Genomic DNA, 115,343 nt, shown 5'->3' on the forward strand with positions numbered 1-115,343 from the left:
TTCCATCACGATCTGACGGATCTCGGATTCCTTCTTCTTCGTGTGCTCACGAAGCGGGAACGCGGTGTTGTCGAACAGGTTCATCGACCCGAACAGCGCACCGTCCTGGAACATGACGCCGAACAGGGTGCGGATCTCGTAGAGCTCCTTGGCCGAGCACTCGATGATGTTCGTGCCATCGACGATGATCTTGCCCCGCTCGGGGCGCAGCAGACCGATCAGCGACTTCAAGAACACCGACTTACCGGTACCCGACGGGCCCAGCAACACGCTGACCTCACCGGCGGGGATATCGAGGGTCACGTCCTCCCAAATTCGCTGGGAACCGAACGACTTCGTCAACCCCTCGACCTGAATAGCAATACCCACGCCAGATCCCCACTGTGACTTTCTATTTGATGGAAGCGGTCAGATCGCCGGACATCGAGGCGAGCTGGCCCGCCCACGTACTCCAGTCATGCTGACCACTGACCGGAAAATCGAAGTGCCCGTTGCGCCCGCCTATCGTGCGGAAGTTCGCATAGAAGGAGCGGTTACTGCCCTGGGCTTGATCGCAGTATCCGACCATCGCCGCCGGATCGCTGCATGTCAGCGTCTGCGGACTGAATATCCACAGCCGAGTGTTGTTGTCCACCAGCAGTTGTGAATGCACGTACGGGTCATGCCACTTCCACCGGCCGAACTGAGCAGGACCCCACATCTGGTTGGTGTCCACCCCGCCGAAGGTCATCATCCCGTCATGCAGGGCACCGTTGATGAACGTGTTCGACGGGTACAAGAACCCCGACATCGATCCCGCATAGCGAAACCGGTTCGGGTAGAACGCAGCAAGAGTCAACGCCGCGGTGCCGCCCTGGGCAGCACCGACAACAGCGTGCCCACCGGCCACCAAACCCTTGTTGGCGGTCAGCCAATCCGGTAACTCGCTGGACAGGAAGGTCTCCCACTGTTTGGAGCCATCCTGTTCCCAGTTCGTATACAGGCTGAACGCTCCGGCGGCCGGGGCCACCACCGACACACCCTTACCTGCGAGAGTGTCCATGGCATGGCCCGCACTCACCCAGTTGCTGACGTCGGGTCCCGCATTGAACGCATCCAACAGAAACACCGCATGCGGACCGCCCGATTCAAAGGCGACCGGGATGTCGCGGCCCATCGCCGCCGACGGAACCAGCAGATACTCCACCGCAGCAGCACGAGCGGGCGGCATACCCATCACGGTGCAGGTCATCACGATGACGGTCGCGGCCATGACCGCGACTGCACGCGACTGTCGCAATGAGATCCCCATGATCGTTCAGAACCCCATGTTGGCCACAAGTGGGCGACCGGCCGTGTAGCCGAAGACATCATCTAATTCCACAGGCAAGGAGAGGATTTCGAATTCGCACCCTGGGTCGACGAAGTATGTTCCGACGATATCGCCGACGTTGGTTATCTGCGTCGTTTGATGGCCGTCGGCCAACAGTCGTTCGATCACCTCGGCGGCAACGCGGCCCTCTCTTGAACCGAGACCCACGTTGACGATCCCGTAGTCGAAGGTACGTCGCGGTCGCTGCCCTCCGTCCGCGTACCCGGATTCCGGACAGTTGAGGACCTCGATGGTGAAATTGCCGATGTGGGCGAGGAAGCTGCGCTCTGCTGCCTCACGACCCCGCCACATCGGATCCCGCAGTTCGACCCGGACGCCAAGAGTCTCCTCGTAGAGACGTTGCGCGGCAACGATGTCGGTCACCCGCTGCGTTGCGTACACCACATCAGGTCCGCGTCGCTCCGTCGCTTCGATGGCCTCAATGGTGATACCGGAAAACGGATCCCGGAACGCGATCCGCCGTGATCCCAGCGAGCCCGTAACGGTGGCGTGGGGCTCGGGGCCGAAGTCGGCCAGGCCGCGAAGCACCCTGTCGAAATCCGCAACCGCGATACCGATCCCCGCCCACCCGATCTGATCGCCGACACCCAACGGCGCCGGAACGGGATTGGTGTACTCGAACAGTTCCAACTGAAAGAACGGCCGCGACCCAACCATCCACCACACCAATGCCCGGGCGCTCGGCTCGAGGCCCGCGACGCGCATGGCCTCACCCCACATAGCGCTGCCGCCGGCATTCGCGAAGCCGAAGAGGTTCTCGAATAGCCGCAGACTGCCGGCCAGATCAGACGTACTGATCGACACCTGGCAGACACTCATCCGCTCAGACAGCGTGGTCAACGGAGTCCACTGTGGCAGAAGTGTGAGTGTTGTCCAGCATGTCGAGGACGGCACGGTGACTGAAGACCATGCTGGTGCCGATCGGATGGCCGCCGCCGGGGTACACGCACCCGCTGGGCGCGGCCATCGTGTTGCCGGCCGCGTACAGACCCGGGATCGGCTGACCGGAAGTGTCGAGCACATGTGCATGCTCATCAGTCCGCAAGCCACCCTTGGTGCCCAGATCAGAGAGACCGAAGGCGGCTGCATGGAAGGGGCCCCGGGTGATCGCGACCAGCGGCGCTCCACCGTCGAAGGCCACCCGGTCGTACGGTTCGTCGCCGCGGCCGAAGTCGTCGTCGACTCCTCGCTCGACGAAGGTGTTGAACCGGTCGACGGTGGCGACCAGGTTCTCGGCGGGAACGCCGATCAGTCCGGCGAGCTCCTCCAGGGTGTCCGTGCTGTGCCACAGTCCGGCCGCCTCATACAGCGACCGCTCGACCATCGACACGTTGGTGAGGACTACGGGCGGCAGGTCGCCCGCGCTGTCGTCATAGATCATCCAGTACGGCAGGCCCAACGATCCGGCGTCCAGTCCCGCGATCACAGTGCGGCCCAGTTGATCGTAGGGCTGCGATTCGTTGACGAAACGTTCGCCATTTCGGTTGACGAATATTCCGCCGGTGAACAGCAGAGCGAACGCGGAACGCCCGTCCGGATGTGTCATGCCCGGCGCCCACCACGCTTCATCCATCAAATCGGTGTCGGCGCCGACTGCAATGCCTGCCTCCAACGCCTGACCGACGTTCGATCCGGGCCCCATCGCGTCGCGTGCCGCTCCGGGCACGCGATACTTGGCACGCAGTTCGTCGCTGTTCTCAAATCCTCCAGCTGCCAGCAGGATTCCGCGTCGAGCGCGAACGGCGTACTGTCCACCCTCCGCGGCAGCATCGACGACGGCACCGACGACCCTTCCGTCCTCCACCACCAGCTGAGCGAGAGCTGTATTCAGGTGCGTCGTCAGGTTCGGATACTGGCGTCCCGCGACCAGCAGGCGCGCTATCAGCGCCCGGCCCCCGATGAAATAGTCGTCAGGAGGTGCGGTCCCCAGCCGGTCGGTGTCCAGCGGCCCGCGCACGACTGCGCGCAGATCCTCGGCATCAGATACAGCAAGGGGTTCGGGGGCGATATGGCGCTGGCCGTCTCCACGGGCCTTGGGCGCGGTACCGAAGTAGTCGGGCCACGGAAAGACCTGAAACTGCAGGTGCTCATCGGCTTCGAGGTACTCGACCAACGGCGCCCCGGAACGAACGAACGCCTCCTGAAGGGCAACAGGCGTCCGATCCCCGACCACAGACGTGTAGTACTGCAGAGCGTCCTCGACGGTGTCATCGGTGCCGGCGCGCAGAAGAACTGGATTGGCGGGGAACCACATGCCGCCGCCGGAGTACGCGGTGGTGCCACCGAACTTGTCGGTCGACTCCACCACGACGACGTCGAGGCCCTCACGGGCAGCCGTGTATGCACCGGTTAGCCCGCCCGCGCCGGAACCCACTACCAATACGTCACATTCGCGGCGCCAGTCGACCATTACAAGACTCCCTACCGATACGATCCGCGGATGCGGTAACGGTTCTCAGTTTCGTCTGGTGGGAAAAACACCGGCAATCGCATGTCCGCTGAGCGGTAAGACAATTCGGCGCCGCACGCTAGACCGGATCGAAACCGGCGACCCGCCAGCGACCATCCACGCGGTCAAGGGTGACACGCACACTGGACGCGGTACTGATCGGCGCATCGTTGCCCACCGTCACGGCCTGATTGATGAATAGCAGAGCAACAGCATGGTTTTGACTTGCCGACACCGAGGCAGCGGCCGCTACTGTAGCGACAGCGGCGATCTTCTTCTCATGCGAGCCGGGTATCACAACGTCGTGAACGAGCGATCGGTACGAGTCCAAGAAAGGACCCGCCAACCGGTCCTGCACCGCCGCCAAATCCTTCTCGACGGTGTCGGGCTGGTAGGACAGCATCGCAACCGCGATCTGACTCGCCGCCTGCACGGATTCGACGCGCGCCGACTTCTCCTCGCGCAACCGCGCGTCGGTCCATTTGGCGAATCCCGCAGCCATGGCCAGTATTACGACGATCGCCGGGAGTACGGCATACACCAGTGTCCGCACCAACCGAGGTCGGACGGGTCGTCGACGCCCGCCCTCTACCGGCGCGCCGGGCTCCTCGACTACGGGTGACGCGACTTCGTCGACCGCGATGTCGGTAGATATCGTCATGGGAATCCTTGGCTTGTCGCGCAACTGGTGGTCAGGGAACGAACTGGACGCTGGAGATCTTGTAAATATCGCCGCTGCGGTCGACCACAATGCGCATCCGCCAACCATGCTTGGTCGGATCGGCTCCCTTGTTGGAGATGGCGACTTGAACGGCGATCAGCGCCTGTGCGGACCGGTCACCGTCGGTCGATTCCAGCGCGGCTTCGCTGATGGTGCCCGTCGACGTTGACTGCGCCTTTGTGACGACGTCGATGAATGGCTGTGACCGACTCTGGAATTCGTCGTGAAACGTACCCGTCGAGCCATCCAGGATCCGCGCGACATCGGCCTGAGCATGTTGGTAGTCAATGGTCGTCAGGTTCAGGGCGCCCTGCCGGGCGACCTGTAAGAACACCTGGCCCTCGCGGTCCGCTTGCTCGGATCGATAGGCGTGGAAGCCTTCCCAGCCGGCGATGGTGGCGAGCGCAGCGGCGGTGAGCAGCAAGATCGCCGCGGCCAACCGCGTCGACCTGCTGCGCCCCCTTGCTGAGATCGGTTCCTCGGCTACGGCCGCAGCATCGTCTAGTTCGACGCCGGCGGCATCAACATCGTCTGCCACTTCTTCTCCTTCGGCGCTTCCTGTCCGATGTCGGCCTGGGTGACCACCTGACCGTCGGGTCCGATATAGGTTCCCGACGCCGCGTCGTATTGCGCGATCGCCAAAGCCGGGCTCGGCGGCGGTGTCGCCGCTTCCGGTGCCGCGTCGGCTGGGCCGGGTTGGCGTGCCGCGGAGGCCGGCGGAAGCTGCGGGATGTCCTGACCCGACAACGTCGCGTTCGGGTCACCTTTCCAGTTGTTGCCATCGTTAAGGGGGATGTACTGCTCGTCGCTTTCGCACATGGCGACTGTGGGCGCCCGCTTACCCGGACGCGTCTCGCAGGGGATGTTGCGCGCGCCGCGAACGTTGCTCTGTGCGTCTTGCGGTATCCGGCAATAGAGATCGCCCTGCGGCCGGTCTGGAGCATCGGTTTCGACCGCGGTGCGCCGCTGGGAGGGCGGCAGGAAGCCGGTCGTGCACGGCGCCGGAAGGTTCATGTTGAGATTGAAATCCAAGTAGCTGCCGACGTAATCCTGCTTGGTGCCGTGGTTGGCCACGACGCCACCCTGCGCCATCGCGATACCCTGCGGGACGAGTACCAACAGTTGTTCGATGTCGTTGCGGTAGGTGACCGCAACCTGGCCGACACTCACCAGGTTCGACAAGAGCACCGGGAGCGTGGGCTTCAACTCCTCGATCAGCTGGCGCGCCTCCTCGGCACCGGGTCCGCCGTTGTCGACGATGCCGGCCACCGCCGTGTCATGGTCGCGGAGCTCCCCGGTGATGGTTGCCAGGTGACGTGCCCACGCCTGGATGGCACTGCCGGTGTCAACTTGCGATCGGAGCAACGGACCCGACTGGTCGATCAGTGTGGTTATCGACATCAGATTCGCCCTGGCGTCGGACGACAAGGTGGTGGATCCCTTGACGATCCGGGCCAATTCGGGTCCGAGGTTGCCGACTGCCGCATAGGACTCGTCGACCGCAGTCTTCAAATTGTCGTGCGGAATAGCCTGTAAACCACGGTTCGCGGCGTCGAGCAGACCGTCGATCGGCGGTGGTACCGAGGTGCGGCTCAGCGGGATGACGTCACCGTTCTTCAGGGGTGGTGACGTGTCGTCCTGAGGCACCAGAGCCACGTATTGTTCGCCGACCGCCGATTGGCTGTGCACCTGGGCATCGACGTTGGACGGGATGCGGAAAGTGGTATCGAGCGCGAGATCCGCAGCGACACTGCCATTCCCGTTGAGATGGACCGAGGTCACCTTACCGACCTGCGTACCCCGATACGTGACGTTGCCGGTGGGGTACAGCCCGCCGGATTGGGGCAGTTCGATGGTGACGGTGTAGCGGCCCAGTCCCGCCATCGCGGGGATCTTGATGTAACCGAAGATCATCACCGCGCCTGCGATAAGCGATATCACAGCGAAAATAGCGAGCTGGATCAGGATTCGCCGACTCACGTGCATGCTATCGCCCCTCGTCGAGGTGGTACGGCACGACTAGCGGATTGGTCGCGGTGTAAGGGCTCGGCATCTGGCCAATGGTTCGGCCCCACTGCATTTCGAGTTCGGTCAATGCGCCCTCGAACCGCGTACCGGTGAACAATGCAGCGTCCAGGCGGCTCAGGGTCAAGTCGATGATGGCGGTCAGATTGCCGTAGTCGCCGCGGAACCAGTTGTCCAGCGTGTCCATCGGGAACGGGTAGGTGGCAATCATCCCGAGCGAGCGGGTCAGCGCGGGCCCGGAATCAGCCAGTGACTTCAGCACCGGGCCAATGTCTTTGAGCTCCCTGACGAGACTCTCTTTGGTCTGCGCTTCGGAGTCCGCGGCGATGGCGCTGAATTTGCCGAGCTTGTCGACGGCTTCTGCCATGGCATTACGTTCGTCCTTCAGTACAGCGAGCGCGTCTGGGATCGTTGCCAGCGCGCGATCGACAATGGGCTTCTGCGCCGAGAACTTTCCGACAACACGATTGAGACTGTCGGTCGCGGCGATGATGTCCTTGGTCTGGTCGTTGACATTGCGGAAGAAGGTATCGAGCTGCTGGATCAGGCTGCGCAGGTCTTGTTCCCGACCGCGAAACGCGGTGCTGAACGTCTCGATAACTTCTTGCAGATTCCCGACCCCACCACCGTTGAGCAACAGGGACACCGCGGCCAACGTCTGTTCGGTGCTGGGGTAGGCGCCCGCGTCGGGCAACGCGATCAGTGACCCTTCGTGCAGCCGGCCCGATGGCGTGGTGCTGGCAGGCGGGGCAAGCTCGATGTGCAGGGACCCGAATAAGCTGGTCTGCCCGATCTTGACGGTCGCGTTGGCCGGAAGGTTCACATCGCCGTCGAGGCGCATGGTGACCAGCGCGTGCCAACCTTGACGCTCGATTTTCGTGACCGTGCCGACGTTGACGTCACCGACCCGAACCCGCGAGTTCTGCTGGATGTTGTTCACGTCGGGCATCTGCGCCTGGATGACGAACGAACCGGGTCCACCACCCTTGGTTCCGGGCATGGGAAGCGAATTGAGGCCTTGCCAGCCACATCCCGCTGTCGCGCCGATGGTAGCCAGGACCGTGATCAGCGAGCCGGTGATGCGGCGGGACCGATGTCGCGTCATTTGGGGCTCCCAGAGGGAATCAAGAGACCCGCTAATCCGGCTGAGGGGTCGGCAGAAGCCGGGGACGGCGGTCCGGCGTCTGGGCTTTCGGCCGGGAGCGGCGGCGGTGCCGGGTCGACCGCGGCCGGCGGCGGCACGTCAGCCGGCGGTACGTAATCCGGACGCATCCAGTCTTCGCTGTAGGTCACCTCATTCGGGCGTGCCTGGGTACCCACCATGTTGAAACCGAACGGCATCAGGTAGTTGTATTGCCGGTTTTTCACAATCGGCGCCAGGTACTGGACACAAAGCTTGGCGGACTGTTCGGCGTTCAGCCGTGACGCGGCCTGGATCGCACCGCAGATGAAGTTGATCGGATTGCTGAAGTTGGTTCCCGCCAGCACGCCGGTCACCGAGCCCTGTGCGGGCTGATAGATGTTGACGTAGTTGGCCAGCGTGCTCGGCAGGATGTGCAGCGCCTGCTTGACATCGTCGATGCTGTCACCGAGGGCCGCGGCGATCTCGGAGATCTTTTCCGACGTGGTGCCCAGGGCCGCGCGGTTTTCGGTAACGAAGCCGTGGACATCGGTGATTGCGGTGTTCAGATCGGTGACCGCGCGGCCCACCTCGTCGGGATCGTTGGCCAATGATGCGGTTACGGCAGCGAGGTTTTGGTTGAGTTCGCGCATGAGATCGGCACTGTCGTGCAAGGCCGAAACCAGCACGGCCAGGTTCTTGAGCGTGCCGAAGATGTCGCCGGAATGGTCGCCCAGGATCGACAGCGCTTGCGACAGTTTGACCACCATGTCGTGAATGTTGGCGCCCTGGCCGCGCAGGTTGTCGGCGACGGTGTTGACGAATGCCCCCAGCGAGGACACTCCCCCGGGCTCGGTGGGTTGCAACGTCTGGGTGAGTTTCTGGAGTTGCATACGCAGGTCGTCCCATTCGACCGGGACGGCGGTACGGTCCTGCGGTATGACCGCGTGATCGGCCAGCACAGGACCCGACGTGTATGCCGGAGCGAGCTGGATGGCGCGCGCCGTGACCAGCGAGGGCGACAGGATCACCGCCTTAACGTCCGCGGGAATCTTGTATTGGTCATCGACCCAGAACGTGATCTTGGCCCGATGTGGTTGGGGTTCAATTGTTTCGATCTCACCGACTGGTACACCCAGTATCCGGATCTGGTCGCCGGGATAGATGCCGGTGCTGTTGTCGAAGTACGCGGTGACCCGTGTCTTGGTGATCGCGTCGGCGGCCCGCAGTCCGACGATCACGCCGACGACGAGTACGACGGCCAGCACCAACGCCAGCCCCAGTTGAATACGGCTGCGCGACTTCATGATCCCGTCCCTGGTGTCGTAGCGGGTACTTCACCGGGGGCCGGCGCATACACGGGAGCCGGTGTCGGCGGTGCGGGCGCGGCACCCGGCTCGGGCGGCGTCGTCGCAGGCGGGCCGGGAGGAGGTCCACCCGGTGGCGGCGCGGGCAACGGTTCCCGATAGGGGTAGCGCGGATCACCGGGATTGCCCGTGATCGCGTCGGGCAGCGTCAGATTCGGCGGTCCGCCTTGCCCTGTACGCGGGAACGGGACGGGCAGCGCCGGGGTTGCCTTCTGACCTGTCTGGGGATCGGTCAGCTCCGACGGGAGTTTGACATTCGGATCCAATCCCAGATCGGAGAACGCGGCGTCGATGAAGGGCTGCAGGAACTGGCCGGGCAGCAGGTTCGCGAGGTAGGCATTGAAGAACGGTCCTGACGACACGGATTCACCGAGCGACATCGCGAAGGCGTTGAGCCGGTGAATGGATTCCTGGATCCGCCCCTTGCGATTGGCGATGATGGTCAGGACGCCGTTGAGCTTCTCCAGCGCGCCGTGCATCTGCTTTCCATTGTCGGCGACAAACCCCGACAACTGCTGCGAAAGACTCGAGACGTGTGCCGAAATCTGGTCCAGTGCTTGACTTTGAGTGTTGAGCTCAGCCAGCAGCGCGTTGGAGTTCGCGATCAGGCTGACAACCGCGTCGCTGCGGTCGGCAAGTACTTTGGTCGCTTTGTTCGCATTCGCCAGCAGGTCGCGCAGTCGCTGGTCACGCTGATCCAGCGACTGGGAGAACCGCGCCAGGTTCTGGACCGCGAGTTGCAGGTCCGGCGGAGTCTGCGCGAATGTCTGCGCCAGAGTGGACAGCGACTCCGACATCTGGCCGGTGTCGATCTGCTGCACCGTGGTGGCGAGATCGCCAAGGGCATCGCCCAACTGGTAGGGCGAGGTCGTCCGCTCGAGCGGAATGGGCCCCGACAGATGGCCGTTACCGCGCGGATCGACTTCCAGGATCTTGGCGCCCAAGAGGCTTTTGGTCTTGATCGCCGCTTCGGTGTGGTCGCCCAGCTCGACGTCGTTGTCGATGGTGAACCTGACAACCACGCGCGCCCCGTCAAGCGATACCTTGTCCACGCTGCCAACCTGGTATCCGGAAACCTGCACGGCCGCACCGGAAGTGAGCCCTCCAGCATCGGCGAAGTAGGCGGTATAGGTATCCCCCGAATTGACCAACGGCAAGTTGTTATAGCCGAGCACTCCGGCGATCACCACACCGGTCGCCAAGACACCGAGCCCACCGACGACCAGCGGATTGCGTTCTTTGAATGTTTTCATTTCGGCGCGCACCGCCCAGTGTCCTGGCCGGCGACCTTGACGTAGACCGGCTCGCCACCCTTGCCGTTGAGCTTGAGCACCGCATCACACAGATAGAAGCTGAAGTAGTCGCCGTAAAGCCCTTGCCGCCCCAGCAGCTTGTACTTGTCGGGCAGGCTGTTCAGGACCTGGTCGAAATATTCGTGATCCGCCAGCACCGTCGCGGCGGTCCGATCTGTCTGGTTCACAACCTCTTTGAGGGGTGGACGAGCCTGGGACAGCAGGTCTGCCGTACTGCTGGAGACAGCGTCCGCGTAGGCGAGACCTTTCGCGATGTCGGATCGACGTTCAGACAGCCCCTTGACCAATTCGGACAGTGAGGTCACCGCCTTGTCGAACTTGTCGCTCTGGTCACCCAGCGATCCCAGAACAGAATCGAGATTGGTGATCACCTCGCCGATCAACTGGTCGCGGTCGGCCAACGTGCTCGTCACCGCGGCGGTCTGGGTCAGAAACGATCCGACGGTGTCACCTTGACCCTGGAAGGCTGAAATCAGCTGCTGGGTAAGAGCATTGACCTGGTCGGGATTCAATGCCCGGAACAGCGGGCGGAACCCGCCCGTCAATGCGTCGAGATCCAACGCGGGCGCGGTGCGGGCCAACGGAATCATCGCACCCGGGCGCATCACCGTGGTCGAGCCGGCACCTTCCTCCAATGCGAGGTAGCGCCCACCGATCAGGTTGTCGTAGCGGATCACCGCACGACTGCCGTCGGTCAGCACCACCGAGGGGTCCACCGAGAACGAGACGATCAGAGTCGCGTCGCGTTGTAACGCGATCTCTTGGACCTTGCCGACCTCGACGCCCGCGATGCGGACGAAATTGCCGTTGGCAAGTCCGCTGATGTTGCTGAATTGGGCTTTGAACACGCGGCTGTCCTGGAACCTGAGCTGGGCGAAGATCGCGAACAGGGCGAGGATTCCCATGGCGCAGACGATCGTGAAGACCGACAGGCGCACCAGCGCGCCGGCGAGGTTTTGTCTCACGTCATCGTTCCTTTGCTGGCCACAGTCATGGGTTCGGTTGTTCTTGGAGCGGGGGTGGTCCACCGAACACCGCGGGCGGCGGCGGTTGCGGCGACATGGTGCCGGGAGCTACCGGCGTGCCCTCCACGGGCACGGGCGGTGGCGCCGGAGCCGGTGGGATCCCAGGCCATAACGGCACCCCACCCGGCCCGTAGAGCGGTGCGCCGTAGGGCGGCGCCCCGGGATAGGGCACCGGCCCCGGGGCCGGACCGGGCAGGCACTGCCGAATGCTCGGCTTCTGGGGCACCGCGCGGGTAGCCGGCAGATAGTCGGCGTAGCACGGATGTCCGATTCCGGGATTCGGACGAATGTCCACTCCCGTGCCCCAACCGGTATTGGTGACCAGCTGGCGCACCGGGAACATCTTCGTGGCATCGGGCAGCGAGCCACAGCCGGGCTTGCCGCCCGGGCCACCCTTGGCAGCGACGATCGGCAGGTTCTCGGGATAGGAGTACGGGTCGTCGCCCATCAGGATCGCGGCATCGGCAACGTAGGTCCGCCCGTTACCGCCAATGGCCGCGCGAGCACCGTTGTCCAGCCACCACTTTGCGCCTTCGAGGGTGCAGGTGTACTCGGGGTTGTACGTGAGCAACAGACCGGTGGTCGGCGCGGCGAGGTTGACCGCACTCACCAGATTCTTCTGGTTCGGCGCCAGCAGATCGATCGCCGCCTGCGAGAAGCCCGCCGTGTTCAGCAGCAGCGCGTCCAACGCTGTCGCGTGGCGGGTGATGGTTTCGCTTGTCGTGGCTGCGGCGTCCAGCACCCGCAACACATCGGGAGTCGCGGCGTCGTAAACACCGTTCAGCGAGTTGAACAATCGCCAGTTCTGATCGATGGTGTCGGCGCGCGGATTGACCTCCCGCAGCACCTGATCGGCGTCGGTGATCGCCTGACCGATCCGTTCGCCCTGGCCCCGGAAACCCTCCGAGAGAGCCGAGAGCACCGCATTGAGCTTGGCCGGGTCGATCTGGTGGAGGAGGCCCACGAGGTTCTCGAATACGGTGTTGACCTCGGTGGTGACGTTGCGCGACACCAGCACTGCGCCGGCCGCCAGCCGCTGGGAGCTCGGATGCTCGGGATAGATCAGGTCGACGAATTTCGCGCCGAAGGCGGTCGTCGCCCGAATCTGGGCAGACACGTTGGCGGGGATGTACTTGATCTGGTCGGGCGATATTTCCAGGCGCACCCTGACGGGCCCAGATCCCCGGGAGATGCCCGCGACGCGCCCGACCGCGACGCCGTTCATCATCACCTTGCCGCCAGATTCCATGACCAGGCCGGCGCGGTCGGCGGTCAGGGTGACCGGCACATAGGAGGTGAACGCGCCGGTGAACAACGCACCGGATGTTGCGAAGAGGCTGGCGACGACGACAACGAGGATCAATGTCCACCACGCGGGGTGGAGACGGTGGTCTCCGGATCTTGGTTCCATGGCGTTACGAGGCCAGGTGGAAGCTGCCGGACTGCCCGTACACGGACAGTGACACCAAGAGGCTGACCGTCACCGCAGACACCAACGATGCCCGCACCGCGCGTCCCACCGCCTCGCCCACACCGGCCGGTCCGCCCGAGGCGGTATAGCCGTAGTACGTGTGGATCAGCATGATGACGATGGACATCGCGATCGCCTGAAGGAATGACCACAGAAGATCGGTCGGGATCAGGAACGTGTTGAAGTAGTGGTCGTAGACGCCGGTGGACTGTCCGTAGACCATTGTGGTGCCCAGCCGAGCCGCCAGGAACGACATCAGTACCGCGATGCAGTACAGCGGAATGACCACGATCACGCCGGTCAGTACCCGTGTCGACGCCAGGTAGGCCACGGACCGGATCCCCATCACCTCGAGCGCATCGATCTCTTCGGCGATACGCATCGCCCCGATCTGGGCGGTCGCGCCGGCTCCGATCGTGGCCGCCAATGCGATGCCGGCTGTTACGGGAGCGATGATGCGCACGTTGACGTAGGCGGAGATGAAGCCGGTCAATGCCTCGACGCCGATGCCCGCGAGCTGGTTGTAGCCCTGAACGGCGATCAGTGCACCTGCCGACAGCGTCAGGAATCCGACGACGACGATGGTTCCACCGATGAGCGCCAATGCCCCAGTGCCCAAACTCATCTCAGCGATGAGTCGGACGATCTCGGTCTTGTAGTGAATGACCGCGGTGCCAATGGATCGGATCGTGTGTCCGTAGAACTGGGTCTGGTTCCCGATGCGAATCCATCCGTCCGCCCACCGCCGGCCCCGGCGCCGAAGCCAGGTGGCGGCCGGGCTCGGCGCGCTGGCCGTCATCGGGGCCCGCCGAACTGAACCGCAGTGATGATGAGGTTGATGACGTACAGAGTCACAAAGGAATACACCACGGTCTCGTTGACGGCGTTGCCGACACCTGCCGGTCCGCCACCGACCGAAATGCCCTTGTAGCAGCCGATCAAGCTGGCCGCGAAACCGAACAAGCCGGCCTTCACCAGCGACACCACAACATCTTTGAGTCCTGTCAGCAGCGTCAGGCCCGCGACGAATGCGCCGGGAGTGACGTGCTGGATGTACACCGAAAACGCAAACGAGCCGACCAGAGTCGCCAGCGACACGATCGACGACAGCAGCACCGCCACGACACAGCCGGCCAACACCCGTGGCACCACCAGCGACTGCAGCGGGTTGATACCCAGCACCCGCAAGGCGTCGAGCTCCTCCCGGATCGTACGTGCACCGAGGTCGGCGCAAATCGCAGTGGCCGCGGCTCCCGCCACGACCAGCACGGTGACGATCGGACCCAGCTGGGCCAACGAGATTCCGGCACCCGTTCCGGCGAAATCTGCTGCCCCGAAATCGAATAGCAAGACGTTGAGGGTGAAGGCCGCCAGCACGGTGAACGGGATGGCGAGCAGCACCGCGGGAACGATCGACACACGGGCGATGAACCAGCACTGCAAGAAGAACTCTCGCCAGGCGAACGGCCGTCTCGGAATGAGCAGCAGAGTGTCCAACGCAGTCGCATAGAAGTCACCGATTCCGCGCAACGGCGTGAGCATCTTGGTGTTCTCGAGCAGTGTCATCGCCCGCCCCTTGGCCGTCCGGGTTCGGATCGCTGACTCATGTGACTCCTTGTCTGGCTGCCGCACCACATAGGTAGCGCTGCGGGGCAATCACCTTGCCCAGAAGCTGATTTCAACCATTCGATGTGGGCGGTGTTGCCTGCATCACAATCGAGACTAAAAGCGACCCAGGACGCCGCATAGGCTGTGCCCGGTGAGCGGAAAGAATTCTCGAACGCCTTCCGTGTGCTGGAATCACAGCCAGCGCACGGATTACCGCCGGGCTGATCTGGCCCGAAACTCGTTGACCCGCTGATCGAATTCGGGGGTGCCGAACGAGATGAACTCCTCGGCGAGAGCGTATTCAAGGACACCCAGCGCAGCGCGGCTCAGGTGCATGTTCATCGCGATCTTCGAGGTGCGCAGGGCCTGCGGTGGTAGCGCCGCAAGCCGCTCACCCAATTCGAGCGCCGCATCAAGAACCAGCGCATCGTCGACCACCTTCGTCACGAGATTCAGCTTGTCCGCGATCTCGGGTGTGATCCGTTCGCCCAGCAGCACATACTCTTTGGCCTTCATCAGGCCGACCAGCAGGGGCAACATCGCGGCACCCCCATCGCCGGCGGTCAAGCCCACTGCGACATGGGGATCGGCCAGATAGCTCGATTTACCCATCACCAATAGATCGCTGAGCAACGCGACCGAGCAGCCCAGACCGACCGCCGCACCGTTGACCGCAGAAACCAGCGGCTTGGGGAAGTTCATGAGTTCGACGAAAACCGACCGCGCCTCGCTGAACAGCGCGCGCCGCAGCTGGGCGTCGTTGATCATCCGAGTGAACATCTCCATGTCCCCGCCGGCCGAGAACGCCTTTCCCACACCGGTAATCACGACAGCGCGTACAGCCTCGTCGACGGCAAGGTGCCGCCATATTTCAGCCAGCGCATGGTGCAGTTCCTCGTTGACCGCGTTGGCGCTGTCGGGCCGATTGATCCGGACAACGTGCACTGACCCAAGCTGTTCGACGACCAGCCACGGCGCGAACTGGGAGTATCCGGGCAATGTGTCCGGGAGAGAGGTGGAGGTCATCGGGTCACATCCTTGAGAGCCGACTCGGCCTTCAGCGCTGCAAGAGGTTCGCTGCCCGACCAGTCGTGACCCCAGTAGCTGTCGGCCGAGATCTCCTCGGCGCAATAGAAATTGGTGTCCACCTGCCAGCCCTCGGTTCCGAACTCGATATCCCAGCCGCCCGGTGCGCGCACGTAGAAGGACACCATCTTGTCGTTGGTATGCCGGCCGAGGGTTGAAGACACCGGGAATCCGTGTTGCGCCACCCGGTCCAGCGCGCGCCCGACAGCATCTAGCGTGTCGACCTCGACCATGATGTGGACCAACCCGGGCGGCCCCACCGAAGGGGCTGGGCACAACGCGAGGCTGTGGTGCCGGCGGTTGATGCCGAGGAACCGCACCCGTTGCGGTGGCACCCCCAACGGCAGCGGCAGCCGGAAGGCGCCGCGGGGAAGGAAACCCAGAACCTGCGTGTAGAAGTCGAACACGCCGTCAAGGTCTGATACCGGCAACACAACGTGGCCCAAACCTTGGGAGGCCGTGACGAACCGAGAGCCGAACGGCGTCACCACCGGGCTGTGGTCCAGCAGCGGACCGTGAAAGATCTCCAGTACGGTGCCCGCGGGGTCGGTGCACGACACAAGCTCTTCCACACGCCGCTGATCGGCTTCGTCCTGGGAGTGGCGCTGGACTTCTGTGCCGTTCTTCTCCAGGGCGACGACGACCTCGTCGAGAGCCCCGCCGTCGGCGACCTGCCAGCCCACCGCGAGCAGCCCGTCCGAATCGGCCGGCGTCACCACGATCCGGGCATGGTGCTCGTCCATGCGGAGGTAGAGCGCGTCCGGGTCGGGGCCGGTGCCCGGCGCGAACCCGAGGACGTCATGAGCGAACGATCGCCATCGCTCGATATCGGCCGTCTGGATGCGGATGTAGCCGAGGGCATTGAGCAGGGGTGGCTGAGAAGACATGTTTTCGCCGTCCGTTCGGTTGGGATAGAAGATTCGCCACTTATGTTGTTAGATCATGAATTTCATCTTGGGCGGCGGATCGATCCCCAACTGGACCAGCGTCGCGGCTTGGTAGACGGTGTTCGGAACGTGGATCACGTGGTTCAGGCCGGCATGAACGTCGCGCCAGTACCGCTGCACCGTGCCACCGTGTCGAATCGCGTTGCCCCCTGAGCGAGCGAACAGCGCGTCGACGGCGCCCACAGCACGCCAGGCTGCACGGACTTGTGTGCGACGCCCCAGCGCGCGCTGCTCGAACGTCGGGGTATCGCCGGACGCGACCAGATTCCACATCCGATCGGCATTGGCGAGCAACTCATTTCGCGCCGCGTCGATGTCGGCGGATGCCTCGCCGATCGCATACAGCACGATCGGATCGTCGCGTACAGCTGCTCCCATCGCATCCGAGCGCGACCGCTGGTACTCCAGATGCGCGCTCAGCGCACCCTCTGCGGCACCGATGATCGCGGACGTGATACCCAGCGGGAACACATGAGACCACGGAAGCCGATACAGCGTCTCCTGACAACCCGCGTCAATCTGGGCCTGCCCGTTCAGCACGTGGTCGCCGTTCATCACGCGGTGGTTGGGCACAAAGGCCTCGCGAACGATGAGATCCTTGGATCCGGTTCCCCGCAGGCCGACGGTATCCCACGAGTCCGCGACGATCTCATAGTCCGAGCGGGGCAGAATCACGTGCAGCATGGTCGGCGGCATCTGAGGTTTGCCGTCGTAGTCGCCGAGCATTGCCCCCAGAATCACCCACCGGCAGAAGTCGGTGCCAGAAGAGAATTGCCATCGACCGCTGAGCCGATATCCGCCGTCGACGGGAACCGCAACGCCCTGAGGCGCGTAGGGTGAGGCAACCCAGGTATTGTCGTCCTCGCCCCAGATCTCCTGTCGTACAGCAGGATCAGCGAATCCGAGCTGCCAGGGGTGCACCCCCACCACGCCACTGACCCACCCCGCGGCCGGATCCAGGGCGGCCAGTCCCATCACCGTCTCGGCGAACTCACGCGGCGTGGCCTCCTGTCCGCCATACCGTTTGGGTTGCAGCATCTTGATCATGCCCACGTCCCGGAGCAGCGCCGCTGTGCGCGGGGTCAGCATGCACAGTCGCTCGGCCTCTTGGGCATCGATCCGGATCTGGTCGGCGTTGGACAGTAGCTTCTCGAGCACCGGTGTCGTCATGGCATCACTCCTTCGTTCGGGCTGTCGCGTCAACGCTCAGACGCCAGCAGGCGCTTGATTGGGTGCGGCCATATTCGCGGCCATCTCCGCGTCCCACTTGGACTGGGCAATGTTCAAGTCGACTTCGAATTCGAAGCGGTTCACCATCTCTGGCAAAACGTCCTCTTCGTCGACATAGAACTGCTCGTACCAGCGACGCAGCTGATATACCGGGCCGTCCTCTTCACAGAGCAGCGGGTTGTCCACCCGCGCCTTGTTGCGCCATATCTGGACGTCCTGCATGAAGGCGTCACCCAAGCTGTCGGCGAACTGGGTCGCCATCGCGCCGGCTTCGTCGTCTGACATGCCGTCGTGCTTCTTCGCGATCGCCCCCCACTGCAGGACAAACGAATTGGGGGTGACCGGGTAGTGGCAGTTGATCAGAAGGCCCTCGGAGGCAACCCCGCTCGAAGCCAGGGTCTGGCCGTTGACCATGTAGGCCGGTCCGTAGTACGTCGCCGACGACTCCATCAGGAGCCCTTCTTGTCCGTAATTGCTGTCCAGTTCGATGTCGGGACGGCCCGTCGCTGCCATGAATTGCGATGCGACATGCTTTTCGAAGACGTTCTTGAAGAACGTCGGCTTAACCAGATGCACGTAGAAGAAGTGCGCCATGTCGACGACGTTGTCGATCAGCTCGCGACAGTTGGTGCCCTCGACGAGCAGGGAGTTCCAGCTCCAATCAGTCCATTCCGAGGAGCCGTAGGCGTCGATGACCGGAATGTCGACCGATTCGGGGGGCGGTCGCCTGCGCGGATCGTTCCAGATGAAAACGAGCCCGTTGCGCTCCATGGTGGGCCACGCCTGGGTGCGCGCCGTCCGCGGTACGCGTCGCGAATACGGAATATTCAAGCACTTTCCGTTACCGCCCCAGCGCCAATCGTGGAACGGACAGGCGATGCCATCGCCTTTGATCGTGCCCTGTGCCAGGTTTCCGCCCATGTGCCGGCAGAAGGCGTCGAGAGTGTTCAGTGTCCCATCAGATGACTCGAATACGACCAAAGATGTTCCAAACGCATCGATTTGGTGTGGACGGCCATCATGGAAGGTTTTCGCCAGACCAAGGCAGTGCCAGCCTCGCGCGAAGCGCTCGGGGTTGGTTCCGCCGTCAATCTGTCGAACTTCGTCGGAGAATGCATCCGCATCCGTACCCACTGTTCACTCCATTCACTTCACTGCATCGGGGTGAGCTCATCGCTTCCCAATATCGTGCGCACCGCGTAAACGCATTTCCATAGACTTTCCGCCAGCCGGGAAGAGTGGTTGCGATGGTGCCGTGAGCATTACGGTGAGTCGGCTCAGATGAACGGCGCTGCGTGGTTTGAGGTTTCGATGTGGCAGCTGAGGTCAGCGGCCGTCAAAGACAGGCTCGCGGCGGTGCACGACGGCCGACAGGCCCTCCACGCAATCGGCCGTTCCCGCCAGCCGAACCTCGGCGTTCGCCTCCTGAATCAAAGCAGCTGCGACGCTCGAACCCAGACCGTTCCACAACAGGCGTTTGGCCTCGGCGACAGCGAGCGGTGGTGCTTGGGCGAGTGAATTCGCCAGCGCCAGCGCCTCATCGAACACATCGTCGTCCGGGACGACTCGGGTGACCAGACCGATCCGTTGGGCCTCGTCGGCGTCCAGTGTCGGATTGGCCAGGACGAGCTCGACCGCCTTGCGGAACCCCACGAGGTGCGTGAGGGTGACCGTGAGCCCGCCGTCGGGAACCATCCCGACGCCGATGGCACCGGACCTGAATTTCGCCGTCCGCGCAGCGAGAACGAAGTCGCAGCTGCCCACCAACCCGAGGCCGCCGCCTCCGGCCGCGTAACCCTGGACGGCGGCGATCACGGGAACGTCGAGCGCGATGATCGCCGCTGTCACCGCCTGAAACCAGCTGGATACCTCTTTGACGTGATCGGGTAGTGCGCCACTGTGTACCAGGAAGTCGTTGACATCTCCCCCGGCGCAGAAGTTCCTGCCGAGCCCACGCAAGACCACCGCCCGAACCGTTCGTGATCCGTGGCACGTCAACAGCGCGGTGTGGAACGCGGTCAACAGCTCCAGATTCATCGCATTGGCCGCTTCGGGCCGGTTGAGCGAGATCACCGCAACACCGTTGTCGAGCCGCTCAAATATGACCGCGGCTGAGATCGGCTCCTTACCAGCACTATTCACTGTTCCCACCACTGCTCATCTCGCTGCCGGCGTGGTGACCACGCACCGCGTCCCGCGGTAGATCGTCGCCATGCACTTGTTGCAGTGGATGCACAACGACGGCGTCATGCGATCACTGTGGATCCGGTTGATGAGATCGGGCTCGCGAAGCAACGCGCGGGCCATCGCGACGAAGTCGAACCCCTCGTCCATTGCGAGGTTCATCGCTGCGAGGTTGGTGACGCCGCCGAGGAGTACCAAAGGCAGCCCGACTTCGGCCCTGACCATCCGGGCCTGAGCCAGGAGGAACAACTCGTGAAAAGGGTATTCCTTCAGGAACAGTCCCCCGAACAGCTTCAACCCCAACCGAACCAGCGGGGACATCGCTTCCCCCCATTCCCGGATCGGCGCCTCGCCCCGGAACAGATACATCGGGTTGATCAGCGAACTGCCCACGGTCAGTTCGACAGCATCGAGCGAGCCGTCTTCCTCGAGCCACTTGATCGTCTGGATCGCCTCGTCGATGTGCAGTCCGCCCATGACGCCGTCGTCCATGTTGATCTTGGCGAGCACCGCACAGCGCGACCCGACCGCGGCCCGTACCGTCTCGGCCGTCTGGCGCGCGACTCTCGCACGATTGGCCAGTGACCCGCCGTACTCGTCGCGCCGCCGATTGAGCAGCGGGCTCAAGAACGAGCTGGTGAAATAGTTGTGGCCGAAGTGGATTTCGATTGCATCGAAGCCGATATCGGCGGCCATCCGTGCGGCCGCACCGTGTGCCAGCCGGATGCGCTCGATATCGGCGCGGGTGGCAGCCTTGACCATCTTCAAGCTCAATGGGTTGACGAGGATCGACGGTGCCAGCGCCCGGTATCCGGTCAGCGCTTGATTTCCGACTGCCCCCGCATGGCCGATTTGCGCGGCGGCCGCGGCCCCCTCGGCGTGGATGGCATCGGTCAACCGCTGCAGCCCCGGTAACGCTTCAGGCCGCATCCAGATCTGTCCATCCTCGGTGCGCCCTTCGGGCGCCACCGCAAGATAGGCCACCGTCGACATCCCGACACCGCCGGCACTGACGGCCCGGTGATAGTCAATCAGTGCGTCCGAGACGAGCGCACCCGGTGTCATCCCTTCGAACGTCGCGGCCTTGATGACGCGATTGCGCAGACTTATCGGCCCGAGTTGCGCAGGTGCCAACACGTCGCGACGAATTGTCATGGGGGCTGGCTCCGTTCGTGGCATATCGCCGTCGCGACGACTCAGTGTCGTCGCGCTGATCGCAAGGGCGTAGCTCGTGATCATGCTAGGCAGGAGCGGGTACGTGGAATCAATCGTTTTCCCGCCAGCCGGAAACGTGATTTCCCCTGCGCAGGCGAATCAGTAGCTTCGATTCGGCAGTATCGAGCGTGTGAACGGAGTCTTGTGCCATCTCAATTGCTCAGCTACGAGGCCACCAGTCGGCAGACGTCCGGCGCCTATCCAATGCACTACCACGAAGCCGGTGACGGGTCGCCCCTGTTGCTGCTGCATGGGTCCGGTCCCGGCGTCAGCGCATGGTCCAACTTCGCAGCCAACCTGCCCGTGTTCGCGCAGACCTTCCGGACACTGTGCCCCGACATGCCCGGCTTCGGTGCGAGCGCGCCTGTCCCGTGGACGGACGCCTACTCCCGAGTCGCCGCCGATGCGATCCGGTCGTTTCTCGACGATCTGGACATCGACTGCATCGACATCGTCGGTAATTCGATGGGCGGCAACGTCGCTGCCGAATTCGCGCTGGCTCACCCGCACCGTGTACGCCGCTTGGTCTTGATGGGCCCGGGTGGACTTGCGGTGAACTCGTTTTCGCCCGCGCTCAGCGAGGGTGCACGTCGTCTGTTCGAGTTTCTGGCAGCACCCAGTCGAGAACGAATGGTGGCGTGGGTCGAGACAATGGTCAGCGACAGATCTTTGATCACCGACGAGCTCATCGACGAACGGATGGCAAATGCCATGCGCCCCAATGTCGTGGCCACCACCGCGGAGATCTTCGCGACCTTTGACAACCCGGCGCTCAATACTCTGCCACCGTTGTGGGCACGGGCCCGCGAGATCTACCATTCCACGTTGCTGATCTGGGGTCGCGACGATCGAATGCTGCCCTACGAAGGTGGGCTCTTCCCCTTTCGCCAATTGCCGAAAGCGGAGCTCCACGTGTTCTCCGACTGCGGGCACTGGGCTCAGGTCGAGCGCAAACAGGATTTCGAACGCGTCGTCTCCGAATTTGTCACGCGCACTTGAGTCAGGTATTTCAATGCGCGAGATACCTTCCACCCAAACATATTTCGGTACATGAAACATGGAATGGCCGATGTACAGCGGGCAATGCCGCAGTATAAGGTTACCCAATGACTGAAGTACGCCCTGCGGAGGACGAATACCCGTCCCTCACAGCGAACGGCTGGACCGTGCTGGGGATCGTTTCCTACAGTAACGAGCTGACCGGATACCAGCTGAAGAAGTGGGCTGATTTCGGCCCGGGATTCTTCTACCTGCATCCCTCGTTCAGTCAGGTCTACTCCGAGCTCAAGCGCCTAGAAGAAATGGGCCTCGTAGCATCGCGCGAGGACACCACCGACGAATCGAAGTCACGCAGCAAGCGGCTCTACCGAATTACCGAATCAGGGCGGCAGGCGCTTCGTAGCTGGTCGAGAAATGCGCCCGTCGAGATGCCGGTTCTCAAGCATCCGATGCTCATGCGCGTCATGCTCGGCAATTTCAATGCGCGTGAAAACCTTGAGCAAATGCTCACCGAATACATCGAGCGGTCAGACCTGCAATCGCGGCAGGCCGCGCACTACGCGCAGGTCGCTGCGAGCGATCCGTTCTTCGCCTACGTCTGGATCTCGCTGCGCTGGGCCGAACGCTATTACGCCGCGGAGCGCACCCTGGCGCAAGAACTGCTGAAAGACTTGGATCTAGCCGTTGCGCGATTCAAAGACACCGGCACCGTCCCCGACTGGTTCCAGGCCCCTCCGCTGTCGGGCGAGCTCGACGGCGAACCCGACGCCCCGCCGAATCGCGGCCGGCCGCGCTAAACCAGGCCGCCCGACATCTGTTGCCGTAGTAGTTGCTTGTGAACCTTGCCGCTCGCGGTGTACGGCAGCTCGGCCACGGCCACGATCCGTTCCGGGCATTTGTGCGCCGCCAGTCCGCGTGCCTTGAGGAAGTCGACGGCTGCGATGTTGTCTGGCGAAACACCCTCTGACAAAATGAGAATGGCCGCGACCCGCTCTCCCATCCGGTCGTCGGGGTAGCCGATCACTGCGACATCGCAGATATCCGGGTGTTGGCGAAGGTGGTTCTCGACTTCCAGGGTGCTGATGTTCTCTCCACCTCGAATGACGATGTCTTTCAGTCGCCCACGGACCGTGATGGCGCCTGAATCGCTGACACTCGCCAGATCTCCGGTACGGAAGTACCCGTCGTCGGTGAACGCGGACGCGTTGAGGCCCGCGTCGAGATAGCCGAGAAAAAGCTCCGGCCCTTGGACGACAAGCTCGCCGACACCATCTTTCTCGTTGATCAAGTGGCCGCTCGACGGGCTCAGAGGCGTCCCGTCTGTCGTCGAGCACAGTTCGAGAGTCGCGTGCGGACCCGACACGCTGTACGTCGGCATCTCGCTCGAACCGTAAGTGCGAGTGACCAATGCGTCCAGCACGTGTGTTCCCTGGGCCACGAGATCCGGCGGGACATCGGCGCCGCCGCACAAGAACAACTTCAGACTGGAACCGGTACCTCGACGCCGGTATTCATCCACCAGCCCGTGCAGGAACGGCGTCGCGCCAAGGCTCACCCGGCAGTGGTCGCGCTCGATGATCCCTGCCGCCGCGCTCGCATCCCAGACGTCGAGAAGCGATACGCTTTGCCTCAGCAGCGTCGGCAGATAGATGCCGTAGACGATTCCCGTGAGGTGTCCAACCGGTGAGGCCATGAAGAAGCGGTCGTCGTGCCCGAGAGTGAATTCCCGAATGATCGACCGCATTTCCCACAGCACCGTTTGATGGCTGTGCAGAACACCTTTGGGTTGCGACGTTGTTCCCGATGTGTACAGCAGCAAGCAGATGTCTGCTGGGTCGCCCACGGCGTTGACGGGTCCGGCGCCTGCGGCCAACTCGTCGAAACCGATGAACCCAGCCGGTAAGGAACCTTGGGGACGGACGACGACGACCAAGGGTGGCCGAGCCATGGTCGACGTGACCTCGGACAACATCTTGACGTAGTCGAATCCTCGAAAGACGTGTGGAATGACCACCGCACGAGAGTCCGACTGGTCGAGGATGAAGGAAAGCTCCGCGCGCCGGTAGGTCGTGACCACCGGGTTCACCACACAACCCGCCCACGTCGCTCCGTGAATCGCCGGCACCGCCTCATGCCAGTTCGGCAACATCACCGTGACCACGTCATGCCGGTGCACACCGCGCATCGTCAATCCCGCGGCCACAGCGTTGACATCGTCGCGGAGTTGCCGGTAGGTGATATCGCCGCCGCCGGTTCGCACCGCGATCTGGTCGGGCGCCGATGACGCGGCGCGGTCGAGGAACGAAGACACCGTGCGTTCCTCCCAATACCCCGCGGCTAGATAGTCGACATCAGACCGGCGGGTGGCCAGCAGCATCGTCACTCCTTAACATCCAGCAGCAACCAAGTTGTGCAAGAACAGTTTCCACCGTTGGATGTTGGCCGCAAACCACCTTCCCGGTAGGCGGTCGACAGATACGTGGCATCCACGCCGTGTCGTATTATAGACAACTGTTTAACTCTTTAGTCCATAGCGCTACACCATCAAACTCGAGGAGCCCGATGACGCGAGACACTGTCGGGGCGACCGGGGATGGGCCCGGCCACTACGCCACCGATACCGCAGCCTTCCAGCGCGACTTGCGCCGTTATCTCACCGAGCTGGACTGGGCCGATCAATGGCGCGGTACCGCCGCCGGCACCTCCGAAGAAATCCTTGCCGCGCACGGCCAGATCCTCGCGCGACTGCACGCCGACGGCTGGAATCGCTACGGTTGGCCTGAGTGGACAGGTGGATTGGGCGGCAACGAGATTCATCGCGCGGTCTTCTATGACGAACTCGCAACCGCCTTGCTTCCGGTACCCGATCAGCAGTGGACGCTGGAGACGCTGGGCCCCGCACTCATCCGTTTCGCTCCGCAGTTGGCCGAGGAGCACCTCGGTGCCTACCTCCGCGGTCGCGAGTGGTGGGGACAGGGCTTTTCCGAACCCGAGGCCGGGAGCGACCTCGCCGCCCTGAGAACCCGGGCCCTCGACGACGGAGCCGGTGGGTTTGTCATCAACGGCCAGAAGATTTGGACCAGTCAAGGGTCGACCGCCACGCGTTTCCTGGTCCTGGTCCGAACGGGCGATGCCGACAGCCGGCACCGTGGATTGACGATGGTGCTGGTGGATGCCAACACACCGGGTGTGACGGTCCGCCCGATCGCGCTCGCGAGTGGGCGCCGCGAACTCGCGGAGGTGTTCTTCGACGATGTCCGCATTCCCCGCGAGAGATTGGTCGGCGATCTCGGGGCCGGCTGGGCGGTGGCGATGTACCTGATGCAGTACGAACGTGGAATGTACGGTTACGCAGTGCTATCGGCCGGTCGCGCCCAACTGAGCCGGCTGCGGACCGCCATGGTTCGGCACGGCGCGAGCGCTGCGGAGAAGGAGCGGTTCGGTCAGGTGTACGTGGCGGCGATGGCCGCGTCAGCGCGTGGCGCCGCGACCGTGCGTCAGCTGGCCGCCGGGGTGGCACTGGGGCCCGCCAGCAGTGTGGACAAGCTGTTGTTCAGCAAGGTCGAGAAGGACATCAACGATCTGGTGTTGGACGTCCGGCGCGATTGGATGATCGCGTCACCCGATCCGGCGGGCAATCACGCGGTCGATGAGGCGCGGGCCCATTGGTGGTACACCCGGGCCGCCACCGTCATGGGCGGAACGGCAGAGATACAGAAGTCCATCATCGCCGATCACGTTCTCGGGCTGCCAAAGGAGACGAAGTGACCACGACAGCGATCGACGAATCCTGGCCGATGATCGAGGCCGAGGTTTTTCGCATCTTCGATCAGATTGCCGCTGAAGGCGCCGGTGTTCCCGTTGCTTTGCACGATCGGCTGACCGAACTCGGTTGGTCGGATATCGAAGGCGCCTATCCCGCTTCGGCGTGCGACGATTTGCTGCTTCGGGCTCAGGCCAAGTCACTGGCTCACACCGACTGCCTGGATCGTCTGATGCTGCGAGAGCTGGCCGGGGTTCTTCCTGAGCGCGTCGACGGACTCATCCTGCCCACGATCGCCGACGGACCCTCCCCGACAGGCACCGCACCGCACGTCGAAGGCATCGCGACCGGGACCGTGACCGGCCGGGTCGCAGTCCCGGTCGCTGGGCCAGCGAACACGGTCTTGATCGGGACCACCGACCTCGACGCACTGCACCGGCGGCGGTTCGACACCTTTGATGCCTCGGTGTGCTGGACATACGTCAGTGGGACGATAGATCCGGTTGTGGACGCGACTGGTCCGTGGCGATCAGCGGTTCGTGCGGCTCATGGCGCGCTGGCCACCGAGCTTCTCACCCTGACGGAGTCGATGTTGGACATCGCCATCGAACATGCCTGCAGCCGAGTGCAATTCGGCTCGCCGGTCGGCGCATACCAGTCACCGCGCCATGCTCTGGCCGAAGCGTCGGTAGCACTGGAAGGTGCGCGCGCTCTGCGCAATGAGGCGCGCGACCGGGGCGACGAGTTCGCCGCGTCGATTGCCAAAGCGTCAGCCGGCCGAGCGCACCGGTTCATGTCCGATGTGGCAATGCAGGTGTGCGGCGCGATCGGCCTGACTGCGGAGCACCGACTTCACCGCTACGTTCAACGCGGATTTCACCTCGACGCCCTGCTCGGCTCGTATCGACACCTCGAAGCGGCACTGGCTCAGACGTTCTTCGCGGAGGAGGGCCCGGACGCGGCGGTCCCCACCGTCGTGACCTGGTGTTGACGGCGCGCAACGACTGACGCACAGGCGCCGGCAATAGCGGTCTGTAATATGGTTAGTTGTATTACCCATTCGCTCTTGTCACGCAACGGAGGACCCGCGATGGAGGTCAGCAGTCTTCGCGAGCCCAAGATGTCTGGTCGGGTTGCCGATGTACTGCGAAAGATGTTCATTCGCGGGGAAATTCCCGAGGGCACAAAGCTTCCGCCCGAAGCTGAGCTCATGGCGCAGTTCGGAGTTTCACGCCCCACTCTCCGCGAAGCATTCCGCATTCTGGAATCACAGTCGCTGATCGAGATGGAACGCGGGGTGCGCGGCGGCGCCCGCGTGACGCGACCGACCCGGGAAACACTCGCCGGTTACGCGGGCCTGCTTCTGCAGTACGACGGCGTCACACTGCGTGATGTCTACGACGCGCGTGCGGTCCTCGAGACCCCGATCGTGGCGCAGCTCGCCAAGGACCGCGATCCAGCGGTCATCGCCGAACTCGAGGCGATCGTGGCGCAGGAGGGCAACCAACCCACCGGCGAAGAAGGCTTCGCGAACCAGACGGGGTTTCACGCAGCCATCGCGCGACTCTCCGGAAATCAGACGCTCCAGATGCTGTCCGAAATGCTTCACCACATCATCGAGAAGGCGAATCGGTCGATGCAACCGACAGAGGGGGCCCGCGCGGACCGGGCGCTGCGACGCTCGGCGAAGACCCACGCAATGGTTCTCGAGCTGATCAAGGCGGGCAACGCCGACGAGGCCGCCCAATTGTGGCATCGGCACCTTGTCAAGGCCGAGGAGTACGTGCTAGCCGGCTCCGAATCATCCACCGTCGTCGACCTTCTGGACTGACCTAACCCTTGACGCTGGAGAGCACCGTGACCGCTGACACCGCGGTTGGGCCACCAATGTTGTGTGCCAGTGCAACTCGGGCACCGTCGACCTGATTCTCGGCCTGGCCTCGAAGTTGGTTGAACAGTTCGTAGCATTGCGCGACGCCGGTCGCGCCCGGTGGGTGGCCTTTGGCCTTCAGTCCGCCACTCGGATTCACCGGGATTGGACCACCCACGTAGTGATCGCCCTGTTCGACCAACTTGTAGGCCTCGAAGCGGTCGGCGAACCCGAGATCCTCGTAGGTGATCAATTCGACTCCAGTGAAGCAGTCATGCAGTTCGGCGACGTCGATGTCCGCCGGCACGCAGCCGGCCATCGTCATCGCGGCTTTCGCGGCCTTGACCGACGGCGCGAAGCTGGTCAGGTCGGACTTATGTTGATGCATAACCCGATCCATGCCGAGCCCGACGCCGCGCACCCACACGGGCCGGTCGGTGTAGCGATCGGTCAGCTCGTCGGCGACCAAGATGACCGCGGCCGCACCATCGCTCTGAGGGGTGCAGTCGTACAACCCGAACGGCTCGACGATGATCGGCGCCGCCAGTACTTGTTCAACGGTGATCTCATACCGCAGCTGAGCCTTCGGGTTGCGCAGTGCATGGAAGTGGTTCTTCACCGCCACCATCGCCATATGTTCTTTCGTGGCTGGTGACTCATGCAGATAGCGGTTCACGTGGAGTGCGAAGTTGGCGGGCGCCACGAGACCGAGCGGAAAGTCCCACGCGGTGTCCCTGGTCATCGCCGACCACTCCCAGAACGTGCCGTCTGTGGACGTTTCCCTCACCTTGTCGGCACCAACCACCAGGGCTACGTCACAGTAGCCGGAGGCGATCGCGAGGCTGGCATTGCGAATCGCATCGTTGCCTGTTGCACAGGCATTTTCAATGCGCGTGACAGGTATGTCGACGAGGTCGAGCGTGTCGGCGAGAATCCCGGCCGGAAAACCGTCGGTGGTGGAGAGCTCGCCGATCCACGCGGCCTGGATCTCGGATTTCGTGATGCCCTTGTCAACGCTGCCGACACAGTCGGCGTAGGCCTGCGGGATCAGATCCTTGATACCCAGTTCGAAGTGCTCGGCGAACGGGGTCATCCCCGCACCCACGATGGCGACACGTCTCATGCCAGTACCTTCCGTTCAGTAGCAGCACTCGCTGCGGCATGCAGCGGCAAGAAAGCCTGCCCGTAGTCGGGTATTCCTGCGCGAGTGGCGATCTTGCGCAGGACGATCGAACCGGGCTCCCCGATCAGAATCTGGCCCGCCGGAACTCCGGTGACCTTGAGCAGTACCCGCACCGGACTGTCGTCGAGTGCCACCAACGCCAACGAGTACGGACTGTGCAGATCCGGAACCGGCAGGGAGATCGTGGTGTGGCTGTACACCGTTCCGGTGCGCGGCAGCGGCTGGCGCCGGTAATCGCTTGCCAGTACGCCGGTGGAACTCACCCTGGCTCGCGGCGGAAACTGCGGCTGGGCATCGATTCCTGGTTGCTCATCGAATACCGCTGCTTCCCAACGCAATTTGGGATCGAATGCCCGCGCGTATGCGGCGAGCGAGATGGGGATGCCGTTGCCAGCGGTGGAACGGCTTGCCGGCACCGCGATACTGTCGCGCTCGTCCCGGCAGATGCGTACCGCACCGGGGGTCAGGTCAGCGACGGTGATGCAAGCCTGCTCCAACCCGATGACGAGCCCCGCCATGTCAGCTTCGATCGCGTCGGCCAGCACGCGGACCATCCCAGCCGCGGATGGTTTCGGATCCGCGGCAGCGTTACCCGTCTTGATCGTCGAGCCCAGATCTGCTTGTGCAGCACCACATATTGCGACGACTGCTGAGTCGGCAGCCAAGCCTAGACGCCCCAGCGCCGACCTGACTCCCACCTCTCGCTGCAACCGGGGATCGCGGTACCGGTGTTCGGTTCCGTCGGACCGGCGTGCGATGACGGGCAGGCTGCCAGTGTGCCGGGCCACGAACGTCAGCGCTGCGCCCCGGTCGCCGACGAGTACGGCACCCGCCCCCGCCGCGGTTGGCGAATCGTCGGCGGCGATGACAAGGGTGCCCGGGCGTGCGGCGAGGATCTCATCGATCACAGCCGGCCCGTTTCCGAGGACCTCTGCCACCGGCAGGTCCGCACCCAAGGACAACCCGGCCAACAACACCGCGGCATTACCGCCTTCGATGAGCGGGAAGTCGCGCGAAACGAAGACGACCCTCTGCGCGGTCCCGTGTGGGTCCGCCGCCCTGCCCGCCGCCACGGCCATCGTCAGCGCATCCTCGTCGTGGCCTCGAACGCGTCGGATTCCCTTGTCACCCTGGGTGTGCCACGGCGGCAGGTAGGTGCCGATCGACTCAACTCTCACGCTGGCTTGCGCCACGATTCCACCTCGATCGCATATCCGGATTCCGAGCAATAGGGTATATAGTTAGCTTATTATGTGGCAAGTCATGAATCCCTCGGAGCGGCCGTCGACCGGGAAATCGCTACGGTGAGCACGTTCGACGCATTCTGCGCCAACGACGCCGAGTTGAAGTCTCTGCGTGCCGGTATCCGCCGATTTTTGATCGCTGACCGGGAACAGTTCGGGTGGCTGCCGGCCGTCGATGGCTGGCTCGGCGCCTGGGACCCGCGGTTCAGCGTCCGCCTTGCTGCCGCCGGGTTTGTCGGGCTGACGATCCCGCGGAACTACGGTGGCCACGGCTTGAGCCATCTCCACCGCTACGTGGTCACCGAGGAACTACTCATCGCGGGGGCGCCTGTCGCCGCGCATTGGTTCGCCGATCGTCAGGTCGCGCCGGCTCTGTTGGCGTACGGCAGCGAAGACCAGCGAAGCCGGCTTCTCCCGGAAATTGCCTCCGGCCGTTGCTATCTGGCGATCGGAATGAGCGAGGACATCGCAGGCTCCGATCTCGCTGCCGCGCAATGCCGCGCCACCGCAGTCGACGGCGGCTGGCGGATCAACGGGACAAAGTCCTGGACCAGTGGCGCGCACCACGCCCACGAGTTGGTCGTACTTGCCCGCACCAGCGGCCCCGATGCCGCCGAGCGCCACGCTGGCTTCAGCCAGTTCCTCGTCCCCCGCGAAACACCGGGAATCACGGTGCGTCCCATCCTGCAGATGTCGGGCGAACACCACTTCAACGAAGTGGCTTTTGACGACGTCCACGTTCCCGACACCGCCGTTCTCGGCCAGGTCGGACGCGGATGGCATCAGGTCACCGCCGAACTGTCCTTCGAGCGCAGCGGTCCAGAGCGGTTTCTCTCCACATCGCCATTGCTTCTTGCCATCATCCGCGCGATCTCGCACCATTCCGCCGATGCCGGCACAGCCGCCGATGTGGGACATCTTCTGGCGAAGGTGATTTCACTTCGCCAGCTATCGTTCGCCGTGGCCACTACTCTCACCCGAGGAGCCGACGCGACTCTGCGCGCTGCGCTGGTCAAAGATCTGGGGACTCGATTCGAACAGCAGTCGGTCGAATTGGCGGCCGACCTCGCGGAGACAGTCGAATCGCTGGGCGAGGCGGGCGACGACATCGCTCGGATGCTGATGGTCGCGCGTCTTCACGCGCCGATGTTCACGTTGCGCGGTGGAACCAACGAAGTGTTACGCGGCGTAGTCGCCCGCGGGATGGGATTGCGATGACAGCGGCATGGTTGGGCAGCGGAGTCGCCGGCCATAGTAAGTCCAAAGATCACGGCGACGAACATGCCGAATTGCGGGCACTGGTCAAGGATGTGTGTTTCCGTTCCGCTCCAGCTCACGGCGAACGGCCGCGACGGCCCCAGATGTTCGATGCGGTGCTGTGGCAGTCTCTGGTCGACGCCGGTCTGACTCGACTGACGAGTTCCGCTGATGCGGGTGCCAGTCCTCCAGACGCGGCGGTTGTGTTGCACGGCGTGGCCCGATACAGCGGCGCAGTGCCTATCGCGGAGACAGATGTCATCGGCGGCTGGCTGGCGACCGTCGCCGATCTCCCGGTGTCAGTGGACGACGCGTTGACGGTCGGGATAGCCGAGCCAGAGGACTACCAACGACGCGCGGGCCGATTCGAGGGAACAGTGACCGCAGTCCCGTGGGGCGGGATCGCGACGGTCATCCTCGGTATACGTCACCGCGACAAGTTACTTGTCGCCGCACTCGACTCTGTGACAACCACTTCCGACTACAACCTCGCGGGAGAGCCTCGCCCCTCGGTGTCGTTCGATGTCCAAGAATCGGCATTCTCGGTGGTCGACGGCATGCTGGCAGAGGAGCTCATTCGGCGGGGTGCGTGGGCGCGTTGCGTGCAGATCATCGGAGCATTGGACGCAGCAAGCGAGCTCACGGTGGCCTACACCCAGCAACGTCGTCAGTTCGGACGCCCGCTGAGCGCGTTTCAGGCGGTTCAGCATTCGCTCGCGCATCTTGCCGGAGAGCTCGAACGTGCCCGCGCAGCAGTGGTTCTCGCGGTGGCGGCCGCCGCTGACCACGGCTTCGGCAGCCCCCAGGCCGACTATGCCGTCACGGCGGCGAAGGTGACGCTCGGCCAGGTGGTCGACAGCGTGGCGACCACGGCTCACCAGCTGCACGGCGCCATCGGCGTGACGCTCGAGCACGACTTGTGGTTGTCCACGACCCGAGCACGCACCTGGCTCACCGAATACGGCAGCACGAATCACTATGCCCGCCGCCTGGGCGCGGCCACGATGCGTACCTGTGTCGCGGGCGCCGACCTGTGGGACGGTGCGACCGGAACACGCCTAGATGGCTGGACCGGCACGCGAAAGGGAGAGACCTAGGCCGGGTGTCCGTAGACCGCAACCAGGACGCTGCGGTCCAGGCTGTTTTCCGACCACACTCCCATCAGGGTATTGGCGCAGTCCCGCATGATCGCGACCGCTCTCGGATCGGCGAACCACTGATGAAGGACGTCGAGATTATTGATGGCCAAGGATGGATTGATGGCGACGGTCTCGGTGACTGTGCCTCGGAAGCCGGCCGCGTCGGCACGGTGTTGAGGTGTCGATCCGTCTGATCCGATATCGCTATCAAGGGACCGATTGGTCATCAGGTCGTCGGTGTGCACCTGTGCGGCGCGCTGCAGGTGCGGGTTCACCCTGACGTCATTGGTGCATCCGGCTTGGTGCTGGGCCGCGTACACGTTGGCGACAACACTCTCGTTGAGTCGCCTGTTGTCCGCGTGCGCTGCCGGCACGGCCGCGCACAATGGAAACAAGACAGCGCAACAGACTCCGATCGGCCTGCCGTAGATCATTGGTGATCCGTCCTTCGCATTCAGGTTGGTGCGAGCCGGTAGCCGGCCGCGGAGTTCCGCAGCTGCCAGATGTTCGCGGGGCAGAGTTCGTTGGCGGCCTGGGTGATCAGATACGACGCCTGGAAGTCGTCAGAGGTGTCGAAGTGTTGCTTGTTGTCGATGACCAGCTGCGCGTAGGAAACGCCCTGCCCGATCTGGTCACAAATGCCTCGCCCGTACGACAACGCATCGTCAGCACTGCTGAAGTTATAGCCCGGACGGACAGTCACATTCACCAGATAAGCGATGGCATCCGCGTGGGCGGTACTGGAAAGGAATACACCCGCCGAACTCAACATCGCAGCCGTCGCCGCCACCTTTGCCACCGAACGCTTTCCACGGTTGACAGAGCCAGACATGTCACCACCAATCTGAAAATCAGCTATCCGAGTTTCGTCTCGTCGTACCCGCTGCCATGAAAGTCACCGTCCCGCAAGCCGGGCCGCAAAACTCGGCGATTGTAAAGACGCCACCTGGGGACCGATCTCAATGTCCTTCGCACTCAGGTGATGATCGCTATCCAGGAATCCGGGTATTGCCGTGGCTCGCATCGAGGCCTTGGTGGCGAGCACGACATCACGGGGCGCCCCGGCCGGACCCGCGGCCAGTTGAATCGCACCGGCGAGAGGATCGTCGTCGACACGCAATGCCAATCCATATCGAACCGCATCCTGTGCGTCGAAGCGGGCGCCGAACAACAACGCCGCCCGAGCGACCTGCGGGCCGACAGCTCGTTGCAGCATCCACGTCGCACCGCCGCCGGGGTGGATCCCCAGCTTCTGAAAGCGAGCATCGAAAACGGCACGCGGGCCTGCGATTCGAACATCGGCGGCCATGGCGAGGTTCAATCCGGCTCCAACCGCGGCGCCGTTGACCGCTGCGATTGTCGGCAAAATCGACCTGCCTATGGCCATGAAACCCGCATAGAGGCGCTCGAGATCGTCTTCGGTTGCGCGGCTGAGCACCGCGAGGTCGCCACCCGCGCAGAATGCGGCACCGGCTCCGGTGACGACGATTGCGTGAACTCCCTCATCAGATTCCGCGCGGGCGAGGGCAGTACAGAGTTGCGCCGACATCTCATGGGTGACCGCGTTGCGGCGATCCGGATCGTTCACCGTCAGGACAGCGACGCGGTCAGCGACGTCGTATCGCACCACTGCGTCATCAGTCATCGTAGGTCACCACCACGTCGTCAGACGTTGTCACCGCCTGGCATGCCAGCACGTATCCTTCGGCCAGATCAGCGGCGTCCAAGATTTGGTTGTCCTTCATCTCTGCTGTGCCCCTGAGGATCCGACAGACGCAGGCACCGCAGGAGCCTTCGCCGCACGAGTATGGGACGTCGATACCAGCCTGGGTCAGCGCATCAAGCAGAACGGTGCCGCGCGGCCACGCAGCGCAATGTTCCTGGCCGGCAAGCCGGATCGTGACGTTGGTGGGTGTGGCGTTCATCGATCAGGTCGCCTCGTCGCCGAAGAGTTCCGACTCGCTGCCCCGGTGCGGCGCCACCCTTATTACCAAGTTGGCGATGTTGAGCTCGATGGAGGTTCGTAGCGTGCGACAGCTCGGAATCACCATGCTGCGTTCCCCTTTCGCTGCTCTGCGCGCGAACTCGATGCAGATGGCCTCGGCATCGCCCTGCCACTGCACACACATCTGGTTGTCGGTGTACCGCTCGACCAGCACCACGTTCTCGCAGTCACTGCACGCAATCTCGGTCATCAAATCGCTATCGCACGACGACCGAGCTTGGTGTAGATCATCGCGCCGGTCCTTCGCACCAGGTGGATCGTCTGCTCGTTCATCGACATCTGATCCAGCGCGCCACAGATGGAGATCGCCGCGACGACATCGCCTTTCACGCCCACCGGTGCGCCCACGCAGCCGATTCGTGGAATCGCCTCGCCCCGATCGAACGCGACTCCGCGCTGTCTAATCGCGGCCAGCTCCTGCCGGGTGGGTGAAGTATGCGGATGCGCAGCCGCAACGGGATCGCACCATTGGTCCAGCGAGTTGGCCAGCAGAACCTTTCCGACGCTGGTCGGCGCCGCGGGCCGCCGACCACCCACCCGGGTGTCGATACCGGCATCCACCAGTCCCTCGAGCTTCTCCAGATAGAGCACGTCCGTACGCTGCAATACCGCAAGGTGGACGGTCAGACCCGTCAACCGCCGCAGCTCCCGCATGTGTGGCAATGCCGCCGCATGCAGTTGATCCTGCTGCACCACAAGCGATCCCAACTCCAGCAGGCGCAGTCCTAACTGATACCGGTGCCCGTCGCGGCGGATCCACCGCAACTTCACGAGTTTTTCGAGCATGCGGTGCGCGGATGAACGGGGAACACCCGTGCGCCGGGCAATCTGCGAGAGCGTGAGTTCGCTGGGACCGTCGAACGCCGTCAGGATGAGATCGGCACGATCAATCCCGCTCGCCGCGCATTCCTGCAGCTCAGTCGCCATGGTTCCCTCCGTCTTAGCCGGCACCAGAACACCTGTTGTCGGCCGAGCCTATATTACTAGCAGGTATAAAACAATCCGCGGTTTCGACTGAAATCGCGTCGGCACTCGCCCGACATAGCGCCTCTAACAGGGGTAATCCGCCGGAGACTTCTCACGAGGGTATTCCTAATAGGTCTAAATGGTCTAAGACCCAGAGTCAATGCCGGCAGCACCGGCGCCGATCAGGAGGAGGCCGGCCGATCGGCGAGGTAGAAGTTGGGCACGAGATCGTCCTCGCTCGTTGCGAGCCGGTAGTCATCCAAGCTGTCGATGCCTTCCTCCAGGAGCACCTCGGCGTCGGTAAGCAAGCGCCCCGTGCATTCCGCCGCGGGGCGCGTGACCAACGCATGCAGCGCATCGGCCATGATCTGGGTGTCCCGAGCCTGAGCTCGGACCACGTCGGCGCCCATCGCGACCATCAACCCCGTGCTCGCGACCGTCGTCTCCGGCCACAGCGCATTGACTGCGATCGGTATCGATGCGAATTCCTCGGCCCACCCGACGGTCAACAAGCTCTCGGCATACTTGCCCACCGTGTGGGCGACATGTGCGCCCAACCATTCCGGCGCCAGGTTCAACGGCGGTGAGACGTTCACAATGTGGGCGTTGTCCGACTTGCGTAGATGCGCCAACGCACTGTGCACCAACGCATATGGGCCTTCGACATTGACCGCCAGCAAGCGCCGGAAGACCTTCGGGGCGAGCGCGGGCGTCTTCCTGAGATCGAGCGCGCCTGCGTTGTTGACAACGACGTCGATCGCACCGAAAGCCGCCGCGATCTCGTCCACGGCCGTGCTGACGGCTTCTGGGTCACGCACATCGCAGCCGATCGCCAACGGCCGGCCTCCGGCGTTGCGCACCGCTTGAGCGCTCTCAGCCAGAGTGCCGTCGATCTTGGGGTTCGGAGTTTCGGTCCGGGCCAACAGGGCAACGTTCGCGCCATCGGAGGCGGCACGGATCGCGATCGCCCGGCCGATCCCCCGGCTGGCGCCGGTCACGACGACAACACGATCCTTCAACGAACGCTGTGGTCGGTATGGAGATCGATCCACCGACGGCCTGCCTCTCTATGGGTCTGCAGTGTGCAGTGCAACACTATACATATAACTATTTAGCTAGATAGCGTCTGCGAGCCCGGCGGGCAGGCCGCAGAGGTGTTGAGCCGTTGCGTAATCGATCAACACGTTATATATATACCTTATTACGGAGGGAGTCCACGACCATGCCAAGAACCAGCTGATGAACAGCCTGACCGCATACGAGAAGCAGGAACTGGGACGATCCACCCGGCTGACCTGTGAGCGGTTCGCCACGCTGGACCGGGTCCGTGAGGTGAGCTACCAATTCCCTGACCTACGGGTACGAGGATTCGACGCGCAGCTATGGCGATTGTTGTGCCAGCAAGTCGGTATCGCCACGATCGCGGTGCCCGAGCACGCCGGCGGGGCCGGCTATGGCACTGCCGCGTTGAGTGCGGTCGCCCATGAACTGGGCAGATCCCTGGCACCGGTGCCGTTTGTCGCATCGCTGGTACTGGCAACCGGACTGCTCATCGACTGCGACAACCCGGACGCACCGGGAGTCGGCGGTGACATTCTTAAGGCCTTGCTCGACGGCGAACACACGGCGGCCGCCGTGCTCACCGAGGACGGCGGACTCTGGCACCGCGGCGCCATCGCCATGGCCGCGGTGACGGACGGCGAACCCGGAGCAAGACTGAGCGGAGTCGCCCGACATGTCCTACACGGCGGTGCTGCCGAGCACCTCGTCGTCGTCGCGAGCACGGACGGCGAAGCCGGGGTCTACCTCGTCTCAGCCGCTCAATCCGCGGTAACCGTTCTCCCCGAACGGGTTCTGGATCCGACCAGACCGATGGCGACGGTTCGGTTCGACAACGCCCACGGCACCCGACTCAATCCAACGCAGCCAGTGGACACAATCATCGAGCGCCGCATGCATCAGGCAATCGCGATTCTGGCGGCCGAACAGGTCGGTGCCAACGAGCGAGCACTGGAGATCGCGGTCGAATATGCCAACACCCGAGAGCAATTCGGCAGAGCCATCGGCAGCTTTCAAGCGATCAAACACCGTTGCGCCGACCTGCTGGTGGAACTGGAAATGTCGCGCTCGGCGTGCCAAGCCGCACTCGAAGCTGTCGACGACGACTCGCTGGGTTCGGCGGCCGAAGTCGAATGGCGTTGCAGCATGGCCAAAGCCGTGTGTTCGGAATCGCTACGCAATGTCGCGCACCAGAACCTGCAGATACACGGCGGCGTCGGCTTCACATGGGAGGACTCGGCGCACCTCTACTTGAAGCGGGCCAGAACCGACGAAGTTCTCTTCGGTACACCGGCGCAGCACTGGGACCGCATCTCGGTCGCCGCCGGCGTGCACTGACCGACCACTGACAATGCTGCATAAGGACATCGCCACACAATGATTGACACCGACGCGTGTGATCTCGATGAAATGCGAAGCACGATTCGTCAATTCCTCAGCGAATCACCTCGCCCAACGGGTCTGCGCAACTACGGGCCCACTCCCACACCCGACGATGTGCAGCCCGGTCGGCAATGGCACCAGTATCTGGCCGCGCACGGCTATGCCGGTCTGCACTGGCCCACCGAGTACGGAGGGTCCGACGCTCCGGTCCCGGTCCAGGCGCTCTTTGCCGAAGAATGCGCCCGGGCCGACGTGCCGCGCCAATTAGCAATGACTGCAATAGATCTCGTCGGGCCGGTGTTGATCAACTACGGAACCGATACGCAGAGGCAGCGCTACCTCGAACCGATCCGGCTCGGCGACGACATCTGGACTCAGCTGTTCTCCGAACCGGGTGCCGGATCCGACTTGGCCGCTGTGCGCACCAAGGCCGAACGAACACCGGATGGCTGGCGGGTTACCGGACAAAAGGTCTGGAGCTCTGGAGCAATGTCGGCCGAGTACGGCATTCTGCTCGCCCGTACCAGTCCGGACGGCCATCGCGGCTTGAGCATGTTCATCGTGCCGATGGACGCGGCAGGCATCACGGTCCGTCCCATCACACAGATCGACGGCGAGAGCAAGTTCAATGAAGTCTTCCTCGACGAGGTTGCGCTGCAACCAGATGCACTGATCGGCGACGTCGGCCAAGGCTGGAGCATCGCGATGTTGACCCTGAGCCGCGAACGACTCACTCTGGGCTGCCAGGCGGTGGCGATGTTCAAACGCCACCAACGCATCGTCGAAGCAGCGCGCAAGCGCGGCAGACTGGATCCCGTCCTGGCTCGCACCATGACCAAGATCTGGGCCCGGATGTGGCTGCTCCGATTTACCTGGCAGCGCGCCGTCGCCGGCGAAGATATGGCCTCGCCGGCCTTTTCGGTACTCAAGATCATGACTTCGGAAACTGATCGAGACCTCTGTGATCTCGCCACTGATGCGTTGGGCACCGACGCCTGCACCGAGCCCGGGAGTGAGGATGGCGCCGAACTGGTGCACGCCATGCTCGTGGGACGTGCGCAGACAATCTTGGGCGGCACCGCCGAGATCCAGCGAAACATCCTGAGTGAACGCCTGCTTCGCATGCCCAAAGAGCCGCGATGAGGCCGCCATACGCCACTGAATATCCGGGAGGACGTCGATGAATACATCGCTTCGCAACTGTGTGGTTCTCGTGACCGGCGGGGGTCGCGGAATCGGCCGAAGCCACTGCCTCACACTGGCAAGCCTCGGGGCCGCCGTTGTCGTGAATGATCCGGGCGTAGCCCGCGACGGTAGCGAGCAGGCCGCCGGTCCCGGACCCGCGGAAGCAGTGGCGGCCGAAATCACTGCGGCCGGCGGCCGCGCTATCGCCCACACCGGCTCAGTGGCCTCGTGGAGCGATGCCGCCGACATGGTGGAAACCGCGGTTCAGACCTTCGGCACCCTCACCGGAATCGTGAACAATGCTGGCATCCTGCGAGACTCGCTGGTCGCCAGCGCAACCGAGGCGGACTGGGACAGCGTCATCGCTGTTCATCTCAAAGGCACATTCGCCGTCACCCACCACAGCTGCGCCTATTGGCGGGCCGAGGCCAAAGCGGGCCGCCAGATCGACGCCCATATCGTCAACACCGTCTCCGGTTCCGGCCTCTGGGGAAACGTAGGTCAGGCTGCCTACGGCGCCGCGAAGGCCGCGATCGCCAATCTCACGCTCATCACTGCCATGGAGGCACAGCGCTACGGCGTTGCAGTGAATGCTATTTCACCGCTCGCACGGTCCCGCATGACCGATGTTCTCTTCGCCGGCAGGCCGGACGACCCGGCGCTGGACCCGTCACGCAGCTCGCCTGTCGTGGCCTGGTTGCAGTCACCCGAATCATCCTGGCTCACCGGACAGATCCTGCGTATCGACGGCGGGATACTCAGCCGCATCAAGGGCTTCACCGAGTCCGCCCGGTACCAGGCGCGCGACGGAGAAGCGCTCGAGTACGACGAGATAGATTCCGCTGTCCGATGGCTGTGGGACACACTGCCGCGCGGATTGGCGGGCCCGTTGCCGAGGCGCTGATCGCGCGGATCACAACGCCGCCCGTTTCGTGCTCCCCGAGAACTAGGCCGGGAAATCGGCTCCACGAGAGAGTGTTTCGTTCGCCCGGATGTCGGCCAGGCTCTGCTGCAGTGCATCGACCACGGCGTCGTATCCGCCACTGCCCAGGACCAGCCGACGCGGAGGCGGATCCTGGGCCATCGCCGCGATCACCGCACGGACACCGCGGCGCGGATCGCCAGGTTGCGTCCCGTCCTGCTCGACAAAAGAGGCGCGTACCTGCTCCAGCATGTCGTGGTAGTCCGGAATCGCCTCCGTGATGGGCTCGTTCGCGAACCCGGCGTAGGCGTTCGTGCGGAACGCTCCCGGTTCGACCGCCAACACGGAGATGCCCTGCGCGGCAACCTCGTCGCGCAGCGCATCGGTGACAGCCTCGACGGCGAACTTCGTCGCGCTGTAATAGCCGAATCCGGGTGCAGCGATGAGCCCGGCAACCGAGGACACGTTGACGATCCACCCGTCCCCGCGGGCGCGCATCCCCGGCAGCACCGCGCGCGTCACGGACAACACCGCGAAGAAGTTCAGCTCGAACATCGCCCGCACCGAGGACTCGTCCATCCCCTCGATCGATCCGTACCAGCCGCGGCCAGCGTTGTTGACCAGCACGTCGATCCCGCCGAAGCGCTCCTCGGCCGCGCGCACCGCGCGCAAAATCTGTGCGGCGTCAGTGACATCCAGCGGCAGGACGAGAACGCGGTCGCCGTACTGGTCCGCCCACGCCAGCAGCTCCTCAGGACGGCGAGCCGTGAGTGCTACGCGGTCCCCCGTCTCGAGCGCCGCGTCGGCGAACGCCATTCCGAAGCCGCCGGGCGTGCCACCGGTGATGAACCATCGACGCGTCATGGCTCGATCACCAATCGGCTGATCAGTGCGCCGTCCAGCGCGAAGCGGTAGCGCAGGTCGGCGACCCCGCCGGGGAAGTCGCCCTCGAGGTGCTGCCTGGCCTCGACGGTCGTGTCGGTCGCAGTCGCACCCATGAACTCCGTCGTATAGGTGTACTCGGCGGCCGCGGCGGTCAGCCACGCGCCGATCTCGTCACGACCCGTGTAGTCGCGGCCCTCGTCGGTCACGACGGCGTCCGGGGTGAACGTGGCGAGCGCTCGGTCGACCTCTCGGGCGTCGAGTGCGGTCAGAAACGTCTTGGTGTTATCCGGGAGTGCATCCCATTCGTTGGTCATGGCCCCACGGTGGAGCTTCCCCTAGGGGGAGGGTCAAGCCGGGCCGGCACTCTCGCCGCAATGTTGACCTTGCCCTAGGGGGAGACTGCACGATGGCCATACAAGACGAACCGCGGCTCACACAGGAGGGATGCCATGGGCGCACAGGTTTCGATCGGTGACTTCTCGGTGATGACGAGCCTGAGCAGGAAGGCGCTCCGGCACTACCACGACATCGGCATTCTCGAACCCGCCCATATCGATTCCCATACCGGCTATCGCTTCTACGACACCAGCCAGGTCGATCACGCGCACATCATTAGACGGTTCCGATCTCTCGGCATGTCGATTCCCGATATCAAGGCGCTGCTGAGCACAGAAGACGCCGCGAGCCGCACCGACATCATCACCACCCATCTCGCACAGATGGAGGTGCAACTGCAGCAGACGCGTGACACCGTGGGCGCACTGCGCGAGTTACTTGCGCCCGTGCGCGCCCCCGCCCACGTGGAGTTGCGCCATGAACCTGCCCTCGCCGTGTGGTCCATCGGCGCCACCATCGAGATCGCCGAGATCGACAGCTGGTTCGAAGCGGCGATGAGAACACTCAGCAACGCCGTTGAGACGGCAGCGGGGTCCGGCGCCGCGGCCGCACCGGGCGGAGTCTACGACCGAGCCCTGTTTACCGAATCGCGCGGCGAGGCAACCCTATTCGTACCCGCGCCACAATCTTCGGGCATTCCCGAGGGCGTCCGTGCCGCGGTATTACCGCAGGCCGACTTCGCGGTGCTCACCCACGTCGGCACTCATGAAGGTATGGACCGCAGCTACGGGGCGCTGGGCACCTACGCAAACGAACATCTGATCAGCGCCCAGGGACCAATCCGCGAACACTACATCGGCGGCCCGCCCTCAGATCCGACAAAATTCACCGCCACCGAGATCTGCTGGCCAATCTTCCGCACCACACCCCAGCCATAATGAGCGCAGTCGTCAGGTGAAGAACTCGATGATCTGCACCTGAAGCTCACCGACCACGCCGCCGAGCACCGCGCCGACCGCGATCATCAGCGGTTCGTCGTCCTTGAACACCGGCCGCAGGATCGACTCGTACTCTTCCTCGGTCAGCTGACTCATCTTCTCGATGACCACGTGCTCCAGATCCAGTGCGTTCACCGCGTACTCCTGCGCCTCGAGCAAGGTATCCGGTAGCCGCTCCAACACCAGGGTGACCACGCGGTCCTTCATTGCCCGGTATCGCTTGGTGCCGACCGCCAGGGTGACCATCGGTCGCGCAACCCCGGTCTGGGCGTCGATGGCGGCATCGATTTCCTTGGCCGCCAACGCGAATAATTTGTCCGAGCCCGGGCCTTTGATGATCGCGTCGAACATCAACTCGGGTGAGAACAGATCCTCGGCCAGGATCTTCGCGTAGTCGCGGGTGATCTTGTCGCGCTCGGCATGCAGCAACCCCTGAAAGGGAATGAATCCCAGGAACTTTCGTGGCCTCATCGGCCGGAAGAGCATGTTCAACGCGATGTAGTCGCTGATGAAGCCGACCGCGAAACCGAATGCGGGCATGATCCACGGGTTCTTGAACAGCGCCCACGCCACCATCTGGACCAGACCGATCACCAGACCGAAGTAGATACCGCTGCGCCGCACGAACGCCATCGCATCGGTGGTGACGCTGCGCATCAACTTGACGAGCTTCTCCTTGTTGCGCACCAGCGCCGTCACAGCCATGAAGTGCAGATCGAGATAGCGCGGAAGGTCGGCCTTCATCTCAGTCAGCATGTTCTCGACGATCTGGGGCGCCTGCTTGTGCATGCGCTCCTGGATCCCGCGTCGGGCGGACTCCGGCAGCGCGTCCCACAGGCCCGGGCGAATCTCGTCGGCAAGGTCACGTGAGATGTCGTCGACCGCTTCGGCGAGCGGAGCCCGTAGCGCATCGACCGCGTCGTTGGCGTCGATGCGGTCCAGCAGCTCTTCGGGTTTCAGCAAGTTGGCGGTCAGTAGATCGATGGTCTTCGAGCCGACCTTGCCCGCTCGCCGTGGCACGATCCCCTGCCATCCGAACGGACCCCAGCCCTTGAATTCGATCGGCCGATAGAGCATTTCGAGCGCGACGATTTTCGTGCTCCACCCGACGAAGGCCGCGACGAACGGCATCGACAGATACACCAGCCAGTAGGCGCTGAAGTCGGCCTTGATCTCGGTCCAACTCGACAGGGCGAGCAGCACGACGGGCGACGCGGAGCTCACTGACCGACATCTCCCGTGGCGGCCGCCCACAGCGATGCGCCCAGCGACGACAGCGACAGCGTCGACTTGTCGATCTTGGCGGTCAGCGGACCTCGCGACGCAGTCTTGATGGCCGCGAGCACCGACGTCTCGGCCATCAGCACTTCGTATTCAGTGGCCAGCGAAGGGTCTTCGGGTCCCGCTTCGACCAGTCCGAGTGACAGCAGGTGGCTGACGTATTGCGGAACCATCTGCGGCAGGGCCACATTCGCGGTCCGCCCGACGAGCGAGGCGTGCTCCAAGGCCGCACGGCCCGGAACACGTGGACTGAGCCAGGTGTAGACGTTCACCATCGGCGACGACGACCCGTCCGACAGCGCACCCAGGATGCGCGCCTCGTCGGCGACCAGTTGGTCGAGCAGGTGATGGTAGAGCTCGACCTGACTTCCCCTGGTGTTCTGGTCGAGGGCGCGGTCCAACAGCCGGCCCATCTTGCCGGCCAGCGAGTCGGGGTCTGGTGCTGACGGCTTCTCGGGTTCGGCATCCTCGAGCGCCTCGGCGGGGTCCAGGGAATCGAGTCCGGACCGGATGGCACCGACGACTTGCTCCTCGGCCCAGCTGTACGCGTCGAGACCCATACGTGCGGCGTCCACCGCGCGCCCGATCAGTCCGCGGGGGTCATATGAGAATGCCATCCGCAAAAAATAGCGCGGCAGACGTGTCAGAAGATGCACACCACGATGATCGCGACCCTGAACGGATCACACAGCGGGTCGGTCAGAACCCGAAGTAGACCGCAGCCATGTCGTCGCCACCATGGCCGGCTTCACTTGCCGCATCGAACGCAGCACGAACTCCATCGACCAACGCGGTGGACAGACCCGCGTCCGCGATCGCGTCTCGAATCAGTCCGGTGTCCTTGCGGACCCCATCGACGCTGAACTGCGGAGCGTAGGACTCCTCGATGATCGACCTGCCCTTCACCTGCAAGTAGGTCGAGCCCGCCGGGGCTCCATCGAGCGCGTCGAGCATCAACTGCGGGTCGACGCCGAGTCCCTTCGCCAGCGCGAACGACTGACCGACGGCCGCCGTCAGAGTGCTGATCCACGCGTTGCACACCAATTTGAGCTTTGACCCGAGTCCGGGCTCGTCGCCCACCCAGATCGTCTTCACTGCCATCGCGTCCAACGCCGGCTGCACCCGGCCGCGCAGAACTGGATCGCCCGAGGCCAGCATCACGAGCTTGCCCTGCTCCGCGGGGCCCTTGGTACCCAGCACCGGACAGTCCAGGAAGGCGACACCATGCTCGGCGGCCACCGAGGCAGTCTGCTCGGCGCCCTCAACGCCAACGGTCGCGCATTGCACGAACACCGCGCCACCCTTCATCGCCGGCAACACCGCCGTCATCACGTCCAGCGTCGCGGCGGCGTCGAACAGGACCGCCAGAACAACGTCGGCCTCCGCGACAGCGCCGATCGGGTCGAGCGCAACGGTGGCGCCGTCGTCGGCCAGTGGCTCCGAGCGTTCGACAGTGCGGTTCCAGACGGTGACGTCGATGCCTTCCCGCAGCATCGACCGCGCCATGCCGGCTCCCATGGCACCTGTCCCCAAGACCGCGACTCGCATGGTCACCATTCTGCAATGGGGTCTGCGGTGACCTGACGTCCTACCCTCTCAGCACCGATGCCGGGATGGACGACGCCGCGACGGGGGTGAATCGCGGGTTGTTCCTTGCCGATTCGTCAGGCAATGAGCCCGAGTCGATGACGACGGCGGTGGCACTACCGTGATCGCCGTCGATGTCCACGGTTTCACCGCCGGAGCCGTACACACCGTCACAGCCGGTCAGGCAGCGGCCGGTGACCGGGTCGACGGTGCCGGTGAACATGTCGTTGATCCAGCCGGCCATCAGCCATTGCACCCCTGGCGGATTCTGTGGCTGCGGGAACCCGGCGAAGAGGTAGGCCACGTTCTGGAGCAGTGGGTTGCCGCCGAGCATGGAATCCATGTGGACACCACCCTTGACGACGACACCGATGAACTGCCCCGGCCGGGCCGCCGCGAGATCGGGGATCGCCGTGCTGAAGGAGTTGAAGCTGTTCGGCGGTGCACCCAGCTGATAGATCGGAACATAGTCGGCGGGATCGTTGCCGTTGCTGAGCTCGAGCTGGTTGAGGCGGTCGATGGCGCTCGGCATGACGCCCGCGGTCACCACTCCGTCCAGCAGCACCACACCGGCAAGGTGGTTGGGGGCATCCTGGCCGTCGGCACGGCGCGCCACCAACCCCTCGGCGTAATAGCCGGCGACGGGAGTGACCAAGCCCCCGCCCGCCGAGTGGCCGGCGAGCACAAACTCTTCCGGCACGGCGAAGCTCTCGCGGCCGGCCTTCAATGTGGCTGTCGTCAAGCTGACGTTCAGGGCTTCTCGGTCCGGGTCGAGAAACAGTTGGGCGAGTGCCCTGTGCATGCCGTCGCCGCCGAGCGACATGCTCCTCGTCCAGTTGGGACTCAAGGTGGTCACCACGACCACGCTGTTGGTGCGCTCCGCCAGATACGACGCGGTGTAGCTGTACATCGGGCCGGTGGCCCCGAATCCGTGCTGAAGGTAGATCAGCCGCTCCGGTGTGCCGTTCGTCGGGAAGTACCAGTCGGCCGCGACCTCAGTGCCCGGGGCGACAACCAGCGTCGAACTACTCTCCTGGATCGAACCGCGAAGTTGGCGGGGCACGATCGGCGGGCCGTCAATGATTTGGGCCACGATGCCGATCGCGTCCAGCACGGGCGAAAGCACCGCGTTCACCAGTGGAGTTAAGGCGTTCACCAGTGGCGTGAGGTCGGGCGCAGGCAAGGTGATCGACGCCGCCGAACGGCTTGGAGCGGTGGATGAAACCGCTTTCGCCACTTGAGAAGTGGTGTCCGTCTTCGTGGCGTCCTTCTCGGCCGTGTGGCGAATGCGGGCCGTGCCCGCGCGAGCCGGTTTGCCGCGCTGAGAATTCACGGAGGCCGCGGGTTTCTCGCTGCGCGGCGACGACGTCCGTGCCGAGCCGGCATCCGAACCCGCATTGGTATCGGCGTTGGCCGCACCGGCACCGGCCACCACCGCCGCCGAAACGCCGGCGGTCAGCACGCCGGCCCCGACCCATCCGGATAGCTTCGCCATTTGCGCCCCCGTCGCTCAATCCGCGAGTAGCTGGATGCTAACTCGCTGAATCGCGTCACCAACGGGGTTTTCTCCGCATCCGCTATCGAATACAGCGCCAATTTGGCGAGATGACCGTAGATTTCAGTCGCAAACAATCGGCCATCGATTCGAGGAGCCCGCGTGGATCGGTCGGTGTCGCCCCAAGTCGCGAACGGCACACAGAACGCCGAGGAGTCGAACTTCGCCCCGCCGCCCGGTGGCCGCGGTCGGCTGATGCTCTACGCCACCCTCATCGTCGGCGTCCTCGCGATCAACGCGATCGTGCTCGTCATCGGCATAGCCGCCGGGTGGTGGGCGGACAGCGCGGTGAGCCTGCAGCTGATCGCCGCAATCGCGCAGGTGAATCTGCTCGTAGCGGTCCTGCATCGCCAGCAGTGGATGGTGAGCCTCATCGGTTTCCTGGCGACCAATGCGCCGAAGTCGTTGCCGCTCGCCATCCGCTGGCGTCTTGCGCAGTACTACCACTTCGGCGGCGTGCACATCGGGGCGGCGATCGCCGGAACACTCTGGTACGTCGCCTTTCTGTTCTGGATCTGGCCGGCGTTCTACGACGGCAAAGCCGACATCGACGATTTCAGCGCGGTCCTGGCGACGGTCGTCGTCGTGACGATGGTCGTGATGTGCATCCTGTCCGCACCCGATCTACGCACGAAACACCATGAGCTGTTTGAATTCTCGCACCGCTTCGGCAGCTGGACCATCCTGGCGATCGCCTGGGCCAACACCTTCGCCCTCGCGCTGCTGCACTCCAAGGAATACGGCCACCTGGCCTACGCCAACGCGGTCGCCCACTCCCCGGTGTTCTGGATGCTCGTCCTCACGACGTTCTTCGCCGCCTGGCCGTGGATTCTGCTGCGCCGGGTTCCGATTTCAGTCGAATGTCCCAGCGACCACATGGCGATTGTCCGCCTGCACTCCAAGCGCACCCCGCCGATCGGCACGACCCGATCGATCAGTCGTCATCCGTTGCAGAGCTGGCACCCGTTCGCCTGCGTTCCCGCGAAGGCGGGTGAGGACGGCTACCGGATGATGATCTCCCGAGCTGGCGAGTGGACCAGCGCGTTCATCGACAATCCGCCGTCGCATATCTGGGTGCGGGGTATCAGCACGCCTGGCGTGGCCAATGCGAAACGGCTCTTCAACCGCGTCCTCTACATCGCGACCGGCAGCGGTATCGGACCGATCCTCGGCCATCTGCTCACCGACACCCAAGGGGCGAAGCTGGTGTGGGTCACGCGGACCCCGAGGGAGACCTTTGGGGATGCACTCGTCGACGAAATCACGTCGGCACAGCCGGACGCCGTTATTTGGAACACCAGGACCCAGGGCAAACCGGACGTGTTCGAGGTGAGCTACCAGGCCTTCGTCGAAGCAGGCGCGGACGCGGTGATCATCGTTTCGAACCGATCCGTCACCACCGACGTCGTCAGCCGCTTCGAGCGACGCGGCGTGCCGGCGTTCGGGCCGATCTGGGACTCCTGAGGCGTCGTGTCGATCATGGTGATCGCGTCCCGCGAATATTGAACTGACACCGCCGGATCCGCCGGATACTGTTCTGCGTGCTGATTTCCATCTCGACCACACACGAACCTGCGACCGACCTCGGCTACCTGCTGCACAAGCATCCCGATAAGGCACAGTCGTTCACCGTGGCCGCTGCACGCAACGCCCACGTCTTCTATCCGGTAGCCACCGAAACCGAATGCACGGCAACGCTGTTGCTCGACATTGATCCGATCGCCCTCGTTCGCGGCCGCAGCGAGACCGCCACGTTGGATAGCTACGTCAACGACCGGCCGTACGCGGCAGGCTCAATGATGTCGGTCGCCATCGGATCGGTCTACCGCACCGCCATGAACGGTGTCAGCCCGAAGCAGGACCTGGCCGACACCGCCATCCCCCTCGTCATCCACCTGCCCGTCGTTCCGTGCCGAGGTGGGCCGGAGCTGGTCGAGAAGCTTTTCGGGCCACTCGGCTGGCAGGTCACGGCCACCACGATTCCCATGGACCCCCAGTTTCCGCAGTGGGGCGACGCCCCTTACCTGGATGTCCGGCTCACCGGCACGCTCCGGCTGGCCGACGCACTCAAGCAGGTCTACGTGCTGCTGCCAGTGCTCGACAACGCCAAGCACTACCGAATCAGCGAGGACGAGGTCGCCAAACTCCTGCGCACCGGCGACCGGTGGCTGCTCGAACACCCCGATCGCGAGTTCATCGTCGCCCGATTCCTGCGCTATCGCGGACGCTACGTCCAGAGTGCGCTCGCCCGACTGGCCGAAGCCGACGGCGTCGACGAGACGGCAGTCGACGACGCGCTCGACGCTCCGCGCGTCACCGAGGAGCCCGCGCGCAAGGTGCCACTGGCACTGCAACGCCGCGACGCGGTGCTCGCGTTGCTCCGCGACTGCGGCGCCCACCGTGTTGTCGACATGGGTTGCGGCGGAGGGGCATTGCTGCGCGAGCTTGCCAAGAACGCCCAGTTCACCGAGGTGGTCGGCACCGATGTCTCAGCCCGCGCGCTCGAGACGGCCGCACGAAGTATCGACCGGCTGTCTGACCGGCTCAAGGACCGCGTATCGATCCGGCAGTCGGCACTCACCTATGTCGACCCCGCTCTGACCGGTTACGACGCAATGGTGTTGATGGAAGTCATCGAGCACGTGGACCCCGAACGGCTGACCGCGCTCGAGCGCAGCGTATTCGGCTATGCCAAGCCCGGTTTCGTGATCGTGACGACACCGAATGTGGAGTACAACGTTCGCTTCGAAACACTGCCCACCGGGCAGTTCCGCCACCACGACCACCGTTTCGAGTGGACGCGCGCCGAGTTCAGCCGATGGGCGACCCGCGTTGCCGACCGCAACGGCTACACCGTGCGGTACGTACCGATCGGAGACGACGATCCCGAGGTCGGCCCACCGACGCAGGCCGCGGTGTTCGAAGTGTTGCGCCAATGACGCGCATCGACATCCCCGACATGTCGCTGGTGGTACTGGTCGGCGCGTCCGGCTCCGGCAAGTCGACGTTCGCGCGCAAGCACTTCGCGCCGACCGCGGTGCTGAGCAGTGATTTCTTCCGAGGCCTGGTCGCGGACGACGAGAACGACCAGTCCGCGACCCAGGACGCATTCGACGCGCTGCACTACGTGGCAAGCAAGCGACTGGCGGGTGGCCGAGTCACCGTCATCGACGCGACCAACGTCCAGCAGAGCAGCCGAGCTGGACTCGTGAAGCTCGCCCGCGAGTACCACGTCCTCCCCGTGGCGATTGTGCTCGACATGCCGGAGTCGCTCTGTGTAGAACGCAACGCTGCGCGCGGGGATCGCGACTTCGGCAATCACGTCATCCGCCGCCAGCGCGCGGATCTGCGCCGGTCGCTGAAAAGCCTTGCGAAAGAGGGATTTCGTCGAACCTACGTGCTGCGCAACCCCGACGAGGTGGACGCCGCCGAGGTCTCCATCGAACCACTGCTGAACGACAAGCGTTCGGAGACAGGACCGTTCGATGTCATCGGCGACGTGCACGGCTGCCGGATCGAACTCGAGGCGCTCCTGGTCGAACTCGGCTACGTTCTCGCCCGCGACGACGAGGGCCGCTCGGTAGGCGCGTGCCATCCCGAGGGCAGGCGCGTCGTGTTCGTCGGCGATCTCGTCGACCGCGGTCCGGACACTCCCGGCGTGCTTCGGCTCGCGATGGGCATGGTCGACAACGGTGACGCCATCTGCATCTGCGGCAACCACGAGGACAAGCTCAGCCGCGCGATGCGCGGCCGCAAGGTCACAGTGAGTCACGGGCTGGCCGAATCACTCGAGCAGCTCGGCGCGGAATCCGACGAATTCCAGTCTCGGGTACGAGATTTCGTCGGTGACCTCGTCGCCCATGTTGTGCTCGACGACGGCAACCTGGTCGTCGCGCACGCCGGACTCCCGGCGTCCTACCACGGCCGCGCCTCTGGGGCGGTCCGCAGTTTTGCGCTCTACGGCGACACCACCGGTGAGACCGACGAGTATGGACTGCCGGTGCGCTACCCGTGGGCCGATGACTACCGAGGCCGCGCGATGGTGCTGTATGGCCATACTCCGACCATTGACGCCGCGTGGGTCAACGGGACCATGTGCCTCGACACCGGGTGCGTGTTCGGCGGGCGCCTGACTGCTCTGCGCTATCCGGAGCGGGAAGTGGTGTCCGTTGCCGCGCAAAAGGTTTGGTATGAGCCGATCAAACCGCTCACACCTGTACAGCCACTCGGTGGAGTCGGCAGGCGCGAGCCGGACATTCTCGAACTCGGCGATGTGCTGGGCAAGCGCATCGTGACGACTCGCCAGCACGGTCGCGTCACCGTTCCCGCCGAGCGGGCGGCCGCGGCGCTCGAAGTGATGAGCCGCTTCGCCGTCGACCCGCACTGGCTCGTCTACCTGCCGCCGACGATGAGCCCGCCCGCTACGTCGACGGAGGCCGGGCTGCTCGAACATCCCCGCGAGGCGTTCTCGGCCTACCGTGCCGACGGCGTCGAGCGGGTGCTGTGCGAGGAGAAGCACATGGGCTCGCGTGCGGTCGTACTGGTCTGCCGAGACTCCGCACAGCGGCGGTTCGGCATCGCCGGCCGGGGCATGGTCTACACGCGCACGGGGCGCCCGTTCTTCTCGCCCGAGCAGACCGAGGCGATGCTCGCACGCGTGCGGTCGGCGATCGGCGGGCTGTGGGACGAGCTCGACACCGACTGGCTGCTGCTCGACGCCGAGCTGCTGCCGTGGAGCGCGAAGGCCAGTGGCCTGTTGACAAGCCAGTACGGACCTGTCGGCGCCGCGGCGGTCGCCGGGCTGGCCGCGTCGCTCGACGCACTGACTGACGCCGATGCGCGCGGCGTCGGGGTCACCGCGCTTCGAGATGACATGAGCGTCAGGGCCGCCAACGCCGCCGCCTACCGCGACGCCTACCGGCGGTATTGCCGGCCCACCGATGGCCTGGACGGCGTGACGCTCGCACCATTTGCGCTGCTCGCCGCCGAGGGTCGGTCGTTCGCGACCGAGCCGCACAGCTGGCACCTCGACATCGCCGATCGGCTGGTGTCCGGTGACCCCGAACTGTTCACGCCGACTCGGCGGCTCGAGGTCGACACGACATCAGAAGCGTCGGTACAGAACGGGATCGACTGGTGGACCGAGCTCACCGCGGCCGGCGGTGAGGGCATGGTGGTCAAGCCGCTGGCCAACCTGGTGCGGGGAGCCGGCGGGCTGGTGCAACCGGGAGTCAAGGTGCGCGGCCGGGAGTATCTGCGCATCATTTACGGCCCCGACTACACCGAGCATCTCGATCAGCTGCGGCAGCGTTCGCTGCGGCACAAGCGGTCGATGGCATTGCGCGAGTATGCGCTCGGCCTCGAGGCATTGGACCGGCTGTCCGAGGGTGAACCCCTGTGGCGCATCCACGAATGCGTCTTCGCGGTGCTGGCGCTGGAGTCCGAGCCCGTCGATCCGCGTCTTTGACCAACGGGGACACGCCATAATCCGTCGATGACGTCAATCTCGCGGCTATCAGGAACCGACAAGCTGCTCTGCGGCATCTACGCAATTCTCGCGGTCGCTGCGCTGGTATTCGTGTTCGGGAACACCGTCGCCTATATGCTCAGCGACGGCAATGGCGGCGTGACGGGATTCTTCGCCGCCGGATACGTCAACTACGCAACCTCTTCGCTCACCAACGACTTGCTCATCGTGGGCGCCGCGGCGCTCGTGTTGATGATCGCCGAAGCCCGTCGACTCGGAATCCGGTACGTGTGGGCCTACGTCGCCGCCGGCTTCTTGATCGCCATCAGTGTGGCGTTCCCGCTGTTCCTGATCGCCAGGCAACTCAAGCTGGCAGCAGGCACGGACAGCGGATCATCCAGCTAGTTGCCGATCGTCGAACCGTGTTTCCGGAAGGCCCTGGACGCCCACGTCGACCAGAAAAACCGCGCCGGCCAACGGTTCGGTGTCGGGGATATCCGGCAGGGCCGAGGTGATCGCCAGCGTGCGCAGATCACTGCCGACGAAGATGCAGCTGGTCGGCCGGGAGACGGGCACGTCGATTTCGCGATCCACTCGCCCATCGGGGGTGTACCGAATGACTTTGCGCCCTTCCCATTTCGCCGACCACACGCATCCGTCCGCATCGACCGTGAGGCCGTCGGGGTCGGCAGGCCTGGTGTCGGTCGCGAAGATCCGTCCGTTGCGGATCTCCCCGGTCGCCGCGTCGTAGTCGAAGACGCGGATCGATCCTGTCGCGGAGTCCGCGTAGTACATCAGCGCGCTATCCGGCGCCCAGCCAAGCCCGTTGGAGACGGTGACACCGTCGAGCTCCGCATGAGGCCGGCCGTCATGAAGGCGGTATAGGTGAGCGGCCGGCTCGGTTTCGGGCTCGTGCATCGTGCCGAACCAGAGCCGTCCCTGGCGGTCGGTCTTTCCGTCGTTGGTTCGTAATTCGGACGTATCCCAGTCGCCCTGCCACGTCACCTGCCACCCGGCGCCGTCATGCACATAGAGGCCGTCGCGGCACCCGGCCAGTAGGCCGCCGGAGCAGGTCTTCACAACGAAACCCACCTCGCCAGGGGTGGGCAGCGTGCTGATGTCTCCAGAGCCGAGGCGGGCCGAATGGACGGCGCAGCCCAAGCTGTCCACCCAGTAAAAGGTCTCGTCCTCGGCGTCCCACCACGGCCCCTCACCGAGCGCGTCGCGATGATCGGCAAGAACATGCAGTGTCGGTGGCACTTCGAGCTCCCTCCTGACGGTCGACGACAGCACATACTCCCAGCTCAGCGCCAAAAGTTCTTGGTGAGAAATCCGTGAAGACGCCTCGTCCACCCGTAGGATCTGCGAGCGTGTCAATTACTGGGGTCGCTCTGACGAAGGTTGGGACCATGCGCACTCGAATTCTCCCTTTGTTGGCGATTGGGTTGATCGTGGCGGGATGCGGTGGCGGCGGCGAGGAAAAGGGCGACTCATCCGGCAGTCCGGCAGCGTCAGGGACTCCAAATGCCAAGGGCCCCGACGAGACTGGCACAGCGGACGCCGGCGGCAAGATGATCGTCACCTACGAGGACGCCACCAGCCCCGAAGCGATCAACGGCAAAAAGCTGTTGCAGGACAACAAGGTTCTCGAAGACCTCGCCGCCGATATCAACCAGACGCTGAAGCTGCCCATCGACATCCCCCTGCTGGGATCGCAGTGCGATACGCCGAACGCCTTCTGGAACCCGAACAAGAAGACCGTCACCATCTGCTACGAGGATGCCGACCTGAGCCAGAAGATCTTCGTCAAGGCCGGCGACAAGGATCCTGACACGTCGGCCATCGGCTCCGAGGACGCGACGTTCTATCACGAGGCCGGCCACATGGCGGTCACCCTCTACAACTTGCCGATCACCGGCAGGGAAGAGGACGCTGCCGATCAGCTCTCCGCCTACATCCTCCTGACGCCCGGCGACAGCGGCAAAGTCGATTCGGAGTCGGTCCAGGCCGTGAAGGATTTCGCGCGGACATTCGCCGCGTATGCGGAGCTCAAGGCTCAGATGGGCGCGAAGGACAATATGGCCGACGAGCACTCGTTGGACCAACAGCGCGTCTACAACCTGCAGTGCTGGATCTATGGGTCGAACCCCGAGGCCAACGCCGACATCGTCAGTAGCGGAGGGCTCCCCGAAGAGCGTGCCCAACGGTGCCCCGACGAGTGGAAGCAGATCGCCCACGCCTGGTCGACTCTGCTGGACGACCACTGGAAGTAGCCCTGAGTAGTCGGGTACTGCATTTTCCGTTCGTCCTTGACGGCGCCGCCGAATACGGCGCACTGTGATCCTTGTCATAGCAGGGAGAAGGGCGACGTCAAATGACCACGAAGGACAAGTACACGGAAGTACCCCAACCCATGTCGTGGGAGGCCGCCAGCGGTGGCGACGCCCGCTTCACCTGGGAGTACGACGAGGGACGCGCCCGACTTCTGTCGCTGTATCAAAAGGGCAAGGACAAGCAGTGGGATGCCCAGTCGCGCATCGACTGGTCTCAAGACGTCGACCCGATGAACCCGGTCGGATTGCCCGACGAGTTCCATCCGCTGTTCGGCAGCCCGATGTGGGATGCCGCCGACGAGGGACGGCGCGCCGAGATGCGTCAGCACTTCCAGTCCTGGCAGTTCTCGCAGTTCCTGCACGGGGAGCAGGGGGCGATGGTGTGCGCGGCCAAGATCGTCGAGGTCGTCCCGGACCTCGATGCGAAGTTCTACGCGGCCACCCAGACCATGGACGAAGCCCGGCACGTCGAGGCGTTCTCCCGGTTCCTGCAAGAGAAGGTCGGGCTGGCCTATCCGATCAACAAGCACCTGACCTCACTGCTCGAAGACACCCTGCGCGACTCCCGTTGGGACATGCCCTACCTCGGCATGCAAGTCCTCATCGAAGGGCTCGCACTGGCCGCGTTCGGCGTGCTCCGTGACATGGCGGCGCCGGACTCACTGGCCAAGCAAGTGCTGGCCTATGTCATGCAAGACGAGGCGCGGCACGTCGCCTTCGGCCGAATCTCGTTGAAGGACTATTACGCCGCGCTGACCGATGTCGAGCGGGCCGAGCGTGAAGAATTCGTGGTGGACGCGTGTTATCTGATGCGCGACCGGTTCCGTGGCGAAGAGGTTTTCGAAACCCTTGGCATGAACGTCAAGGAGTGCGCCGAGTGGGTCGACACGTCGCCGTTGATGATCCAGTTCCGCTCACACCTGTTCAGCCGCATCGTGCCGATCGTCAAGGATATCGGCCTGTGGGGCGACAAGGTGCAGAAAGCCTTCCGGGACATGGGCGTTCACGATATGGCCGACTTCGACATCGAGACCCTGATGAAGGCCGACGAGGATCAGGCCGAGGATCTGGACAAAGCCCACGCCGAGATGGCCGTCCGCGCCGCGGAGGTCGACGAGGCGATCGCGGCAGGAATGAACTAGCCCAGCACCATCTTCCGGATGTGCTCGGTGATCGCGGTTCCCATCTCGGCGATGGTCTCCGGCCGATAGTTGGGCAGGGTGTAATACAGCGTCACGCGGAAGACGCCCTGTAGCAGCGATGCATAGACGTGTAGGTGGTAGTCGGCGAGATTGTCGGCCCCGACGGCGTTCGGCAGGTCGAGCAGGGCGGGTGCGGCGGCGTGGAAGAGTTCGCCGTCATAGTTGTCCCACGCGTCGCCCACGTAGTTGAGCAGGGTTCGCACCGTGTCGAAGCGTGCGAGTTCGACGGCCCGCGGGTCATCGGAGAAGTACCGTAATGCGCTGTGCGCCAGACCATTGTCAGGAATGGCCTGATACTGCTCGCCGACGTGCTCCAGCACTTTCGCCGACGCGCCAACCGGACCGTCCGGCAACGCGATCGTGATCGGCGTATGAGTGGTGAACCAGCCAACCGTGCGCGACACGTCGGCACCTCGGATACACCGCTCACGGCCATGAGCGGCCTTGTGGAACACCAGGTTTCGCTGACCTGACCGCTCGTTGGCAACCAGGGCCAGCGCAGCGACGACGGCGTGGATCAGCGTCGTCTGGAACGCACCGCCAAGACGTTCCCACGCCGCATCGACCTCTGCGGCCGACAGCACCTCGAAAGGCTGTCCCGTCACATCACGCTGCCGCGCCGGCGCATCCGCATCGTCCTCGGGCATCGGATGCGCATCCTGTGCCTGGCTCAGCCAGTACTCCCACTGCGCGGTGGCGCCCGGCCCACCCGCGTAATCGACCACGCTGTCGACCCATTGGTGGAAGGGGGTGGTCGGCGCGGGCAACGTGGCCTCGCCGCCCTGCGCCAGCGCCACATACGCAAGCCGCAGGTCTTCGACGGTGATCTGCAGCGAAATGGCATCCGAGATCAGGTGATGCATCGCCAGGAAGAAGTGGTGGTTGTCGCCGTGGGGGTCAGTGAACACCGCGGCCGTCATCACCGGGCCTGCGGTCACGTCGAGGGTGTCGTGCAGGCGCGTCACCTCGCGTTCGATGTATGCGAAGTGGTCGTCCTCGGATCCGGCCGGCAATGCGAACTCATGGATCGGCACGGCGAAGGCGTTGTCGTCGTCGGCGTAGCGCGCGTCGTCGCCGGGCGCGAACCGCAGCCGCAACGCAGGGTGATGGTCGATGACTGCGCGGAATGCCTTGTCCAGCAGCACTGCATCCAGTGGCTCGGCCAGGCGTGCGATGAACGGCACATTGAACTTGTTCGGATTCGCGCCCGCCCAGCTGAAGTAGTAGCGCTGCATCGGGCTCAGCCGGGTCGGCCCCTCGGGAACCGGCGCGTGCGCCTCGGCCGGTTGCGCGGTGCGCGCGTACCGGGCCAGCGCTTCCAGTGTCGTGTGCTCGTACACATCAGCGGGAGTCAGGGAGTACCCGGCTTCCCTGGCCACGATGCTGACCCGGGCGGCCAGCAGCGAGTCGCCGCCGACCTCGAAGAAATCGTCGGTGACACTGATCGCCTCCACCCCAAGGGTTTCGCGCCAGATCGCGACGAAGACCTCCTCGACCTCGTCGCGCGCTTCGACGATATCGCCGCGCGCATCGAAATCTTCCGGCAGCCGCAGCCCCCGGCGATCGAGCTTGCCGTTGGGCAGCCGCGGCATATCGTCGAGCGGAAGGAAGTACGACGGCACCATCCAATCCGCCAGCCGTTCGGCGGAGAACTCGCGCAGAGCGTGCGCGTCGGGGTATTCGACGCCGTGCTCGCCGACATAAAAGGCGACCAGCCGACGGCCACGCTCAGAATCAATGGCCGCAACGGCACATTCACGAATAGCGGGGTGGGTGGCCAGGGTGGCTTCGATCTCGCTCGGCTCGATCTTGAACCCGCGCAGCTTGATCTGGAAATCCCGCCGGCCGACATAGTCGATATCGCCGCCCTCACGCAGCACCGCGATGTCCCCGGAACGGAACAGCCGAGCGTGTTCGGTGTCCCCCTCCGCGGCAAAAGGATTGGGGATCCACTTCTTGGCGGTCAGGTCCGGCTTGTTGTGATAGCCGCGGGCCAGGCCGGGCCCGGACACGCACAGCTCACCCTCGACGCCAACGTCGACCTGGTTCAAGTCCTCGTCGACGATGTGGATGCGCATGCGGCCCAGCGGTTTGCCGATCGAAACGATCTCCCCGCGCACCGCGTCGGCGTCGATCACGCAGCACGTCGCGTCGGCGGCCATCTCGGTCGAGCCATACAGGTTCAGCAATACGGCATCGGGGGCGAGTTCGCCGATACGGCGGGCCAATTCACTCGGCAGCCGCTCCCCCGACGCGGTGACAAAACGCAACCTGTCCAGCTGGACGCCGGTGTGGCTCGCAGCGCCGATGAGCGCTGCCAACAGCGACGGAACTACCACCAGCCGGGTGACACCCGTGGTGGACAGCATGTCCAGCAGGGCCAGCGGGTCGCGCGCCATGCTGTCGTCGGCGATGACGCACGGAATGCCCTGCAGCAGGCCGCCGAACATCTCCCAGATCGAATCGACGAAATTCAGTGCAGTTTTGGCGCAGGTCAGTTCGTCGGCGGCGAACGGGAACGTCTCCCACATCCACTCGAATCGACTCAGGATCGCGCTGTGTGGTCCCAGCACGCCGTTGGGCTTGCCCGTCGATCCGGAGGTGTAGATGACGTAGGCCAGCGGATCCGGGCCGCCGATTTCAGCTCGAGTCGTCCGACCGGACGATTGTGTCGAAAGCTCGTCGACACACAGCACTTTGGTGCCCGAGTCGCTGAGGAAGGCGAGCCGGTCCAACAGCGGGCGGGTGGACAGCACCAGCGCGGCGGCGCTGTCTTCGAGCATGTAGGCCAGCCTGCTCGGCGGATAGGACGGATCCAGCGGCACCCATGCACCGCCGGCCTTCAGGATTCCCAGCGCGCCGGCGGTGGCCTCGATGCTGCGGCCGATCGCGAGTCCGATCATCGTGTCCGGCGGCAGTACCGACGCCGCAGCCAGCCCATGGCTGGCCAGGATCGCGTCGGCGATGTTCTCGGCGAGCGCGTCGAGCTCGGCGAAAGTGACTTTCTCAGAACCCGAGATGAGGGCCACGGCGTCGGGTACACGATCGACACAGTCTTCGAAGATCTGGTGTATCAACGGCTTCCGACTCACTATCGGGTCTCCTTGGACTAGGTGTCGAGCTGTGCCGTGCGGCTCTTGAGCGGCAGCGTCGCCAGTGCTGCACTGACGGCCAGCACCACGACAGCGATGATGAACGGCGTGACGTAACTGATGGCGCTGAGGAATCCGGCGGCGACCGACGACACCGCCCACGCCAGGGCGTTCACCGAACCGCTGATCCCGAGGATCCAGCCCTGACGGTCGGCATCGACAGCATCGGAGAACTGAGTCAGTATCGCGCCGAAGGCAATTGACACCGTCGCGGCAACCGGTATCGCAACGGTCCACATGACGCCGAGGTCGGCCCAGAACACCGCCGCCGCCATCAGAACCACCGTCGCCCACAACGACCAGATGGTCAGCGAGCGGGCGGAGTAGTGCTTGCTGAGCCAGGGCAAGAAGAGACCGTAGGCCAGGCAGAAGCCGACGCCGAGAAGCGCCAGCATCAGCGTCACCACGCTGGTCTCCACGTCGAAGCGTTCGTACAGCAGCGACGGCAGGAACAGAAAGAAGGCGCCCCACGCCATCTGCATCAGAGCGAAAACGAAGACCAGGCGACGGATCGCGGAATCGGCGAACGCCGCACGGAACCCGCGCACGCCCATCCAGAGATCGACCTTGCCCTGACCCTGCACGGGCGGGCGGGAATCCCGATAGCCGAACAGCACCAGCACGATGCCTGCCGCAGCCAGAACCGCGGTGACCACCAGGGGGATCACCAGATCGCTGACGACCACGTTGTCATCCCAGGACATCAGGCCGCCGAGAAGAGGTCCGGCGACGAAGCCCAGTGAGGACGCCAGCAGGGCCAGGCTCAGTGCCAGCGGCTTGCGGTCCTCGGTGCTGACATCCACCGCGGCGGCCTGGGCGACGGGCTGACTGCCCGCGGTCGCCCCGCCCAGCATGCGTCCCAACAGCAGGAGCACAACGAAGTTCGTCAGGATCGCGGCCCCGATGAGGACGAAGCTCGCGATGGCGCCGGCCAGGCAGACCAGCAGCACGATGCGGCGCCCCTTGCGGTCGGAGACCTCGCCCAGCACCGGCGCCATATAAAGGAGCATCAGCTCGAAGATCCCGATTGCCACGCCGTAGACGACATATCGAGTGTCTTCGCTTGCCGTCGCCATCAACACCGGGTGGTCGCTGAGCAGCGCCGCCGACAAAATCGGCACGACGATCGTGTAGCTGATGCTGTCGATCAGAATAACGACCAGCAGCGGTAACAGACGCAAGAGCAGGCGCGGCAGTGTCAAGCGCATCCTCCGTTGACCGAATTGCGGCTGCGCGCCGACATTAACACCTGTCGATGCAGGCCGTGCCGCTTCGAGATCCTCCGGAGGACGCGCTACTGCCTGCCGCGGTTACCAGACCCGCACGTAGTCGACGAGCATCTGCGCCGGGTAGGTGCCCGGCCGCGGATCGCCGCCGCCCGAACCGCTGACAGCCAGGTTCAGCACCGGGAACATCCGGTAGTCGGGGAAGTTGAACGGCCAGTCATCGAGGGAATTCGCCGGGACCGTGAAGTACGGCTCCGCGCCGTCGACATAGTCCTGCCAGAAGTACATCCCGGTGTCGTTCCACGTGACGCGCCAGGTGTGCCAATTGCTGTCCACGGGGTGCGGCTGAGTCGCGAAGGACGTGCCATCGAGGCGGGCGTGGACCGTCGTTCCGGACGGCCACTCACCGTTGCCGTACCACTCGACCAGGTCAACTTCGCCGCCCACCTCGGGGTGATCGTTCATCAGCCACCAGGCCGGCCAGGCGCCCGCGGTCAGGCAGTCGAATTTGATCCTGGCTTCCCAGGTGGTTCCTATTCCGCCCCACCAGTTTCCGACGACCTTGCCGCTGACGTACTTGTTCTTGTTGTCGCGCGTCGCGCGGATGACCAGATTGGACTTGCCGTCCAGGAACACGTGCTCACGGTCGTCGCGGTACTGCCCCATGTTCTCGGGCCGATCCCAGAACACCGGGTTCTTGATGGTTTCGCGCCTTTGGGCCATATGCCACTTCGCCCCGTCGGGGGCCGAACCGGCCGGACCGTCGAACTCGTCGTGGAACAGATAGGCCGGGGCCGGACCAGCGTTGGGCGCCGGCGCTTGCGGGCGGGTCGGGGTCGCCCCCGCCGTGGGCATGGGCAGCGCGGCAGCGAGCGCACCGAAGCCCGCCAACTGCATCAGACTTCGACGATCAATATCAGGCACGGGCTAAACCATAGAGGCGAAACCTCCCAGCCGGTGGACCTGGGGTCGGTGCCGCGACACCTTTGCCGTTAACCTTCCGTTTCCACTGCATCAAAAGGGCACTTGAACTGCGCAAACGCGTCTTCACCCGGCAGTCGTCGAGCCAGCAAAGCACTGTGCTGTGTCGCGACGGCGCGGCAATAAACCCCCACTGAGCAGGCCGGTCCATGTCTCGCAAATATTGACGCCGCCACGCCGAAAGCCGCCTGAGCGATCCGCTAAGCCCTGCCGGGGAGTACAGGCAACGACGGCAGCACTCACCGGCGGCAGCGCAAACATGCGATGACCTCGCACTCTGGGCCGGCCTCGGCAGTGCGCACACGCTCTAAACAGCGCGTTAAGTAACCGGGACGTCGGCCAAGGGCAAGCATTTCGAACCGTGCCATTCACTGTTTGGGGTGGCCCTGACCTGGCCGGTCGTCTACCATGCCCTTGAACCAGCGAAGGGGTCAGCAAATGGGGTCGAACAAGTACGTCGGTTACGTCGGTGGGGTCGCTGTTGCGGTCGGGGTAGGCGCGGCCATTGCCGCGGCGAGCCAAGGCGTAGCAAGCGCCGATACCGGCAAATCCGATTCGTCGAGCGCGTCAGACTCGGCAAAGTCCGATGCGGGACCCAAGAAGTCCACAACCGGCAACTCCAAGCGCGTCAAGCCGACCTCCACGCTGAACGACAAGCCGAGTAGCGCAGCGGCTTCCGACACCAGTGCCGTCGCCGCGAAGACTACGAGCGCCAAGACCACCGCCGTGGAGTTCGAGGCCGCCCAGGTCGACAGGCTCAAGGGCTTGTTCACCGGGCACGCGGCGCCGAGGCCGGCCGCGGTCACCCCGTCGACGCCCACTGAAACCACCGCAGCGGTGACCGCCGCCGCCACGCCGACCGCCGCCGCCACCGTCAATCCCGCGACGGCCTTCTGGAACCCGTTCCGGTGGATGCCGCCCGAGCCCGCGCCGCAGGACATGCCCGGCCCGATCTGGACCCTCGAACAGTCCTTCATGGCCGTGTTCCCGAACGGCGTAAAGGCTGTCGCCCGTGAAGGATTCGAGCTCGGTTACCGTCTGACGCAGATGATCCCTTGGGTCAACATCATCGTCCCGGTGACCAACATCATCACCGAGCTGCCCGATGCATTCGCCGGTGACAAGGCGGCAGCCCAGCGGGTGATCAACAACCTGATCGTGACGATCCACCCGATCGCGGTGCTGTACTACGGCTACAACGAGCTTGCCGACGTCCTGAACCTGGAAGCACCGGCCCTGCAGTTGCAGAGCTGGTTCATCGGCTCGTTGTGGAATCTGTTCGACCCGTTTGCGTTGCTGCACAACCGCGGCGAGTCCGGATTGCCGTTGTCGACAACGACCCCGCCGCCGGACCAGGTCACCCCGGAGGCTGCCACCACCACGCAGCTCGCCGCAGCGGTCACGCCGACGGCCAGCGCGGCAGCGTTGCCGACCATCGATTGGCCCGAGACGTCCGATCCGTTCCGGGCCGACGATCCCAAGCCGTTCGGGATGCCCACCGCGGTGTACAACACCGAAAAGGGCTTGGTCGCAATGTTTCCCACCGAGGTGCGGCCGATCGTTCGCGAGCTCTACGAGGCCAGCTGGCGGATCTCGCAGATGGTCCCCGGCCTGAGCGCCGCGGTGCCGATCGCCGAGCTGCTGCCCGCGCTCTACCAGGCGGCCATCGGCCACCGGGACACCGCGCAGGTCGCGATCAACAACGTGCTGCTGGCCACCACGGCACTGTCGATCCTGTACTACGGCTACGACCAGCTCGCAGACCTGCTGAATGTCGAAGACCAGGCACAGGCCCTGAAGGTCGAGATCTACGCCGCGGTGTGGGATGAGGCCGACCCCAACGGCTACCTGCACGTCCCGGGACACTCGGGGCTGAAAACCGTCTGAGCTTCCGGTAAGCCCACCGTCGTTTCCGCAAATCGATAGGGCGGCTTGATAACTAACGGCTGAGGCCGTGTTTGGGCGAATGTTCGCGCTGCGCTGTCGGCATTGACGGCGGCGTCGCGCGAATTCAGCAACCGTTCGTGCGGTTGCGATCACGTCCTGAGCCGCGATCCCCGCACACGCTCCCAGATGCGGACCAGCCGTTCTAGCCCCAAGATCGAAGAGTTACGGCAGAGTGTCCTCACGCCCAACTCTGCCCGATTGGTCGCCGAATCAAGGGAGCGGTATGAAGCTGCGCAACGTCATTGCCGTGGGAAGTGTCGTGGCAGTAGCCACTTTCGGTGTCGCCGCCTGCGGCGGAAAGGGGGGTGGCGGCAGCCAGGGCGGGGACATCAATGTGTCCATGACGTCGTTCCCCGACTACGTCGACCCTCAGCTGTCCTACACGCTCGAAGGCTGGGAAGTCCTGTGGAACGTCTACACCCCGTTGCTCACCTACAAGCATCAAAAGGGTGATGCCGGTACCGATATCGTTCCCGGCCTCGCCAAGGACATGCCTGCGATCTCCCCCGACGGCAAGACCTACAAGCTGACATTGCGGCCGAACATGAAGTACTCCGATGGCACGCCGATCAAAGCCTCGGACTTCACCTACGCGATCAAGCGCCTGTTCAAAGCCGACTCCGGTGGCTCGGTCTTCTACGAAGGTATCGTCGGGGCAACGGATTTCGCCGATGGCAAGGCGGACACGATCAGTGGGATCGTGACCGACGACAACACCGGCGACATCACGATCCAGTTGGACAAACCCAACGGGACATTCAACAGTGTGCTGGCACTGATGTTCGCCGCGCCGGTCCCGCAGACCACCACGCTCGACAAGGATGTGACCAACAATCCGCCACCCGCGAGTGGCCCGTTCGTGATCACCAAAGTCAACGCACCGAATACCCTTACACTGGAACGTAATCCACAGTTCAAGACGGTCAAGGACGCCGGGGCCAGCGAGGTGGCGGACGCGCAGGTCGACAAGATCACCGTCACGCAGAACAAGAACAACTCGTCACAGGTCACCGGCGTCGAGCAGAACCAGATCGACTTCATGACCGATCCGCCCGACGCCGATCGCCTGCCCGAGGTGAAGGCGAAGTACAGCAGCCGCTTTCGGCTCGAGGATTCGATCAACACCTACTACTTCTGGATGAACACGCAGAAGGCGCCGTTCAACGACATCAGGGTTCGCCAGGCGATCAACTACGCCATCGACCCCGAAGCGCTGAACCGGGTGTTCGGCGGACGCCTGCATGCCACCCAGCAGATTCTGCCACCCGGCATGCCTGGATACGAGGAATACAAGCTCTATCCCGGCCCGAACCTCGACAAGGCCAAACAGCTTCTAGCCGAGGCCAATCCGGCAGACAAGGACATCACCGTCTGGACCGATGACGAGCCGGACCGCAAACGGATCGGCGAGTACTACCATGACCTGCTGACTCAGTTGGGCTTCAATGCGCAGCTCAAGGTGATCGCCGGCGACGTCTACTTCACCACGATCGGCAACACCTCGACACCGGATCTCGACACCGGGTTCGCCGACTGGTTCCAGGATTTCCCGCACCCCGACGACTTCTTCCGGCCGCTGCTCAACGGCGCCAACGTCCTGCCGACCAACAGCAACAACTTCTCGCAGGTCAAGCTGCCGGACCTCGACGCCAAACAGAATGACCTGCTCACCCAGCAGCTCACCGACGACGTCAAGAAGCAGTACGCGGCGCTGGACAAGGCCTATATGGAGCAAGCGGTCTGGGCCCCGTACGGCAACGAGGAGTTCACCACGTTCGTCTCCGAACGCATGGACTTCGACAAGACCTATCACCATCTGCTGTTCAACCAGGACTACACCTCGTTCGCGCTCAAGTAATGGCGACCCCCACCGCGGTCCGGGGTCGCAGTCCCTGGTACCTGGCGTGGATCCGGCTGCGGCGAAACAAGGTTGCCCTCGGCTTTGGTGTGTTGTTCGTGCTCATCGTGCTGTTCTGCCTGGCGGCACCGCTATGGGCTGACCACGTCGCCCACACCGGTCCCAACCAGAACCACATCACCGACAAGATCCTGATCGACGGGCAGCAGACCAATATCGTCTCCACCGACGGCACGCCGTTGGGGCCGGGGCTTCGCGGCCGCTACCTGCTCGGTGCCGACCAGAACGGCCGGGATGTGATGGTGCGCTTGATGTACGGCGGCCGGACCTCGATCTACGTGGGCGTGGTCGCCGCCATGATCACCACGGTGCTCGCGGTGATCGTCGGCATGGTCACGGGTTATTACCGCGGTTGGATCGATTCGGTGTTGTCCCGAATCCTCGACGTGGTCTGGGCCTTTCCGGTCCTGCTGCTCGGTATCGCCCTGGGCACCACCCTGTCGCTCGGTGGCCTGAAGGTCGGCGGACTGCAGGTCGCCGGTGACTCCCTGTGGATTCCCATCCTCATCATCGGCTGCGTCTATGTGCCCTATATGGCCAGGCCGATCCGCGGTGAGATCCTGGCGCTGCGCGAGAAGGAGTTCGTGGAAGCCGCTGTGGCCCAAGGCAAAGGCCCGATACGGATCATGACTTCCGAGCTCCTGCCCAACATCGTGTCGACGATCATCGTGTTCTTCACCCTCAACATCGCCAACAACATGCTGCTGGAGTCGGCACTGTCGTTCCTCGGCGCCGGCGTACGCCCACCCAACGCCTCGTGGGGAACGATGATCGCCGACGGCTACCAGACGATCTACACCGCACCGCACCTGACGATCGTTCCCGGCCTGATGATCGTGTTGACCGTGTTGTCGCTCAACGTGTTCGGTGACGGGTTGCGCGACGCATTGGACCCGCGCGCCAAGATCCGGCTGGAGCACTGAGCCGTGGCCCGCTTCATCGCACGCCGGCTGGTCGGCATGGTCGCCGTCCTGTTCGCCATCTCGGTGATCGTGTTCCTGATCTTCAACGTCATCCCCAACTCCGACCCGGCCGCCCGCATCGCGGGCAAGAATGCCAATCCGGCTCTTATCGCGCGGGTCAGTGCCGATCTCGGGCTCGACCGGCCGCTGCCGGTGCAGTACCTCACGATGATGAAGCAGATCTTTACCGGCGAGCTCACCTCGTACGCGAGCGATCAGAATGTGGCACAGCAGATTTGGAACGGCCTGCCGGTGACACTGTCTCTCACGATCGGCGCGGCGGTGCTGTGGATGGCGCTCGCGGTCTGGTTCGGCTATCTCAGTGCGGTGCACGCGGGCAGGTTCACCGACCGCGCGCTGACAATCTTGTCGCTGGTCGGCATTTCGATGCCCGTCTTCTGGCTGGCCGCAATCCTGTTGTACTACCTCAGTTTCAAGGCACAGCTCTTTCCCACTGGCAGCTATGTACCCCTGACCGAGGATCCGCTGGACTGGCTGTATCACCTGATACTGCCGTGGATCACGCTGGCCGTGCTCTACGTCGGCTTCTACAGCCGCGTGTTGCGCTCCAACATGCTCGACGCGATGAACGAGGACTATGTGCGCACCGCGCGGGCCAAGGGAATCAGTGAACGGCAGGTCCGGATTCGCCACGTGCTGCGCAATTCGATGATCCCGATCGTCACGCTCTTCGGACTGGACTTCGGCGTCGTGGTCGGTGGCGGGGCCATCCTCACCGAGACAGTGTTCAACCTCAACGGGGTGGGACTCTATGCCGGGCAAGCCATCGGCAAGCTGGACCTGCCGCCGCTGATGGCCGTGACGATGTTCGGCGCGTTCTTCATCGTCTTGTTCAACACGATCGTGGATGTTCTTTACGCGGTCCTGGATCCGCGGATTCGCCTCGGCGAGGCGGCCCCCGCATGACCGCCATCCTGACCGTCGCCGATCTTCGTGTCAGCTTCACCACCGAAGACGGGGTGCTGCAGGCGGTTGACGGTGTGTCATTCGAAGTCGTTGCCGGTGAGGTCGTGGCCATCGTCGGTGAATCCGGCAGCGGAAAGAGTGTCACCGCTCAAACGCTGATCGGACTCACCCGTGCGTCCAACAGCACGATCAACGGCTCGGTGAAGTTCGACGGACGTGAACTCACCGGACTGTCCGACGACCAATTGCGCGGTGTCCGAGGCGAACACATCGCGATGATCTTCCAGGATCCGATGACGTCGCTGAACCCCGTTCACCGCGTGGGCGATCAGATCGTGGAGATGATTCGGGCGCACCGCGACGTTTCCAAGTCCGAAGCGCTCTCCCGCGCAGTGGAATTGCTCCGTTCGGTGGGAATTCCCAACCCTGAGCGCCGAGTGCGTGACTACCCGCACGAGTTCTCCGGCGGCATGCGTCAGCGGGTGATGATCGCCATGGGTCTTGCACTCGAACCTGAGGTGCTGATCGCCGACGAACCCACCACGGCACTGGACGTCACCATCCAGGCGCAGATTCTGCGCCTGCTCGACGCGCTGAATCGCGACCGCAACCTGTCGGTCGTGCTGATCACGCACGACCTCGGTGTGGTCGCCGAACTGGCCGACCGGGTCGTCGTCATGTACGCCGGCCAGATCGTCGAGGACGGCCCGCTCGACGAGATCTTCTACAACCCCCAGCACCCTTACACCTGGGGTCTGCTGAGCTCCATCGCCCGCCTCGACGAGCCCCGTCCGGAGCGGCTACCGCAGATCGCCGGCTCACCACCGTCGCTTCTGAACCCGCCCACCGGATGCCGATTCGCGCCTCGCTGCACGTTTGCCTTCGAAAAGTGCACGCAGCCACCACCTCTGGACGCCACCGCGGACAACCCCACCCACCTCGACCGGTGCTGGCTGTCACCGGACGAAAAGGCGGCGAACCGATGAAAGGCGACCCGCTGCTGGAGGTCACCGACCTCTTCAAACATTTCCCCGTCAAATCCGGCATCGTGGTGGACCGCGAAGTCGCCCAGGTGCGTGCTGTCGACGGCGTCAGCTTCACCCTGCACGAAGGCGAAACACTAGGCCTGGTCGGCGAATCCGGATGCGGCAAATCGACACTGTGTCGGGCGATCCTGCAACTGGTCTCACCCACGTCGGGGTCGGTCCGTTTCGAGGGGCAGGAGTTGGTCGGTCGTTCTCGCCGCGATCTGCGGCCGCTGCGCCGCGAGATGCAGATGGTGTTCCAGGATCCGTTCGCCTCGTTGAATCCTCGCAAGCGCGTGGGTCAGATCATCGGCGATCCACTCGCCCTCCACGGCCTGGCCAGCGGTGCGCAGCTCACCCGGCGGGTGCACGAGCTTCTCGACCGGGTCGGTCTGCAGGCCGAGCATTACAACCGCTACCCGCACGAGTTCTCCGGCGGGCAGCGCCAGCGCATCGGCATCGCACGCGCACTGGCCCTGCAACCCAAACTCATCATCGCCGACGAACCGGTCTCCGCCCTCGACGTGTCGGTCCAGGCCCAGATCGTCAATCTGTTCGAGGAGCTACAGGACGAGTTCGGCCTGTCCTATCTGTTCGTGGCTCACGATCTGGGAGTCGTGCGGCATGTGTCGGACCGGGTCGCCGTGATGTACCTCGGCAAGATCGTCGAGCTCTCACATGCCGACGGGCTCTACGAGCATCCTCTGCACCCCTACAGCCACGCCCTGCTCTCGGCGGTCCCAATCCCGGACCCCCGCAGGAACATCGCCCGGGAACGGATCCCCCTCGAAGGCGATGTGCCCAGCCCGATCGACCCACCCCCGGCGTGCCGATTCCACACCCGCTGCGTCTTCGCCACCGACATCTGCGGCACCGAAGAGCCCGCACTGGCCGAGCTGGAGCCCGGCCATTTCGCTGCCTGCCACCACCCCCGGTTCTGAAATCGGTTAGACAGCGCCACCGCTGTAGGAGCTCGAGCCGTGCCCGAACGGGACCGGGCTGTTCCAGTTGCCCACACCGTACGGAACCGACGGATCGGTGCCGTAAGGCACCGACGGGTCCGGCCCTGTCTGGAGGCACTCGTACGCCGTCGGGCAGGACGGCGCTGTGTCGGAGGCGTCGGCGACACCGGCCATACCCAGCCCAACGGCTGTCAGGGCACCGGCAAGGGTCGCGACGACGGCGGATTTCCTCATGATCGACTTCTTTCGTCGATTGAATGCGTGACACCTCCAGTTATCCGCCGCGACGCTGCCGATTTCATTGGGGTTCGCCCCCAACCTGCTCTTCCAGGTAGCAGGTAACGCGTTTCGACCGGCGTGCGGGTGGGGATATAAAGCCAGCACAACCCGACGACTGAGGACGACAAATGACTGATGGGGATAGCGCTTCGGGCGAGGCTCTCCGTACGCTGGGCCTGATGCTGAATCTGTCCGCGATCGTGGCGTTCGCCCTGTTCCTGAGCACACTGTCGCCCAGCTGGGGTGGGCCGTCGGTGCTGGCTGCGGCGATCACCGTCATCGCCTTCGTGGCCAGCCTGCTGTGCTTCGCGATCGATCGCCACCGGACTGAGGACGAGCAACTCCCGCAGGCTGCAGCGACCGCAGTCGCCGAGATCTAGCTATGCCGACTGTCGCGCAGCACCTCCTTGCAGCGTTGCAGTCGAGCGGCGTCAGCCGCGTCTACGGACTTCCCGGCGACAGTCTGAACGGGTTCACCGATGCGATCCGGCGATCTGACGGCGGGATCACCTGGGAGCACGTGCGCCACGAGGAAACCGCGGCGTTCGCCGCCACCGCCGATGCCGCACTCACCGGCCGGCTGGCGGTGTGCGCCGGTAGCTGCGGGCCCGGCAACACCCATCTGATCAACGGCCTCTACGACGCCCAACGCACCCGCGTCCCGGTGCTGGCGATCGCCGCGCACATTCCGCTGAATGAGGTCGGCACCGGCTACTTCCAGGAGACGCATCCGCAGGAGTTGTTCCGCGAGTGCAGCGTGTACTGCGAGTTGGTCAGTACGCCGGAGATGGCGCCGCGCCTGATCGAGATCGCGATGCGGACCGCGGTCGAAGAAAACGGCGTTGCGGTGCTGGTGATTCCGGGCGAGGTGTTCCTGGCCAAGCTGCCCGACCGTGCCTGGAACACCCGGCCTGTGCTGCCGACTCGTTCGGTCCTTCGCCCTGACGACGAGTCGCTGCGCCGCGCTGCGAGCATGTTGAACGCGGGATCGCGGGTGACGATCCTCGGCGGCGCGGGCACTGCCGGGGCTCATGACGAATTGATCCGGCTCGCCGATACGCTGAATTCGCCTATCGTGCATGCCTTCCGGGGCAAGGACCACATCGAATACGACAACCCGTTCGATGTCGGGATGACCGGGCTGCTGGGATTTGCCTCCGGGTACAAGGCGATCAAGGAAGCCGATGTCCTGCTCATGCTGGGCACCGATTTCCCGTACTCGCAGTTCTATCCCGACGATGCTCAGGTCATCCAGGTCGACATCCGGGGCAGCCATCTCGGACGCCGGATACCCGTCGATCACGGCTTGGTCGGATCGGTGAAAGACACCATCGACGCGCTGCTGCCGTTGCTGTCCCGCAAGGAGGACCGCACGCATCTGGACAAGTCGTTGCACCACTACCAGCGGACCCGCAAGTCGCTGGATGCTCTGGCGGTCAACGACCGCGACCGCACCCCGATCCGGCCGGAATATGTTGCCGGAGTGGTGAATCGGCTTGCCACCGACGATGCCGTCTTCACCTTCGACGTCGGCTCGCCGACGATCTGGACGGCGCGGTATCTGACGATGAACGGCAGACGCCGGATCAGCGGCTCGTTCACGCACGGGACGATGGCCTGCGCGCTGCCGCATGCGATCGGCGCGCAGACCGCCTACCCCGGGCGGCAGGTGATCGCGCTGGCCGGTGACGGCGGGCTGACGATGGGGTTCGGCGAGCTGCTCACGCTTGTGCAGAACAAGCTGCCGGTGAAGGTGATCGTCTTCAACAATTCGTCGCTGAACTTCGTCGAGCTGGAGATGAAGGCCGCGGGCGTGGTCAACTTCGGCACCAACTTGAAGAACCCGGACTTCGGTGCCGTCGCGCAGGCCATCGGGCTCTTCGGGCGCCGGGTCGAAGAGCCCGCTGATCTGGAGCAGGCGGTGGCCGACGCGTTGGCACATGACGGTCCGGCGTTGGTCGACGTGGTGGTGTCGCGTCAGGAATTGTCCATTCCGCCAGCGATTTCCGCGGAGCAGGCCAAGGGGTTCACGCTGTATGCGATCCGGACCATCCTGGCCGGCCGGGCTGACGAGTTGCTGGACCTGGTGAGCACCAATGTCGCCCGCCGCATTCTCGATTGAGGATTATCTCGGTGACGTTCTGAGTTAATGTCAGCAGACCCAGCCCGACCGAGGAGAGCGATGCCCACCCACCGCGCCGTACACGTGAAATCAGCAGGCGGACCGTTGGAACTGGCGGAGGTGGACACCAACTCGCCGCCGCCGGACCACGTGCGTATCGCCGTCAACGCCTGCGGGGTGTGCGGCACCGATCATGCGTTCGTCAGCGGCGCCTTCCCGAACTTGACCTGGCCCATCACCCCGGGGCACGAGATCGCCGGGACCATCGCCGAATTGGGTTCTGGTGTGGACGGATTCACGGTCGGTGACCGGGTGGCGGTCGGCTGGTTCGGCGGCAACTGCAACAAGTGTCTGCCCTGTCGCAAGGGCCAGTTCATGCAGTGCGTGAATCTCGAGGTGCCCAGCTGGAATTACCCGGGTGGCTACGCGGAGTCGGTGATCGTGCCACGTACCGCGCTGGCCCGGATTCCCGACGAGCTGTCATTCGCCGAGGCCGCCCCGATGGGATGCGCTGGCGTGACGACCTACAACGCGCTACGCCACACGCGCGCGGTCGCCGGGGATCGGGTTGCGGTCCTGGGCATCGGCGGGCTCGGCCATCTGGGCATTCAGTGGGCCCGCGCGATGGGGTTCGAAACCATCGCGATCGCTCGCGGCGCGGCCAAGGAGAAAGACGCCAAGGAGTTGGGTGCCCACCACTACGTGGACTCGACGGCCGAAGACGTCGGCGCGGCACTGCAAGCGCTCGGCGGCGCACAGGTGGTGCTGGCGACCGCGGCCAACTCCGCGGCGATGGCGGCCACGGTTCCCGGGCTGGCACCCCAGGGCGAGCTGGTGATCATCGGCGCCACGTTCGATCCGCTGCCGATCACCCCGGGCGATCTGTTGTTCGGCAATTTCAGCGTGGTCGGCCATCCGTCCGGCACCTCGGCCGATGTGGAGGACACCCTGCATTTCGCGGTGCAGTCCGGCGTGCGGGCGCGCATCCAGGAGCTGCCGCTGGCCGAGGCCGCCGAGGCCTACGCCGCGATGGACGAGGGCCGTGCGCGCTACCGGATGGTCCTGACGGTCTAGCTACTCGGCCTCGTCGGCCTTCTCATCGGCAATGGTCGGAGCGTCGAGGACGCTGACGTCGATGCCGTAGGGCAGGAATCGCACGCTGCGATTGGCGTCGGTGTTGTGCTTGTTGGCGCGCAGCGCGTCGAGTTCGCTGTGGTAGACCTGCTCGACATGCGCCTTGCCGTCGGCGTCGGTGGTGTAGATGGCCCACACACCGTCACCGGCCTCGCCCGCGGTCTCCGGTTCCGTACGGGGCCGCGACCTGCGGGTGAACTCGTCGAACAGCACGCCGAAGCCGGCGTTGCTCCCCGAGTTGTTCAGGAACTGCCCGAACGCGTCGCGAAGGCCTTCGCTGGCCTGGCGCACGACGCGATCGATATCGTCGGGATCGAACCCGAACGGTCCGTTGTTCTCCATAGCTGCCAGTGTGCGCGTGTTCGCGCCCTGAGTCGACAAAGTTGAACTTCGCGACGAGCGAAACCGTGTCCGAACTATGTCTGCTTCCGTGCGAACCCGTTTCCTCAGCAGCTCGGCGGCCACCGCGATCGTGGCGCTCTCGATTGCTCCACTGGCGCCGCCGGTCGAAGCCCGCATCGCCACAGTCACTGCGCCGGACATCGAATTGGCCGCCGCTCCGATCGGCGCGATACCGCTGGCGTTCCTGCGAAATCAGCTGACGTTCTGCAGTCTGATCTGCCCCTTCATCGTGCAGGGTGCGGTGACGGTGCCGATCGGCGTGGCCGAGGCGCCCGGCACATTCCTCCAAACCTTGTTCCAGACCGGCAATCTCGCGGGGTCGCTCGGCGCGGCAGCCTCAGCAGTCACACTCCCGGCCGACGCGGCCGCCGAGGGCATCATCGGCAACGATCTGAATCTTGTTCTGCCCAAGGCGCAAAACACCCTCGAGGTCGCGGTCGTGCAGTTGATGGATGTGTTCTCCGGTCAGACGACACCCGGCGCGGCGCGCAACACGATCCTGGCCGCGCTCGACCAACCGCCCGGCGTGCCGACGGTTCCGGTTGGGGCACATGGTCTCCTGCAGGTCGCCACCGTCGAGGCCATCAACGTCGTCTCCGCGGTGGCGTTCCAGGCGTTCGAGACGGGGCTGTTGGGTGTGGTGCAGGCCGCGAACGCGACGGCCACCACCCTGGCGAGCACGCACAGTGTGCGGGCGGCGATCGTGGCGGGGATGGACTCAGCGCGCACGACGCTGAATACGGCACGCAATCAGGTGAGCACGGCGGTGACCACCGCGATCACCAACATCAGAGCCGCTGCGGGACACCCTGTTTCAACGGCGGTAAAGGCTCAGCGGCAGGTCGGCCATGGTGACAAAGCCGGCAGCGGCGTTGCACACCGCCCCAATGGCGTTCACAGCCTGCATCGCGGTCGCCACGCTGGCTGAGCGGACGTGCTCGGCCAGCGGAACGTCGCGGCGAAAACTGGCCAGTGTCATCAGATGAGCCTGCATCGAGGGTGTGCCTTCGATGGTGACGGTCCAGCCGTGCTGGGGTGTGGGCCAGTGCTTGGGCTGGGGTTCACCTACGGTCCAGAGGGTTTCGACGGCCACGACCTCCTGGCCGTTGCGCAGTCCCGACCATCGCCAGTGTTGACCGGCGACGGTACCGGCGCGCAAGATGCGCCCGCAGACGTCGCGATCGGCGCTGGCCGGGATCACCTCCAGATCGGTGATGACCTCGTCGACACAGAGCCCTAGTGCGTCTCCGAGCAGCCAAACTTGTTCTTGGAAAAGCTGACTCGTGAACCGTAAGCCGTCGGTCTGGGCATTGACGGTGTCGAGCGGGCTGCCGAACTTCATCTGGTCGAAGGTGATCTCGACACTGTCGTAGACCGACCAGTCGGCGCGCTCCTGCACCGTGACGTGCTCGATGCTCCGGGACAGTCCGGTCAGCGCTATCGGGACGACGACGCCGAGGTTGCCCGGGTTCAGACCGGTGCCGTGCAGAGAACTGTTGCCTTGTATGCAGGCCTGCTGCAAACGATCACGGTCGGGCGGTACCATCCGGGCGGGGTGGAACGCGAACGCCGTGGTGATCAGGTTGGCCCCGGACGCCAGGATCGCGACGGCATCGTCGACCGACGGATGGCGTGGGGCGTAGAGCACAGCGTCGACGCCGGCGGTGTCGACATCGTTGGCGGCGGCGACGCCGGTCGGGTCACGCCCGGCCAAGACACCGGCGTCGATGCCGACCTTGTCGTCGGAATAGACCTTGACTCCGACCAATTCCAGGTCCGGATGGTCGAGGATGCCGCGAATCGCCTCGACACCCACCGCCCCGGTGCCCCATTGCACGACCCGGTGGGCCATCGGGCTACACCACCGTAAGCGGTAGCGAACGCCGCTCTTGGAACTCGAACGTGACGCCCTGGCTGAACTTGGTGACCTCCACCTCGGGCGAGTCCTTGGCGGCGGTGGCGGTCTTCTCGAACTCGGCCGTCCAGTCGTCGCCGGTTCCGGACAGCCGCACCGCGATATGCGGGTCGATCGCAGTTGCGATGGCCTGCAACGGTGCTGGAGATGCCGGTGAGCACAGCGACACCCACGACGCATCGCGATGCGACGGTGAGGGATGCACGTGCAGCCGGCCGCCTTCGACCTCGGCGACCACATAGCCCGCGGGGTTGAACAGCGGGTGCAGCTCGATGACTTTGGCCAGGCCGTCAAAGTCGTTGGGCAGCTTGAGGGCTCGCTGAATGCGCTCGGCCGCTACCCCGGCGATGCCGATGAGCTGCTTGGTGCAGATATCGGTGGCCAGTTCGATGTTGTCGCCGGCGCGGGCCCGCACCGCGATCCCGAACGACAGGTTCAGCAGGTGCATCTGCAGCACCACTTCGTCGGCGATGCGTACCAGGGCGGAGTGCGAGAAGGCCCCGAAATCGACATCGGAGAGCAGCGCGCCCGAATAGTCCGCCTGGCCTTCATCGTTCGGATCGATGGGTGCCAGTTCCCAATTGGCCGCGTTGGTCTTGGCCACGATGTCCAGTGCCGGGATGCTGCTCACCTCGGGGTAGGACTCGTCGATGATGACGGTCCACGCGCAGTGCGGCATGCGATCGGCGGGCGTGCGCGGCGGGCGGTGGATGGGCCGCACCTGCGCCTTGGCGTTGGTGGCCACGGCGGTGGCGTCGAAGGTGGGGTCCTCGATGTCGTGGCACATGCCTTTGACGTAGTCGGGGCCCATCGGCTCGACGTCGAGCAGGGCGCCGCAGTGATCGAGGTGGAATTCGCCGTGCCAGCGGTCGTGGACGGTGTAGCGGAAGTCCATGAACTGCGGTGGGGCGCCGATGTCGAGCTGCAGGCCCTTGAAGATGGTGATGATGTCGACGCCCTCGTACTTGAGGGCCTTCTGCATGCGCTTGGTGTAGAGCGGGCTGGACCCGGCCCACTCCTCGATGGCGATCTGCAGCATTTCGGGGCGCCCGAACGACTGAATGCACCAGGCCATGCCGGAGCGGTCGATCATCTGCCCGATCAGGAGCAATTCGGGGACGAGGACGGCAAGTTCTTCCCTGGACAACTGGGCGTAGCGGCTGAGGGGCTGGCTCATAACGCGAAACATAGTCGGGTCAATGTTATAAAGTCAACGATGTGAAGGCGCTCGGCACTCCTCCCACGCGACAAACCCAGGCGCCGCGCAAGCGCGGCGATGACACCCGGGCGATGATCATCGGCGAGACGGTCCGCTGCGTGGTCGAAGAGGGGTTTCCGGCAGCGACCGCCAAGCACGTCGCCGAGCGGGCCGGGGTCACCTGGGGCGTGATCCAGTACCACTTCGGTGACCGCGACGGTCTGCTGATGGCCGTCGTCGACGAGGGTGTGGCTGGACTGCTGAAGAGTCTCGGCGAGGTTGACGTCGCCGATCTGGGGTTACGAGAACGGATCGAGGTCGTCGTCGACACCGCGTTCCGCTGCTACAGCAGCCCAACATCGTTGGCGGCGTTCGAGATTCTGCGCGCGACCCGAGGCACCCACGGCGACAGCGCCAAACGGCATCTGCTGGAGATCAACACCGCAATCAACGAACTCGGACGACTGATCTCCGATGACCCTGTTGTGGCAGAGGTGATTTGGTCGTCGCTGCGCGGCATGGTGCTTGTCGAGATGATCGTCAACTCGCATCTCGAATGGCAGCGGGAGCGTCAGCTATTGGTCGACATGGTCACCAAGTACCTGCAGGGCTGAGCCCCAAAGTAGTCAGCGAACTCCGTCACCCCCGCCGGGCGGTGGTGTCCGTCGTCACACCTCTGTCGACAGACGAGCTGGGAAAACGTTGTGCTGTAGCCAATCTCACATGGCAGAAGTTGATTTACACGAAATTAACAAGAACGATCAAGGGGTTCCTCTGACAGGCGATCCCTGATCGAGGAACGTCTAAACAGCAAATACGCCCCTGCAGAACCAGGGGTCATCAAGGAGTTGAGAACAATGTCGTCGATTGCGAAGTTCCGCAACGATATGAAGCGGTCCATGACGCGTCGTCGTCTCTACGCACGGATCAACGCGCTGCCGCCGTCAACGGTTCGCGAGGAGCTCGTTGCCATCGCCCAGCGCTACGAAGACGACCTTCGCTAAGGTCCTTCACTTCGTTTCTTCCTGTTCCGGGAACAACTTTCGCATCACTGCGCCGGCCACGACGCCGACGACGATGAGCGCGATGCCGATGCCCGCGGAGAACGAATCGCTGACCCAGCCGGCGATACCGATACCGATGACGAAGCCGGGCAGCCAGTCCAACAACTTGCCGAATGACGGCGGGTCGTCGACTGATTCGCCCGCTGCGGCAAGGAATTTCGCTCGCGCGTAGTCGGGATAGAACTCGGTGATCGCGACGGCGACCAACGTGACGGCGAGCTGGACGATCCAGCCGGTCCAGAAGTTGTCGCCGTCGTGCAGCACCGCGTCGCCGAATGAGCCGACAAGGGTGTTGATCAAGAACGCACCGGCCCACACCGAGCTCAAGATGTAGTTGACCCGGACGAACAGTGGACTGTTCCAGTGTTCGGGGTCGACGGTGTCGCGGGCGTAGGAGATGGTGAACGGACGCCGGATCACGATGGTGGCCAACGCGTAGGCGGCCAGGGATCCATTGGTGATCTCGCCGGCCCACAGCTCCAGCCAGCTGATGAGAGTCGGCGAGCCTAGGATGCCCAGGCCGACGAAGATCGCGAACACCACCGCGCCGAAGACTTCGAGGGAATGCACCTTGATGCCGCGCCGGCTGCCCGCCCACATCACGATGAGGGTCAACGCCAGTGCAGCGGCGGCGGCCTGCCCGAAGCGGCCGGGCCCGGACATGATCGCCATCAGAATCCAGGGCGCGATGCCCGAGAACGGCGACCGCAGGAAGCTGTCGATGAAGTTGGACTGCTGGACGGTGGCGTCGGGCCTACTGGTGTCGGGCTGATCCGGTCCAGACATCGGCGACTCCTGACGGTTGGCTACCCCCGGGCTGGGAACATTGTCACCGGGACAACTCTCCCCGTCGACACATTCGGTGTGCTGCAATGACCGACATGGCTGATGTGGAAGCGATCGAAGCGATCAAACAGGTGAAGTACCGCTATCTGCGGGCACTGGACACCAAGCATTGGGACGATTTCGCCGACACCCTGACCGAGGACATCGTCGGTGACTACGGGTCGTCGCTCGGCGAGGAGCATCACTTCACCAACCGCAAGGATCTGGTGGCGTTCATGGCCAAGTCGATGCCGGCCGGCGTGCTGACCGAGCATCGGGTCACGCATCCGGAGATCAGCGTGGACGGCGATGAGGCCGAGGCCATCTGGTACCTGCAGGACCGGGTGATCGTGCCGGAGTTCAATTTCGTGCTGGAGGGCGCGGCGTTCTACCGCGACCGCTACCGCAAGACGGCCGACGGCTGGAAGATCAGCAAGACCGGCTACGACCGGACCTACGAGATCACGATGTCTACGGAGGCGCTGAACTTCAAGGCGACCGCGGGCGCGGCGATCGCCACTACTTAGCGACGGCGATCAGCGCACCGGGCTGCAGCCAGCGCATGATCTTGACCAAGGTGTCGTCGTCGAGCGAGACGCAGCCCGCGGTCGGTCCGCCGTCGGTGGTGTGGACGAAGAAGGCGCCGCCGTTGCCGGGCACGCGCGCCTTGTTCACACCCATCACGATGGCGTGGGCGTACTGCGGGATGTAGAGGTTCTCGGTGCCGCTGGCCGGGTTGGTGTCGAACGCGCAGTCGGCTTTCTTGCAAACCTGCATGGTGTTGTAGGTCGGGCTCTTCATGTCGCCGTCCCACCAGTAGTCCGGGGTCACCTGGACGTACTGAAGGCCACCGCCGGGGTTGGGCTTGGTGCCGAAGGCGAAGTCGAGGGTGAAGATGCCCATCGGCGTTTTCGATTCGCCGTCGTGGGACTGCGGGACCATGCCGTTGGCGCCGACGTGTGTGGGGACGCCGACGAGGACGGGCTGCCAGCCGTTGGCGCCGCGCTGCCAGACGTCCATCTTGGCGGTGGCACCGCCGGTGCTGACGACGGAGAGGACCTGGGTGGCGTTGCCGACGTTGGCCTGAAACCACGGGGTTTCGGCGTGGCTGGGCGGGGCTGAGGACAGCGCAAGAGCCGCCGCGGTGAAGGCAGCAGACAGCGAAACGGCGACTCGACGCATCGATTCATGGTGTCTGGGAGGTCGCTGAGGGGTCAAGTCAAGGTTCGGTGACGGTCGGGTCTGGGCCAGCTAACGATGTGTGCGCGGTTTGCTGGGTTTTCGACGGTCCCGCATGCGCCTGAACTGGGTGTACTGGCTGGTCGGAGTGGGTATTGCGGATGTTGGTGAATAGCGCTCCGGCAAACGCAAAGGATACGATTTCGACCATGTCGCAAGGACCGTACGGACCCGCGCCTTCAGGACCAGCCCAGTGGCCGGCACCTTCCCCTTCACGCGGGCCGTCGAAGCTGCCGGCCATCGTCGCCATCGTCATCGCGGTGATCGCTGTTGCGGTGGCGATTGGCGCGTGGTTCCGGCCGGCGCCGAAGCCCGAGACCCCGGCGGCCAAGACCTATAGCGAGCAGCAAGTAGCGGACGCGAAGAAGGCTGTCTGCGACGCGTATGGCAGAACCGATCGCGCGCTTAACGCCACGGGCAAGAAAAACGGAGGGGATGACCCCACGGGAGTCATCGCCGTTGCCGTCAACGTCCGCCTGGCATTGAGCGAGAGCAGCAGTTTTCTCTTGCGCACAATTGATGCCAATCCAGCAACGCCCGAAGACCTTCGAGGGCAGGTCATAGCGGCTGCGAACGCGTTCCAGAACATCGCGATCGACCAGCTCGGCGAAGCATCGCAAGCAGAACTCGATCCCTTTCTTAAGCAGGCGGATTCGTCCGACGCCGCAATAAAACAGGCGTGCAAATGAGTGATTTGCCTCCTGGTGAATGGTCGGAACTGCTCGTCGGCCATCAATGGCCGAGCGTGGCTTCGCTCACGACCCTTGCATCGGCAGGGCTCAATCGCGGGACCATCAGCACTGAATTCGACAGTTACGCAGACGTTCTGCAATCAATCCGGACCGGTCCGCTGGCACAGCAAGAAGGTGTGACAGCCGACGACACTCGAGATGCGTTCCAGGCTGGCGAAACGTCGGCCCGAGCGGTTTCGGAGAAGAATGGCGTCAATCAGCACTCCTACGACGCGGCGCATCGATCGACTCAATACCTTCGGACACAATTGAGTGAGATTGCGCAGCATGGCAACTCAGCAATTCACGACATCCAGCAGTCGAAAGACCCTGCTCCGATCAAGCTGGGAAAAATCGTCCACGCCGTAATGGACGCGCAGACGCAAGCAAATAGCCGTGCTGCCAGCTGCAGCGACCGTATTTTTGGCGATATCCAACAGGTGCTTGATAGCCAGGGTTCAGGCCAGAGCGCACATCAATTCGCAAAGAGCAACGGCGTAGACCTTGACCAGGCGTTTCGGTCACCGAATGAGGCATCTGTCCGCCAACAAGTTAGCGCCCTACTGGGTAAGTCTGATGGAGCAACGTCGGGCCTCCCGGGCAGCAGTGCAGACGCAATGTCGGGCGGCGACTCGACTCAAGGAGGACCCGGACAATCCGCCGGTGGGGCGCAAGGCGGCCCGACAAGCGGAGGAATGTCCACGCTGCTTAACACCGGCAAGACTTCGCCGATTGACTCCCCGGGCGAAGTCGGAGCAGGTCCTGTGCAGCCGACCAAGGCGCCGTTCGGCGTTGTTCACACCGGCAACTCAGGGCCGGTGCAGGGCCCGGCCGCGGATTCGGGGCCTTCCCAAAACGTCTCAGCGAATGCGCACGTGGGCTCTACATCGCCAGCAATCTCCGCAGACTCCTCACCTGGTGCATCCCAAACTGCAATGCCCTCGACGGTCGCAGGTGGCGGCGGAAGTGGAGGCATCGCCGCTCCTGGCGCCACCGGCACGGGCGGCCCCAATCTCAGCATGCCGCAGTCCTCCTCTCTCCCCTCGACCTCAGCCCCCACCAACGCACTCTCTCCCGAAGGCTTCGCCCAGAACTTCAACTCTGGCGCTCAGGCAGGCGGCCCGATGTCGTCTGGCGCAGAAGGACTTTCGAATACCGCCGCGCACGCGATGCAGCCGCAGGCCCCGATCCACCCCGAGAGCTTGGCAGCACCGCCGGCGTACACCACGCCGTCAGCTGGAGCGCCGCTCTTCGAAAATGCCCACGCCACAACGACTTACGATGCCGCCCCTGCGCCAGCCGCACCAGCGGCCGACACCACTCAGACCTACATGGCCGCACCCGCCGCCCAAGCGCCCGTCATGCCGTCGACCGCCGCAGCAGCACCCGCCGGCCCCCTGCCCGCCTACGGCGCCGACCTCCGCCCGGCCGCCGCCGCCACCGCACCCGCGGCCCCGCCCCCCGTGTCCTCGGCGGCAGCCCCCGCATCGGCACCCGTGCACCCGTCGAGCGGCACTCAGCTCGGCCAGCCCGCCGTCGTCCGCCAAGCACCCACCGCCCCGGGCACCTCAGTCCAAGCTCCCACCGGCATCACCGAAAGCGCCTTGGCGGCAACCGCTACCGGCGCTGTGGCCGGCGCTGGGGCCGCACTGACCCAGGAGCAGCAGCGCCTGCAGCGCCTCCTCGACGCCGTCGCCCGTCAAGAACCAAAGCTGCGCTGGGCCATCGGCGACCGCGAGGACGGCAACACCGCGCTGGTCACCGACCTCGCGAGCGGCTGGATCCCCCCGAACATCGAAATCCCCACCGGCGTCAAGCTGCTGAAGCCGCGTCTGCGAAGCCGGACCCTGGTAGGGCTGCTCGGCGAGACCACCTTGACCGCCACGTACACCCCCGGCGAATACCTCCCGCCCGTCGAGGACACCGAACCCACACAGATGTCCATCCGGGCCCGCGACATCGACGAGGTCGACGAACTCGGCTGGGAACTCGCCCAAGCCACCAAATGGCGCGACGGGTTGCCGCGCCTGGCCCACACCCTGGCCAAGGCCGCATCGACCGGCACCGGTTATCTGGACTCCGAAGTCGAGCTGCTGCGCGAGAACCTCGCCGCCGTCGCCAGCCAGGTTCTGGGTGACTACCCCGATCATGTCGACGCGGCTAAGGTCGGCAACTGGCAGCTCCTGGCGACCATCGACGCCCTGATCAAGAACGAAAAGACCGCTGCCAACTACCACTTCGCGTGGTTTCAGGCCTTGAGCCTGGCCCTGAAGGGAGAGGTGCACCCATGAGCGGTGGTGGAGCAGGACAGCTCAGCGCGAGCGCGGGCGCTTATCTCGCAGCCCAGGGCGGAAACCTGCCGCCGCCACCCATCACCTCCGATCCTCTCGTCGCCGGGATGACTCCCATCGAGCAACTGCTTCGCGTGCTTGGGCTGTCCGCCAATCTCGGTGACCCCAAAGACAACACCGAGAGCATCGAAGAGCACGCCAAGCGCGACTCCAAGACCGCCGACGCCGCAGCCAAGTTCCCCGCGCAGGACGAGCAAGCCGATGCCCAAATGAAAGGTGTTGCCGGACAGGGCGCCGATCAGATGGCGCAGCAGCTCCCGCAGATGGCCTCCCAGCTCGCCGGCGCTCTGGCCGGTGCGATGGGCGGCGCGCTGCAACCCTTGGCCCAGATTCCCCAGCAGCTCGCCCAGGGTGCCCAGCAGGCGATGCAGGCCGGCATGGGCATGATGCAGCAGGCCGGCGGCGCATCAGCCGAGCTCGACAAGGCCAGCCTCACCGACCCGCTCGGTGAATTCGGGGAAACACCAGGCGAATCCGGCGCTGGCGGAGGGTCCGCAGGCGGAGGTGGTGGCGGCCTCGGCGGCACCACGCCGACCGCGATGCTCGGCCCACCCCCGGTTCCGTCGGCGGGCACGTCGCCCTCGGCCGCCAACACCGCAGTGCCGCCACCGCGGATGGCCGCGCCGGCGCCGATGACGACCGGCGGTATGGGCGGTATGCCCATGATTCCGCCGGGCGCGATGCACGGCGCGGGCGGGTCGGAGAAGGACGCCAAGGCCGACACCAAGCGAGTGTCCGTCCCGTCGGTGAAGAACGGCGCACCCGTTCAAGGCCGGATCACCACACCGCCGCCGCAGCCTCAGGTCACCAAGGCGGACGGTAAGCCCGTCGCCACCCGGCGCATCATCGTGCCGAACAGCAAAGCCGACGAGGAGCCAGCTCGCGATCCCAAGTCCTGATCCGGCTACGTTGGATTGATGAGATCGCGAAGCTTGCTGGAAGGTCGGGGCATCCGTCAGATCACCGGCGGACTGGGGACCCTGGACCGCGAGGTGTTCGAGGCCGTCGCCGAATCACCGACCCCGCTGTTGGACAGGGCGATGCCCGTCCTGACCCGGGCCGCCGACCATTCCAAGCTGTGGTTCGCCATCGCGGCCGCACTGACCGCGACCGGATCGCCGTCAGCGCGCCGAGGCGCCGGCCGTGGTGTGGTCACCCTCGCAGTCACCAGCCTGGTCACCAACCAGGTCGCCAAGCGCGTGTGGAAGCGTCAACGACCCAACACCACCCTGGTGCCCCTGATGCGACGGGCCCGCAGAATGCCCACGTCCAGCTCGCTGCCCTCCGGTCATTCGGCCAGTGCGGCCGCCTTCGCCGTCGGCGTCGGCCTGGAGAGCCCGCCGCTGGGCCTGGGCCTGGCGCTGCTCGCCGGCCTGGTCGGCCTGTCTCGGGTCGCCACCGGCGCGCACTACCCCGGCGACGTGTTCGCCGGCTTCGGCATCGGCGCCGCGATCGCGGTGCTCGGTGGGCGACTGGTTCCACCGATCGTGCCGGCGAAATTGCCCACCACCGAGCCACTCCGCGTAGACACCCCGGAACGCCCCGAGGGCCAAGGCGTCGTCCTGGTCATCAACCCGGCCTCGGGCAGCGGGACCGGCACCCGGGTGATCGACGAGGTCCGCGCGAAGCTCCCCAAGGCCGAGATCGTCGAACTCGGCGAAGACGACGATCCCGAAACCGTGCTGCGTGAAGCGGCCCAGCGCGCCGAAGTGCTCGGCGTGGGCGGCGGCGACGGGACGGTGGCCTGCGCGGCGTCGATCGCGGTATCCGCGGGCTTGCCGCTGGCTGTCTTCCCCGCCGGGACGTTCAACCACTTCGCCAAGGACATCGGCTGCGACACTGTCGATCGCACCGTGACCGCCATCCGCACCGGCACTGTGTCATGTGTGGACCTGGTCTGCCTCAACGAGGACCAGATGGTCATCAACACCGCCAGCATCGGCGCCTACCCCGCGTTCGTACGCACCCGGGAAAAGCTCGAACACAAGATCGGCAAGCCGCTGGCCGGCCTGTACGCGATGATGCACACGCTCCGCAAAGAGAAGCCCGTACGGATCCGCTACGACAACAAGACGCTGCAGACCTCCCTGTTCTTCTTAGGCAATTCCGTTTATCTCCCAACGGGATTCGCGCCGGCACGGCGCACCCGCATGGACGACGGGCTGATCGACGTCCGCATCCTGGAAACCGGTAAGCGGCTGAGTAAGGTGCGCATTCTGACCGCAATCCTGCTGGGGCGTCTGGTCCGAAGCCCGCTCTACCACGAGATGCAGGTGCCGGAGTTCTCGTTCGAAGCGGTCGACGGGCCGACGCCGCTGGCCCGCGACGGTGAGGTCGGTGACACCTACGACCGCGTGACCTTCACCTCGAAGTATCGGGCGCTGCCGGTCTTTCGGCCGCTGGCCTGAGACCACGCGGCGGCGCCAGCCGCACCCACACCAGGTAGTAGAGGTAGCCGAGCGCCCACCCCGCCAGGACGTCGGACGGGTGATGGACATTGAGCACCACCCGCGCCGAACCGACCAGCACGATCAGCACACCACCCAGAATCGCCAGAACCGTGCGCCACCGGGGAGCCAGGACGGGCCAGAACACGGTGAGCAGTGCCAGCACACCGACCATCACGCCCAGTGCGTGCCCGGATGGAAACGATGTCGACGCACCGTAGACCAGGGCCATCGCCGGGCGCGGACGGCCCGCGATGGACTTGGCGACCTCGGTGACAATCCCCATCAACCCGATGGTGACAAACAGAAACACCGCCGTCGCGGTATTGCGACGAACCAGCGCCACGACGAACAGCACCAACGCGACCACCCGAAAACCGTTCGGCCCGAACACGGTGCAGAACACCGCCCAGAACGACACCCACCCGGGGCGGCTGGCCCCGATGTTGTGGAAGGTCTGCAGCAGGTCGGTGTCGACGGTGTCCAGCCACGCCCAGTTCTGGGCATAGCCGATCCACATCGTCGCGTAGACGATCACCGCGGCGACGACAGAGGCGATCAACCAGGATTTTCTCGAGTGCATCCCTTCTTCAGTACCACGAGATCTGGCACGATCTTCGGCGTGGCCATATTCCTGCGCAGGTTGTTCGGCATCGGCAAACTTCCGCGCGAGATGCGCGAGCAGTTCGAAGGCGAGGGCATCATCTACCTCGCCGACTACGTTCCGGTGACGCGCCGCTTCACCGGAAAGGTGCCCGGGCACCGCGCGAGCGGCGCCATCGCGAGCTACGTGGGGTCCGTAGTGTTCACCTCGCAACGCGCGGTGGCTACCCTGTCGAGTGTGCCCAAGGTGGCCGGTCGCGCCATGGATGTGCAGTGGAAAGATACGCAGCAAGGCGCTGTGACAGCGGAAATCAGCAGTAGTGGAATCACTTTGGAGGTCGACATCGCCACCGTCGACCCCCAGTTCAGCGGGCAGCTTTCTCTGACGTACAAGGTGGACATTCCCGAGGACGTCCTGACCCGGCTGCCTACCAGGCAGCTCGCCTTCAACGTCCCGCCCGAATACGTGTACCGCGCAGTGGGTGTGCCGCACAATCCGTGACGCGCGCAAGATTCCCGCAGTTGATAACCCTTGCGCGGGACGCCGGATGTCGGCACGGTCACTCGGCGGGGCAAGCTAGACCCCAACGATCCGAAACGGAGGCGCCTGCGTGAGCCAGCCGAGCCGCGACAACCTGCTGATCGTCCACTGGCATGACCTGGGCAGATGCCTGGGTGCCTACGGATTTCCCGGGGTGTCGAGCCCGCGCCTGGACCAGTTGGCCGCCGAGGGAATCGTGTTCACCCGCTCCCACGCCACCGCCCCGCTGTGCTCCCCCTCGCGCGGCTCGCTGTTCACCGGCCGCTATCCGCACAGCAACGGCTTGGTCGGTCTGGCCCATCACGGCTTCGAGTACCGTGCCGGGGTACGCACGCTGCCGCACATCCTGCACGAGCATGGTTGGTATTCAGCACTTTTCGGCATGCAGCACGAGACGTCGTTCCCAGCCAGGCTGGGCTACGACGAGTTCGACGTATCCAACTCCTACTGCGAGTACGTCGTCGAACGGGCGCAGGAGTGGCTGACCGAGAGCGCGCCGATCGACTCACACACTCCCTTCCTGCTGACCGCGGGCTTCTTCGAAACGCACCGGCCCTACCCCCGCGAGCGCTACGAGCCCGCCGACACCGCGGACGTCGACGTGCCCGACTTCCTGCCCGACACCCCAGAAGTGCGCGGTGACCTGGCCGAGTTCTACGGTTCGATCGCCGTCGCGGACGCCGCGGTGGGCCGATTGCTCGACACCCTCTCTGACACCGGCCTCGACAACGACACCTGGGTGGTCTTCCTCACCGACCACGGCCCCGCGTTCCCGCGCGCCAAATCCACCCTGTACGACGCCGGAACCGGTATCGCGACGATCATCCGTCCACCGCGGCGCCTGGCGAGCACGCCACTGGTCTACGACCAATTGTTCAGCGGTGTAGACCTACTGCCGACCCTGCTGGAACTTCTCGGCATCACTCCCGGCGCCGACATCGAAGGCCTGTCACATGCGGGCAATCTGCTTGCCCGGCAGGGTAATACGATCGAAGTGCGCGATCACGTCTACACCGAGAAGACCTACCACGACTCTTACGATCCGATCCGGGCGATCCGAACCAAGAAGCACAGCTATATCGAGAACTACGCCCACCGCCCGCTGCTCGACCTGCCGCTGGACATCGAAGAAAGCCCGTCCGGCCAAGCCGTCGAGCCGTTCATCAACGGGCCGCGCCCGGCGCGTGAGTTGTACGACCTGGAGGCCGACCCGACGGAGTCCACCAACCTGCTGGAGACCGACGACACCGCAGAGGCCGAGAAAATCGCTGAGGCGCTGGCGATCCGGCTCGACGAGTGGCGTCAGCAGACCGGTGACGTCATGCCCTCCGAGTTCGTCGGAACGCGGATCGCCGCACGCTACACCGAAACCTATTTCAAGATAAACGGGTTGACGCTGACCAGCCGGTCGGCCATCGCCGCCGAACGTGGACTCGACGACGAAGTTGGCTCGCAGCAATAGTTTTCATCACGCGGAGTTAATGTTTCTGACTTCGGCGTGGACGGTCGACTGCCATTAGGCTCACCGCATGCCCGATCAGCCAACCGCCTATCTCGTGCTCGCGTCCCAGCGCAGCGGTAGCACTCTGCTGGTCGAGTCGTTGCGCGCCACCGGCGTTGCCGGTGAGCCGCAGGAGTTCTTCCAGTACCTGCCGACCACCAGCATGTCGCCACAGCCCAAGGAGTGGTTCGCCGACGCAGACGACGAGTCGATCCAGCGACTTCTTGATCCGCTGATCGAAGGCAAGCCGGATCTGGCGCCCGCGGAGATCTGGCGGGACTACATCCGCACGGTCGGGCGCACCCCCAACGGCATCTGGGGCGGCAAGCTCATGTGGAACCAGACGTCGCTGTTGCTCAGCCGGGCCAAAGATCTGCCCGAACGGTCGGGGTCGGGCCTGCTGTCAGCGATCCGCGATGTCGTGGGCAGCGACCCGGTGCTGATCCACGTCTACCGCCCCGACGTGGTGTCGCAGGCGGTGTCGTTCTGGCGTGCTGTCCAGACCCGGGTGTGGCGCGGCCGGCCCGATCCGGTGCGCGACGCGCGGGCCGAATACCACGCCGGCGCGATCGCCCACGTGGTGCAGATGTTGCGTGCGCAGGAGGAGGGATGGCGCAGCTGGTTCGTCGAAGAGGACGTCCACCCGATCGACGTCCCCTATCCGGTGTTGTGGCGCAACCTGACTGACGTCGTCGCCCAAGTCCTCGAGGCACTCGGCGAAGATCCGCGGCTGGCACCCGCGCCGGTCCTGGAACGCCAGGCCGACCAGCGCTCCGATGAATGGGTCGACCGTTACCGGGCCGAAGCGGAACGCGAAGGACTGCCCACCTGAGCGACGACGAAGATCCGGCGGAATGGGAAGTACGTGCGGCCGTCGGGCCGCATCGGGTACGCCTCGTCCAAGAGTGGGATCAGCTCGGCGCGGAACTGCTGCCACTGATCGTCGGTCAACTGATCGCGCACCGGTGTGAGCGCGGTGCCGGTGATCCAGTTCAGTACCGCGTTGTCTCCGCTGAGTTCGTGGAGGTAGGTCGTTTCCCAAGCGTCGACGCTACAACCAGCGGCGGTGAGCAGCTCGGCGTACCGCATCGGCGCCTCGACCACGTTGGCATCCCGGAATCGAAAGTGGCCCAGCACCTTTGACCAATGCTCTTGGTCGGCCAGCCACCGGATGGCCGCGTGCGACGGTGCGTCGAAGTTGCCGGGAACCTGAACGGCGATCCAGGCACCCTGCTCCAGTAGGGCCGCCCAGCGCACCATCAGCTCGGCATGTCCGGGAATCCATTGCAGCGCGGCATTACTGAACACCACGTCGGTGCCGGGTCGCGGATTCCACGCGGCGATGTCCCCGAGTTCGGCGTCGATCCCCCGTTCACGGGCGGCCGCGACCATCTCCGGTGAGCTGTCCACCGCTTCCAGTACGGCATCCGGCCAGCGCTGGGAGAGGTGTTCGGTGAGATTGCCGGGCCCGCAGCCCAGGTCGGCCACCCGCCGCGGCGACTGCGCTCCGACACGTCCGAGCAGATCGAAGAACGGCCGCCCACGCTGATCGGCGAAGGCGAGGTACGTCTGCGGATTCCACATGCCGCCACTTCACCACATCCGGGTCGATCATGAAATCCACAGTGATTTCCCAGCTGCGGCGACATCGGCCCGCCAGCAGCGTCGTGCACCGTGGTGCGGTGACCGCCACCGCCGACCGCGCCGACGTCCTCGGCGTGCGCGCGCCCGGCGCCGCGCCGCGGCGCGGCTCACGGTGGCCGGCTGTCGCCCTGACCTGCCTGCTGATCGTCACCGCTGCGCTCTACCTCTGGAATCTGCCGATCAACGGCTACGGCAACGCGTTCTACGCGGCGGCGGCCGAGTCCGGCGCCAAGAGCTGGTCCGCGTGGTTCTTCGGCTCACTGGACCCCAACAACTTCATCACCGTCGACAAGCCGCCGGCCGCGCTGTGGGTGACCGGGCTGTCGGTCCGCCTGTTCGGGATGAACAGTTGGGCCGTCTTGGTGCCGCAGGCGCTGATGGGCGTCGCCGCGGTTGCCGTCCTCTACGCCACCGTCCGCCGCACGGTGGCCAACCCCACTCGCGGAGCAATCGCCGGTCTGATCGCCGGCACCGTCCTGGCCCTGACACCCGCGGCCACCTTGATGTTCCGCTACAACAATCCTGACGCGCTGCTGGTGCTGCTCATGGTGGCGGCGGCCTACTTCTTGATGCGGGCGGTCACCGGCGGCTCGTGGCGATGGCTCGCTCTGGTGGGTGTCGCACTGGGCTTGGCGTTCCTCACCAAAATGCTGGCCGGGCTGATGGTTCTACCCGCGTTCGGCCTCGCGTATCTGCTGTTCGCGCCGGTGAATTGGTGGCGACGTCTGTTGCATCTGCTCGGAGCCGCTGTCGCACTGGTCATCTCGGCGGGATGGTGGGTGGTGATCGTCCAATTGTGGCCCGCGAGTTCGCGCCCCTACATTGGCGGCTCGACAGACAACAACGTGCTCAATCTTGCGTTGGGATACAACGGCATCGACCGCATATCTGGTGGTGGTAACGCTATCTCGCACGGACACCCCAGCGGCTGGACCACCCACGCCGGAGTGCTGCGAATCCTCTCCGCGGAGATGGGTTATGAGGTGTCGTGGCTGCTGCCCGCGGTCGTCGTCGCGATCGTGGCCGCCGTGTACCTTGCGCTGCGCCGCAGACTCACCCGGATCGAAGCGGCCGGCTTCACCACGTGGACAGTGTGGTTCATCGTCTGCACAGTGGTGTTCAGCTACATGACCGGCATGGTCCACCCGTACTACACGATTGCCCTGGCGCCCTCGGCCGGCGCACTGATCGGCCTGGCCGCCGTGCTGAGCAGGTGGGCGGCGATGGCCATGGTGGTGGCCGCCGCGGCGTGGGGCATCGTCTTGCTGCACCGGGCTGGGTTGGGCCCGGTGTGGTCCCGCTGGGTCATCGGCGCCGCCGCGGTGACAGCCATCGCGCTGCTCGTCGCGGCGCTGACGAAGTGGCCCCGTCTGGCGCCCCTCGCACTGGCGGTATCGCTGTTCGCGAGCCTCTGTGGGACGGCGATGTTTTCGGTCGCAACCGCCGCCACCCCACACAACGGCTCGATTCCGAATGCGGCCCACACCGCCGATGTCTGGCCGACGGTCGGGTCGCATTTCGCGAAGACGATGATGATGGGCGCCAGTTCCGACAATGTCGACCCCCATTTGGCGGCGTTGCTCAGCTCCACTCGAACCACGTGGTCAGCGGCCACGTCGGGATCGCAGGCCGCCGCCTCACTGGAGATCGCATCCGGCACCGCCGTCATGGCGATCGGGGGATGGAGCAGCGACCCGGTGCCCACCTTGGCAGAGTTCGTCGATGCCGTACACGCACGCAAAATCACTTATTACATCGAGAGCGGGCGGATGCGCAGCCACGACCGTAATGGCGGGGAGATCGCCGACTGGGTACAGCAGCATTACCAACCGGTGAAGGTAGGCGGGGCGACGGTATTTCGCCTGTTGTGAGACGCCTGTCCAGTTAACATCCGGGGTAGAGATATCGACCCCGAAAGGCCGCGACAATGACGTCGAACGTCGACCTGCCCATCCCCGTACCCGATGTGCCGGGTGCCGACGCCGGTTATGAGGGTCTGCCCGACCGCTCCGACCTGACCGCAGTTCAGCGGCTGATTGTGGATTCGTCGGCCGTCGCCGACATCGGTCTGCGCACGGCGATCGCCTCTCTGGTCGGGGCCTCGATGCTGCCGACAGTCGCGAAGAGCATCGTCCGCCGCTCGGACCTGCAACGTGAACGCAGCAACCTCGAGTTCTACGCCGAGCTCGCCGCGCGCCAGGACCCGGCGGCGTCGTTTCCCGCGCCCACGGTGCTGCCTGCGGTGTCGACGCGCCCGGCGAACCCGGTCGCCCAGTACATCGCGCGCGGCAATGTCCAGAACATGCGGTTCGAGAGCAGCTTCGAACCGGTCAACCCGAAAATGCGCAAGCAATGGAAACAGTTGGAGCGCAACAACATCGTGTGGGCACAGCACTGGCGCCACGACGACGGCCCGCGCCCGACCCTGTGCGTGATCCACGGTTTCATGGGTTCGCCGTATCTGTTCAACGGGCTGTTCTTTTCGCTGCCATGGTTCTACCGCACCGGGTACGACGTCTTGCTCTACACGCTGCCGTTCCACGGCCGCCGCGCCGAAAAGGGTTCTCCGTTCAGCGGTTACGGCTTCTTCTCCCAGGGCATGGCCGGTTTCGCCGAGACGATGGCTCAGGCCGTGCACGACTTCCGTTCCGTCATGGACTGGTTGCGCGATACCGGAGTGGACCGCATCGCACTCACCGGAATGTCGTTGGGCGGCTACACCTCAGCGCTGGTCGCCTCGGCCGACGATCGGCTCGAAGCTGTGATCCCGAACGTCCCGGTGGTCACCCCCGAGCGGACGTTCGACGAATGGTGGCCGGCCAACAAGCTGATCGAACTCGGCCGGACCTTCGGCACCATCAGCCGCGACGACTCCGCCGCCGCGTCGGCGTACCACTGCGCACTGAACTACGCGCCGTTGGTGCCGCGGGATCGCCGCCTGATCATCACCGGCCTCGGCGACCGGTTGGCCCCGCCCGAGCAATCGGAAGCGCTGTGGGAACACTGGGATCGCTGTGCGCTGCACTGGTTCCCGGGCAATCACATCCTGCACGTGAGCCAGCCGGAGTATCTGCGTCGCATCAATCGGTTCCTGCGGCCGTTCATGTGGGACTAGACCGGCCGCGGGAAGCGTCTCGTCAGGTTCGCGGGGCTCCGGGGTAGTCATCGAGGCTGACGACGGGACCCATCGCAGCCAGGCCGGATGGATTCTCGATCCATTGGTTCCTGACCAGCGTCGTGCTGTTCGGTAGAAAGATGGTGAAGTCACCGTAGGTGCGCAGGAACGCGTCGCCGTACGACGCCGTGCCGGTGGTTTGCGGCGCCAAGTTCTGCTTGACCGTGGTGGTTTCGGACGCCTTCTCCTGGACGGATCCGGTGTACAGCGCGGTGGCCTCCACCTCAATCTGCTGTCCGACAAAGAGATTCGACTTCTCTTTGATCTTGAGCCCGCCACCGGCCGACCAGCTCTCGGTCTCGGACTCGGAGGTGATGATGGTGTAGGTGAACGCGTTCACCTGCGTGCCGGGGTTGTAGTTCTGGTCATACGGCAGACCGACCTGTTGGGTGTAGTAACTCTGGCCGGTCACGTCGGCACTGCACGAACCGGGCGTCGCACCAGAGCTGGTGTAATAGCACGCCGCGTCGACCGCGGCCGAAGCAAGGTTGACATCCGTCGTGAGATCGAAGGTGGTCGGGCTGGGCTGGATGATGTACATGACCTCGGCGGAGTTCGGTTCATCCTCGCCGCCGTCCATGCAGGCCGAATTCCCGCACTGCACTGCTGAACTGCCGTCCTTGTAGTTCTTCAGAGTCGCGGTACTTTGCGTCGTGGCTCCTCCGTCGTTGCGCTGCCAGGTCACATACGCCTCTTGATTGCCGTAGGAGGCGTAGTCCACTTCGATGCGGACCATCTGGAAGGGCTGAAGCACGTATCCGGACGCTGGGGAGTCGTCTTCTTCGATCTCACCGGTGATCGAAATCAGCTTCTGCGGGTAGGGCGTCAAGTTGACGACCTCGAATCCGCGGGTCGACAGCTGCCGCGGTTGACCGGTGCTCAGCACTTCGGGCAGGCTCAGAATCGCCCGCGTCTCGTCCCGGACGAATTTGCGCAACACCGACCCGAGCGACCGCTGGGCCGCTGGGGTGGAAACGGGAGCTGCAATATCGTGCGGAGTCGGGGCGGGGACCGTCGTCTTGGTGGTGGTCGGCGGAACCGGAGTCGAGGTCGAGTTGGGCGTAGGATCAGGCCCTGTTCCGATCGGGTAGTCAACGGTTATCCAGGTCGGACCGGCGATCGGATTCCCTGACGCGTCCACGCCACCAACGGGTACGGGGCTGACATACTCGAGACCCGGAATGTTGATGGTGACGTTCTTGTCGGTCAGCGTCATGTCGACGAAGTCATGATATTCGTTGTACGACAACTGGATCTGGCCGTAGGACCCGGGCGGGATGTTCACCGTCGCACTCTTCCTGGTGAGGACGCTGCTGCTCCATGTGTGCCCGTACTTCTGTTGGATCACCGCGTTGATCTCGGTCTCGAAATTTATCGGTCCCAGGGTGAACTTGACCGAACCGCCGACGGCGATTTTCAGATTCTCTTCTACGCCGCTGGTCTTGACGACCTCGTGGCCAACCTCGTAGGAGTTGCTCGAAGTCTCCGATCCGTAGTTGAACACGGTGTTGCCGACACTCTTCGGCAGGGTCTCCACCACCTGCTGGCCGACCGCTTCCAGGGTGCAACTGCCGCGGTTCTCGCACAGCGCCGTGGCGACAATTGCCTGGCCAACTCCGTCAGTGGCGTCAATGGTGATTTCGCTGCCCGCCTTGGGCAGGAAGAGCACTGTCTGGGACACTTCGGCCGTAGAGGGGCCGGTGATCGGCGTCGGATTCGTGAAGACGTCCGTCTGCAGGTTGCTGTTCGAGGGCGTCGCGGTGGCGCCCTGGAAGTTGACATAGACCGAGACCTGAGTCGACCCGTCCGACCATGTCATCGTGGCGCGGCTGGGCGTGTCCTCATCCTGGTTCTTATAGAAGCCCATCTCCACCTGGCGCCCGTTCTCGAGGACATAGTTCACCTGGGGCCCGAAAGCCAGTGGGTCGTTCGTCGAGATGGCCGTGAGTGTGAGCGACCGGCCGGTGACATTGAGAAAGGTGGTCTGTACCTGGGGCTGCGGGACGGGAATGTCACTGCTGGACACGCAAACCGAATCCACGCATGATCCTGGGAACTGCTCTTCGCGACTGCCGGGGACCACGCCGAATTCTGCCAACAATGTCCTGACCGGTGCCAGCAGCGTGACGATGACGGCGTCGATGCGACGGCCGACGGTACCGAAGCTGGGAGTTCTCACGGCCGCAACTTCGAGCCGCGCGCTGCGGGCGGCCGCGTCCGTGGTGTCGCCAAGTTCGCGCCGGGCCGCGGCGGCAAGGAGCCAATTTGCCGGATTATCAACCGTTTTCGTAGCTGGGATAGCCAACGAACTCAGCACTGAGGTCACGTCTGCGGCGACACGCGCGATGGCACGTGACATGACCGGGGGTGTGGGCAGCGGACTAGAGATCATCGAGGTGGTCGGGGTCACCGTCGATCCGCGGGGTTTCGACTTGACCGGTCCGCTCTGCGGCTTCTTGGGAGACCCAGTCGATTTCGACTGCACCGCATCGGCTTTCGCTCGCCCCCCGCCGCCGGTCGAGGCCGCGCCTGTCGACGACACATTGCCTTCCGACGACGAGTCGGCACTTGCAATCGCCGTGGGACCGCTAGCGAGTGCCACGCCCAGGCCAAACGCGACAGTTGCAGCCGCAGCGCGTGTGTTGAGCATTGATGGATTCATTGAGCCCTCCGGCGGTAGCGGTGTGTGCGCTGGACTATGTGCGGCAGCCACTCACTACTATCAAGCCGGTTAGATTTAACGCTGCAGTTAATTCTACTGTTCAGCCGAAGATCGCGGACTGTTCCACTGACGTCCACCGATCACTTTGCCCCACAAAGGAAATGCGGGAGGTGCCACCGCCGTTGCCCGTGACGTCGCATCGTCGAGCAAGGCTCGTTGAGACGCCGTCAAGCGTGCCAGGGCCATAGCTGTTCAGGTTGGCGACAACCGGGTCGACCGGCGTTACCGCTCCTGTCTCGGCCAGAAGCCTCACCGCGATGACGCCGACGCTGCTGCCGCGATCGTGAGTCACGATCCGATGGTTCTCCAGCTGCCGCCAGCGAAGCTCTGTCCCGCCGTCCCGCCGCTGCGGAAAACGTCAGCTCAGCTTGTCACACCAACGGGCGCCCGGTCCGCATGCGCCAATCCAGATCGCGCAGCAGCAAATTGAACGGGAACTCACGGAGGAATTTCGGTGTCAGGTTGTTGACGAATCGGATGCGCGCCATCAAACGGTCGAATTTTCGCTGCATGTCCGCGTTCCACTCCAGTTGCATCTCCTCGCGGAAGCGCTGCGGCAGGAACCCCGTCGTGATGAGGAGGTTGAATCGCTCGATCGCCTGCTGCCCCGGCACGCGAACCCCGCGGATCCGGGACACCGCGAAGGGGTACAGATATTCGCGGATGGTGTCGTCGATGTGGATCTTGTCCAGCGACTCCTGCCAGTACTTGTCGAACGCGGCCCGGTCGGCAGGCCACATCTCGAGGGGCACCTGCAAGGTGGTGGCCAACGCTGAGCTCTCCTGATACAAGCGGTCTGCGGTCTCGTCGTCGGCCTCACCGATGAACACCCGGGCGATGTCGACCCCGCCCTTGTAGAGGCAGGCTGCCACCCAGAGCTGGAGATCCTTGTCGAAGGCGTTGTACTGCACCGGGCTGTCGGGGGTCGAGTACACCTGCGCATGCGATTTGTTGACCGCGCGACGGTAGGCCTTCTTCTGCTCGTCGGTACCGCGGCCGGCCACCGCCAGATAGGTGAACGTCGTCCGCGCCCGCTTCACCGGGTGCAGGTCGGCGCGTCCGCTGTGGACCCGGCTCTCCTTGACGCCGTATCCGACCCCTGGTCGGGCCAGTTCCATGATGATGTTGGCCGGGCCGGCCAGCAGCGCCACGCCCATCAGGCCGTCGTCGAAGCTCGGCCCCCGCTTGCGGCGGCGCCGCGTGGGGATGGCCGGCGCGCTCACCCCGCGATCGACGTGACTGATGACCGGCTCGCGGATCGTCACAATGCGCCACCTATCCTGATCAAAATCTGACAACAGATGTTTCCGAATATTGCCGCCCTGGCCACAGCAATGTCAAGATGGGCTAATGACGCAGGCACGCCCGTATGGCGGCGTCGACGCCGCCGATCGGCTGGCTCGGCGCCGGGCGCGGCTGCTGCAGGCCGGGCTGGAACTGCTGGGCAGCGATGTCGACCCGGCTGAGCTGACCGTTCGTGGCATCTGCCGAGAGGCCGGCGTCGCCACCCGCTACTTCTACGAGAGCTTCACCGACAAGGACGAGTTCGTCGCGGCGGTGTTCGACTGGGTGGTCGCCGAGCTGGCGGCCACCACCCAAGCCGCGGTGGCCACCGCCCCGGTCGACGCGCAGAACCGAGCGGCCATGGCCAATATCGTGCGGACCATCGAGCTCGATCCCCGGGTCGGACGGCTGATGTTCAGCTCGCAGCTGTCCAACGCCACGGTGGTCCGCAAGCGACAGGAGTCCGGCGCGCTGTTCGCCATGCTGTCGGGCCAGCATGTCGAGGCGCTGCTGCACCGTCCGGCCAACGACCGGATCAAGGCGTTCGCGCACTTCGTCGTCGGAGGTGTCGGCCAGACGATCAGCGCGTGGCTGGGTGGCGCGATCACACTCACGCCGAACGAACTCGCCGATCAGCTGACCGCGATCATCGACGAACTCGGTGATCCTCGGTTGTTCCGGGACTAGTTGGCAGCGATCGGCAGTCTGCGGTCGGCTGCGGTCTTGGGCTGCGTCGTAGCCTCGTGGTCGGTGAATTCCCTGGTCCAGCAAGCAAACTCAAGGACGATGCCGTCGGGGTCCAGGAAGTAGAACGACCGCACGTACACCCCCGGATGAAGCTCGCGTGTGGACCCGCGGGGGCTGTCGTCATGGTTGAGCACCGGCCCGACCCGCACGCCCTTCTCCTTGAGCCGAGCGCGGTACTCGTCGAACTTCTCCTCCGGCACGTGGAAGGCCAGGTGGTTCATCGAACCCACCGCGCTGACGATCGAGCCCAATCCGGGCAGCGCCGCGGGTGTGGTGCTGCCGACCGTGCCGTCGGGCGCCTCGGCGAACCAGAAAAACGCCACGCAATCGCCGTTGCCCGCGTCGAAAAAGAAATGCTGCCCCATGTCGTCGGGCAATTCGAGCGACTTTACCAGCGGCATACCCAGCACATTCGTGTAGAAATCGACGGTGCGTTCCATGTCGGCGCACACCAGCGCGACGTGGTTGATTCCGCCGAGCTCGAATTCCGAGTTGGTGTTGTGCGGCTTGATCATGTCGTGCCCCCACAGGTACTGGTCGACTCTCCCCACCGAACGTAACACCGGATTCAGGCGTGTACGTCGACGCTGACGAATATCGTCTCCTCAGCGTTCTACCGTGAGGAGGCCACCCCTATGCCCACCCCCGGAGTCGTCCGCGAGTTCATCGGGGTCTCCTCACCCACCGCGCGCCGGGCCGGTGCCGGCGGACATCCCTGCCAGGGCCTCTACCACCGGGGCGTGGGCCGCAAGCCCAAGGTCGCCGTCATCGCCACCCACTACCAGATCGACTTCTCCGAGCACTACCTCGCCGATTACCTGGCCACCCGCGGCATCGGCTTCCTCGGCTGGAACACCCGCTTCCGCGGCTTCGAGAGCAGCTTCCTGCTCGACCACGCCTTGGTCGACATCGGTGTCGGGGTGCGCTGGCTGCGCGAGATCCAAGGCGTGGAAACGGTGCTGCTACTCGGCAATTCGGGCGGCGGCTCACTGATGGCCGCCTATCAGTCGCAGGCCGTCGACCCGAATGTCACACCGCTGGAAGGGATGCGGCCCGCCGCCGGGCTGGCCGAGCTGCCGCCGGCCGACGGCTACATCGCCAGCGCTGCCCACCCCGGCCGGCCCGAGGTGCTGACAGCCTGGATGGACGCCGCCGTCGTCGACGAAAACGACCCGGTCGTCAGCGATCCCACCTTGGACCTGTTCGACGAGAACAACGGCCCACCGTTCTCCGCCGATTTCATCGCCCGCTACCGCTCGGCCCAGGTCGCCCGCAACCATGCGATCACCGACTGGGCCGAGACCGAACTCAAACGGGTACAGGCCGCCGGCTTCTCCGACCGCCCGTTCACCGTGATGCGCACCTGGGCCGACCCGCGCATGGTCGACCCGTCGATCGAGCCGACACATCGTCAGCCCAACCTCTGCTACGCGGGCGTGCCGGCCAAGGCCAACCGCTCCCCTCATGGCATCGCGGCCGCCTGCACGCTGCGCAACTGGCTGGGCATGTGGAGCCTGAAGACCGCCCAGACCCGCGCCGAACCGCATCTGGCTCGCGTCACCGTCCCGGCGCTGGTGATCAACGCCCACCAGGACACCGGTGTGTTCCCATCGGACGCCGAGCGGATCTTCGGTGCGCTCGCCAGCACCGACAAGTCGCAGTGCTCGATCGACACCGACCATTACTTCACCACCCCGGGCGCGCGCAGCGAGCAGGCTGACACGATTGTGAAGTGGATCCACAAACGGTGGCGGTAAGAGTCCTGGCGCATTTCCTCCCCAGCCAGAGCGTGCTGGACCTCGTTGGGCCGGAATCGGATTGGCTCGATGTCCGATGGTGTCACGAGGACGACGACGAGACTCTGCACCGCGAACTTCCCGACGCGGAAGTGATCTGGCACGTACTGCGCCCACTGTCCGGCGATGACCTTCGCCTCGGATCGCGGCTGCGCCTGGTGCACAAGCTCGGTGCGGGGGTCAACACCATCGATGTCGACACCGCGACCGAACTGGGGATCGCAGTCGCCAACATGCCGGGCGCCAACGCCCCCTCGGTCGCCGAAGGGGCGGTGCTGCTCATGCTGGCCGCCCTGCGGCGGCTGCCGGAACTGGACCGCACCACCCGGCAGGGTCTGGGATGGCCGACGGATGCCAGCCTCGGCGAGACGGTGCGCGATATCGGCAGCTGCACTGTGGGATTGGTGGGCTACGGCAATATCGCCAAGCGGGTCGAGCAGATCGTGCGCGCGATGGGCGGCACCGTCCTGCACACCAACACCGCCGACGACGGCACCGGCACCTGGCGGCCGCTGCCCGAGCTTCTCGCCGAATGCGACATCGTGAGCCTGCACCTGCCGCTCACACCGGCCACGGACAAGCTCATCGACGCGTCCGCGCTGGCCGCGATGAAGCCGCATGCGGTGTTGGTCAACACTTCTCGCGGCGGCGTCGTCGACGAACCCGCGCTCGTCGACGCGCTGCGGGATGGTCGGCTGGCCGCGGCCGGACTGGACGTGTTCACCGAAGAACCTGTCGCTGCGGACAATCCGCTGCTGCGCCTCGACAACGTCGTCGTCACCCCACACGTCACGTGGCTCACCGCGGATACGATGCGGCGCTACCTGGGCCACGCCATCGACAACTGCCGCCGCCTGTATGAGGGCCGCGACCTGGTCAACGTCGTCAACGGGAGGCAAGATGTCCGTCGTTTCGACCGGTGAGAAATCACTGGAGTCGCGCACCCTGCGCAAGGTCATCATCCGCATCGTGCCGTTCCTGATGGCGCTGTATTTCGTCAACTACCTCGACCGCACCAACCTCGGCATCGCCAAAGCCGATATCAGCGAGCACCTCCAGCTCACCGCCAGCATGTTCGGACTGGCGTCAGGCATCTTCTTCATCGGCTACGTGCTCGTCGAGGTGCCGTCCAACCTGGCTCTGGAGAGGTTCGGCGCGCGCCGGTGGATCGCCCGTATCGCGGTGTCGTGGGGAATCGTCGCGGTAGCAATCGGATTCGCGCCCAACGCGGCCACCCTGCTGGTGCTGCGGTTCCTGCTCGGGGTGGCCGAGGCCGGCCTGTTTCCCGGCGTGATCTTCTACCTCACCCGCTGGTTCCCCGGCGCCTACCGCGCCCGGATCGTTGCGATGTTCATGATGGCCAGCCCGATCGCCGCAGCCGTCGGAACACCGGTGGCGGCGTGGATGATCCAGGCCGGCGAGGGACTGTTCGGACTGGCTGGCTGGCAATTCATGATGGTCGGCGTCGGCCTGCCCGCCATCATTCTGGGCATCATCTGCTGGTTCTATCTCACCGACCGTCCGGCCGATGCGCACTGGCTGCAGCCCGACGAACGACAGTGGTTGATCGACGTGCTGGCCCGCGAAGAGCAAGATGTCGCAGGCACTTTCGAATTTCCGCTGCGCCGCGCGCTGACCAGTCCGCGGATCTGGGCGCTCTCACTGGTCTACTTCGGTGTCGCGTACGGTCTGTACGCGCTGGCGTTCTTCCTGCCGTCGATCATCTCCGACTTCAAGAAGATGTTCGACGTGCACCTGTCGATCGTGCAGGTCGGCCTGATCACCGCGGTGCCCTACACCTGCGCGGCGATCGCCATGTATCTGTGGTCCCGCCACGCCGACCGCACCCGTGAGCACGTCTGGCACGTCGCCATCCCAATGGGGCTGGGCGGCTTGGCGATTCCAGTCGCGTTGTATCTGCACAGCCCGGTGTTGGTGATGATCCCGGTGTGCATCGCGGCGATGGGCGTGTTCTCCGCGATCCCCAGTTTCTGGGCGCTGCCCGCGCAGTTCCTGACCGGTGCGGCCGCGGCCGGCGGGATCGGCCTGATCAACTCGATCGGCAATCTCGGTGGGTTCGCCGCGCCCTACGCCACCGGTGCGCTCAACCAGTTCACCGGCAGCGACAAGGCCGGGATGTGGGCGGTCGGCATCATCATGCTCGTGTCGGCGGTCGTGGTGGTGGTCTTGCGTGCCACCCCGCAACGGGACGGGCGGCCGGACAGGTAGCCTGGCTCCCAACCCACCGGTTAATTGGTCGACGTTTGATCGGCCGACACATCAGGGAAGGCACCCACCATGCCCATCGCGATCACACCCGAGCACAATGACCTCGCGGATTCGGTGAAGTCCCTGGTCGCGCGGGTGGCGCCGTCGGAAGTCCTGCACGCGGCCCTGGAAACCCCGGTGCCGAACCCGCCGCCGTACTGGAAGGCCGCGGCCGAGCAGGGGCTGCACGGTCTACACCTCGCCGAGGCGGTCGACGGGCAGGGCTTCGGCCTCCTGGAACTGGCGATCGTGATCGCCGAGTTCGGCTATGGCGCGGTGCCGGGGCCCTTCGTCCCGTCGGCGATCGCCAGCGCGCTGATCTCGGCGCACGATCCCGACGCCAAGCTGCTGACCCAGCTGGCGTCCGGTGAGCTGATCGCGACGTGCGCGCTGGAGTCCGGTCTGACCGCGACCCGCCAAGACCACACCCTCGTCATCCGCGGCGAAGCCCGCTCGGTGGTCGCCGGTGCGCAAGCCTCGATCCTGGTGCTGCCGGTCGCCATCGACAGCGGCGTCGAATGGGTGATCCTCGATGCCGCCCACCTGGAGATCGAACCGGTCGAGTCGGTGGACCATCTGCGGCCGGTGGCCCATGTGCGCGCCAACGCCGTCGAGGTCACCGAGGACCAGGTGCTCTCCAATCTGTCCCAGCCTGCCGGGCGAGCGATCGTCACGACGCTGCTGTCGGCCGAAGCTGTCGGCATTGCCCGCTGGGCCACCGACACCGCCGCGGCCTACGCGAAGATCCGCGAACAGTTCGGTCGCCCGATCGGCCAGTTCCAGGCCATCAAGCACAAGTGCGCGGAGATGATCGCCACCACCGAGCGGGCCACCGCCGCGGTCTGGGACGCTGCCCGCGCCCTCGACGAGGCCGCCGAAAAGTCTTGGGACAACGAACAAACCGCCTACCAGTTTGCCGCCGCGGTAGCCGCCAGCCTGGCACCGGACGCCGCTCAGCACTGCGCGCAGGACTGCATCCAGGTGCACGGCGGTATCGGCTTCACCTGGGAGCACGACACCAACGTGTACTACCGCCGCACGCTGGGCCTGGTCGCCGCCTTCGGGCGCACGAACGAGTACCAGCAGAAGGTGTTCGACACCGCCACCAGCACCGGTATGCGGGCGATCAACATCGACCTCGACCCCGAGACCGAGCAGCTGCGCGCCGAGATCCGGGCAGAAGTCGCGGCGCTCAAGGCAATTCCGCGCGAGGAGCGCAAGGCCGCGATCGCCGAGGCCGGCTGGGTGCAGCCGCACCTGCCCAAGCCCTGGGGCCGCGACGCCAAGCCCATCGAGCAGATCATCATCGCCCAGGAGTTCACCGCCGGTCAGGTCAAGCGTCCGCAGATGGGCATCGCGGCGTGGTTGATCCCGTCCATCGTGGCGTTCGGCAACGAGGAGCAGAAGCAGCGCTTCCTGCCGCCGACGTTCCGCGGCGAAATGATCTGGTGCCAGCTGTTTTCCGAGCCCGGCGCCGGATCCGACCTGGCCAGCTTGACCACCAAGGCCACCAAGGTCGACGGCGGCTGGCGGATCACCGGCCAGAAGATCTGGACCACCGGCGCCCAGTACGCGCGGTGGGGTGCGCTACTGGCAAGAACGAATCCCACCGCACCGAAGCACAACGGCATCAGCTACTTCCTGCTCGACATGCAGAGCGAGGGCGTGGAGGTCAAACCGCTTCGTGAGCTCACCGGGCACGCGATGTTCAACACCGTGTTCATCGACGACGTGTTCGTTCCCGACGAGCTGGTACTCGGCGAGGTGGATCGCGGCTGGGAAGTCAGCCGCAATACCCTGACTGCCGAACGGGTTTCGATCGGTAGCAGTGAGCCAGGGTTCCTGGCCAACCTCGACGGATTCGTCGACTTCGTCAGCGGCGGGCACTTCGACCAGATCGGCCATCACCGGGCCGGCGAGCTGATCGCCGAAGGGCACGCGGCCAAGCTGCTGAACCTGCGCTCGACGCTGCTGACCCTGGCAGGCGGTGACGCGATGCCGTCGGCGGCGATCTCCAAGCTGCTCTCGATGCGCACCGGGCAGGGGTATGCCGAATTCGCGGTGTCGTCGTTCGGTATCGACGGTGCCATCGGCGATCCCGAAGCGCTTCAAGGCAAGTGGGCAGAATGGCTGCTGGGCAGCCGGTCGACCACCATCTACGGCGGCACGTCTGAGGTGCAGCTCAACATCATCGCCGAGCGACTGCTCGGCCTGCCCCGCGACCCGTAGCGATTTCGGCGCGTTTTCGTTCGCCCAGCGAACGAAAACGCGCCCAAATCACTGGAGTTCGATCTCGCGCAGCTCCCGCTTCAGAATCTTGCCGGTCGGGTTGCGCGGCAGCTCGCTGAGGAACACCACCTCGCGCGGAACCTTGTAGCGCGCAAGGTGTTCGCGCACATAGTTCTTGACCGCGTCCTCGCTGAGTTCGGCTTGGTCGCGCAGCACTACGAACGCCCGCAGTCGGGCACCCCAGTCGGGATCGTCCACGCCGAGCGCGGTCGCCTCGACGACGTCGGGATGGCCGCTGATGAGATCCTCGACCTCGGCCGGGAAAACGTTCTCCCCGCCGGACACGATCATCTCGTCGTCACGCCCGCTGACGAACAGCAGGCCGTTGTGGTCGAAATAGCCGACGTCACCAGACGACATCAGCCCGTCGATGATCTGCTTGTGCCCGCCACCGGTGTAACCCTCGAACGGGAAACTGTTGCCGACGAAGATCCGGCCGACCTCACCCTGCGGTACCTCGTTGCCATTCTCGTCGAGGATCTTGATCGTCACACCCCTGACGACCGGACCGACCGTGGCCGGATTCATCTGCAGATCCTTCGGACCCGCGATGGTGGCCAGCGCGACTTCCGTTGAGCCGTAAAGGTTGTAGATCACCGGACCGAGATCCTTCAGCGCCCGCGTCGCCAGCTCCGCGCCCAGTTGCGAGCCCGATACGAACACGATCCGCAGCGACGACAGATCCGGCTTGGTCTCCATGGCCTCCAAGGCATCGAGCATGCGCGACAACATGACCGGCACGACGACGATCGCGGTGACCTTGTGGGTCTCGATGTCCTCAAGCACGGTCGCGGGCTTGAACTTTCGGTGCAGCACCAGCGTCGAGCCCAGCGTCAGCGCGATCGTGGCGTGCAGATAGCCCAGCGCATGGAACATCGGCGACGGCAGCGAGGTGACCTCACCGGCGCGGAACGGTACCGCCGAGAGCACACCGCCGATCGGCGCCAGGGTCGGCGGTGTGTTCCGCGTGGCACCCTTGGGTGTCCCGGTGGTGCCGCTGGTGAGGATGACGATCGACGACCGCTTGGTGACCTTCGGCGCCGGGTCGCTCGGGGTTCGGGCGATCAGGTCGGCAAGGGTTTCGTCGGTGCTACCCGACGGCTCGTCTTTGTCAGGATTGGTGCCCAGTGCGCGCAGCTTGCCCAGTGGCGGCTCGGCCAACTGCACGGCTTCGGAGTACTCGTCGTCGTAGATGATCAGCTTGGCGCCCTCGCGTTCGGAGACGTCCCTGATCTGTGGTCCGGAGAACTCGGTGTTCAGCATGATGGTGCGGGCGCCCACCCGGGCGGCGCCATAGTTGGCGATCACGAACCAGCGGTGGTTGCGGGCCAGGATGGCCACCCCGTCGCCACCTTTGACGCCCTTGGCCACCAGAGCGTTGGCCACCGCGTGGGCGGCCTCGTCGAGCTCCTTGTAGGTCATCGACCCTTCGTCGTCGACGATCGCCACCTTGGTGGGGGTGCGACGGGCATTGAGCGCCGGGACCATGCCGATCTCGCCCCACCGGCGGATGTCGGCCACCATCGAGACGAGGTTCTGCGGATGCTCGAGCCGGAAGGCCCCCGACTCGATCATCTTGAACAAATAGTGCAGCTCAGAGGAGCCGCGTTCGGCCAACTGCTGCGCCTTGGCCAACGCCTGGGCAGGCAGATCCATGAGACTGGGCATGGCCCCAACACTATGTGACGTGGGTCGCACCCAGGACGGAACGGCCGGCCTAATTACCATGGCCACCATGGAGGTGAACGGCCGCCAGGTCACCGTCAGCCATCCCGACAAAGTGGTCTTTCCCGCGGCCGGCGGACGCGATCCGGTGACCAAGTTGGACCTCATCACCTACTACCTGGCCGTCGCCGACGGCGCGCTGCACGGTGTCGTCGATCGGCCGATGATCCTCAAGCGTTTCGTCAAGGGCATCACCGAAGAGGCCATCTTCCAGAAGCGTGCCCCCGAGAAGCGTCCGGACTGGATCGAGGTCGCCGAGCTGCGCTACGCGAGGGGAACGTCAGCCAAGGAGGCGGTGCTGCACGACGCGGCCGGGTTGGTCTGGGCGGTCAATCTCGGGTGCGTCGATCTCAATCCGCATCCGGTCCGCTCGGGTGACCTCGACCATCCTGACGAGCTGCGTATCGACCTCGACCCGATGCCCGGCATCGAGTGGGCCCAGATTCTGGACGTGGCGCAGGTGGCACGTGAGGTCCTGGAGGATCACGGGCTGACGGCGTGGCCGAAAACCTCCGGATCGCGCGGCTTTCACATCTACGCCCGGATCGCACCGAACTGGCCGTTCAAGCAGGTGCGGCTGGCCGCGGAGACCGTCGCACGCGAGGTGCACCGCCGCGCGCCGGAGCTGGCGACGAGCCAGTGGTGGAAAGAGGAACGCGGAGAGCGGGTGTTCGTCGACTTCAACCAGAACGCCAAGGACCGCACCGTCGCGTCGGCCTATTCCGTGCGAGCCACCCCGGACGCCCGGGTGTCGACGCCGCTCACCTGGGACGAGGTACCCGGGTGCCGTGCCGAAAGCTTCACCATCGCGACGGTCCCGGCCCGGTTCGCCGAACGGGGCGACCCGTGGGAATCGATGGACGACTCGGTCGGTTCGCTGGACGCCCTGCTGCGGCTGGCCGAAGAACTCGGGCCCGCGGAGAAACCGCCGAAGGGCAACAAGCCGCTGATCGAGATCGCGCGCACGAAGACGCGTGACGAAGCGCTTGCGGCACTGGACGTTTGGCGTGCTCGCTACCCCGCGGCCGCACAGGTGCTCCAACCAACCGACGTGCTTGTCGACGGCATGCGCGGGCCGAGTTCGATTTGGTATCGCATCCGGATCAATCTCGAGCACGTGCCCGAGGCTGCGCGTCCGGTGCAAGAGCCACTGATCGCGGATTACAGCCCGTGGGAAGGATATTCGGGCCGTCAGGCGCCTTCGGCCCAGTAGGGCTAGCGTCGCTCCTCCGTGCCACTGAAAACGATTGTGCCCGTGACGATCCCCGGGTCAAGCGGCCGATGGTGCACCAGACAGTGAGATCACCGAGACGCTGCCGTCGGATACGATGTCGCCCAAGTTGACCACATAGGCATATGTGCCGTCAGGACTGACGGCGACGCCGTATGGATAGCTGCCATCCACAGAAATGGTTGAGGTGAGCACGTTGGTGGCGGTGTCGATCACCGACATGCTGCCGCTACCCGAACCGCCACCGGTGACATACAGGTGGGAGCCGTCGGGGCTGAGGGTCAGACCCTGACCCAGGACCGAGTCCGGCACGGTGAACATGGCGGCGACGGTGCCGGTGGCTGTGTTCACCACCGACACGGAGCTGTTGCCGCCCGCATAGACGTGGTCGCCGTCGGGGCTGATCCGGACTGACGAAGCGTTCGCGTACACCGGCAATCCGACGGTGGAGGTCACGGTGTTGGTCGCCGTATCGATCGCCACCAGCTTCGCATCTTCGCCATTGTTGTAGACACCGGCATAAGCGATGGCGCCGCTGGGGCTGACGGCCACACCCCCGACGCCGAGGTCACTGACCGTGACAGTCGTGGTGACGGCGTTCGTGGCAGTGTCGATCACTTGCACGATGCCGCTGGGGGCAGCCCAGTCATAGTTGGTGACGTAGACGGACCGGCCATCGGGATTGACCGCAATCGACACCGGATTGCCGCCAACGGCGATGTCAGCGACGACGGTGCCGGTGACGGTGTCGACCACCGACACGGTGCCGGAGCCGGTGTAGTAGCCGTAGTTGGCGACGTACACGTAGGCGCCATTGGGGGTGACGGCCACCGCACCAGGAACCGTGCCGACCGGAGTGCTGTCGATGACGGTGTTGGTGGCCGTGTCGATGACTTTCAGCGCGCCGTTCACCGGGACGTTCCTGTCCCCGACATAGTCGGTGGTGGTGACGTACGCACGGGCGCCGTCGGGGCTGAAGGCGACGGCCAGCGCCTCGGTGCCGAGTGCGATCGTTCCGGCGACCGTGGGCGCATCACTGCTGGGGATGGGCACGGCGGGAACGGGCACCGTGATGATTTGGCCACCGACGTTGCCGCTGGTGTTCGTGGCGAGAATGTAAACGTGATCAGTGCTGCCCGGTGTGGCAGTGCTCGCCGGGATGTACGTGAATGCGCCGGTGGCAGTGTCGACGGTGACGTAGCCCTCGGCGGGCGGGCCACTCATGTTGATCGAATAGGTCAAAGTCTCGCCCGCGGGATCGGTGAAAACCGCCATCCCGGTGACGCGTCCGGTGACCGGATCGGGGGTGCCCACTATCGGGGTGCCGGCGACTGGGACGGCGTCCAGCGGCAGGACCGCTACCGTCACCTGCTCGGTGATCGAGTTGGTGCCATTGGTCGCGGTCACCGTGAACATGTCGGTGGTCGACTCGGTCGCGTTCAAGCGGGCGTGGACTGTGGGCGTGTACGTGAATGACCCTGTCGCATCAACGGTTACCGCACCTGATCCCGGAGTCGTGGACACCGTATACATCAGGGTTTTACCGCCCGGGTCGGTGATATGCAATGCGCCCGTCACCACACCGGTGGTGGCGTTCGGCGCGCCGACCGTCGGCGTACCCGCGACGGGGATGTCAGCCTTCGGAAGCACCGACACGGTGACGGTTTCCATCACCGAGGCGAACCCATTCGACACGGTCACCGTGAAGGTGTCCGTCGTCGATTCCGTCGCGTTGTAGCGGGCCTGAGCCGTCGGGATGTAGGCGAATCGCCCGGCGGAGTTCACCGTCGCAGTGCCCTGGCCGGCTTGGGTGGTGACGGTGTAGGTCAAGATCTGGCCGTTGGCGCTGACGTTCAAATCCCCTTTCACCACACCGCTATTCGGATCCGGGGGTGCCGAACTCGCCGTCCCTGCGACGGGTGGCTTGATTCCGACGAGAGTCTGGAATTGCCGGAAGGCCCGCCACGACAAGGCGGCTAACGGATTGGCTGGTGCTGTTGGGCTATTCGTGTTCGCACCGAAGGCGTTGAGCACAGTCGCCACGAGTTTCAGCACGCCCCCGAACAACGACACGGCCGGACTCGCCGTCGCGGCAGCGATGGGCGCGACCACCTCTGACAGGGAACCGCCACTCAAAGCAGCGGCAGTCGGCTGGGCCGCAACCACCGTCCGCTCAACCGAATTCGATGACCTGCTATCCGAAGAGTGCGCTACGGCCAGCCGATTGGCGCTGGCGGCTAGCGGCGCCGGCTTCGGCGCGCGAGCACCGCTCGTCTGACGGAGGTCCACCAAACCTGACTGGGGCACAACCGAGTTAGCCGAACCAGTGGTGCCGCGGCCCGAAGCGGGTTTCGCGGGTGCGCTGGCATGAGGCCCCGAACTATGAACCGGTCCGGGCCTGGCCGAACCACCGGTATCCGCCAGCGCCGCCGGCGTACCCACCGTCAACGCCGCGCCTACGCCGAGCGCACCAACCGCCCCCAGCCAGGCATACGGCTCCCGCCGCGAACTCGACGAGCGCTTCGAACCACGACCAGCCATGTCGGCCCCCCGGTCACTAATTGTCAACGCCGTCAAAATAGGCGTACGCCTCCCCAACGGCGAGCGCTCGATCAAAGTTGACAGGAAACTCTCAGGAAGGGTGCTTGGTTCGACAACGCCTCGTAACGGCCCGTCCATGCCGATACAGCAAACCTCACAGGTGGAGGGTTACCCGTCGTTCAGGCCCCTTCAGCCCAGTAGGCCTGGGCCTTGATCGACGTCCGCGGGATGCGGTAGTCCTCGCGCAAGATCTTGGCGACCGCCCGGGTCGTGCGGTTATCGCAAGCGACCCAACCGAAGTGGTCCTCGGCGTCATAGGCGCCCTCGCTGACCGCCTCCACCAGTGCGGTCTCGGACGCCCTGCCGTCGATCCAGAACACCTCGGCGTTCTGCGCGACCGGCAGATCCTTGTCATCGTCGTGGACGGCGGCCAGGAACACCGTGGCCGGGACCTCTCCGATCGAGTCCAGCAGCGAGTTGATCGCCGGCAATGACGCTGTGTCACCGACGATCACATAGCCCGCAGGCGGTGGCGTGGGCAGGGCGAAACTGCTGCCGAGCACGGTCGCCCCGATCGTGTCACCGGCCTGGGCCGCAGAAGCCCACCGCGATGCGATGCCGTCATGCAGTGCGAACTCGATGTCGACGGTGTCGCCCGCCGGGTCGGGGTTCACCAGCGTGTAGCCCCGCTGGTGCAGCTTCGTTCCATCGGGGAACCACAGTCGGATCCACATCGTCGGATGAACCAGTCGATCGGCCAGCATTCCGCCGGCATTGAAGTTCAGCCGCAGGTAGTGCTCGCTGATCTGCTCGCGACCGGTCACGGTCAGTTCGTATTCGCCGGCGCCGAACAGCTTGAGCACGGCGCCCTGCCAGCCGCGCGCCGGTTTGATGTCCAGCATGTGGATCCCTTCGTCAATTGACCAGGCGCACACCCGATAACGGATGCAGCGCGGCCAGGGCATTGGCCTGCCGCCCGGTGATCGGTACCAACCCCGGCAGTTCTGCCGTTGGCCGGTCTTCGGTGCGGATCGCCGCGCCCACCCTGATGCGGTCCAGCGGCGACGTTCCCGCAAGCTCTACCACCGTCCAGGACTCGGTGGCCGCAGCGGTGGCTGCCGCCAGGGCTTCGGGAGTCTTGGCGGTGTAGGTGGTCAGATGGCCACGCGCATCGGTGACCGATTGCCACCGCTCACGCGCATCCTTCGCCACCAGATCCGGAATCTGATCGGGATCGGCAATCGTTGCCGTCCAGCCGATTTCACGCAGGTGACCGATCAGCCGGCGGGCGGCATTCTCAGCGGTCTCCCGCAGCGGTATCTGCGCCGACCTGCCCTGAAGCGCACTCAGATTCCGTGCGCCGCTGACGGTCAGTCCGATCCAGGTCGTCACATCGGTCTGGGTGGTGTGGGTGGTCACCCGCACCGAATCGCACAGCAGCCCATAGCGATCGAGGTAGCCCGCGAGCAGACGGTGCGGTAGTTCGCGGTCGCCGCTGTCGACGCGCACCAAGACCGTGGTGACCGCGTCGGCACCCGTGAAGCGCAGATCGGCCGGTGCGGCCTGAATCGGCTTACGGTGCAGCAGCACGCGAATGCGCTGGCCGATGATCGTGGTGAGGAAGCGGCCACGCCACCACAGCAGTGAGGCCACCACCACCGCGGCGGCGATGCCGAGCGCCCACCGGTCATTGGTCGACTGGTACGGGTAGGCCAGCACCGCCGACACGACGGCCAGCAGAACAACGGTCAGCCGCCAGCGGCCCGGGATACCGCTCATTCCAGATTCTCCTTACGTCTGCGCGTGACGACGGCGACGGCGGCGACAACGGCCGCGAGCACCGCGGTCCCGACGAACGCCACCGTGCGCGGCGTGTGATCGACCACTGGCGGCGGTGCCGGCGCCGCAAGGTGTTTGGTGGCTTGGGCCGGTGCGCTGTCGCTGCCGGAGTCGATGGTCCAGGTGAGGGCGCCGACCGGATCGAGGGTGCCTGCTCCGACGAGGTTCGAGGGTGCCTGCGCGCCGTTGTGAGCGGTCGCTGTCAGCCGGCGCACCACCTCGTCGGCGTGCATTCCCGGGTTGCGGCTGCGGACCAGGGCCGCCGAGCCGGCGACATACGCGGCGGCGAAACTGGTTCCGCTCAGCGGTGCCATGCCGCCGTGGCCGTCGGGCATCCCGTTGGCCAACCCGCCTGCGGCATCATTGCTCACCGACACGATGTTCTCCCCTGGCGCGGCGATGCCTACCCAGGGGCCGGCCATCGTGAAGTCGGCCGGTTGCCCTTCGGCGGTCAGTGCCGCGACGGACAAGACGTACGGCTGCCACCAGGACGGCACCGATACCGACGTCACACCTGCCCAGTTGCGGGGATCGCTCGACTGTCCCGGGGCGCCAACCGGATTCGACGCACATTGCATGCCCGGTTCGCCGGTGGTGGTGGCGCCGGAATTACCGGCGGCCGCGACGATCACGACGTCTTTGTCGATCGCGGCGTAACGCAGAGCCGCACCGAGGGTCTGCTGATCGCCGAGCCGGTCGGGTGCCAGGCACGCGGCCGTCGAGATGTTGATGACGGTGGCGCCCTGGTCGGCTGCCCGCACGACGGCGCGGGCCAGCGTCTCGATCTCCACACTGGCCTGTACCGACGCGAGATCCTTCCCGCCGGCGTTGGGCGAGAATCTCGGCGAGGTCTGCCGGATCGACAGCAGCCGCGCTCCCGGTGCGACACCGCTGAATCCGTCCGGACCGGGTTGTCCTCCGATGATCCCGGCGACGAGCGTGCCGTGACCGTCGCAGTCGGTCAGCCCATCACCTGCGGAAAGATAGTCACCGCCGCCGGTCACGTTCGGCAGCCGCGGTCCCGGCCGCACCCCGGTGTCGATGATCGCCACCGTCTGGCCCTCACCACGCGAATACTCCGCCGCACCAGCGAGATTGAGCATCGCCTGATTCGCACTCACCGCGCCCGGGTCACTACCCGGAAGTGTCCCGGTGGTCGCGCATTCGGAACGCTGGCTCATCCCCCCGGTCGGCCCTGCCGTACCCGGTGGCGGCGATGCCGCGGGGTCGGCAACGGGCGGGTCGACGGCACCGGCCACCGGAGCGGTGACCAGCAGCACCACCGCGGCAATCGCGGCGGCCCGCATCATCGATCGAGGACCCATGTGAAGATGCCGACCAGATAGACCGCCACCGGGATCAACGAGGCATCGAGGCCGGCAGCGAGGAAACCCACCAGCCGGCGCACCGGCAGCGAATACCGTTCGGCCGAAGCCGTATCCGGGTTGACGGCGACGACCACCCACACCGCCGTCAGCACGCCCAGCGCCACCACAGTCCACAGGGCCGGGACGAAGCGCTGATCCACCACGTAGGCGACCAGCAGCCCGCCCGTAACCAGGAAAGGCTGGGCCAGCAGCCAGCCCTTGCAGGCCGCGGTGTCCCACACCCTTGCGCGCAGCACTGCCGCGGCGGCGGCAGCTGCTACCAGATACCAGCCCCAGGCGCCCGGCCCTTCGGCCCGCCCGGCCACCACCAGCGAACCGGCCGAAGACAGCAGCACCGTGCCGGCGATCAGACCGGTTTGATGGGCCTCTCCGACGCGCACCCGGCGAGGCAGATCGGCCAGCACCCGAGCCGCAGGGCTCGACGGAGTTGGATCGCCGGGGGCAGGGATCACCGGCAGCGGGAAGCGGGCCCACATCGCCGCGAACCCCGGAGCCGACACGGTGATCAGCAACGCCAGCACGATCAGCGCGCACCCCACGGTCAGAGCTGGCAGCTGCCACAGCGACGTGGCCGCGGCGACCAGTAGAGAACCGACACCGACAACCGCTGTGGCGGTGAACAAACCGACGCCATCCTCCGTCTGGGTCAGGACGATCAACGACCATGCGGCCACGCCTGCGGCGGCCAGCATCACGTGCGGAGCCCCCCACAGTCCCGGCACGGCCAGCCAGAATGCTGCCGCGATCGGGAGCAGGGCCGCCGCCGACACCTGGGTGGCAAGCTGTGCCGAACGGGCGCGCAGCAGCAGCCCGGCGACCGCGGCAACGACCGCCAGCGCGCTCACCGCGTAGACACCGATCACCGAAGCGGTCGCGGCGCGATGGGCAATCGCCACCGCGGACAACGCCACCACGAACAGCGCGGCTGCCAGGCGAGCGCCCAGCTGCAGGCGATGCGGCCCCCAGGGCCGCGTCCGTGCCGCGGAGAAGATCACCGCAGCGTCGGCAATGTCCTCGACCACACCCGGGGTGCTCGGACCTGCCGGAACCGGTTGCAAGGCAAGCAGATCACCATCAACGACACCGACCGTGTCCAAGCTGGCATCCACACTGAACGGCGCGCCGCCGATCGGCGCCAGCGTCATCGGCGTTGGGATCGACGTTTCTACGTCGGAATCCGGCTGCGGTACCAGCCTTTTCACCGCGGGCAGGATCTCGCGCAGCGGCAGCTCGGCGGGCAGCGCCACGTCGGTGATCCGGCCGTACGCCAGCACGGCGACGCGCACGATCGGCAGCACCGGGGTTTCGGTCATTGTTGTTCTCTCTCTTGATCAGATTGTGTTGCTGGAGAAGTCGCGCGCCAACGAGGCGGCGGGGAACCAGCGGCCGTCGGGCAGTGTGTCGGTGAGGCGTTCGAGCGCCAGGGCGATCGCGAACGGCGTGCCGGGCGCGAAGGTCGAGAGCCATTCGCCATCATCGGTGCGTTCCGGGTTCACCAGTACCCGGCCGGCCTCCGCGTCGATGATGCCTACGCCGACCTCGCTCAGGCTGTGCACGCCGTCGCAGGCCGAGCCTGCGCGCACCTCGACATAGCTGCGCGCACCGGTGAACACCGACCGCACCACCGGGACTGCCGAGGCCGGGAGGCCCAGGTGGTCCAGGACGGCGCCGAGATCGGCTCCGGCACGCAGCCGTTCGTCGGCGCGCACCCCCACCCTGGTCGGCAGCACGAACTCGGCGAACTTCGCCGGTGGGCGACCGGGCAGGCCCGCCGTGACGACCGGGGCCAGCAGGGTGGGGTCGTTGATGTCGACGTCGGTGAACGTGACCAGCTCGCCGCTGCGCAGCGCCACGACGGTGTCGTCCCCGCGGCGGGCCACCAGCCCGCGCAGCAGGTCGGTGCCGTTGCCCCGCACATAGCGCAGCTCCAGCCACCGATCGGGCGCGCAGGCGGTGCGAATCCACCGTGCCACCTTCGGATCCAGCGAACCGTTGTCCGACATCACCCGCGTGCGGGTCAGTTCCGCGCGCAGCCGGGCCAGTGCCGCCCCGGCTTCGCGCGGCTCGATCAGGGGCGGCGTGATCGCCAACACCCAGGGGAACGAACCGGCGCCAACGCTGTCGGCGGCGAGCCAGGCAGCATCGGTGGTCAGCTCGACCGCGTTATGTGCGGCCAAGTCTCAGCCCCACTTGGCGCCTTCGGCTTGGTCGCGCGCCTGCATCGACAGCGTGTTGCTCTCGTGGGTGGTGGCCATCGCCCGGTAGGCGCGCACGAGTTCCTCCATGGCCAGGTTCCACTGGGCCTGCCAGGCCTGGTAGGTCATCCCGGTCTCGCCCTGCCAGGCGCCCTGCAGCGCCTGCTGCTCGGTGGCGATATCGGCGCCGACCGCCTGCAGTGTCCCGGCGTAGCCGGCCATATCACCGGAGTGCGCCATCATGGCCGGGTAGTTGTACATGATCTGGGACATCAGAAACCTCCGTATGTCGTTGCCGCGGCGGCATCTTCGGCGACGTAGGTGCCGCCGGCCTCGCCGAGGTTGATCTGGGCGATGTCCAGCAGCGAGTTGACCTTCGCGGCGACCTCGACGAACCGCGCGTGCGCGGCCTGGAAGGCGGCCGACGATTCGCCCATGTGGAATGCCTGGGCGGACATCGCTGCCTGCTCGGCTTGGGCGATCGTGCTGCGCATCAGCGCAGTCTTGGCGCCGAACGCGGCCTCGGCGGCCACGAGCTGCGGTATGTGGGCGTCTAGCATGCTCACTGCATTTCTCCAATCATTCTCGGTGGGTATCTGTTTCGTCGGGATGGTTGTCCCAGGTGGTCGGCAGCATCGGCGTGGTGGGACGCTCCCCCGCGTCGGTGGCGAGTTCGGTGAGGCCTGCGGCAGTGACACCGCGGGTTCGGGTTTCGGTGCCGGTGAACCCGATCGGTCCCGCACCGCGATCCGACGACGAGGTGGTCGGCTGCGGCGCCGGGTCCGCCGGCGGCCCGGTATCGCTGTCGAGGTCCATGTACTCGTCGCGGAAGCCTTTGTCCTTGGCCCGCGCGGCACGCCGGCGCTTGGCCCGATCTTTTGCCTGCACCGACGACAGCGCCGCGGCAGCCGGGGCGGCCTCGGGCACAAGGGCTTTGGCTCCGCTTCCCTCGTTCAGGGTCGGGCCCGGGTCGCCATCGGGATCAGCCGGAGCGACCGCGTAGAAGATGCCCTGCGCCGCGGGTACCGGGGCCGCGGATGCCGCGGGCGCGCCAGGCGCCGCGGAGGGGGCCGGCGCCGGGGCCGCGGGGGCGGGAGCCGCCGGTGCCGTCGACGAGACCGGCCACATATTGGGCTGTTGGGTTTGCGGCGGCGCAACGGGTTCGGGCGCAACCTCGGGTACGGGCATATTCGGTTGCAGCGCAAGAAGACCCAGCAATGGGAGCGCAGCGGCCGCAAGGGCGGGAATCAGCAGCGGTGAGGCGAGCGCAAGCCCCCAGGTGGTCCAGCCGACCG

The 115,343-nt window shown here is 64.9% G+C and carries 107 protein-coding genes (1 of these 107 running past the window's edge); 45 read left to right on the forward strand and 62 right to left on the reverse strand.

Features of this window, described 5'->3' with window-relative positions; genetic code table 11:
* From EV580_RS20915 to EV580_RS21010, 20 genes are all read right to left on the reverse strand, one after another.
* On the reverse strand, positions 1-369 hold a 369-nt coding region (locus tag EV580_RS20915; protein ID WP_133693180.1), incomplete at its 3' end, for an ABC transporter ATP-binding protein.
* A gap of 22 nt (positions 370-391) precedes the next feature.
* Entirely contained in the window at positions 392-1,252 is an 861-nt protein-coding gene (locus EV580_RS20920; RefSeq protein ID WP_370581496.1) for an alpha/beta hydrolase-fold protein, read from the reverse strand.
* Positions 1,253-1,297: 45 nt separating this feature from the next.
* Complete coding sequence (locus tag EV580_RS20925; protein WP_133693184.1) at positions 1,298-2,212, reverse strand: VOC family protein; 915 nt, start codon at positions 2,210-2,212, stop codon at positions 1,298-1,300.
* The gene (locus EV580_RS20930; protein ID WP_133693186.1) at positions 2,196-3,782 is read right to left on the reverse strand and encodes an FAD-binding protein; all 1,587 of its coding nucleotides are present in this window, start codon (positions 3,780-3,782) and stop codon (positions 2,196-2,198) included. Before EV580_RS20930 ends, EV580_RS20925 begins: the two co-directional genes overlap by 17 nt.
* 118 nt (positions 3,783-3,900) lie before the next feature.
* On the reverse strand, positions 3,901-4,482 hold the full coding sequence (locus tag EV580_RS20935) for an Rv1363c family protein (RefSeq protein ID WP_133693188.1): 582 nt from the start codon (positions 4,480-4,482) through the stop codon (positions 3,901-3,903).
* A 31-nt stretch (positions 4,483-4,513) separates the two neighbouring features.
* Positions 4,514-5,080, reverse strand: a complete 567-nt coding sequence (locus EV580_RS20940; protein WP_133693190.1) for an Rv1363c family protein — start codon at positions 5,078-5,080, stop codon at positions 4,514-4,516.
* Complete coding sequence (locus EV580_RS20945; protein ID WP_133693192.1) at positions 5,044-6,528, reverse strand: MCE family protein; 1,485 nt, start codon at positions 6,526-6,528, stop codon at positions 5,044-5,046. The genes EV580_RS20940 and EV580_RS20945 overlap by 37 nt, the downstream gene beginning before the upstream one ends.
* Position 6,529: 1 nt before the next feature.
* Positions 6,530-7,672 carry an MCE family protein gene (locus tag EV580_RS20950; protein ID WP_133693194.1) on the reverse strand — a complete coding sequence of 381 codons (1,143 nt, stop codon included), beginning with the start codon at positions 7,670-7,672 and terminating at the stop codon, positions 6,530-6,532.
* Entirely contained in the window at positions 7,669-8,994 is a 1,326-nt protein-coding gene (locus EV580_RS20955; RefSeq protein WP_133693196.1) for an MCE family protein, read from the reverse strand. Before EV580_RS20955 ends, EV580_RS20950 begins: the two co-directional genes overlap by 4 nt.
* Positions 8,991-10,307, reverse strand: a complete 1,317-nt coding sequence (locus EV580_RS20960; RefSeq protein ID WP_133693198.1) for an MCE family protein — start codon at positions 10,305-10,307, stop codon at positions 8,991-8,993. Before EV580_RS20960 ends, EV580_RS20955 begins: the two co-directional genes overlap by 4 nt.
* Positions 10,304-11,332 (reverse strand): MCE family protein, encoded by a 1,029-nt coding sequence (locus EV580_RS20965; protein WP_133693200.1) that lies wholly within the window; start codon positions 11,330-11,332, stop codon positions 10,304-10,306. Before EV580_RS20965 ends, EV580_RS20960 begins: the two co-directional genes overlap by 4 nt.
* 25 nt (positions 11,333-11,357) lie before the next feature.
* On the reverse strand, positions 11,358-12,803 hold the full coding sequence (locus EV580_RS20970; protein WP_133693202.1) for an MCE family protein: 1,446 nt from the start codon (positions 12,801-12,803) through the stop codon (positions 11,358-11,360).
* Positions 12,804-12,807: 4 nt separating this feature from the next.
* A complete protein-coding gene (locus tag EV580_RS20975; protein ID WP_133693204.1) occupies positions 12,808-13,662 on the reverse strand; it encodes an ABC transporter permease in 855 nt (284 codons plus the stop codon).
* Positions 13,659-14,429 (reverse strand): MlaE family ABC transporter permease, encoded by a 771-nt coding sequence (locus EV580_RS20980; RefSeq protein WP_133693206.1) that lies wholly within the window; start codon positions 14,427-14,429, stop codon positions 13,659-13,661. The genes EV580_RS20975 and EV580_RS20980 overlap by 4 nt, the downstream gene beginning before the upstream one ends.
* Before the next feature lie 252 nt (positions 14,430-14,681).
* A complete protein-coding gene (locus EV580_RS20985) occupies positions 14,682-15,497 on the reverse strand; it encodes an enoyl-CoA hydratase-related protein (RefSeq protein WP_133693207.1) in 816 nt (271 codons plus the stop codon).
* Positions 15,494-16,444, reverse strand: a complete 951-nt coding sequence (gene bphC / locus EV580_RS20990; RefSeq protein WP_133693209.1) for a biphenyl-2,3-diol 1,2-dioxygenase — start codon at positions 16,442-16,444, stop codon at positions 15,494-15,496. The genes EV580_RS20985 and bphC overlap by 4 nt, the downstream gene beginning before the upstream one ends.
* A 48-nt stretch (positions 16,445-16,492) precedes the next feature.
* Positions 16,493-17,674 carry an acyl-CoA dehydrogenase family protein gene (locus tag EV580_RS20995; protein WP_133693211.1) on the reverse strand — a complete coding sequence of 394 codons (1,182 nt, stop codon included), beginning with the start codon at positions 17,672-17,674 and terminating at the stop codon, positions 16,493-16,495.
* Positions 17,675-17,710: 36 nt separating this feature from the next.
* The gene (locus EV580_RS21000) at positions 17,711-18,868 is read right to left on the reverse strand and encodes a 3-ketosteroid-9-alpha-monooxygenase, oxygenase component (RefSeq protein WP_133693213.1); all 1,158 of its coding nucleotides are present in this window, start codon (positions 18,866-18,868) and stop codon (positions 17,711-17,713) included.
* A 192-nt stretch (positions 18,869-19,060) separates the two neighbouring features.
* Positions 19,061-19,876 carry an enoyl-CoA hydratase/isomerase family protein gene (locus EV580_RS21005; protein WP_286171721.1) on the reverse strand — a complete coding sequence of 272 codons (816 nt, stop codon included), beginning with the start codon at positions 19,874-19,876 and terminating at the stop codon, positions 19,061-19,063.
* Between the two features lie 15 nt (positions 19,877-19,891).
* Positions 19,892-21,073: an NADH:flavin oxidoreductase gene (locus EV580_RS21010; RefSeq protein WP_133693215.1), complete on the reverse strand. Its 1,182-nt coding sequence runs from the start codon at positions 21,071-21,073 to the stop codon at positions 19,892-19,894.
* A 204-nt stretch (positions 21,074-21,277) separates the two neighbouring features.
* Here EV580_RS21010 and EV580_RS21015 point away from each other — a divergent pair, with 204 nt between their 5' ends.
* Positions 21,278-22,132: an alpha/beta fold hydrolase gene (locus EV580_RS21015; RefSeq protein ID WP_286171722.1), complete on the forward strand. Its 855-nt coding sequence runs from the start codon at positions 21,278-21,280 to the stop codon at positions 22,130-22,132.
* 107 nt (positions 22,133-22,239) lie between these two features.
* Positions 22,240-22,929: a PadR family transcriptional regulator gene (locus EV580_RS21020; protein WP_133693217.1), complete on the forward strand. Its 690-nt coding sequence runs from the start codon at positions 22,240-22,242 to the stop codon at positions 22,927-22,929.
* Here EV580_RS21020 and EV580_RS21025 read toward each other — a convergent pair.
* On the reverse strand, positions 22,926-24,509 hold the full coding sequence (locus tag EV580_RS21025) for an AMP-binding protein (RefSeq protein WP_133693219.1): 1,584 nt from the start codon (positions 24,507-24,509) through the stop codon (positions 22,926-22,928). The genes EV580_RS21020 and EV580_RS21025 overlap by 4 nt on opposite strands.
* A gap of 185 nt (positions 24,510-24,694) precedes the next feature.
* Between EV580_RS21025 and EV580_RS21030 the strand changes: the two genes are divergently transcribed.
* The 3 genes from EV580_RS21030 to EV580_RS21040 all read left to right on the forward strand — a co-directional run bounded on the left by EV580_RS21030 (position 24,695) and on the right by EV580_RS21040 (position 27,726).
* Positions 24,695-25,900: an acyl-CoA dehydrogenase family protein gene (locus tag EV580_RS21030; RefSeq protein WP_133693221.1), complete on the forward strand. Its 1,206-nt coding sequence runs from the start codon at positions 24,695-24,697 to the stop codon at positions 25,898-25,900.
* Positions 25,897-26,886: an acyl-CoA dehydrogenase family protein gene (locus EV580_RS21035; protein WP_286171724.1), complete on the forward strand. Its 990-nt coding sequence runs from the start codon at positions 25,897-25,899 to the stop codon at positions 26,884-26,886. The genes EV580_RS21030 and EV580_RS21035 overlap by 4 nt, the downstream gene beginning before the upstream one ends.
* A gap of 99 nt (positions 26,887-26,985) precedes the next feature.
* On the forward strand, positions 26,986-27,726 hold the full coding sequence (locus EV580_RS21040) for a FadR/GntR family transcriptional regulator (RefSeq protein ID WP_133693223.1): 741 nt from the start codon (positions 26,986-26,988) through the stop codon (positions 27,724-27,726).
* Between the two features lies 1 nt (position 27,727).
* Here the strand turns inward: EV580_RS21040 and EV580_RS21045 are convergent, their stop codons facing one another.
* Both EV580_RS21045 and EV580_RS21050 read right to left on the reverse strand, forming a co-directional pair.
* Positions 27,728-28,888 (reverse strand): thiolase family protein, encoded by a 1,161-nt coding sequence (locus EV580_RS21045; RefSeq protein WP_133693225.1) that lies wholly within the window; start codon positions 28,886-28,888, stop codon positions 27,728-27,730.
* Positions 28,885-30,141: a Zn-ribbon domain-containing OB-fold protein gene (locus EV580_RS21050; RefSeq protein WP_286171725.1), complete on the reverse strand. Its 1,257-nt coding sequence runs from the start codon at positions 30,139-30,141 to the stop codon at positions 28,885-28,887. Before EV580_RS21050 ends, EV580_RS21045 begins: the two co-directional genes overlap by 4 nt.
* Positions 30,142-30,252: 111 nt before the next feature.
* Here EV580_RS21050 and EV580_RS21055 point away from each other — a divergent pair, with 111 nt between their 5' ends.
* A complete protein-coding gene (locus EV580_RS21055) occupies positions 30,253-31,410 on the forward strand; it encodes an acyl-CoA dehydrogenase family protein (RefSeq protein ID WP_133693228.1) in 1,158 nt (385 codons plus the stop codon).
* The gene (locus EV580_RS21060; protein WP_133693230.1) at positions 31,407-32,546 is read left to right on the forward strand and encodes an acyl-CoA dehydrogenase family protein; all 1,140 of its coding nucleotides are present in this window, start codon (positions 31,407-31,409) and stop codon (positions 32,544-32,546) included. Before EV580_RS21055 ends, EV580_RS21060 begins: the two co-directional genes overlap by 4 nt.
* Here the strand turns inward: EV580_RS21060 and EV580_RS21065 are convergent.
* The 7 genes from EV580_RS21065 to EV580_RS21095 all read right to left on the reverse strand — a co-directional run bounded on the left by EV580_RS21065 (position 32,543) and on the right by EV580_RS21095 (position 36,578).
* Entirely contained in the window at positions 32,543-33,022 is a 480-nt protein-coding gene (locus EV580_RS21065) for a CAP domain-containing protein (protein WP_133693232.1), read from the reverse strand. The two genes, EV580_RS21060 and EV580_RS21065, sit on opposite strands and share 4 nt — an antisense overlap.
* 20 nt (positions 33,023-33,042) lie before the next feature.
* Complete coding sequence (locus tag EV580_RS21070; RefSeq protein ID WP_133694107.1) at positions 33,043-33,360, reverse strand: DUF732 domain-containing protein; 318 nt, start codon at positions 33,358-33,360, stop codon at positions 33,043-33,045.
* 123 nt (positions 33,361-33,483) lie between these two features.
* The gene (locus tag EV580_RS21075; RefSeq protein ID WP_133693234.1) at positions 33,484-34,233 is read right to left on the reverse strand and encodes an enoyl-CoA hydratase; all 750 of its coding nucleotides are present in this window, start codon (positions 34,231-34,233) and stop codon (positions 33,484-33,486) included.
* Positions 34,226-34,513 (reverse strand): 2Fe-2S iron-sulfur cluster-binding protein, encoded by a 288-nt coding sequence (locus tag EV580_RS21080; protein WP_133693236.1) that lies wholly within the window; start codon positions 34,511-34,513, stop codon positions 34,226-34,228. Before EV580_RS21080 ends, EV580_RS21075 begins: the two co-directional genes overlap by 8 nt.
* A gap of 3 nt (positions 34,514-34,516) precedes the next feature.
* A complete protein-coding gene (locus tag EV580_RS21085; RefSeq protein WP_133693238.1) occupies positions 34,517-34,783 on the reverse strand; it encodes a hypothetical protein in 267 nt (88 codons plus the stop codon).
* Positions 34,783-35,520: an IclR family transcriptional regulator gene (locus EV580_RS21090; RefSeq protein ID WP_133693240.1), complete on the reverse strand. Its 738-nt coding sequence runs from the start codon at positions 35,518-35,520 to the stop codon at positions 34,783-34,785. Before EV580_RS21090 ends, EV580_RS21085 begins: the two co-directional genes overlap by 1 nt.
* A gap of 221 nt (positions 35,521-35,741) precedes the next feature.
* A complete protein-coding gene (locus EV580_RS21095) occupies positions 35,742-36,578 on the reverse strand; it encodes an SDR family oxidoreductase (RefSeq protein ID WP_133693242.1) in 837 nt (278 codons plus the stop codon).
* A 220-nt stretch (positions 36,579-36,798) separates the two neighbouring features.
* Here EV580_RS21095 and EV580_RS21100 point away from each other — a divergent pair, with 220 nt between their 5' ends.
* Genes EV580_RS21100 through EV580_RS21110 form a run of 3 tightly spaced genes read left to right on the forward strand, consistent with a single transcriptional unit; the run spans position 36,799 to position 40,090 of the window.
* Positions 36,799-37,956, forward strand: a complete 1,158-nt coding sequence (locus EV580_RS21100; protein ID WP_133693243.1) for an acyl-CoA dehydrogenase family protein — start codon at positions 36,799-36,801, stop codon at positions 37,954-37,956.
* Positions 37,957-37,995: 39 nt separating this feature from the next.
* Entirely contained in the window at positions 37,996-39,144 is a 1,149-nt protein-coding gene (locus tag EV580_RS21105; RefSeq protein ID WP_133693246.1) for an acyl-CoA dehydrogenase family protein, read from the forward strand.
* A 37-nt stretch (positions 39,145-39,181) separates the two neighbouring features.
* The gene (locus EV580_RS21110) at positions 39,182-40,090 is read left to right on the forward strand and encodes an SDR family NAD(P)-dependent oxidoreductase (protein WP_133693248.1); all 909 of its coding nucleotides are present in this window, start codon (positions 39,182-39,184) and stop codon (positions 40,088-40,090) included.
* 42 nt (positions 40,091-40,132) lie between these two features.
* Here the strand turns inward: EV580_RS21110 and EV580_RS21115 are convergent, their stop codons facing one another.
* Together EV580_RS21115 and EV580_RS21120 are read right to left on the reverse strand one after the other, a co-directional pair.
* Positions 40,133-40,972 carry an SDR family NAD(P)-dependent oxidoreductase gene (locus tag EV580_RS21115; protein ID WP_133693249.1) on the reverse strand — a complete coding sequence of 280 codons (840 nt, stop codon included), beginning with the start codon at positions 40,970-40,972 and terminating at the stop codon, positions 40,133-40,135.
* On the reverse strand, positions 40,969-41,307 hold the full coding sequence (locus EV580_RS21120) for a nuclear transport factor 2 family protein (protein WP_133693251.1): 339 nt from the start codon (positions 41,305-41,307) through the stop codon (positions 40,969-40,971). The genes EV580_RS21115 and EV580_RS21120 overlap by 4 nt, the downstream gene beginning before the upstream one ends.
* A gap of 135 nt (positions 41,308-41,442) precedes the next feature.
* Between EV580_RS21120 and EV580_RS21125 the strand changes: the two genes are divergently transcribed.
* Complete coding sequence (locus EV580_RS21125; protein ID WP_133693253.1) at positions 41,443-42,267, forward strand: MerR family transcriptional regulator; 825 nt, start codon at positions 41,443-41,445, stop codon at positions 42,265-42,267.
* Positions 42,268-42,279: 12 nt separating this feature from the next.
* Here EV580_RS21125 and EV580_RS21130 read toward each other — a convergent pair whose 3' ends face one another.
* The 4 genes from EV580_RS21130 to EV580_RS21145 form a co-directional block, all read right to left on the reverse strand.
* The gene (locus EV580_RS21130; protein WP_183504605.1) at positions 42,280-43,551 is read right to left on the reverse strand and encodes a DUF445 domain-containing protein; all 1,272 of its coding nucleotides are present in this window, start codon (positions 43,549-43,551) and stop codon (positions 42,280-42,282) included.
* Entirely contained in the window at positions 43,548-44,225 is a 678-nt protein-coding gene (locus EV580_RS21135; RefSeq protein ID WP_133693254.1) for an Abi-alpha family protein, read from the reverse strand. The genes EV580_RS21130 and EV580_RS21135 overlap by 4 nt, the downstream gene beginning before the upstream one ends.
* Positions 44,226-44,307: 82 nt before the next feature.
* On the reverse strand, positions 44,308-45,165 hold the full coding sequence (locus EV580_RS21140) for an NAD(P)-dependent oxidoreductase (protein WP_133693256.1): 858 nt from the start codon (positions 45,163-45,165) through the stop codon (positions 44,308-44,310).
* Positions 45,166-45,196: 31 nt separating this feature from the next.
* Entirely contained in the window at positions 45,197-46,690 is a 1,494-nt protein-coding gene (locus tag EV580_RS21145) for an alpha/beta hydrolase family protein (RefSeq protein ID WP_133693258.1), read from the reverse strand.
* A 162-nt stretch (positions 46,691-46,852) separates the two neighbouring features.
* Here EV580_RS21145 and EV580_RS21150 point away from each other — a divergent pair, with 162 nt between their 5' ends.
* The 4 genes from EV580_RS21150 to EV580_RS21165 all read left to right on the forward strand — a co-directional run bounded on the left by EV580_RS21150 (position 46,853) and on the right by EV580_RS21165 (position 52,622).
* Positions 46,853-48,214: an FNR domain-containing protein gene (locus EV580_RS21150; RefSeq protein ID WP_133693260.1), complete on the forward strand. Its 1,362-nt coding sequence runs from the start codon at positions 46,853-46,855 to the stop codon at positions 48,212-48,214.
* A gap of 77 nt (positions 48,215-48,291) precedes the next feature.
* Complete coding sequence (locus EV580_RS21155; RefSeq protein ID WP_133693262.1) at positions 48,292-49,689, forward strand: 3' terminal RNA ribose 2'-O-methyltransferase Hen1; 1,398 nt, start codon at positions 48,292-48,294, stop codon at positions 49,687-49,689.
* Positions 49,686-52,217: a polynucleotide kinase-phosphatase gene (locus EV580_RS21160; protein WP_133693270.1), complete on the forward strand. Its 2,532-nt coding sequence runs from the start codon at positions 49,686-49,688 to the stop codon at positions 52,215-52,217. The genes EV580_RS21155 and EV580_RS21160 overlap by 4 nt, the downstream gene beginning before the upstream one ends.
* 27 nt (positions 52,218-52,244) lie before the next feature.
* A complete protein-coding gene (locus tag EV580_RS21165; protein ID WP_133693272.1) occupies positions 52,245-52,622 on the forward strand; it encodes a DUF2834 domain-containing protein in 378 nt (125 codons plus the stop codon).
* Here the strand turns inward: EV580_RS21165 and EV580_RS21170 are convergent.
* Positions 52,611-53,477 carry an SMP-30/gluconolactonase/LRE family protein gene (locus tag EV580_RS21170; protein ID WP_166654810.1) on the reverse strand — a complete coding sequence of 289 codons (867 nt, stop codon included), beginning with the start codon at positions 53,475-53,477 and terminating at the stop codon, positions 52,611-52,613. The two genes, EV580_RS21165 and EV580_RS21170, sit on opposite strands and share 12 nt — an antisense overlap.
* Positions 53,478-53,626: 149 nt before the next feature.
* Here EV580_RS21170 and EV580_RS21175 point away from each other — a divergent pair, with 149 nt between their 5' ends.
* Positions 53,627-54,490, forward strand: coding sequence for a DUF4344 domain-containing metallopeptidase (locus EV580_RS21175; RefSeq protein ID WP_133693276.1), 864 nt, complete (start codon positions 53,627-53,629; stop codon positions 54,488-54,490).
* 101 nt (positions 54,491-54,591) lie between these two features.
* Positions 54,592-55,692 carry a ferritin-like domain-containing protein gene (locus EV580_RS21180; RefSeq protein ID WP_133693279.1) on the forward strand — a complete coding sequence of 367 codons (1,101 nt, stop codon included), beginning with the start codon at positions 54,592-54,594 and terminating at the stop codon, positions 55,690-55,692.
* Here the strand turns inward: EV580_RS21180 and EV580_RS21185 are convergent.
* The 3 genes from EV580_RS21185 to EV580_RS21195 form a co-directional block, all read right to left on the reverse strand.
* Positions 55,689-58,844 carry a non-ribosomal peptide synthetase gene (locus EV580_RS21185; RefSeq protein WP_166654811.1) on the reverse strand — a complete coding sequence of 1,052 codons (3,156 nt, stop codon included), beginning with the start codon at positions 58,842-58,844 and terminating at the stop codon, positions 55,689-55,691. The genes EV580_RS21180 and EV580_RS21185 overlap by 4 nt on opposite strands.
* A gap of 17 nt (positions 58,845-58,861) precedes the next feature.
* On the reverse strand, positions 58,862-60,106 hold the full coding sequence (locus EV580_RS21190; RefSeq protein ID WP_166654812.1) for an MFS transporter: 1,245 nt from the start codon (positions 60,104-60,106) through the stop codon (positions 58,862-58,864).
* A 108-nt stretch (positions 60,107-60,214) separates the two neighbouring features.
* Positions 60,215-61,045: a glycoside hydrolase family 16 protein gene (locus EV580_RS21195; protein ID WP_286171786.1), complete on the reverse strand. Its 831-nt coding sequence runs from the start codon at positions 61,043-61,045 to the stop codon at positions 60,215-60,217.
* 504 nt (positions 61,046-61,549) lie between these two features.
* On the opposite strand from EV580_RS21195, the gene EV580_RS21200 reads away from it, so the two are divergent.
* The 6 genes from EV580_RS21200 (at position 61,550) to EV580_RS21225 (ending at position 68,831) form a co-directional block, all read left to right on the forward strand.
* Positions 61,550-62,998 carry a hypothetical protein gene (locus EV580_RS21200; RefSeq protein WP_133693285.1) on the forward strand — a complete coding sequence of 483 codons (1,449 nt, stop codon included), beginning with the start codon at positions 61,550-61,552 and terminating at the stop codon, positions 62,996-62,998.
* A 283-nt stretch (positions 62,999-63,281) separates the two neighbouring features.
* Positions 63,282-64,916 (forward strand): ABC transporter substrate-binding protein, encoded by a 1,635-nt coding sequence (locus tag EV580_RS21205; RefSeq protein ID WP_133693287.1) that lies wholly within the window; start codon positions 63,282-63,284, stop codon positions 64,914-64,916.
* The gene (locus EV580_RS21210) at positions 64,916-65,899 is read left to right on the forward strand and encodes an ABC transporter permease (RefSeq protein ID WP_133693289.1); all 984 of its coding nucleotides are present in this window, start codon (positions 64,916-64,918) and stop codon (positions 65,897-65,899) included. Before EV580_RS21205 ends, EV580_RS21210 begins: the two co-directional genes overlap by 1 nt.
* Positions 65,900-65,902: 3 nt before the next feature.
* Positions 65,903-66,865 carry an ABC transporter permease gene (locus EV580_RS21215; RefSeq protein WP_133693291.1) on the forward strand — a complete coding sequence of 321 codons (963 nt, stop codon included), beginning with the start codon at positions 65,903-65,905 and terminating at the stop codon, positions 66,863-66,865.
* Entirely contained in the window at positions 66,862-67,851 is a 990-nt protein-coding gene (locus EV580_RS21220) for an ABC transporter ATP-binding protein (protein WP_133693293.1), read from the forward strand. The genes EV580_RS21215 and EV580_RS21220 overlap by 4 nt, the downstream gene beginning before the upstream one ends.
* Positions 67,848-68,831, forward strand: a complete 984-nt coding sequence (locus EV580_RS21225) for an ABC transporter ATP-binding protein (protein ID WP_133693296.1) — start codon at positions 67,848-67,850, stop codon at positions 68,829-68,831. The genes EV580_RS21220 and EV580_RS21225 overlap by 4 nt, the downstream gene beginning before the upstream one ends.
* 6 nt (positions 68,832-68,837) lie before the next feature.
* Here EV580_RS21225 and EV580_RS21230 read toward each other — a convergent pair whose 3' ends face one another.
* The gene (locus EV580_RS21230) at positions 68,838-69,086 is read right to left on the reverse strand and encodes a hypothetical protein (RefSeq protein ID WP_133693298.1); all 249 of its coding nucleotides are present in this window, start codon (positions 69,084-69,086) and stop codon (positions 68,838-68,840) included.
* Positions 69,087-69,259: 173 nt separating this feature from the next.
* On the opposite strand from EV580_RS21230, the gene EV580_RS21235 reads away from it, so the two are divergent.
* The 3 genes from EV580_RS21235 to EV580_RS21245 are packed head-to-tail and all read left to right on the forward strand — an operon-like array spanning position 69,260 to position 72,327.
* Positions 69,260-69,511, forward strand: coding sequence for a hypothetical protein (locus tag EV580_RS21235; protein ID WP_133693300.1), 252 nt, complete (start codon positions 69,260-69,262; stop codon positions 69,509-69,511).
* A gap of 2 nt (positions 69,512-69,513) precedes the next feature.
* A complete protein-coding gene (gene poxB, locus EV580_RS21240; RefSeq protein ID WP_133693302.1) occupies positions 69,514-71,253 on the forward strand; it encodes a ubiquinone-dependent pyruvate dehydrogenase in 1,740 nt (579 codons plus the stop codon).
* 60 nt (positions 71,254-71,313) lie between these two features.
* A complete protein-coding gene (locus EV580_RS21245; protein ID WP_133693304.1) occupies positions 71,314-72,327 on the forward strand; it encodes an alcohol dehydrogenase catalytic domain-containing protein in 1,014 nt (337 codons plus the stop codon).
* Here the strand turns inward: EV580_RS21245 and EV580_RS21250 are convergent, their stop codons facing one another.
* The gene (locus tag EV580_RS21250; protein WP_133693306.1) at positions 72,328-72,729 is read right to left on the reverse strand and encodes an Rv0313 family protein; all 402 of its coding nucleotides are present in this window, start codon (positions 72,727-72,729) and stop codon (positions 72,328-72,330) included.
* An 88-nt stretch (positions 72,730-72,817) separates the two neighbouring features.
* Here EV580_RS21250 and EV580_RS21255 point away from each other — a divergent pair, with 88 nt between their 5' ends.
* Entirely contained in the window at positions 72,818-73,717 is a 900-nt protein-coding gene (locus EV580_RS21255; RefSeq protein ID WP_133693308.1) for a hypothetical protein, read from the forward strand.
* On the opposite strand, the gene EV580_RS21260 is transcribed toward EV580_RS21255, so the two are convergent.
* A complete protein-coding gene (locus EV580_RS21260; RefSeq protein WP_133693311.1) occupies positions 73,604-74,641 on the reverse strand; it encodes an NAD(P)H-dependent amine dehydrogenase family protein in 1,038 nt (345 codons plus the stop codon). The two genes, EV580_RS21255 and EV580_RS21260, sit on opposite strands and share 114 nt — an antisense overlap.
* A gap of 4 nt (positions 74,642-74,645) precedes the next feature.
* Positions 74,646-75,881 carry a hypothetical protein gene (locus EV580_RS21265; RefSeq protein ID WP_133693313.1) on the reverse strand — a complete coding sequence of 412 codons (1,236 nt, stop codon included), beginning with the start codon at positions 75,879-75,881 and terminating at the stop codon, positions 74,646-74,648.
* 41 nt (positions 75,882-75,922) lie between these two features.
* Here EV580_RS21265 and EV580_RS21270 point away from each other — a divergent pair, with 41 nt between their 5' ends.
* Both EV580_RS21270 and EV580_RS33810 read left to right on the forward strand, forming a co-directional pair.
* Positions 75,923-76,516, forward strand: a complete 594-nt coding sequence (locus EV580_RS21270) for a TetR/AcrR family transcriptional regulator (RefSeq protein WP_133693315.1) — start codon at positions 75,923-75,925, stop codon at positions 76,514-76,516.
* A gap of 243 nt (positions 76,517-76,759) precedes the next feature.
* The gene (locus EV580_RS33810) at positions 76,760-76,906 is read left to right on the forward strand and encodes a hypothetical protein (RefSeq protein WP_166654813.1); all 147 of its coding nucleotides are present in this window, start codon (positions 76,760-76,762) and stop codon (positions 76,904-76,906) included.
* Between the two features lie 6 nt (positions 76,907-76,912).
* Here EV580_RS33810 and EV580_RS21275 read toward each other — a convergent pair whose 3' ends face one another.
* Positions 76,913-77,752, reverse strand: coding sequence for a DUF3159 domain-containing protein (locus EV580_RS21275; protein ID WP_133693317.1), 840 nt, complete (start codon positions 77,750-77,752; stop codon positions 76,913-76,915).
* Positions 77,753-77,823: 71 nt separating this feature from the next.
* Between EV580_RS21275 and EV580_RS21280 the strand changes: the two genes are divergently transcribed.
* Positions 77,824-78,318: a nuclear transport factor 2 family protein gene (locus EV580_RS21280; RefSeq protein WP_370581565.1), complete on the forward strand. Its 495-nt coding sequence runs from the start codon at positions 77,824-77,826 to the stop codon at positions 78,316-78,318.
* Here EV580_RS21280 and EV580_RS21285 read toward each other — a convergent pair.
* Positions 78,311-78,973 (reverse strand): L,D-transpeptidase family protein, encoded by a 663-nt coding sequence (locus tag EV580_RS21285; RefSeq protein WP_133693322.1) that lies wholly within the window; start codon positions 78,971-78,973, stop codon positions 78,311-78,313. The two genes, EV580_RS21280 and EV580_RS21285, sit on opposite strands and share 8 nt — an antisense overlap.
* Positions 78,974-79,179: 206 nt before the next feature.
* Here EV580_RS21285 and EV580_RS21290 point away from each other — a divergent pair, with 206 nt between their 5' ends.
* From EV580_RS21290 to EV580_RS21305, 4 genes are all read left to right on the forward strand, one after another.
* On the forward strand, positions 79,180-79,719 hold the full coding sequence (locus EV580_RS21290; RefSeq protein ID WP_133693324.1) for a hypothetical protein: 540 nt from the start codon (positions 79,180-79,182) through the stop codon (positions 79,717-79,719).
* A 977-nt stretch (positions 79,720-80,696) separates the two neighbouring features.
* Complete coding sequence (locus EV580_RS21295; RefSeq protein WP_133693326.1) at positions 80,697-82,052, forward strand: DUF5631 domain-containing protein; 1,356 nt, start codon at positions 80,697-80,699, stop codon at positions 82,050-82,052.
* The gene (locus EV580_RS21300) at positions 82,049-83,011 is read left to right on the forward strand and encodes a hypothetical protein (RefSeq protein WP_133693328.1); all 963 of its coding nucleotides are present in this window, start codon (positions 82,049-82,051) and stop codon (positions 83,009-83,011) included. The genes EV580_RS21295 and EV580_RS21300 overlap by 4 nt, the downstream gene beginning before the upstream one ends.
* A gap of 18 nt (positions 83,012-83,029) precedes the next feature.
* Positions 83,030-84,520: a bifunctional phosphatase PAP2/diacylglycerol kinase family protein gene (locus EV580_RS21305; RefSeq protein ID WP_133693329.1), complete on the forward strand. Its 1,491-nt coding sequence runs from the start codon at positions 83,030-83,032 to the stop codon at positions 84,518-84,520.
* Here EV580_RS21305 and EV580_RS21310 read toward each other — a convergent pair.
* Positions 84,474-85,142, reverse strand: coding sequence for a phosphatase PAP2 family protein (locus tag EV580_RS21310; RefSeq protein ID WP_133693331.1), 669 nt, complete (start codon positions 85,140-85,142; stop codon positions 84,474-84,476). The genes EV580_RS21305 and EV580_RS21310 overlap by 47 nt on opposite strands.
* 39 nt (positions 85,143-85,181) lie before the next feature.
* Between EV580_RS21310 and EV580_RS21315 the strand changes: the two genes are divergently transcribed.
* From EV580_RS21315 to stf0, 3 genes are all read left to right on the forward strand, one after another.
* Positions 85,182-85,664: a hypothetical protein gene (locus EV580_RS21315; protein WP_133694113.1), complete on the forward strand. Its 483-nt coding sequence runs from the start codon at positions 85,182-85,184 to the stop codon at positions 85,662-85,664.
* A gap of 109 nt (positions 85,665-85,773) precedes the next feature.
* Complete coding sequence (locus EV580_RS21320; RefSeq protein WP_133693333.1) at positions 85,774-87,165, forward strand: sulfatase family protein; 1,392 nt, start codon at positions 85,774-85,776, stop codon at positions 87,163-87,165.
* A gap of 67 nt (positions 87,166-87,232) precedes the next feature.
* The gene (gene stf0, locus EV580_RS21325) at positions 87,233-88,036 is read left to right on the forward strand and encodes a trehalose 2-sulfotransferase (protein ID WP_133693335.1); all 804 of its coding nucleotides are present in this window, start codon (positions 87,233-87,235) and stop codon (positions 88,034-88,036) included.
* Here the strand turns inward: stf0 and EV580_RS21330 are convergent.
* A complete protein-coding gene (locus EV580_RS21330) occupies positions 87,997-88,788 on the reverse strand; it encodes a trans-aconitate 2-methyltransferase (protein WP_133693337.1) in 792 nt (263 codons plus the stop codon). The genes stf0 and EV580_RS21330 overlap by 40 nt on opposite strands.
* Positions 88,789-88,886: 98 nt before the next feature.
* On the opposite strand from EV580_RS21330, the gene EV580_RS21335 reads away from it, so the two are divergent.
* On the forward strand, positions 88,887-90,719 hold the full coding sequence (locus EV580_RS21335) for an ArnT family glycosyltransferase (RefSeq protein ID WP_353619861.1): 1,833 nt from the start codon (positions 88,887-88,889) through the stop codon (positions 90,717-90,719).
* A gap of 56 nt (positions 90,720-90,775) precedes the next feature.
* On the forward strand, positions 90,776-91,963 hold the full coding sequence (locus EV580_RS21340) for an alpha/beta hydrolase (protein ID WP_133693341.1): 1,188 nt from the start codon (positions 90,776-90,778) through the stop codon (positions 91,961-91,963).
* A gap of 22 nt (positions 91,964-91,985) precedes the next feature.
* Here the strand turns inward: EV580_RS21340 and EV580_RS21345 are convergent, their stop codons facing one another.
* From EV580_RS21345 to EV580_RS21355, 3 genes are all read right to left on the reverse strand, one after another.
* A complete protein-coding gene (locus EV580_RS21345) occupies positions 91,986-94,202 on the reverse strand; it encodes a hypothetical protein (RefSeq protein WP_133693343.1) in 2,217 nt (738 codons plus the stop codon).
* Positions 94,203-94,785: 583 nt separating this feature from the next.
* Positions 94,786-95,037 (reverse strand): hypothetical protein, encoded by a 252-nt coding sequence (locus tag EV580_RS21350; protein ID WP_133693345.1) that lies wholly within the window; start codon positions 95,035-95,037, stop codon positions 94,786-94,788.
* A 79-nt stretch (positions 95,038-95,116) separates the two neighbouring features.
* Positions 95,117-96,010 (reverse strand): oxygenase MpaB family protein, encoded by an 894-nt coding sequence (locus EV580_RS21355; RefSeq protein WP_166654814.1) that lies wholly within the window; start codon positions 96,008-96,010, stop codon positions 95,117-95,119.
* A gap of 85 nt (positions 96,011-96,095) precedes the next feature.
* On the opposite strand from EV580_RS21355, the gene EV580_RS21360 reads away from it, so the two are divergent.
* Entirely contained in the window at positions 96,096-96,716 is a 621-nt protein-coding gene (locus tag EV580_RS21360) for a TetR/AcrR family transcriptional regulator (protein ID WP_133693347.1), read from the forward strand.
* On the opposite strand, the gene EV580_RS21365 is transcribed toward EV580_RS21360, so the two are convergent.
* The gene (locus tag EV580_RS21365; protein ID WP_133694116.1) at positions 96,713-97,291 is read right to left on the reverse strand and encodes a VOC family protein; all 579 of its coding nucleotides are present in this window, start codon (positions 97,289-97,291) and stop codon (positions 96,713-96,715) included. The two genes, EV580_RS21360 and EV580_RS21365, sit on opposite strands and share 4 nt — an antisense overlap.
* Positions 97,292-97,411: 120 nt before the next feature.
* On the opposite strand from EV580_RS21365, the gene EV580_RS21370 reads away from it, so the two are divergent.
* The 4 genes from EV580_RS21370 (at position 97,412) to EV580_RS21385 (ending at position 103,069) form a co-directional block, all read left to right on the forward strand.
* Positions 97,412-98,533, forward strand: coding sequence for an alpha/beta hydrolase (locus EV580_RS21370; RefSeq protein WP_133693349.1), 1,122 nt, complete (start codon positions 97,412-97,414; stop codon positions 98,531-98,533).
* Entirely contained in the window at positions 98,509-99,495 is a 987-nt protein-coding gene (locus EV580_RS21375; protein WP_286171735.1) for a 2-hydroxyacid dehydrogenase, read from the forward strand. Before EV580_RS21370 ends, EV580_RS21375 begins: the two co-directional genes overlap by 25 nt.
* A complete protein-coding gene (locus EV580_RS21380; protein WP_133693350.1) occupies positions 99,473-100,801 on the forward strand; it encodes an MFS transporter in 1,329 nt (442 codons plus the stop codon). The genes EV580_RS21375 and EV580_RS21380 overlap by 23 nt, the downstream gene beginning before the upstream one ends.
* 69 nt (positions 100,802-100,870) lie before the next feature.
* Positions 100,871-103,069, forward strand: coding sequence for an acyl-CoA dehydrogenase family protein (locus EV580_RS21385; protein WP_133693352.1), 2,199 nt, complete (start codon positions 100,871-100,873; stop codon positions 103,067-103,069).
* A 48-nt stretch (positions 103,070-103,117) separates the two neighbouring features.
* On the opposite strand, the gene fadD2 is transcribed toward EV580_RS21385, so the two are convergent.
* Positions 103,118-104,797, reverse strand: coding sequence for a long-chain-fatty-acid--CoA ligase FadD2 (fadD2, locus tag EV580_RS21390; protein ID WP_133693354.1), 1,680 nt, complete (start codon positions 104,795-104,797; stop codon positions 103,118-103,120).
* Between the two features lie 58 nt (positions 104,798-104,855).
* Between fadD2 and ligD the strand changes: the two genes are divergently transcribed.
* Positions 104,856-106,067 (forward strand): non-homologous end-joining DNA ligase, encoded by a 1,212-nt coding sequence (ligD, locus tag EV580_RS21395; RefSeq protein WP_133693356.1) that lies wholly within the window; start codon positions 104,856-104,858, stop codon positions 106,065-106,067.
* A gap of 57 nt (positions 106,068-106,124) precedes the next feature.
* On the opposite strand, the gene EV580_RS21400 is transcribed toward ligD, so the two are convergent.
* The 9 genes from EV580_RS21400 to EV580_RS21440 all read right to left on the reverse strand — a co-directional run.
* Entirely contained in the window at positions 106,125-108,197 is a 2,073-nt protein-coding gene (locus EV580_RS21400) for a YncE family protein (RefSeq protein ID WP_166654815.1), read from the reverse strand.
* A 608-nt stretch (positions 108,198-108,805) separates the two neighbouring features.
* Entirely contained in the window at positions 108,806-109,528 is a 723-nt protein-coding gene (locus EV580_RS21405; protein ID WP_133693360.1) for a siderophore-interacting protein, read from the reverse strand.
* A 13-nt stretch (positions 109,529-109,541) separates the two neighbouring features.
* The gene (gene eccE, locus EV580_RS21410) at positions 109,542-110,405 is read right to left on the reverse strand and encodes a type VII secretion protein EccE (RefSeq protein WP_133693362.1); all 864 of its coding nucleotides are present in this window, start codon (positions 110,403-110,405) and stop codon (positions 109,542-109,544) included.
* Positions 110,402-111,775, reverse strand: coding sequence for a type VII secretion-associated serine protease mycosin (mycP, locus tag EV580_RS21415; protein ID WP_133694120.1), 1,374 nt, complete (start codon positions 111,773-111,775; stop codon positions 110,402-110,404). Before mycP ends, eccE begins: the two co-directional genes overlap by 4 nt.
* The gene (gene eccD, locus EV580_RS21420; protein ID WP_133693364.1) at positions 111,772-113,166 is read right to left on the reverse strand and encodes a type VII secretion integral membrane protein EccD; all 1,395 of its coding nucleotides are present in this window, start codon (positions 113,164-113,166) and stop codon (positions 111,772-111,774) included. The genes mycP and eccD overlap by 4 nt, the downstream gene beginning before the upstream one ends.
* 18 nt (positions 113,167-113,184) lie before the next feature.
* Positions 113,185-114,030: an ESX secretion-associated protein EspG gene (locus tag EV580_RS21425; RefSeq protein ID WP_133693366.1), complete on the reverse strand. Its 846-nt coding sequence runs from the start codon at positions 114,028-114,030 to the stop codon at positions 113,185-113,187.
* A 3-nt stretch (positions 114,031-114,033) separates the two neighbouring features.
* On the reverse strand, positions 114,034-114,321 hold the full coding sequence (locus tag EV580_RS21430) for a WXG100 family type VII secretion target (protein ID WP_133693368.1): 288 nt from the start codon (positions 114,319-114,321) through the stop codon (positions 114,034-114,036).
* Positions 114,321-114,614 (reverse strand): type VII secretion protein EsxS, encoded by a 294-nt coding sequence (locus tag EV580_RS21435; RefSeq protein ID WP_133693370.1) that lies wholly within the window; start codon positions 114,612-114,614, stop codon positions 114,321-114,323. Before EV580_RS21435 ends, EV580_RS21430 begins: the two co-directional genes overlap by 1 nt.
* Positions 114,615-114,627: 13 nt before the next feature.
* Positions 114,628-115,343, reverse strand: partial view of a PPE family protein gene (locus EV580_RS21440; protein ID WP_133693372.1) — the end only. It continues 811 nt past the right edge of the window; only the last 716 of its 1,527 coding nucleotides appear in the window; the start codon falls outside the window, past its right edge; it ends in the stop codon at positions 114,628-114,630.

The organism is Mycobacterium sp. BK086 (assembly GCA_004362315.1).
GTDB lineage: Bacteria > Actinomycetota > Actinomycetes > Mycobacteriales > Mycobacteriaceae > Mycobacterium.

Coding starts and splice junctions, on each gene's coding strand:
- EV580_RS20945 (WP_133693192.1), bottom strand. CDS start 6,528: ATGCACGTGAGTCGGCGAATCCTGATCCAGCTCGCTATTTTCGCTGTG.
- EV580_RS21180 (WP_133693279.1), top strand. CDS start 54,592: ATGACCACGAAGGACAAGTACACGGAAGTACCCCAACCCATGTCGTGG.
- EV580_RS21010 (WP_133693215.1), bottom strand. CDS start 21,073: ATGACAATTCGTCGCGACGTGTTGGCACCTGCGCAACTCGGGCCGATA.
- EV580_RS21090 (WP_133693240.1), bottom strand. CDS start 35,520: ATGGCGACTGAGCTGCAGGAATGCGCGGCGAGCGGGATTGATCGTGCC.
- EV580_RS21260 (WP_133693311.1), bottom strand. CDS start 74,641: ATGGCCCACCGGGTCGTGCAATGGGGCACCGGGGCGGTGGGTGTCGAG.
- EV580_RS20980 (WP_133693206.1), bottom strand. CDS start 14,429: ATGACACTGCTCGAGAACACCAAGATGCTCACGCCGTTGCGCGGAATC.
- EV580_RS21145 (WP_133693258.1), bottom strand. CDS start 46,690: ATGGCGAAGCTATCCGGATGGGTCGGGGCCGGCGTGCTGACCGCCGGC.
- EV580_RS21245 (WP_133693304.1), top strand. CDS start 71,314: ATGCCCACCCACCGCGCCGTACACGTGAAATCAGCAGGCGGACCGTTG.
- EV580_RS20935 (WP_133693188.1), bottom strand. CDS start 4,482: ATGACGATATCTACCGACATCGCGGTCGACGAAGTCGCGTCACCCGTA.
- EV580_RS21065 (WP_133693232.1), bottom strand. CDS start 33,022: ATGATCTACGGCAGGCCGATCGGAGTCTGTTGCGCTGTCTTGTTTCCA.
- EV580_RS21080 (WP_133693236.1), bottom strand. CDS start 34,513: ATGAACGCCACACCCACCAACGTCACGATCCGGCTTGCCGGCCAGGAA.
- EV580_RS21370 (WP_133693349.1), top strand. CDS start 97,412: ATGCCCACCCCCGGAGTCGTCCGCGAGTTCATCGGGGTCTCCTCACCC.
- EV580_RS21045 (WP_133693225.1), bottom strand. CDS start 28,888: ATGAGACGTGTCGCCATCGTGGGTGCGGGGATGACCCCGTTCGCCGAG.
- EV580_RS20920 (WP_370581496.1), bottom strand. CDS start 1,252: ATGGCCGCGACCGTCATCGTGATGACCTGCACCGTGATGGGTATGCCG.
- EV580_RS21380 (WP_133693350.1), top strand. CDS start 99,473: ATGTCCGTCGTTTCGACCGGTGAGAAATCACTGGAGTCGCGCACCCTG.
- bphC (WP_133693209.1), bottom strand. CDS start 16,444: ATGTCTTCTCAGCCACCCCTGCTCAATGCCCTCGGCTACATCCGCATC.
- EV580_RS21070 (WP_133694107.1), bottom strand. CDS start 33,360: ATGTTGAGTTCGGCGGGTGTATTCCTTTCCAGTACCGCCCACGCGGAT.
- EV580_RS20975 (WP_133693204.1), bottom strand. CDS start 13,662: ATGACGGCCAGCGCGCCGAGCCCGGCCGCCACCTGGCTTCGGCGCCGG.
- fadD2 (WP_133693354.1), bottom strand. CDS start 104,797: ATGCCCAGTCTCATGGATCTGCCTGCCCAGGCGTTGGCCAAGGCGCAG.
- EV580_RS21285 (WP_133693322.1), bottom strand. CDS start 78,973: ATGCGTCGAGTCGCCGTTTCGCTGTCTGCTGCCTTCACCGCGGCGGCT.
- EV580_RS21100 (WP_133693243.1), top strand. CDS start 36,799: ATGAACAGCCTGACCGCATACGAGAAGCAGGAACTGGGACGATCCACC.
- EV580_RS21290 (WP_133693324.1), top strand. CDS start 79,180: ATGTCGCAAGGACCGTACGGACCCGCGCCTTCAGGACCAGCCCAGTGG.
- EV580_RS21385 (WP_133693352.1), top strand. CDS start 100,871: ATGCCCATCGCGATCACACCCGAGCACAATGACCTCGCGGATTCGGTG.
- EV580_RS21205 (WP_133693287.1), top strand. CDS start 63,282: ATGAAGCTGCGCAACGTCATTGCCGTGGGAAGTGTCGTGGCAGTAGCC.
- EV580_RS21115 (WP_133693249.1), bottom strand. CDS start 40,972: ATGACGCGTCGATGGTTCATCACCGGTGGCACGCCCGGCGGCTTCGGA.
- EV580_RS21365 (WP_133694116.1), bottom strand. CDS start 97,291: ATGATCAAGCCGCACAACACCAACTCGGAATTCGAGCTCGGCGGAATC.
- eccE (WP_133693362.1), bottom strand. CDS start 110,405: ATGAGCGGTATCCCGGGCCGCTGGCGGCTGACCGTTGTTCTGCTGGCC.
- EV580_RS21275 (WP_133693317.1), bottom strand. CDS start 77,752: ATGTCTGGACCGGATCAGCCCGACACCAGTAGGCCCGACGCCACCGTC.
- EV580_RS21060 (WP_133693230.1), top strand. CDS start 31,407: ATGACAGCGGCATGGTTGGGCAGCGGAGTCGCCGGCCATAGTAAGTCC.
- EV580_RS21230 (WP_133693298.1), bottom strand. CDS start 69,086: ATGAGGAAATCCGCCGTCGTCGCGACCCTTGCCGGTGCCCTGACAGCC.
- EV580_RS21110 (WP_133693248.1), top strand. CDS start 39,182: ATGAATACATCGCTTCGCAACTGTGTGGTTCTCGTGACCGGCGGGGGT.
- EV580_RS21340 (WP_133693341.1), top strand. CDS start 90,776: ATGACGTCGAACGTCGACCTGCCCATCCCCGTACCCGATGTGCCGGGT.
- EV580_RS20955 (WP_133693196.1), bottom strand. CDS start 8,994: ATGAAGTCGCGCAGCCGTATTCAACTGGGGCTGGCGTTGGTGCTGGCC.
- EV580_RS20950 (WP_133693194.1), bottom strand. CDS start 7,672: ATGACGCGACATCGGTCCCGCCGCATCACCGGCTCGCTGATCACGGTC.
- EV580_RS21265 (WP_133693313.1), bottom strand. CDS start 75,881: ATGAGCCAGCCCCTCAGCCGCTACGCCCAGTTGTCCAGGGAAGAACTT.
- EV580_RS21040 (WP_133693223.1), top strand. CDS start 26,986: ATGGAGGTCAGCAGTCTTCGCGAGCCCAAGATGTCTGGTCGGGTTGCC.
- EV580_RS21200 (WP_133693285.1), top strand. CDS start 61,550: ATGGGGTCGAACAAGTACGTCGGTTACGTCGGTGGGGTCGCTGTTGCG.
- EV580_RS21120 (WP_133693251.1), bottom strand. CDS start 41,307: ATGACCAACGAATGGGATGCACTCCCGGATAACACCAAGACGTTTCTG.
- EV580_RS21220 (WP_133693293.1), top strand. CDS start 66,862: ATGACCGCCATCCTGACCGTCGCCGATCTTCGTGTCAGCTTCACCACC.
- poxB (WP_133693302.1), top strand. CDS start 69,514: ATGCCGACTGTCGCGCAGCACCTCCTTGCAGCGTTGCAGTCGAGCGGC.
- EV580_RS21140 (WP_133693256.1), bottom strand. CDS start 45,165: ATGGTGACCATGCGAGTCGCGGTCTTGGGGACAGGTGCCATGGGAGCC.
- EV580_RS21295 (WP_133693326.1), top strand. CDS start 80,697: ATGCCCTCGACGGTCGCAGGTGGCGGCGGAAGTGGAGGCATCGCCGCT.
- EV580_RS21125 (WP_133693253.1), top strand. CDS start 41,443: ATGGGCGCACAGGTTTCGATCGGTGACTTCTCGGTGATGACGAGCCTG.
- EV580_RS21430 (WP_133693368.1), bottom strand. CDS start 114,321: ATGTCCCAGATCATGTACAACTACCCGGCCATGATGGCGCACTCCGGT.
- EV580_RS21135 (WP_133693254.1), bottom strand. CDS start 44,225: ATGGCATTCTCATATGACCCCCGCGGACTGATCGGGCGCGCGGTGGAC.
- EV580_RS21300 (WP_133693328.1), top strand. CDS start 82,049: ATGAGCGGTGGTGGAGCAGGACAGCTCAGCGCGAGCGCGGGCGCTTAT.
- EV580_RS21025 (WP_133693219.1), bottom strand. CDS start 24,509: ATGCTGCTGGCCACCCGCCGGTCTGATGTCGACTATCTAGCCGCGGGG.
- mycP (WP_133694120.1), bottom strand. CDS start 111,775: ATGATGCGGGCCGCCGCGATTGCCGCGGTGGTGCTGCTGGTCACCGCT.
- EV580_RS21305 (WP_133693329.1), top strand. CDS start 83,030: ATGAGATCGCGAAGCTTGCTGGAAGGTCGGGGCATCCGTCAGATCACC.
- EV580_RS21030 (WP_133693221.1), top strand. CDS start 24,695: ATGACGCGAGACACTGTCGGGGCGACCGGGGATGGGCCCGGCCACTAC.
- EV580_RS20985 (WP_133693207.1), bottom strand. CDS start 15,497: ATGACCTCCACCTCTCTCCCGGACACATTGCCCGGATACTCCCAGTTC.
- ligD (WP_133693356.1), top strand. CDS start 104,856: ATGGCCACCATGGAGGTGAACGGCCGCCAGGTCACCGTCAGCCATCCC.
- EV580_RS21310 (WP_133693331.1), bottom strand. CDS start 85,142: ATGCACTCGAGAAAATCCTGGTTGATCGCCTCTGTCGTCGCCGCGGTG.
- eccD (WP_133693364.1), bottom strand. CDS start 113,166: ATGACCGAAACCCCGGTGCTGCCGATCGTGCGCGTCGCCGTGCTGGCG.
- EV580_RS20970 (WP_133693202.1), bottom strand. CDS start 12,803: ATGGAACCAAGATCCGGAGACCACCGTCTCCACCCCGCGTGGTGGACA.
- EV580_RS20930 (WP_133693186.1), bottom strand. CDS start 3,782: ATGGTCGACTGGCGCCGCGAATGTGACGTATTGGTAGTGGGTTCCGGC.
- EV580_RS21020 (WP_133693217.1), top strand. CDS start 22,240: ATGACTGAAGTACGCCCTGCGGAGGACGAATACCCGTCCCTCACAGCG.
- EV580_RS20960 (WP_133693198.1), bottom strand. CDS start 10,307: ATGAAAACATTCAAAGAACGCAATCCGCTGGTCGTCGGTGGGCTCGGT.
- EV580_RS21235 (WP_133693300.1), top strand. CDS start 69,260: ATGACTGATGGGGATAGCGCTTCGGGCGAGGCTCTCCGTACGCTGGGC.
- EV580_RS21175 (WP_133693276.1), top strand. CDS start 53,627: ATGCGCACTCGAATTCTCCCTTTGTTGGCGATTGGGTTGATCGTGGCG.
- EV580_RS21105 (WP_133693246.1), top strand. CDS start 37,996: ATGATTGACACCGACGCGTGTGATCTCGATGAAATGCGAAGCACGATT.
- EV580_RS21160 (WP_133693270.1), top strand. CDS start 49,686: ATGACGCGCATCGACATCCCCGACATGTCGCTGGTGGTACTGGTCGGC.
- EV580_RS21085 (WP_133693238.1), bottom strand. CDS start 34,783: ATGACCGAGATTGCGTGCAGTGACTGCGAGAACGTGGTGCTGGTCGAG.
- EV580_RS21250 (WP_133693306.1), bottom strand. CDS start 72,729: ATGGAGAACAACGGACCGTTCGGGTTCGATCCCGACGATATCGATCGC.
- stf0 (WP_133693335.1), top strand. CDS start 87,233: ATGCCCGATCAGCCAACCGCCTATCTCGTGCTCGCGTCCCAGCGCAGC.
- EV580_RS20995 (WP_133693211.1), bottom strand. CDS start 17,674: ATGACGACACCGGTGCTCGAGAAGCTACTGTCCAACGCCGACCAGATC.
- EV580_RS21330 (WP_133693337.1), bottom strand. CDS start 88,788: ATGTGGAATCCGCAGACGTACCTCGCCTTCGCCGATCAGCGTGGGCGG.
- EV580_RS21165 (WP_133693272.1), top strand. CDS start 52,245: ATGACGTCAATCTCGCGGCTATCAGGAACCGACAAGCTGCTCTGCGGC.
- EV580_RS21075 (WP_133693234.1), bottom strand. CDS start 34,233: ATGACTGATGACGCAGTGGTGCGATACGACGTCGCTGACCGCGTCGCT.
- EV580_RS21405 (WP_133693360.1), bottom strand. CDS start 109,528: ATGCTGGACATCAAACCGGCGCGCGGCTGGCAGGGCGCCGTGCTCAAG.
- EV580_RS21225 (WP_133693296.1), top strand. CDS start 67,848: ATGAAAGGCGACCCGCTGCTGGAGGTCACCGACCTCTTCAAACATTTC.
- EV580_RS21210 (WP_133693289.1), top strand. CDS start 64,916: ATGGCGACCCCCACCGCGGTCCGGGGTCGCAGTCCCTGGTACCTGGCG.
- EV580_RS33810 (WP_166654813.1), top strand. CDS start 76,760: ATGTCGTCGATTGCGAAGTTCCGCAACGATATGAAGCGGTCCATGACG.
- EV580_RS21360 (WP_133693347.1), top strand. CDS start 96,096: ATGACGCAGGCACGCCCGTATGGCGGCGTCGACGCCGCCGATCGGCTG.